The 113,102-nt window shown below is 73.0% G+C and carries 105 protein-coding genes, 1 tRNA gene and 2 pseudogenes (2 of these 108 cut by a window edge); 36 read left to right on the top strand and 72 right to left on the bottom strand.

Translation table 11 applies throughout. From position 1 onward, the window contains the following. The 10 genes from D7044_RS17585 to D7044_RS17540 all read right to left on the bottom strand — a co-directional run. Nucleotides 1–66: the beginning of a hypothetical protein gene (locus tag D7044_RS17585; protein ID WP_147434682.1), read on the bottom strand. The gene continues 324 nt to the left of window position 1, outside the view; 66 of the gene's 390 nt are visible here — the first part of the coding sequence; the start codon lies at nucleotides 64–66; its stop codon lies beyond the left edge, outside the window. A gap of 284 nt (nucleotides 67–350) precedes the next feature. Then, nucleotides 351–860: a GNAT family N-acetyltransferase gene (locus D7044_RS17580; RefSeq protein WP_120689555.1), complete on the bottom strand. Its 510-nt coding sequence runs from the start codon at nucleotides 858–860 to the stop codon at nucleotides 351–353. Between the two features lie 103 nt (nucleotides 861–963). After that, a complete protein-coding gene (locus D7044_RS17575; RefSeq protein WP_120689554.1) occupies nucleotides 964–1,857 on the bottom strand; it encodes a hypothetical protein in 894 nt (297 codons plus the stop codon). Beyond that, the gene (locus D7044_RS17570; protein ID WP_120680641.1) at nucleotides 1,841–2,503 is read right to left on the bottom strand and encodes a DUF3618 domain-containing protein; all 663 of its coding nucleotides are present in this window, start codon (nucleotides 2,501–2,503) and stop codon (nucleotides 1,841–1,843) included. Before D7044_RS17570 ends, D7044_RS17575 begins: the two co-directional genes overlap by 17 nt. A 22-nt stretch (nucleotides 2,504–2,525) precedes the next feature. After that, nucleotides 2,526–2,918, bottom strand: coding sequence for a phage holin family protein (locus D7044_RS33015; protein ID WP_120689553.1), 393 nt, complete (start codon nucleotides 2,916–2,918; stop codon nucleotides 2,526–2,528). Continuing rightward, nucleotides 2,915–3,577 (bottom strand): hypothetical protein, encoded by a 663-nt coding sequence (locus D7044_RS33010; RefSeq protein WP_120689552.1) that lies wholly within the window; start codon nucleotides 3,575–3,577, stop codon nucleotides 2,915–2,917. The genes D7044_RS33015 and D7044_RS33010 overlap by 4 nt, the downstream gene beginning before the upstream one ends. Nucleotides 3,578–3,975: 398 nt before the next feature. After that, nucleotides 3,976–4,503 carry a DUF3263 domain-containing protein gene (locus D7044_RS17555; protein WP_120689551.1) on the bottom strand — a complete coding sequence of 176 codons (528 nt, stop codon included), beginning with the start codon at nucleotides 4,501–4,503 and terminating at the stop codon, nucleotides 3,976–3,978. Nucleotides 4,504–4,756: 253 nt separating this feature from the next. Continuing rightward, a complete protein-coding gene (locus D7044_RS17550; RefSeq protein WP_120680639.1) occupies nucleotides 4,757–5,773 on the bottom strand; it encodes an ABC transporter permease subunit in 1,017 nt (338 codons plus the stop codon). After that, complete coding sequence (locus tag D7044_RS17545; protein ID WP_120689550.1) at nucleotides 5,770–6,780, bottom strand: ATP-binding cassette domain-containing protein; 1,011 nt, start codon at nucleotides 6,778–6,780, stop codon at nucleotides 5,770–5,772. Before D7044_RS17545 ends, D7044_RS17550 begins: the two co-directional genes overlap by 4 nt. A 153-nt stretch (nucleotides 6,781–6,933) precedes the next feature. Then, complete coding sequence (locus D7044_RS17540) at nucleotides 6,934–7,719, bottom strand: DeoR/GlpR family DNA-binding transcription regulator (RefSeq protein ID WP_120680272.1); 786 nt, start codon at nucleotides 7,717–7,719, stop codon at nucleotides 6,934–6,936. 197 nt (nucleotides 7,720–7,916) lie between these two features. On the opposite strand from D7044_RS17540, the gene D7044_RS17535 reads away from it, so the two are divergent. Genes D7044_RS17535 through nagA form a run of 3 tightly spaced genes read left to right on the top strand, consistent with a single transcriptional unit; the run spans nucleotide 7,917 to nucleotide 10,890 of the window. After that, the gene (locus D7044_RS17535) at nucleotides 7,917–8,846 is read left to right on the top strand and encodes an SIS domain-containing protein (RefSeq protein WP_120689549.1); all 930 of its coding nucleotides are present in this window, start codon (nucleotides 7,917–7,919) and stop codon (nucleotides 8,844–8,846) included. Then, a complete protein-coding gene (locus D7044_RS17530; protein ID WP_120689548.1) occupies nucleotides 8,843–9,784 on the top strand; it encodes an ROK family protein in 942 nt (313 codons plus the stop codon). Before D7044_RS17535 ends, D7044_RS17530 begins: the two co-directional genes overlap by 4 nt. Beyond that, the gene (gene nagA, locus D7044_RS17525) at nucleotides 9,781–10,890 is read left to right on the top strand and encodes an N-acetylglucosamine-6-phosphate deacetylase (RefSeq protein WP_120680266.1); all 1,110 of its coding nucleotides are present in this window, start codon (nucleotides 9,781–9,783) and stop codon (nucleotides 10,888–10,890) included. The genes D7044_RS17530 and nagA overlap by 4 nt, the downstream gene beginning before the upstream one ends. Before the next feature lie 661 nt (nucleotides 10,891–11,551). On the opposite strand, the gene D7044_RS17520 is transcribed toward nagA, so the two are convergent. After that, nucleotides 11,552–12,763, bottom strand: a complete 1,212-nt coding sequence (locus D7044_RS17520; protein WP_120680264.1) for a DUF4032 domain-containing protein — start codon at nucleotides 12,761–12,763, stop codon at nucleotides 11,552–11,554. A gap of 110 nt (nucleotides 12,764–12,873) precedes the next feature. On the opposite strand from D7044_RS17520, the gene D7044_RS17515 reads away from it, so the two are divergent. Together D7044_RS17515 and D7044_RS17510 are read left to right on the top strand one after the other, a co-directional pair. Beyond that, nucleotides 12,874–13,617, top strand: coding sequence for a phosphatase PAP2 family protein (locus tag D7044_RS17515; RefSeq protein WP_199716674.1), 744 nt, complete (start codon nucleotides 12,874–12,876; stop codon nucleotides 13,615–13,617). Between the two features lie 11 nt (nucleotides 13,618–13,628). Beyond that, complete coding sequence (locus tag D7044_RS17510) at nucleotides 13,629–14,879, top strand: APC family permease (protein WP_120689547.1); 1,251 nt, start codon at nucleotides 13,629–13,631, stop codon at nucleotides 14,877–14,879. 34 nt (nucleotides 14,880–14,913) lie between these two features. On the opposite strand, the gene D7044_RS17505 is transcribed toward D7044_RS17510, so the two are convergent. Next, a complete protein-coding gene (locus tag D7044_RS17505; RefSeq protein WP_233565018.1) occupies nucleotides 14,914–16,941 on the bottom strand; it encodes an NAD-binding protein in 2,028 nt (675 codons plus the stop codon). Nucleotides 16,942–17,037: 96 nt separating this feature from the next. Between D7044_RS17505 and D7044_RS17500 the strand changes: the two genes are divergently transcribed. The 3 genes from D7044_RS17500 (at nucleotide 17,038) to D7044_RS17490 (ending at nucleotide 19,863) form a co-directional block, all read left to right on the top strand. After that, complete coding sequence (locus D7044_RS17500; RefSeq protein WP_120680258.1) at nucleotides 17,038–17,544, top strand: MSMEG_6728 family protein; 507 nt, start codon at nucleotides 17,038–17,040, stop codon at nucleotides 17,542–17,544. 38 nt (nucleotides 17,545–17,582) lie between these two features. Further along, entirely contained in the window at nucleotides 17,583–19,112 is a 1,530-nt protein-coding gene (locus D7044_RS17495) for a hydroxysqualene dehydroxylase (protein WP_120680256.1), read from the top strand. A 307-nt stretch (nucleotides 19,113–19,419) separates the two neighbouring features. Then, nucleotides 19,420–19,863, top strand: a complete 444-nt coding sequence (locus D7044_RS17490; RefSeq protein WP_120689546.1) for an HNH endonuclease — start codon at nucleotides 19,420–19,422, stop codon at nucleotides 19,861–19,863. Between the two features lie 75 nt (nucleotides 19,864–19,938). Here the strand turns inward: D7044_RS17490 and D7044_RS17485 are convergent, their stop codons facing one another. From D7044_RS17485 to D7044_RS17470, 4 genes are all read right to left on the bottom strand, one after another. Then, entirely contained in the window at nucleotides 19,939–20,712 is a 774-nt protein-coding gene (locus D7044_RS17485; protein ID WP_120689545.1) for an enoyl-CoA hydratase/isomerase family protein, read from the bottom strand. Nucleotides 20,713–20,785: 73 nt separating this feature from the next. Further along, a complete protein-coding gene (locus D7044_RS17480) occupies nucleotides 20,786–21,415 on the bottom strand; it encodes a histidine phosphatase family protein (protein ID WP_120680250.1) in 630 nt (209 codons plus the stop codon). 82 nt (nucleotides 21,416–21,497) lie between these two features. Next, nucleotides 21,498–21,914: a VOC family protein gene (locus D7044_RS17475; protein ID WP_120680637.1), complete on the bottom strand. Its 417-nt coding sequence runs from the start codon at nucleotides 21,912–21,914 to the stop codon at nucleotides 21,498–21,500. A 35-nt stretch (nucleotides 21,915–21,949) separates the two neighbouring features. Continuing rightward, nucleotides 21,950–22,348 carry a helix-turn-helix domain-containing protein gene (locus tag D7044_RS17470; RefSeq protein ID WP_199716659.1) on the bottom strand — a complete coding sequence of 133 codons (399 nt, stop codon included), beginning with the start codon at nucleotides 22,346–22,348 and terminating at the stop codon, nucleotides 21,950–21,952. Between the two features lie 200 nt (nucleotides 22,349–22,548). On the opposite strand from D7044_RS17470, the gene mgrA reads away from it, so the two are divergent. Further along, a complete protein-coding gene (mgrA, locus tag D7044_RS17465) occupies nucleotides 22,549–23,580 on the top strand; it encodes an L-glyceraldehyde 3-phosphate reductase (protein WP_199716658.1) in 1,032 nt (343 codons plus the stop codon). 122 nt (nucleotides 23,581–23,702) lie between these two features. Here mgrA and D7044_RS17460 read toward each other — a convergent pair whose 3' ends face one another. The 4 genes and pseudogenes from D7044_RS17460 to D7044_RS17445 all read right to left on the bottom strand — a co-directional run bounded on the left by D7044_RS17460 (nucleotide 23,703) and on the right by D7044_RS17445 (nucleotide 26,801). Continuing rightward, the gene (locus D7044_RS17460) at nucleotides 23,703–24,647 is read right to left on the bottom strand and encodes a hypothetical protein (protein WP_120689544.1); all 945 of its coding nucleotides are present in this window, start codon (nucleotides 24,645–24,647) and stop codon (nucleotides 23,703–23,705) included. Next, complete coding sequence (locus tag D7044_RS17455) at nucleotides 24,644–25,135, bottom strand: hypothetical protein (protein ID WP_120680246.1); 492 nt, start codon at nucleotides 25,133–25,135, stop codon at nucleotides 24,644–24,646. The genes D7044_RS17460 and D7044_RS17455 overlap by 4 nt, the downstream gene beginning before the upstream one ends. Before the next feature lie 3 nt (nucleotides 25,136–25,138). After that, nucleotides 25,139–26,284, bottom strand: a pseudogene (locus D7044_RS17450) (macrolide family glycosyltransferase); the annotation flags it as partial. A gap of 440 nt (nucleotides 26,285–26,724) precedes the next feature. Further along, a tRNA-Thr gene (locus D7044_RS17445) sits at nucleotides 26,725–26,801 on the bottom strand. Nucleotides 26,802–27,155: 354 nt separating this feature from the next. On the opposite strand from D7044_RS17445, the gene D7044_RS17440 reads away from it, so the two are divergent. Beyond that, entirely contained in the window at nucleotides 27,156–28,247 is a 1,092-nt protein-coding gene (locus D7044_RS17440) for an ABC transporter ATP-binding protein (RefSeq protein ID WP_120680234.1), read from the top strand. 65 nt (nucleotides 28,248–28,312) lie between these two features. Here D7044_RS17440 and rlmB read toward each other — a convergent pair whose 3' ends face one another. Together rlmB and cysS are read right to left on the bottom strand one after the other, a co-directional pair. Further along, nucleotides 28,313–29,449 carry a 23S rRNA (guanosine(2251)-2'-O)-methyltransferase RlmB gene (gene rlmB / locus D7044_RS17435; protein WP_120689542.1) on the bottom strand — a complete coding sequence of 379 codons (1,137 nt, stop codon included), beginning with the start codon at nucleotides 29,447–29,449 and terminating at the stop codon, nucleotides 28,313–28,315. Continuing rightward, nucleotides 29,449–30,867, bottom strand: a complete 1,419-nt coding sequence (gene cysS / locus D7044_RS17430) for a cysteine--tRNA ligase (RefSeq protein ID WP_120689541.1) — start codon at nucleotides 30,865–30,867, stop codon at nucleotides 29,449–29,451. Before cysS ends, rlmB begins: the two co-directional genes overlap by 1 nt. Nucleotides 30,868–31,119: 252 nt before the next feature. On the opposite strand from cysS, the gene D7044_RS17425 reads away from it, so the two are divergent. Together D7044_RS17425 and D7044_RS17415 are read left to right on the top strand one after the other, a co-directional pair. Then, nucleotides 31,120–31,728: an IclR family transcriptional regulator gene (locus D7044_RS17425; protein WP_233565030.1), complete on the top strand. Its 609-nt coding sequence runs from the start codon at nucleotides 31,120–31,122 to the stop codon at nucleotides 31,726–31,728. Between the two features lie 274 nt (nucleotides 31,729–32,002). After that, nucleotides 32,003–33,196 (top strand): DUF559 domain-containing protein, encoded by a 1,194-nt coding sequence (locus D7044_RS17415; RefSeq protein WP_120689539.1) that lies wholly within the window; start codon nucleotides 32,003–32,005, stop codon nucleotides 33,194–33,196. An 88-nt stretch (nucleotides 33,197–33,284) separates the two neighbouring features. On the opposite strand, the gene D7044_RS17410 is transcribed toward D7044_RS17415, so the two are convergent. Both D7044_RS17410 and D7044_RS17405 read right to left on the bottom strand, forming a co-directional pair. After that, nucleotides 33,285–33,995, bottom strand: a complete 711-nt coding sequence (locus D7044_RS17410) for an HAD family hydrolase (protein WP_120689644.1) — start codon at nucleotides 33,993–33,995, stop codon at nucleotides 33,285–33,287. A 285-nt stretch (nucleotides 33,996–34,280) separates the two neighbouring features. Continuing rightward, on the bottom strand, nucleotides 34,281–35,246 hold the full coding sequence (locus D7044_RS17405) for an EamA family transporter (protein ID WP_120680224.1): 966 nt from the start codon (nucleotides 35,244–35,246) through the stop codon (nucleotides 34,281–34,283). Between the two features lie 85 nt (nucleotides 35,247–35,331). On the opposite strand from D7044_RS17405, the gene D7044_RS17400 reads away from it, so the two are divergent. Continuing rightward, entirely contained in the window at nucleotides 35,332–35,877 is a 546-nt protein-coding gene (locus D7044_RS17400) for a CGNR zinc finger domain-containing protein (protein ID WP_120680631.1), read from the top strand. A gap of 570 nt (nucleotides 35,878–36,447) precedes the next feature. Here D7044_RS17400 and D7044_RS17395 read toward each other — a convergent pair. From D7044_RS17395 to D7044_RS17375, 5 genes are all read right to left on the bottom strand, one after another. Then, nucleotides 36,448–37,857 (bottom strand): class II fumarate hydratase, encoded by a 1,410-nt coding sequence (locus tag D7044_RS17395; protein ID WP_199716657.1) that lies wholly within the window; start codon nucleotides 37,855–37,857, stop codon nucleotides 36,448–36,450. 45 nt (nucleotides 37,858–37,902) lie between these two features. Further along, nucleotides 37,903–40,884, bottom strand: a complete 2,982-nt coding sequence (locus D7044_RS17390; RefSeq protein WP_120689537.1) for an AfsR/SARP family transcriptional regulator — start codon at nucleotides 40,882–40,884, stop codon at nucleotides 37,903–37,905. 262 nt (nucleotides 40,885–41,146) lie between these two features. Next, the gene (locus D7044_RS17385; RefSeq protein WP_120680218.1) at nucleotides 41,147–42,814 is read right to left on the bottom strand and encodes a fumarate hydratase; all 1,668 of its coding nucleotides are present in this window, start codon (nucleotides 42,812–42,814) and stop codon (nucleotides 41,147–41,149) included. 136 nt (nucleotides 42,815–42,950) lie between these two features. Then, on the bottom strand, nucleotides 42,951–44,396 hold the full coding sequence (locus D7044_RS17380; protein WP_120680216.1) for an outer membrane protein assembly factor BamB family protein: 1,446 nt from the start codon (nucleotides 44,394–44,396) through the stop codon (nucleotides 42,951–42,953). 136 nt (nucleotides 44,397–44,532) lie between these two features. After that, nucleotides 44,533–45,021, bottom strand: coding sequence for an Lrp/AsnC family transcriptional regulator (locus tag D7044_RS17375; protein WP_120680214.1), 489 nt, complete (start codon nucleotides 45,019–45,021; stop codon nucleotides 44,533–44,535). A gap of 137 nt (nucleotides 45,022–45,158) precedes the next feature. On the opposite strand from D7044_RS17375, the gene hppD reads away from it, so the two are divergent. From hppD to hisC, 3 genes are all read left to right on the top strand, one after another. Further along, nucleotides 45,159–46,367 (top strand): 4-hydroxyphenylpyruvate dioxygenase, encoded by a 1,209-nt coding sequence (hppD, locus tag D7044_RS17370; protein ID WP_120680212.1) that lies wholly within the window; start codon nucleotides 45,159–45,161, stop codon nucleotides 46,365–46,367. A 199-nt stretch (nucleotides 46,368–46,566) separates the two neighbouring features. Beyond that, a complete protein-coding gene (locus D7044_RS17360) occupies nucleotides 46,567–47,643 on the top strand; it encodes an RDD family protein (RefSeq protein ID WP_120689536.1) in 1,077 nt (358 codons plus the stop codon). After that, nucleotides 47,621–48,724, top strand: a complete 1,104-nt coding sequence (gene hisC / locus D7044_RS17355; protein ID WP_120689535.1) for a histidinol-phosphate transaminase — start codon at nucleotides 47,621–47,623, stop codon at nucleotides 48,722–48,724. The genes D7044_RS17360 and hisC overlap by 23 nt, the downstream gene beginning before the upstream one ends. A gap of 48 nt (nucleotides 48,725–48,772) precedes the next feature. On the opposite strand, the gene D7044_RS17350 is transcribed toward hisC, so the two are convergent. From D7044_RS17350 to D7044_RS17315, 8 genes and pseudogenes are all read right to left on the bottom strand, one after another. After that, entirely contained in the window at nucleotides 48,773–49,846 is a 1,074-nt protein-coding gene (locus D7044_RS17350; RefSeq protein WP_120680206.1) for a hypothetical protein, read from the bottom strand. A gap of 25 nt (nucleotides 49,847–49,871) precedes the next feature. Beyond that, complete coding sequence (locus D7044_RS17345; RefSeq protein ID WP_120680204.1) at nucleotides 49,872–50,420, bottom strand: hypothetical protein; 549 nt, start codon at nucleotides 50,418–50,420, stop codon at nucleotides 49,872–49,874. A gap of 58 nt (nucleotides 50,421–50,478) precedes the next feature. Next, on the bottom strand, nucleotides 50,479–51,012 hold the full coding sequence (locus tag D7044_RS17340) for a hypothetical protein (protein WP_120680202.1): 534 nt from the start codon (nucleotides 51,010–51,012) through the stop codon (nucleotides 50,479–50,481). A gap of 58 nt (nucleotides 51,013–51,070) precedes the next feature. Beyond that, nucleotides 51,071–52,324, bottom strand: a complete 1,254-nt coding sequence (locus D7044_RS17335; protein WP_120689534.1) for an outer membrane protein assembly factor BamB family protein — start codon at nucleotides 52,322–52,324, stop codon at nucleotides 51,071–51,073. A 333-nt stretch (nucleotides 52,325–52,657) separates the two neighbouring features. Continuing rightward, the gene (locus tag D7044_RS17330; protein ID WP_120689533.1) at nucleotides 52,658–53,140 is read right to left on the bottom strand and encodes an SRPBCC family protein; all 483 of its coding nucleotides are present in this window, start codon (nucleotides 53,138–53,140) and stop codon (nucleotides 52,658–52,660) included. A 166-nt stretch (nucleotides 53,141–53,306) separates the two neighbouring features. Continuing rightward, the gene (locus tag D7044_RS17325) at nucleotides 53,307–53,516 is read right to left on the bottom strand and encodes a DUF397 domain-containing protein (protein ID WP_120680198.1); all 210 of its coding nucleotides are present in this window, start codon (nucleotides 53,514–53,516) and stop codon (nucleotides 53,307–53,309) included. Nucleotides 53,517–53,714: 198 nt separating this feature from the next. Beyond that, a complete protein-coding gene (fahA, locus tag D7044_RS17320) occupies nucleotides 53,715–54,911 on the bottom strand; it encodes a fumarylacetoacetase (RefSeq protein ID WP_120689532.1) in 1,197 nt (398 codons plus the stop codon). A 95-nt stretch (nucleotides 54,912–55,006) separates the two neighbouring features. Next, nucleotides 55,007–55,873: pseudogene (locus D7044_RS17315) on the bottom strand (hypothetical protein); the annotation flags it as partial. A gap of 94 nt (nucleotides 55,874–55,967) precedes the next feature. On the opposite strand from D7044_RS17315, the gene D7044_RS17310 reads away from it, so the two are divergent. Further along, on the top strand, nucleotides 55,968–57,137 hold the full coding sequence (locus D7044_RS17310) for a homogentisate 1,2-dioxygenase (protein ID WP_120689531.1): 1,170 nt from the start codon (nucleotides 55,968–55,970) through the stop codon (nucleotides 57,135–57,137). A 236-nt stretch (nucleotides 57,138–57,373) separates the two neighbouring features. Here D7044_RS17310 and D7044_RS17305 read toward each other — a convergent pair whose 3' ends face one another. Genes D7044_RS17305 through D7044_RS17290 form a run of 4 tightly spaced genes read right to left on the bottom strand, consistent with a single transcriptional unit; the run spans nucleotide 57,374 to nucleotide 60,146 of the window. Then, nucleotides 57,374–58,399 (bottom strand): tetratricopeptide repeat protein, encoded by a 1,026-nt coding sequence (locus D7044_RS17305; protein WP_120689530.1) that lies wholly within the window; start codon nucleotides 58,397–58,399, stop codon nucleotides 57,374–57,376. A gap of 10 nt (nucleotides 58,400–58,409) precedes the next feature. Next, nucleotides 58,410–58,895 (bottom strand): 2-C-methyl-D-erythritol 2,4-cyclodiphosphate synthase, encoded by a 486-nt coding sequence (gene ispF, locus D7044_RS17300; RefSeq protein WP_120680629.1) that lies wholly within the window; start codon nucleotides 58,893–58,895, stop codon nucleotides 58,410–58,412. A gap of 13 nt (nucleotides 58,896–58,908) precedes the next feature. Beyond that, nucleotides 58,909–59,604: a 2-C-methyl-D-erythritol 4-phosphate cytidylyltransferase gene (ispD, locus tag D7044_RS17295; RefSeq protein WP_120689529.1), complete on the bottom strand. Its 696-nt coding sequence runs from the start codon at nucleotides 59,602–59,604 to the stop codon at nucleotides 58,909–58,911. 56 nt (nucleotides 59,605–59,660) lie between these two features. Next, the gene (locus D7044_RS17290) at nucleotides 59,661–60,146 is read right to left on the bottom strand and encodes a CarD family transcriptional regulator (RefSeq protein ID WP_076467066.1); all 486 of its coding nucleotides are present in this window, start codon (nucleotides 60,144–60,146) and stop codon (nucleotides 59,661–59,663) included. A gap of 330 nt (nucleotides 60,147–60,476) precedes the next feature. On the opposite strand from D7044_RS17290, the gene D7044_RS17285 reads away from it, so the two are divergent. Further along, nucleotides 60,477–61,169 carry a hypothetical protein gene (locus D7044_RS17285; protein ID WP_120689528.1) on the top strand — a complete coding sequence of 231 codons (693 nt, stop codon included), beginning with the start codon at nucleotides 60,477–60,479 and terminating at the stop codon, nucleotides 61,167–61,169. A gap of 27 nt (nucleotides 61,170–61,196) precedes the next feature. Here the strand turns inward: D7044_RS17285 and D7044_RS17280 are convergent, their stop codons facing one another. The 4 genes from D7044_RS17280 to D7044_RS17265 all read right to left on the bottom strand — a co-directional run bounded on the left by D7044_RS17280 (nucleotide 61,197) and on the right by D7044_RS17265 (nucleotide 65,075). Then, a complete protein-coding gene (locus D7044_RS17280) occupies nucleotides 61,197–61,955 on the bottom strand; it encodes a hypothetical protein (protein WP_120689527.1) in 759 nt (252 codons plus the stop codon). A 22-nt stretch (nucleotides 61,956–61,977) separates the two neighbouring features. Then, nucleotides 61,978–63,027, bottom strand: coding sequence for a type III polyketide synthase (locus D7044_RS17275; RefSeq protein ID WP_120689643.1), 1,050 nt, complete (start codon nucleotides 63,025–63,027; stop codon nucleotides 61,978–61,980). Nucleotides 63,028–63,103: 76 nt separating this feature from the next. After that, complete coding sequence (locus tag D7044_RS17270) at nucleotides 63,104–64,270, bottom strand: acyl-CoA dehydrogenase family protein (RefSeq protein ID WP_120689526.1); 1,167 nt, start codon at nucleotides 64,268–64,270, stop codon at nucleotides 63,104–63,106. A 43-nt stretch (nucleotides 64,271–64,313) separates the two neighbouring features. Then, nucleotides 64,314–65,075, bottom strand: coding sequence for a methyltransferase domain-containing protein (locus D7044_RS17265; protein ID WP_120689525.1), 762 nt, complete (start codon nucleotides 65,073–65,075; stop codon nucleotides 64,314–64,316). 46 nt (nucleotides 65,076–65,121) lie between these two features. Here D7044_RS17265 and D7044_RS17260 point away from each other — a divergent pair, with 46 nt between their 5' ends. From D7044_RS17260 to disA, 4 genes are all read left to right on the top strand, one after another. Next, nucleotides 65,122–65,961: a UbiA family prenyltransferase gene (locus D7044_RS17260; protein WP_120689524.1), complete on the top strand. Its 840-nt coding sequence runs from the start codon at nucleotides 65,122–65,124 to the stop codon at nucleotides 65,959–65,961. Between the two features lie 139 nt (nucleotides 65,962–66,100). Next, nucleotides 66,101–66,832, top strand: coding sequence for a hypothetical protein (locus D7044_RS17255; protein ID WP_120680177.1), 732 nt, complete (start codon nucleotides 66,101–66,103; stop codon nucleotides 66,830–66,832). Between the two features lie 113 nt (nucleotides 66,833–66,945). Further along, entirely contained in the window at nucleotides 66,946–68,400 is a 1,455-nt protein-coding gene (radA, locus tag D7044_RS17250; RefSeq protein ID WP_120680175.1) for a DNA repair protein RadA, read from the top strand. A gap of 132 nt (nucleotides 68,401–68,532) precedes the next feature. Further along, the gene (gene disA / locus D7044_RS17245) at nucleotides 68,533–69,708 is read left to right on the top strand and encodes a DNA integrity scanning diadenylate cyclase DisA (RefSeq protein ID WP_120680625.1); all 1,176 of its coding nucleotides are present in this window, start codon (nucleotides 68,533–68,535) and stop codon (nucleotides 69,706–69,708) included. 65 nt (nucleotides 69,709–69,773) lie between these two features. Here disA and D7044_RS17240 read toward each other — a convergent pair whose 3' ends face one another. The 3 genes from D7044_RS17240 to D7044_RS17230 all read right to left on the bottom strand — a co-directional run bounded on the left by D7044_RS17240 (nucleotide 69,774) and on the right by D7044_RS17230 (nucleotide 71,713). Beyond that, nucleotides 69,774–70,493, bottom strand: a complete 720-nt coding sequence (locus tag D7044_RS17240; RefSeq protein WP_120680173.1) for a hypothetical protein — start codon at nucleotides 70,491–70,493, stop codon at nucleotides 69,774–69,776. Between the two features lie 117 nt (nucleotides 70,494–70,610). Beyond that, nucleotides 70,611–71,204 carry a peptide deformylase gene (locus D7044_RS17235; protein WP_199716656.1) on the bottom strand — a complete coding sequence of 198 codons (594 nt, stop codon included), beginning with the start codon at nucleotides 71,202–71,204 and terminating at the stop codon, nucleotides 70,611–70,613. Further along, on the bottom strand, nucleotides 71,201–71,713 hold the full coding sequence (locus D7044_RS17230; protein ID WP_120689523.1) for a glycine cleavage system transcriptional repressor: 513 nt from the start codon (nucleotides 71,711–71,713) through the stop codon (nucleotides 71,201–71,203). The genes D7044_RS17235 and D7044_RS17230 overlap by 4 nt, the downstream gene beginning before the upstream one ends. A gap of 96 nt (nucleotides 71,714–71,809) precedes the next feature. Between D7044_RS17230 and D7044_RS17225 the strand changes: the two genes are divergently transcribed. Further along, the gene (locus tag D7044_RS17225) at nucleotides 71,810–72,694 is read left to right on the top strand and encodes an HhH-GPD family protein (protein WP_120689522.1); all 885 of its coding nucleotides are present in this window, start codon (nucleotides 71,810–71,812) and stop codon (nucleotides 72,692–72,694) included. Between the two features lie 147 nt (nucleotides 72,695–72,841). Here the strand turns inward: D7044_RS17225 and D7044_RS17220 are convergent, their stop codons facing one another. From D7044_RS17220 to lysS, 3 genes are all read right to left on the bottom strand, one after another. After that, nucleotides 72,842–75,382: an ATP-dependent Clp protease ATP-binding subunit gene (locus tag D7044_RS17220; RefSeq protein WP_120680167.1), complete on the bottom strand. Its 2,541-nt coding sequence runs from the start codon at nucleotides 75,380–75,382 to the stop codon at nucleotides 72,842–72,844. 507 nt (nucleotides 75,383–75,889) lie between these two features. Continuing rightward, the gene (locus tag D7044_RS17215) at nucleotides 75,890–76,234 is read right to left on the bottom strand and encodes a histone-like nucleoid-structuring protein Lsr2 (RefSeq protein WP_199716655.1); all 345 of its coding nucleotides are present in this window, start codon (nucleotides 76,232–76,234) and stop codon (nucleotides 75,890–75,892) included. A gap of 112 nt (nucleotides 76,235–76,346) precedes the next feature. Then, nucleotides 76,347–77,855, bottom strand: a complete 1,509-nt coding sequence (gene lysS, locus D7044_RS17210; protein ID WP_120680164.1) for a lysine--tRNA ligase — start codon at nucleotides 77,853–77,855, stop codon at nucleotides 76,347–76,349. 87 nt (nucleotides 77,856–77,942) lie between these two features. Between lysS and D7044_RS17205 the strand changes: the two genes are divergently transcribed. After that, nucleotides 77,943–78,686, top strand: coding sequence for a class I SAM-dependent methyltransferase (locus D7044_RS17205; RefSeq protein WP_120689521.1), 744 nt, complete (start codon nucleotides 77,943–77,945; stop codon nucleotides 78,684–78,686). 18 nt (nucleotides 78,687–78,704) lie between these two features. On the opposite strand, the gene D7044_RS17200 is transcribed toward D7044_RS17205, so the two are convergent. The 7 genes from D7044_RS17200 to D7044_RS17170 form a co-directional block, all read right to left on the bottom strand. After that, complete coding sequence (locus tag D7044_RS17200) at nucleotides 78,705–79,463, bottom strand: type III pantothenate kinase (protein ID WP_120680160.1); 759 nt, start codon at nucleotides 79,461–79,463, stop codon at nucleotides 78,705–78,707. 284 nt (nucleotides 79,464–79,747) lie between these two features. Further along, the gene (gene nadC, locus D7044_RS17195; protein WP_120689641.1) at nucleotides 79,748–80,644 is read right to left on the bottom strand and encodes a carboxylating nicotinate-nucleotide diphosphorylase; all 897 of its coding nucleotides are present in this window, start codon (nucleotides 80,642–80,644) and stop codon (nucleotides 79,748–79,750) included. Continuing rightward, complete coding sequence (locus D7044_RS17190; RefSeq protein WP_120689520.1) at nucleotides 80,641–82,335, bottom strand: L-aspartate oxidase; 1,695 nt, start codon at nucleotides 82,333–82,335, stop codon at nucleotides 80,641–80,643. Before D7044_RS17190 ends, nadC begins: the two co-directional genes overlap by 4 nt. 81 nt (nucleotides 82,336–82,416) lie before the next feature. Further along, entirely contained in the window at nucleotides 82,417–83,310 is an 894-nt protein-coding gene (locus D7044_RS17185; protein ID WP_120680155.1) for a septum formation family protein, read from the bottom strand. Nucleotides 83,311–83,433: 123 nt separating this feature from the next. After that, entirely contained in the window at nucleotides 83,434–83,856 is a 423-nt protein-coding gene (panD, locus tag D7044_RS17180) for an aspartate 1-decarboxylase (protein ID WP_120689519.1), read from the bottom strand. Nucleotides 83,857–83,885: 29 nt separating this feature from the next. Continuing rightward, a complete protein-coding gene (gene panC, locus D7044_RS17175; protein WP_120689640.1) occupies nucleotides 83,886–84,731 on the bottom strand; it encodes a pantoate--beta-alanine ligase in 846 nt (281 codons plus the stop codon). A gap of 53 nt (nucleotides 84,732–84,784) precedes the next feature. Then, the gene (locus D7044_RS17170) at nucleotides 84,785–85,750 is read right to left on the bottom strand and encodes a Rossmann-like and DUF2520 domain-containing protein (protein ID WP_120689518.1); all 966 of its coding nucleotides are present in this window, start codon (nucleotides 85,748–85,750) and stop codon (nucleotides 84,785–84,787) included. 217 nt (nucleotides 85,751–85,967) lie between these two features. On the opposite strand from D7044_RS17170, the gene D7044_RS17165 reads away from it, so the two are divergent. Beyond that, entirely contained in the window at nucleotides 85,968–87,002 is a 1,035-nt protein-coding gene (locus tag D7044_RS17165; RefSeq protein ID WP_120689517.1) for an SAM-dependent methyltransferase, read from the top strand. Then, nucleotides 86,999–88,186, top strand: coding sequence for an NADH-quinone oxidoreductase subunit D (locus D7044_RS17160; RefSeq protein WP_199716654.1), 1,188 nt, complete (start codon nucleotides 86,999–87,001; stop codon nucleotides 88,184–88,186). The genes D7044_RS17165 and D7044_RS17160 overlap by 4 nt, the downstream gene beginning before the upstream one ends. 21 nt (nucleotides 88,187–88,207) lie before the next feature. Here the strand turns inward: D7044_RS17160 and D7044_RS17155 are convergent, their stop codons facing one another. From D7044_RS17155 to D7044_RS17140, 4 genes are all read right to left on the bottom strand, one after another. Then, nucleotides 88,208–89,809, bottom strand: coding sequence for a hypothetical protein (locus tag D7044_RS17155; RefSeq protein ID WP_199716653.1), 1,602 nt, complete (start codon nucleotides 89,807–89,809; stop codon nucleotides 88,208–88,210). Between the two features lie 132 nt (nucleotides 89,810–89,941). Continuing rightward, on the bottom strand, nucleotides 89,942–90,943 hold the full coding sequence (locus D7044_RS17150; RefSeq protein ID WP_120680145.1) for a glycine betaine ABC transporter substrate-binding protein: 1,002 nt from the start codon (nucleotides 90,941–90,943) through the stop codon (nucleotides 89,942–89,944). Between the two features lie 276 nt (nucleotides 90,944–91,219). Then, the gene (locus D7044_RS17145) at nucleotides 91,220–91,942 is read right to left on the bottom strand and encodes an ABC transporter permease (RefSeq protein WP_120680143.1); all 723 of its coding nucleotides are present in this window, start codon (nucleotides 91,940–91,942) and stop codon (nucleotides 91,220–91,222) included. Continuing rightward, on the bottom strand, nucleotides 91,939–92,625 hold the full coding sequence (locus tag D7044_RS17140; RefSeq protein ID WP_120680141.1) for an ABC transporter permease: 687 nt from the start codon (nucleotides 92,623–92,625) through the stop codon (nucleotides 91,939–91,941). The genes D7044_RS17145 and D7044_RS17140 overlap by 4 nt, the downstream gene beginning before the upstream one ends. A gap of 2 nt (nucleotides 92,626–92,627) precedes the next feature. On the opposite strand from D7044_RS17140, the gene D7044_RS17135 reads away from it, so the two are divergent. After that, the gene (locus D7044_RS17135) at nucleotides 92,628–93,662 is read left to right on the top strand and encodes an ABC transporter ATP-binding protein (protein ID WP_120680139.1); all 1,035 of its coding nucleotides are present in this window, start codon (nucleotides 92,628–92,630) and stop codon (nucleotides 93,660–93,662) included. Between the two features lie 129 nt (nucleotides 93,663–93,791). On the opposite strand, the gene D7044_RS17130 is transcribed toward D7044_RS17135, so the two are convergent. The 7 genes from D7044_RS17130 to folP form a co-directional block, all read right to left on the bottom strand. Further along, nucleotides 93,792–94,292 (bottom strand): hypothetical protein, encoded by a 501-nt coding sequence (locus D7044_RS17130; RefSeq protein ID WP_120689516.1) that lies wholly within the window; start codon nucleotides 94,290–94,292, stop codon nucleotides 93,792–93,794. A 55-nt stretch (nucleotides 94,293–94,347) separates the two neighbouring features. Beyond that, nucleotides 94,348–94,656, bottom strand: a complete 309-nt coding sequence (locus D7044_RS17125) for a hypothetical protein (RefSeq protein WP_120680617.1) — start codon at nucleotides 94,654–94,656, stop codon at nucleotides 94,348–94,350. Between the two features lie 54 nt (nucleotides 94,657–94,710). Next, the gene (locus D7044_RS17120; RefSeq protein ID WP_120689515.1) at nucleotides 94,711–95,916 is read right to left on the bottom strand and encodes an ABC transporter permease; all 1,206 of its coding nucleotides are present in this window, start codon (nucleotides 95,914–95,916) and stop codon (nucleotides 94,711–94,713) included. Between the two features lie 142 nt (nucleotides 95,917–96,058). Continuing rightward, a complete protein-coding gene (locus tag D7044_RS17115; RefSeq protein WP_120680133.1) occupies nucleotides 96,059–96,598 on the bottom strand; it encodes a DUF3180 domain-containing protein in 540 nt (179 codons plus the stop codon). A 19-nt stretch (nucleotides 96,599–96,617) separates the two neighbouring features. Next, nucleotides 96,618–97,145 carry a 2-amino-4-hydroxy-6-hydroxymethyldihydropteridine diphosphokinase gene (folK, locus tag D7044_RS17110; protein WP_120689514.1) on the bottom strand — a complete coding sequence of 176 codons (528 nt, stop codon included), beginning with the start codon at nucleotides 97,143–97,145 and terminating at the stop codon, nucleotides 96,618–96,620. Beyond that, nucleotides 97,142–97,507 carry a dihydroneopterin aldolase gene (gene folB / locus D7044_RS17105; protein WP_120680129.1) on the bottom strand — a complete coding sequence of 122 codons (366 nt, stop codon included), beginning with the start codon at nucleotides 97,505–97,507 and terminating at the stop codon, nucleotides 97,142–97,144. The genes folK and folB overlap by 4 nt, the downstream gene beginning before the upstream one ends. Continuing rightward, nucleotides 97,504–98,394: a dihydropteroate synthase gene (gene folP / locus D7044_RS17100; protein ID WP_120680127.1), complete on the bottom strand. Its 891-nt coding sequence runs from the start codon at nucleotides 98,392–98,394 to the stop codon at nucleotides 97,504–97,506. Before folP ends, folB begins: the two co-directional genes overlap by 4 nt. Before the next feature lie 355 nt (nucleotides 98,395–98,749). Here folP and D7044_RS17095 point away from each other — a divergent pair, with 355 nt between their 5' ends. Genes D7044_RS17095 through D7044_RS17065 form a run of 7 tightly spaced genes read left to right on the top strand, consistent with a single transcriptional unit; the run spans nucleotide 98,750 to nucleotide 107,108 of the window. Further along, nucleotides 98,750–99,064 (top strand): hypothetical protein, encoded by a 315-nt coding sequence (locus D7044_RS17095; RefSeq protein ID WP_120680125.1) that lies wholly within the window; start codon nucleotides 98,750–98,752, stop codon nucleotides 99,062–99,064. Between the two features lie 12 nt (nucleotides 99,065–99,076). Then, nucleotides 99,077–99,439, top strand: coding sequence for a hypothetical protein (locus D7044_RS17090; RefSeq protein WP_120680123.1), 363 nt, complete (start codon nucleotides 99,077–99,079; stop codon nucleotides 99,437–99,439). A 49-nt stretch (nucleotides 99,440–99,488) separates the two neighbouring features. Beyond that, nucleotides 99,489–102,833, top strand: a complete 3,345-nt coding sequence (locus D7044_RS17085; protein WP_120689513.1) for an ATP-binding protein — start codon at nucleotides 99,489–99,491, stop codon at nucleotides 102,831–102,833. 1 nt (nucleotide 102,834) lies between these two features. Beyond that, on the top strand, nucleotides 102,835–104,775 hold the full coding sequence (locus tag D7044_RS17080) for an MraY family glycosyltransferase (protein WP_120689512.1): 1,941 nt from the start codon (nucleotides 102,835–102,837) through the stop codon (nucleotides 104,773–104,775). After that, complete coding sequence (locus D7044_RS17075; protein WP_120689511.1) at nucleotides 104,772–105,329, top strand: hypothetical protein; 558 nt, start codon at nucleotides 104,772–104,774, stop codon at nucleotides 105,327–105,329. Before D7044_RS17080 ends, D7044_RS17075 begins: the two co-directional genes overlap by 4 nt. Further along, nucleotides 105,326–106,495, top strand: a complete 1,170-nt coding sequence (locus tag D7044_RS17070; protein WP_120689510.1) for a M23 family metallopeptidase — start codon at nucleotides 105,326–105,328, stop codon at nucleotides 106,493–106,495. The genes D7044_RS17075 and D7044_RS17070 overlap by 4 nt, the downstream gene beginning before the upstream one ends. A gap of 13 nt (nucleotides 106,496–106,508) precedes the next feature. Further along, nucleotides 106,509–107,108, top strand: coding sequence for a hypothetical protein (locus D7044_RS17065; RefSeq protein WP_120689509.1), 600 nt, complete (start codon nucleotides 106,509–106,511; stop codon nucleotides 107,106–107,108). Between the two features lie 8 nt (nucleotides 107,109–107,116). Here D7044_RS17065 and D7044_RS17060 read toward each other — a convergent pair whose 3' ends face one another. Next, complete coding sequence (locus tag D7044_RS17060; protein ID WP_120689508.1) at nucleotides 107,117–107,674, bottom strand: Rv0361 family membrane protein; 558 nt, start codon at nucleotides 107,672–107,674, stop codon at nucleotides 107,117–107,119. A gap of 193 nt (nucleotides 107,675–107,867) precedes the next feature. On the opposite strand from D7044_RS17060, the gene D7044_RS17055 reads away from it, so the two are divergent. Both D7044_RS17055 and D7044_RS17050 read left to right on the top strand, forming a co-directional pair. Then, complete coding sequence (locus D7044_RS17055) at nucleotides 107,868–110,492, top strand: FtsK/SpoIIIE domain-containing protein (protein ID WP_120689507.1); 2,625 nt, start codon at nucleotides 107,868–107,870, stop codon at nucleotides 110,490–110,492. After that, entirely contained in the window at nucleotides 110,489–111,199 is a 711-nt protein-coding gene (locus D7044_RS17050; RefSeq protein WP_233565017.1) for a hypothetical protein, read from the top strand. The genes D7044_RS17055 and D7044_RS17050 overlap by 4 nt, the downstream gene beginning before the upstream one ends. 69 nt (nucleotides 111,200–111,268) lie before the next feature. On the opposite strand, the gene folE is transcribed toward D7044_RS17050, so the two are convergent. Further along, nucleotides 111,269–111,934 carry a GTP cyclohydrolase I FolE gene (gene folE / locus D7044_RS17045; protein WP_120680107.1) on the bottom strand — a complete coding sequence of 222 codons (666 nt, stop codon included), beginning with the start codon at nucleotides 111,932–111,934 and terminating at the stop codon, nucleotides 111,269–111,271. A gap of 38 nt (nucleotides 111,935–111,972) precedes the next feature. Continuing rightward, on the bottom strand, nucleotides 111,973–113,102 hold the 3' portion of the coding sequence (ftsH, locus tag D7044_RS17040) for an ATP-dependent zinc metalloprotease FtsH (protein ID WP_120680105.1). The gene runs 886 nt beyond the window's last position; the window shows 1,130 of its 2,016 coding nt (coding positions 887–2,016); its start codon lies beyond the right edge, outside the window; it ends in the stop codon at nucleotides 111,973–111,975.

The following is a 113,102-nucleotide window of genomic DNA, read 5'->3' as shown; positions in this document are numbered from 1 at the left end:
TTTGCGGCGACGACCGATCAGATAGCCGAGGCCCACCGCGAGTCCGATTCCTGCTCCTCTGTTCATCAATTCTCCTTCGCTCCCCGCTGTTCGGACGCCTGTCGCCGTCGGGGCCGAAAGGGGCCCGCTGATCGACGTGGCCGGGACTCTCCCTCAGGCGTCCCGTTTTGGCGGACCCGGCGGGCAGTACCCGAGGGTCAGATTTCGAAACCGCAGGAGCAATTTCGTGGCGCGCCCGGAGAATTGAATTACGAAGGCGGTGCAATGAGCCGCCAAAACGGGCGTCGGGGCCTTTACATGCAGCTCAGGGGCGAGAAGTGGGCACCGGGGCGACTACCGCAAGAATGGTGTCAGAGCGCCGGCGGTGTGGCGTCGAGGGAGATTTCGGCGTACACCTTCTCGCCGTCGGAACGCAGTTCGGCACCGGATTTCCCGAGCACTTGAAGCGCCTGCGTGTTGTCCGGAGTCGTCTCCGCGACAACGGTACGCATGCCGGCCGCAGCGGCCTCGTTGAGCAATTCCCGAAGAGCCGCGCCGCCGAGGCCCTGACCGCGCGCCGACCGGCCCAGCCACATACCGGTCTCGACGGTGCCGGGCTGGTCGCGTCGGGTCATCCGGACCATCCCCACCACCTCGCCGCCGGCCAGGATCGCGTACATCTGGGTGCGGGTCGGACCGCCGAGCCCGGCGAAGCTGGCGCGGTGGAAGTCGCGGAAGGCCTCCCGGCGTGCGTGCGACCAGCCGGCCGGTGCCTCCACCGGCGGCATCACCTCGCCCGGCTCCGCCTCGGCTGCCGCTACGGAGAGCAACGGCTCGAGGTGCCGTTCGCTCATCGGCTCCAACCGGACCGCACCCGTCACGTGGCGCAGTTTGCCGCTCTCACCGGCAGAAGTCCACCCCGTTGGGTCGCTACTGACGGTCCGTCGAGCGGGACCGCCCGGTCGGCTGGCACCGCCCGGTGCTTCACGCTCCGCTACGGCCCGGACCGAACTCGCAGAGCACCACGGACGCGTCGTCGACGCTCTTGTGCCGGCGCAGCCGGTCGGCGAGGTCCCGTTCGGCGGTCCGGACCTGGTCGATCAACGCACCCGGCCCGTCCGTGCTCACCAGATCGAGCAGCCCCGGCCAGTCGACGAGGCCGAACTGCTCCACCGCGCTGGAGGCCCCGTCGCTGAGCAGCGCGGCCCGTCGCAGCGCGCCCGGCCCGTGCAGGGGCACCGTGCCGGTCACCGCGTGGTACGCCGCGTCGGGATCGGCGGCCGCCACCCAGTACCCGTGCGTCTTGTTCATGCGTTCCCGCTGCAGGCCGACGGCCCGCCGGAACCGGGTCAGCCGGTCCGCCATCGCGCCGGCCGGCACCGCGGCGACGGTCTCCCGGAGGTCGGCCATCGCCCGATCCAGCCGGTCGTCGGAGACGACGCTGATCCGGCCACCGGCGTCCAGCACCAGCGGGCTGTCACAGAGCACCAGGTAGTCCGCCTGGTCGCCGCCCTCCCGGAGCAGGCAGACGGTGCTGGAGGGGGTGCCCGGATGGTCCAGGTCGCAGTCGCCGTCGTGGTCGGCGCGTACCGCGAGGATGGCCGCAGCGAGGTTGCTCATCAACGACGCCGTCGGCCGCGCCGCCTCGGCCAGTCCGATCCGGGCGGCCAGGTGCCGCACGTACCACTCCGGCCCGTGTACGCAGCCGGTGTCGAAGCCCTCGGGGACGGTGGCGCCGTCGAGGACGCCGACCAACGATCCGAACCGGAAGACGACGTCCTCGTTCACCTCCCGCCCGGGCGCTGGAGCGGAGGCGGAGCGGACCCGCATCAGCGGAGCCCGCCCCACCGCCCGCACCGGCTCAACGGCGGAGTTCACCGGCGGCCTCTTGCGCCTGCCCACGCATCTGGTGGGCGGCCGAGCGGCCCTGCTCCCGTACGGCGCCCGCGCCCCGGATGGCCGTGGACCCGACGGACTGCGCCGCCTGCCGGGCCGGCTGCCGCATGTTGTCGCGGAACTGGTGACCGAACTGGCCGGCCTGCTCACGCAGCTCGCCCGCGTGCTGGCCGACCTGCTGGCTCATCATGCCCCGGGCCTGCCCGGCCAGCTGCCGTTCGCGACGGCTCGCCGGCAGCAGGGCGGAGACCAGCAGGCCCGCGCCGAAGGCGATCAGGCCGGCCGCCAGCGGGTTGCCGTGCATCTGCTCCCGGGACTGCTGCCCGACCGAGCGGGCCTCGTCCCGCATGGAACCGGCGGCGGAGGACATCCGCTGCCCGGCCTGCTGGCCCATCTGCTGGGCCGAGCCGGCGGCGGAGGACATGCGCTGTCCGGCGCCGTCCCCCATGTGTGCCGAGCTACCCATCACCTTCTCCTTCATCCGGGTGAGCGCACCACGCGCCTCCCCGACGCGGTCGCCCGCTATCCGGCGCGGGCTGACCTTGTCGGCCAGCGCGTCGATGTTGTCACTCAGATCTCGCCGGGTGTGTTCGATCTGCTGTCGGATCCGATCCGCATCGGTCGACATCATCTGCTCCCTCCCGGCCGGATCACCGGCCGCGCAACGCGTCCGGCATCTGCCGTGCGGTCTGCTGCGTCCGCGGCAGCACCTCACGGAGCTGTTTGAGCTTCGACCGCCCGACCACAGCCGTGATGGCGGTGACCACCGCCCAGAAGGCCGCCACGATCAGCGCGGCCCAGCCCTGGTCCATCACGTTCGACAGCCCCCACCAGGCCGCGTACGAGAGGAACAACACCGTCAGGAAGCCGGCCAGCGCCGCGCCCCCGAACATGCCGCCGGCCTTACCGGCCTGGACGGCCTCCTCGCGCAGTTCCGCCTTGGCGAGGTCCACCTCCTGACGGAGCAGGGTGGACATGTCGCGGGTCACGTCACCCAGCAGGTCGCCGACCGACTGGGTGCGCTCCGTCACCGGGGCGCTCACGGTGCCACCCCGCCGGAGATCCCCGGGTCCTGGCGCCGGCCGTCGGGCGAGATGTTCTGCGCCCGCTGCATCCCGGCGTACGGGCCCGCTGCCTCGTACGGTGTGCCGACCTGCTGCTGGTACGGGCCGGCTTCCGTCGGCTGGTTCAGCTGGCCACCCGGGCGCCGCCCGTTGCCGGACGAACCCATGTTCCGGACGAACCGGCCGAAGAGCAGTCCGGTAACCGCCGCACCGGCCAGGAACGCGCCCGGATGCCGGCGGGCGTACCCGCGTACCTCGTGCAGCACGTCGGCGGGTTCGTTCTCGTCGAGCCATCCGGCAGCCCGCTGCGCCACGTCCGCCGCCCGGCGGACGGCCTCACCGGCGAGCTGCGACTCACTGCCCTGCGCCATCGAGTCGAGGTCGCGGCCGAGACCACGCAACCCGTCGGCGGCTCGGTGCTTCTGCGACTCGGCCTGGTCACGCAGCTGCGAGCCGGCCTCGCCGCCCAGGTTCCGCACCTGCTGGCGCGCCTGTGCGGTCACTTCGCGGCCCTGCTCGGCCATGGCGTGACCGACCTGGCTGCCGGCCTGCGCGGTCGAGTGACCGATCCGGGAGGCCTGCTGGCGGGCCTGCCCGGTGGTGCTGTCCGGCGGTCTGTTCCTGTTGATCGCCGTCATCACACGCTCCCTTCCTCTGCCCCCGGCCACGGTCGAACCCGGGACGTCTGCCGCCTACCCGTCGGGTCCGGCGACATTCGTTGGTCACCGACCGGTGGTGGCGTCGGCGGGGCCGGGATCCGGCCAGACCAGGCCGGCTCGGCGGGCCGGACGATCGACGGGCACGATCGGACGAGCGGGGCCATCCCCGACGGGGTGACCGGAGGCGCGCAGCCGGGCGGATCCCCCGGCAGGGCGAGACGGGACGTCGACCCCAGGTCGTGATCGACGTACGCGCGGGCTCTGCCGGGCAGTCGCGGGGCCGAGCCGGTCAACCGCGACATCGAGGACGAGGCGGCCCCGGTCCTCGCTGCTGGGTCGCCGGCAGCGGCGCGAACCCGTTCCGTACCGCCGAGGCGTCAGCGGCGCCGGTTCCGGGCCCGGGACGAGCGCAGGCGGCGCAGCCGACCGATGAGCACCGGCTCGGCGGCGAGCGCGGCCGGGTTGTCGAGCAGTCCGTTGAGCAGCTGGTAGTAGCGGGTCGCCGAGAGACCGAAGACGTCCCGGATCGCCTGCTCCTTCGCCCCGGCGTGCCGCCACCACTGCTGCTCGAACGCGAGAATCGCCTGCTCACGCTCGGTGAGCCCGGCCGCCGTCCGGGCCGCGTCCGCCGTCGGGCCGACGGTCTCCGCCGCGGCCTGCGCCGTCGCCGCCGCGCCGTCCTCCTCGACGACGTCGCCAGCAACAGTGCTGGTGCTGTCACCGGGAACGGCCTCCACTGCGGGCGCGGGCCGGGGCGGTGGCACGGGCCGGGACGTCACTCGGGACGCGGCTTCGGTCACCTGTTCGCCGGTACGGGGATTGGGGGTCCGTGCGGTGTCGGCGGACTCCGCGGGAGTGGTCGTGGGCGGCTCGGCGGCGGCCGGGGCGGCGTCGGCAGGCTGCATGGCGCTCCTCGGTCGGACGGGCCGGCAGCGGGGACAGCCGACCGGGGACACCAGCCTAACCAGGGCGGACGCCCGTCGCATCCGGCGCTTCGGGCCATCGACGCACTGGTCGCGCAGCAGCGACCAGGGTCCGTTTCACAAGGCTCGCCCGAGCGACAGGGCCGCCCATCGGGTCTCCCCGGTGGACGGCCCTCGCCGGTGCTCGACAGCGGAGTTCAGGACCGCGGTCGACGTCCTCAGTCGCGGCTCGACATCAGGAGATGTCGCGGCGACGCATCGCCCAGAGCGCCGCGCCGAGGACGGCCGCGACGCCCACCACCAGCAGCACCGACGACTGCTGCCAGGTGATGTCGAACGTCTCGGGCTTGCACTCCCCGAAGACCGTGGCGTTGCACGACTCCCAGTCTTGCAGCGTCACCTTCTTCTGCATCCAGGCGAGCACGTACGTCGGCAGCAGCCAGACCTGCGGGAACCGGACGTTCGCCATCTCCAGCAGGATGCCCAGCCCGAACTGGCCGACCACCGCCACCGCGACCACGCCGCCGAGGGCCATCGCGGTGTGCCGTCCCAGCGAGGCCAGGGCGAAGCCCACCGTGGTGACGACCAGCACCAGCACCACGGCGCGCAGCCCGGTCAGGGTGACTGACTGCCACACCCCGCTGGTCACCTTCTCGGTAGTGCCACGGAACGTGGCGACCAGCCAGAACCCGGCGAACCACGCCACCGCGGCGGGCAGGGTCACCGCGAGCATCCCGGTGAGCAGCGCCGCGAGCTTGGTCAGCAGTACGGTCAGCCGCTTGGGCCGCCACAGCAGGAGATTCATCATCCCGCCGCTGCTCCACTCGGCGCCGACGAAGGACGCGCCGATCACGAAGCCGACCAGGGCCAGGATCGCCGCGAACGGGATCAGCGTCTCTGGGAACGTCTCCCGGAAGTTGAAGGTGGACGGCAGGAACCACGAGGCCTCGATCGCCTCGCGCGGAGGCGCGGTGATCATCGAACAATCGTCGGGGTAGCGGCCGTCGTTCGGCGTACCGGCCGCCTTGGCCGCCTCACAGGCGGCCCGCTCCTGCTCGCTCCAGCGGACCTGCTCCTGGTACTGCCGGTCGGCCTGGCGCTCGGCGCCGGCCACGGCGTCGGCGTCGAGCTTCTGGTTGGTGAAGAACGTCCCGAGCACCACGGCGACGAGCACCAGCAGGCCGAGCAGCGTCATGTAGCGGGTGAATCGCCGCTTGGTCAGCCGGCGCAACTCCGTACGGTAGAGGCTCACGCCCCCCACCCCCCTCCGGTGGCACCGGACTGCTCCGGCCCACCGACCTTCAAGGACTGGTCGACCTGCCGGTGCTGGCCCGGAACGGGCGCGGTGGCGGTCAGTTCGAGGAAGACGCTCTCCAGGTCGACGGTCACCGGCGAGAGCTCGCTGACGTAGAGACCCTGCTCGGCGAGGATGCGGGTCACCGCGGCCGGCTTGTCGACCCCGGCGAGCATCAGGTGGTCGTCCTGCCCGGTGACGCGGATCCCCGAGCGGGTGAGCGCGTCGGCGGCGGCCGGCAGGTCGGACACGGCCTCCAGGCGTACCCGCACCGCACCGGAGGAGTGCTGCGCCAGCACCTCGTCGACCGGACCGAACGCGACCCGGCGGCCCAGCGAGATGATGGTGACCGAGTCGCAGATCAGCTGGATCTCGCCGAGGATGTGGCTGGACAGCACCACCGTCATGCCGGATTCGGCGAGGTTGCGGGTGAGCGTACGCATCTCCCGGATGCCGCCCGGGTCGAGGCCGTTGGCCGGCTCGTCCAGGATCAGCAGCTTCGGGTTCTTGAGCAGGGCCGAGGCGACCGCGAGCCGCTGCTTCATGCCGAGCGAGTAGGTCTTGACCCGCTCGCCGGCCCGGTCGCGGAGCCCGACCAGCTCCAGCACCTCGTCGACCCGGTTCGCCGGCACGTCGCCGGCGGACGCCAGCAGGGAGAGCGTGTCCCGGGCGGTGAAGTGCGGAAAGAACTGCGGGCTCTCCACGATCGCGCCGACCTGTCCGGCGACGACCGGGAGCGCCTCGGGCACCTGGTGGCCGAGGATGGACATCCGTCCGCCGTCGGGCCGGATCAGACCGAGCAGCGTACGCAGGGTCGTGGTCTTGCCCGACCCGTTGGGGCCGAGGAAGCCGTGCACCTGCCCGGCCTCCACCCGCATGTCGAAACCGTCCAGCGCGTTGCGGGTACCGCGCCGACGGCTCTTGTAGGTCTTCCGTAGACCTTCGATCTCCAGGACAGCTGGCAAGCTGCACCTCCCCCGATGGTGGGCGTGACAGCGGACACCATACGCGGTATGCACGGCCGCGCAATACGCGGTATGCACCGACGCGCCGACCAGGGGTTCAGGAGTGGCTCCCCGACCGTCGCCGGTGCCCGAAAAGACGACCCTTTCCGCAGGTCAGGCGCAGACGACCTGCACGCCCGAGAGACGGAACGCCTCGACCACCGCGGGGTCGGCGCCGGAGTCGGTGACGAGGGTCTCCACCCGGTCCACCGAACAGATCCGGGCGAACGCGTGACCGCCCAGCTTGGACGAGTCAGCGATGATCACCACTCGTTTGGCCCGGGCCACCATCAGGCTGTTCATCGCCGCCTCGCCCTCGTGGTGGGCGGCGGCACCGAGCTGCGGGTCGATCGCGTCCACGCCGAGCAGGGCGATGTCGAGGGTCACCTCGCGCAGCAACGCCCCACCGAGGGGGCCGACCAGCTCGAACGACTTCGGCCGGACCACGCCGCCGGCCACCACGACCTTCATCCGGGAGCGGACCAGCAGTTCGTTGGCGATGTTCAGGGCGTTCGTCACGACGGTCAACTGGGCGCCGTCGGTGTTGGTGTTCAGGTCCGGTCGTACGGCCAGGGCGCGGGCCACCTCGGTGCTGGTGGTGCCGCCGTTGAGGCCGACCACCGTGCCGGGCACGACCAGCGCCGCCGCGGCGGCCCCGATCCGCTGCTTCTCCGCCGAATGCTTCGCGGTCTTGTAGCGCAGCGGCAGGTCGTACGAGACCCCGTTGGCCACCGCGCCACCACGGGTACGGGTGATCATCTGCTGCTGGGCGAGCTGGTCGAAGTCCCGCCGGATGGTCGCCTGGGAGACGTCCAGCCGCTCGGCCGCCTCCTCGACGCTGACCCGGCCGTCCTCGGTCAGCATCTCGAGCAGGGCGTTCCATCTGGCGTACCGGTCCACCTGGGGGCCCTCCTGCGACTGCACCTTCGGTGATTGATTGCGTGCACAGTAGTGCGCGAAACTACCCAGGCGCAAAACATTGACCTGCTCGATCCGGGTACCGGTTGCCACAGCCACCCGGTTTCGCGCAGAATGACGCGCGAAAGACGGGCGTAATGAGCCCTATTGCGCACGGCCACCTCCTGCGAGGAGCTCTCATGGCGTACGTCGACGCGGAGATCGCGAGCCAGCCCGACTGCTGGCGGAGGGCCGCGGAGTTGGCCAACGAGGCCCGCGCCGACCTGCCGGCGCCCGGTGAGCGGGTCGCCGTCGTGGGTTGCGGCACGTCGTGGTTCATGGCCATGGCGTACGCGGCGCTGCGTGAGCAGGCCGGCCAGGGCGAGACGGACGCCTTCCAGGCCTCGGAGTTCCCGACCGGCCGCCGCTACGACCGGCTGATCGGCATCACCCGCTCCGGCACCACCACCGAGGTGGTGGAGCTGTTCGAGGCGCTCCGCGGACGTACCCGCACGACGGTCATCGTCGGCGACCCGGACTCCCCGGCCGTCCCGCTCGCCGACGCCGCCATCCTCATGCCGTTCGCCGACGAGCGCTCGGTGGTGCAGACCCGGTTCGCGACCACGGCGCTGGCCCTGCTCCGCGCCCACCTGGGCGAGAACCTCGACGCGCTCGCCGCCGACGCCGAGGTCGCCGTCCGGGCTCCGCTGCCGATCGATCCGAGCAGCATCGAGCAGGTCACCTTCCTCGGTCGGGGTTGGACGGTCGGCCTCGCCGAGGAGGCCGCGCTGAAGTGCCGCGAGGCGGCCACCTTCTGGGCCGAGGCGTACCCGGCCATGGACTACCGGCACGGCCCGATCTCGATCGCCGCCCCCGGCCGGCTGGTCTGGGCGTTCGGCGCCCTCCCCGACGGGTTGCCGGAGGACGTCGCCGCGACCGGCGCGGCGTTCGTGCACAGCCGCACCCACGGCTGCCGTACGGTGCTCGGCAGCTGGTCGGCGGGGCGGAACCCGGTCGACCCGATGGCCGACCTGATCCTGGCCCAGCGGTTCGCGGTCGCCCTCGCCACGAGCCGCGGCCTCGACCCGGACGCCCCCCGGCATCTCACCAGGTCCGTGGTGCTCGCGTGAACGGTGACGTCGTCGTCGCGCTCGACGTCGGCGGGACCGGCATCAAGTGCGCCCTGGTCCGCCCGGACGGCGCCACCGTGCACACCGAACGGCACCCGACGGCCGCCGCACGGGGCCCGGAAGCTGTCGTCGACACCATCCTGGACGTCGCAGAGGGGCTGGCCGGCAAGGCGCGCGCCGACGGCTTCACGCCCGTCGCGCTCGGCGTCGCCGTACCGGGCATCGTCGACGAGGCCCGCGGGGTTGCGGTCTGGTCGGCCAACGTCGGCTTCCGGAACGTACCGCTGCGGGATCTGGCGGTGGCGCGGCTCGGCCTGCCCGCGACTCTCGGCCACGACGTGCGGGCCGGCGGGATCGCCGAGGCCCGGCTCGGCGCCGGCCGGGGCGCCGGACACGTCCTCTTCGTCGCGATCGGCACCGGCATCGCGGCGGCGCATGTGGTCGACGGCTCGGCGAGCCTCGGAGCGCACGGCGCGGCCGGCGAGTTCGGGCACATCCTGGTCCGGCCGGGCGGGCCCCGCTGCGGCTGTGGCCGGCTCGGCTGCCTGGAGGCCGTCGCCTCGGCCTCGGCGGTCGGCCGCCGGTACGAGGAGCTCGCCGGTACGCCGGCCACGGCGGCCCAGGTCGGTGAGCGGGCGGCCGCGGGTGAACCGGTCGCGGCGCAGGTCTGGCGGGAGACGGTCGAGGCGCTGGCCGACGGGTTCGCCACTGCCCAGGCGCTCTTCGACGTCGCCACGATCGTGGTCGGCGGCGGGCTGGCGCAGGCCGGCGCGCAACTGCTCGACCCGCTCCGGGCGGCGCTGCACGAACGGATGACCTTCCACCGGGAGCCGCGCCTGGTCGCGGCGGCCCTCGGCGACGAGGCCGGCTGCCTCGGCGCCGCCCTGCTCGCCCTCGACGCCCACCGTGGCGTCTCGACAACCTTGGAGGCGCCATGACTGAGCGGGTCAGCGGCAAGGTGGTGACCCCGGCGGGTGTGATCCGGCAGGGCTGCGTCGAGTGGGACGGCGAGCGCATCACCGCGGTGGCCGAGTACCCGTCGGTCCGGGACGGCCACTGGATCCTGCCCGGCTTCGTGGACATGCACACCCACGGCGGCGGCGGGCACACCTTCACCACGGGCGACGCCGACCAGGCCCGGCAGGCCGCCGCGTTCCATCTGCGACACGGCACCACGACGCTGCTGGCCAGCCTGGTCAGTTCCCCGTTCGAGCTGATGCGGTCGGCCACCGCAGCGTTCCGCCCGCTCGTACAGGAAGGGGTGCTCGCCGGCATCCACTTCGAGGGGCCGTACCTCTCGGCGGCCCGGTGCGGCGCCCAGAACCCGGAGTACCTCCGGGACCCGTCCCCCGACGAGCTGGCCGAGCTGATCGAGCTGGGTGGACCCGCCATCCGGATGATGACGATCGCCCCGGAGCGCAACGGCGCGCTGGAGGCGGTGAAGCTGCTCACCGCGCACCGGGTGGTCGCCGCGGTGGGCCACACCGACGCCACGTACGACGAGACCCGCGCGGCCATCGCGGCGGGCGCGAGCGTCGGCACCCACCTGTTCAACGGGATGCGACCGGTGCACCACCGCGAGCCCGGCCCGGTGACCGCGCTGCTGGACGCCCCGAACGTGGTGTGCGAGCTGGTCGCCGACGGTGTGCACCTGCACGACGGGATGCTCACCTTCGCCTCCTCGGTGGCCGGGCCCGAGCGGTCCGCCCTGATCACCGACGCGATGGCCGCCGCCGGGATGCCCGACGGCGAGTACGAGCTGGGTGGCCAGGCGGTCACCGTCGCCGACGGCGTGGCCCGACTCGCCCGCGACGGCGCGATCGCGGGAAGCACGCTGACCATGGACGAGGCCCTGCGACACGCCGTGGCCGCCGGCATCCCGATGGCGGACGCCACCCGGATGGTCGCGACCACGCCGGCCCGCGCAATCGGCCTCGGCGACCAGGTCGGCGCCCTCCAGGTGGGGCTCCGCGCGGACCTGCTCATGCTCGACGAGGACCTCAACGTGGTCCGGGTGCTGCGGGCCGGCGCCTGGCAGGACTGACCCCGCGCTGACCCACGCTGACCCGCTCCCGGCAGGGCTTGCCCGCTCCCCGCAGGGCTTGCCCGCTGCCGGCGCCCCGGCCCGTGGGCAGCTCGACCGGAGGTCGACCCCTGTCCTGTGCTCGCTTTAGAGCTGAGCAGTTCGCGTCATCACCGATGCCCTCTCGACCGCATCCGGGCACCCCGCGCGGGCAGCGCGCGGGCATTGCGTCTGCGCATCGCGCACGGGCACCGCATCCGAGCACCTTGCCGGGGCACTGCGTCGCGCACGGAATCCGAGCACCGCGCCGGGCACCGCGCTCGGGGGCACCGCACGGGCATTGCGTTCGAGCACCGCGCCCGGGCAGCGCATCTGGGCACCGCGCGCGGGCACCGCATCCGCTCACCGCGTCCGGCAGTCCGAGGACGCCTGACTCGTCTGCGTCATCAGCTCTAAAGTGTCGGGAGCAGCAACCTATCCCCCAGCGACCCGCCCGCCAGCGACCCGCGGGCCAGCAACCAATTCCCCAGCGACCCGCGCACCGGCAACCCGCGCTCCAGCAACCGCGGACCCGCAACCAATTCCCCAGCAACCCGCGGGCCGGCAACCCATGCCCAGCAACCCGCACGCCCGCAGCCCGGCGACGGCCGCGGCCGGGCCGGGCCGGGTCGGGCGGAGTCCGTCAGCCGGCGGCGGGGATCTCGACGCCGAGGACGGACTGCTCGTCGGGGCGGTGCACGAGCACGTCCGAGAGGTACGACTGCACGGCGGGGGCCATGCCGACGTCGCGGCCGGCCCGCTCGGAGAGCAGCCACTTGTGCTCGATGATCTGCGTGAAGAGCTCCTGCGGCTCCAGCTTGCGGCGCAGGTCGGCCGGGACCGCCCGCACCACCGGCTCGAAGACCTCGGTCAACCAGCGGTGCGCGGCCTGCTGCTCGTCGCTGAGGTCGCTCTCGGCCCGGTAGGCGTCCAGGTCGTTGAGGAGCTTGCGGGCCTGGTTCTCCTCGGCGTCCAGGCCGGTCAGGCGCAGCAGCCGGCGGGTGTGGTAGCCGGCGTCGACGACCTTCGGGCGGACCAGGTAGCGCCCGTCGGCGATGGTCGACATGGCCACCTCGGCGACGTCGAAGCCCAGCTCGTTGAGGCGGCGGATCCGGCTCTCGATGTCGTGCCGCGCCTCCCGCTCGACCTGCTGCTCGTAGGTGATCTCGTGCCAGAGCCGCTCGTAGCGCTGCACCACCTCCTCGGAGACCACCTCCGGGTCGATCGACTCGTGCAGCAACCCGGCGGCCTGCAGGTCCAGCGCCTCACCGAAGATGTTGACCCGGGCGATCTCCAGGTCCTCGCCGCGCTGACCGTTGGAGAGCGACGTGCGCAGCGCCCCGGTCTCCGCGTCGACGAGGTACGCCGCGAACGCCCCGGCGTCCCGCCGGAACAGCGTGTTGGAGAGCGAGCAGTCGCCCCAGAAGAAGCCGGTCAGGTGCATCCGCACGATCAGGGCGGCGAGCGCGTCGAGCAGCCGGCTCATCGTCTCCGGCCGCAGTGTGTGCGAGAAGAGCGCCCGGTACGGCAGCGAGAACTGCAGGTGCCGGGTGATCAGTACCGATTCGAGGGGTTCACCGTCGTCGGTCTGCCGGTCCGCGACGATCGCGACCGCCTCCACCGCCGGGAAATCGATCCGCTCCAGCGCGCGGAGCAGGTCGTACTCGCGTTCGGCGATCCGCTCGCGGGTCTCCTTGAACGCGTAGACGTACTCGCCGAGCCGGACAAAGCGGACGATGTGCCGGGAGATGCCCTGCGGCAGCGCCACCAGGTGCTGGGCAGGCCACTCCTCCAGCGGGGTCGACCACGGAAGGTCGAGCAGCGCCGGGTCCACGAGAGCAGACGTGATCCGCACGCGGACAAGTGTGACTGCTCCATCCGCGCAACGCTTCCCATCGTGGTTGGGCCCACAGCACCGCCCGGTAGCGTGGGCGGATGCGCAACACCGCAGGGGTACGCGAACCGGTGCGGCTGCGGCCGGTGCGGCCGGCTGGCTGGTGGTACGACGTGCTGCTGCTCGCCGCCCTCGTCGGCCTGACCGTCGCGCTCACCGCGCACCACCTCTTCGACGTCGACCGGGCGGTGGCGGACTGGGCGCAGGCGCACCGCCCGCCGGTGGCGTACTGGGTGGCCCGGGTGTTGAACCTGCTCGGCCAGGGCACCCCGCTGACCCTGATCGCGGCCGGGCTGGGGGTGCTGCTGGCGGTCCGGACCCGCTCGATCCGGCCGGTCCTGCCGGCGGTCGTCGCGTTCGTGCTCACCTACCTGACCATCGGGCCGCTCAAGGTGTGGACGGCCCGCCCGGCGCCGAGCGCCAGCATCAAGGAGCCGTTCCTGTCGCCCGAGCAGACCCTGCCGCTCTTCCAGGAGCACCTGCCGGTGCGCTTCGCCCAGTCGTACCCGTCCGGCCACGTGGCCAACGCGATCGTCTGGTACGGCGTGCTGGCGCTGCTGCTCGCCCCGCTGCTGCGCAGCTACGGGCGTACCGTCCCACCCCGGCTCGTCCTCGCGATCCGGGTGCTCCCGCCACTGATCGTGCTCTCCACCACCACCTACCTGGGTTGGCACTGGCTCACCGACTCGGTGGCCGGGCTGTTGCTCGGCCTGTTCCTGGATCGGCTGCTGCACCGGGTGCCGTGGGACGACGTACCGCTGCCGGGGCGCCCGCTCTGGTCGGAGCGCACCCGATTGTTCACCTCCGGCCCGTAGCCTCGCCCGCCGTGAGCCAACTGGAGCGCCGGCTGGGCGTACCCGAGGCGGTGCTCATCGGCCTCGGGTCGATGCTCGGCGCGGGTGTCTTCGTGGTCTTCGGCCCGGCGACGGCGGCGTCCGGCGGTGCCGGGCTGCTCCCCGCCCTGGTGCTGGCCGGTTTCATCGCCTTCTGCAACGCGACCAGCTCCGCCCGGCTGGCCGCCCGCTACCCGGAGTCCGGCGGCACGTACATCTACGGCCGGAAGCGGCTGGGCCCGTTCGCCGGGTTCGTCGCCGGCTGGGGTTTCGTGGTCGGCAAGACGGCGAGTTGCGCGGCGATGGCGCTGACCATCGGGGCGTACCTCTGGCCGGAGCAGGCCCGGCTGGTCGCGGTCGCCGCCGTGCTCGCGGTGACCGGGGTGAACCTGCGCGGCATCGGCAAGACCGCGACCGTGACGAAGGCGCTGGTCGCGCTGGTGCTCGCGGTGCTGACGCTGGTCGCGGTCGCCGGTGTGGTCGGCGGGCCGGTCGAGCTGGACCGGCTGGCCGACGCCGGGGGCGCCGGTCGAGGTGTGCTCACCGCCGCCGGTCTGCTCTTCTTCGCCTTCGCCGGGTACGCCCGGATCGCCACCCTCGGTGAGGAGGTGCGCGACCCGGAGCGGACCATTCCCCGGGCGGTGCCGATCGCGCTCGGCCTCGTGCTGGGCAGCTACCTGGTGCTCGCCGTCGTCGCGCTCGGCGTGCTGGGCGCGGACCGGCTGGCCGGCTCCGCAGCGCCCCTGGCGGACGTGGTGACGACGGCCGGGCTGCCGGAACTCGCCTGGGTGGTCCGCGCGGGGGCCACCGTCGCGGTCACCGGCGTGCTGCTCTCGCTGCTCGCCGGGGTGGGTCGCACCCTGCTGGCGATGGCTCGCCGCCGGGACGTGCCGGCGGCGCTGGCCGCCGTGCACCCCCGGCACCGGGTGCCGCACCGGGCCGAGTTGACGGTCGCCGCGATGGTGATCCTGGTGGTGCTGCTCGCCGACGTCCGCCACGCGATCGGCTTCTCCAGCTGCACGGTGCTGGTCTACTACGCGATCACCAATGCGGCGGCGCTCACCCTCGGCCGCGACCCGGGCCGCCGGTTGCCGGTCCGGGCACTCGCCGCGCTGGGGCTCGCCGGCTGCCTGCTGCTCGCCGCCAACCTGCCGCTGACCAGCGTCGTCGTCGGCTTCGCGGTGCTCGCCGCGGGCGCCGCCTGGTACGCGCTCCGCCGCTCCCCAACTCTCCGTCGATCATGAAGTCGCCGCGGACACCCCGGCGACAGGTTCTCGATCAACGGGGCGGGGTGGGCTGACCGGGCGGCGTCGGCCGGCCGCCATCGGTGGCCGTACGGGACGGCCCCGACTGGTCGCCGGGCGGCTGCTCGGGTACGGACGGCTCCGCGCGCGACGGGGCGCCGACCGGCCCGGGAACCTGCGCGCCGGGGACCGGCGGGACAGCCGTAGCCGGCGGGCGGCCGGCAGCCGGCGGGGGGCCAGGAGTCGGCGCGGCGGCACGGGGCAGCGCGCCCACCCGGGAGGCGGGCAGGCCGTCACCCGCGGCCGGAGCCGGCGGGGCGCAGTGCCGGGTGAGCCAGTCCAGCCCGGCACGGCGAGCGACCACCGTCAGCCGGTCGCCCGCGAAGATCACCTGTCGGGGGTCGAGGTCCTTCCACCAGATCGTCCGCGCGCCACCGGCCGGCGTACGGGCGATCAACCGCACCTGCCCCTCCTGGGAGACGACGGAGAGCGGCCGCCCGTCGAGCTCCGATCCGGCGGCGACGGGCACCTCGGCCACGGGCAGCGCGTGCCGCCCGACCGGAATCGTGGCGATGACCGCCCGTTCGGTCAGCGCGCCGGTGAACGCCGGCGCGGCCAGGTAGGAGACCGACCGGGAGACGCCGAGACCGAATGTCTCCTCGACCCGCTCGGCGAAGTCGTTCTCGAAGAGCCGCAGCACCACCCGCAGCTCGGCCCGGGTCTCCCGCGCGGCGAGCGCCGCCTCCAGGTTGGCCACGTCGTCGGTCGACACGATCACCAACGCCTGGCAGTCGGCCACCGAGGCGGCCTCCAACGTCTCCGGCTGCGCGGCGTCACCGACGATCAGCGGCACCTCCAGCTGGCGGGCGAGCGTACCGCCGCGCGGCTCCGGGTTCTTGTCGATGGCGACGACCTCGACGTCGTACTCGCGCAGCTGCGCCATCACCCGGGTACCGACGTTGCCGAGGCCGACCACCACCACGTGACCGGAGCGGTGCGGCTGGAGCCGGCCGGTGTGCAGGGCCAGCCGGGCGTTCACGATCCCCTCCACCACGACGGCGGTGATCAGCGGGATCAGGGCCAGCCCGGCCAGGTTCAGCACGACCTGCATCACCTGGGCGTCGGCCGACTTGTTGGTGTCCGGGTCGGCACCGCTGAGCGTGGTGACCAGGGTGACGTACAGCGCCTCCGCGGGCGAGACCCCCTCCGCCTGGGCGATCAGCGCGCCGAGCACGACGACGACCGCGAGCAGGAGCATCGTCGCGATGCCGATCTTGCGGGTGGCGAAGCCGCGTACCGCCCGCAGCAGCACCGCGAACGGTCGCCGCCGCCGCCTGGCCCGGACCAGCTTCCGCGCCGCGACCTCGGTGCTGGGTGGCTGCCCCGTCGCCTCGGCGAGCACCAGATCGGCGGTCGCCGGGTCGGACGGCAGCAGCAGCACCCGCTGCGGGTCGCGCCGGTCGGCCAGCCCGCAGGCCACGTCCTGCTCCCGCACATCCGCCCGCCGGGCGACCCGCAGGGTACGGCCGCGGTGCTGGAAGTGCGTGGGGTCGACCTCGCCGAGCGCCGCCGCCACGAACGCCGGCGCGGCCATCTCGGCGTCGGAGAGCACCTCCACCGGCGCTTGGAGCAGGGTACGGACGCCGTCGGCGAGGGTGCCGTTGAACATCCGCAGCACCTGCCGGACGTGCTTGTCGACGGCCTGGGCGCAGAGCGCGGCGTGCAGGTTGCCGACGTCGTCCTGGTGCAGCAGGGCGAGCCCGGCGGCCCCCGCCAGGTTCGCGGCGCGGAACGTCGCCTCGTCGAGCCGGTCGGAGCGGACGACCCGGACGCCCCGCAGCGTCGCCACGTCGGCCCCGTTGGACCGGTGCCGCTCGGGCACGACCACCGTCACCCGCGCGCCGCCGGCGGGCAGGTCGCTCTCCAGCAGCGCTTTCGCCACGTAGTACGCGAGCGAGTCACGCCCGCAGATGACGTAGTGCGGGCGGGGATCACCGGCGGGCCGCAGCCGCCAGTTCCACTCGACCGCCCGTCGCGCCCGGTCCCGCCACGGCTCCCCCATGCCCGGATCGTAGTAAGGACGACCTTGCTGGGCGAGAGCATCCGGTTGGCGCGTGGTGCAGGCATGGCGTCGATGGGTGCGGGTAGAACAGCAGCCATGCAGACCTTCCTCCCGTACCCGGACTTCCTGGCCAGCGCCCGCACGCTGGACCAGAAGCGGCTGGGCAAGCAACGGGTGGAGACGATCCAGGTGCTGCGCGGGCTGACCTGGCCGACGTACGGGTGGCGCAACCATCCCGCGGTGAAGATGTGGGCGGGGTACGAGGAGGCGCTGACCCGGTACGGGCTGGACATGTGCGCCGTCTGGGTCGAGCCGGGACGGGCCGACACCTGTGCCGTGACGATGACCCGCGACCTCGCCGCCGCCTGCGGCATCGGGACGGTACGGGCTCAGGCGGAGCTGGCCGCCGCCGGTGAGCTGCCGCCCTGGCTGGGCCGGGAGGACCTGCACCTGAGCCACCGTTCGTCGCTGGTACGGAAGGACCCGGAGCACTACCGCCCGCTCTTCGGTGACGTCCCGGTCGACCTCGAGTACGTCTGGCCCGACTCGGACCGGGATCGCCGCTGCCTCACCCCCGACGTCCCGGGTGGCACACCCGCCTGACGCAGCGCGTCGCAGCCGAGGCCGGAGGAGGTTACGCGATGGCACTGTCGCGGCTGGCCGGTCGGCTCCTCGGCGTACGACGGCACCTCGTCGACCCCGGCGGCGGTGGCCCGCCCCGGGTGCCGCGCCCGGTCACGGCGGTGGTGGTGGGCGGCGGGATCGCCGGCATGTCGGCGGCCGTGGTACTCGCCGAGCGCGGGGTGCGGGTGACCGTGCTGGAGTCCTCGCCCACCCTGGGCGGCCGGGCGGGCGCCTGGCCGGAGCGGCTCGCCGACGGGGTGCAGCAGGTGGAGCACGGCTTCCACGCCTTCTTCCGGCAGTACTACAACTGGCGCGCCATCCTCCGGCGGATCGACCCCCAGCTGCGTTTCCTCCGTCCGGTGGCCGGTTATCCGATTCTCGCCGAGCGGTGGCCGACCGAGGAGTTCGGTGACCTGCCCGCCGCACCACCGCTGAACCTGCTCGCGTTGCTGGCCCGCAGCCCCAGCCTCCGCCTGCCCGACCTGCGGCGGATGAATCGGGACGCCGCCCTGCCCCTGCTTGGGTACCACCCGGTGCGCACCTACGCCGAGCTGGACGGCACCACCGCCGGTGAACTGCTCGACTCGCTGCGGCTGCCGGACCGGGCCCGCGCCATGCTCTTCGAGGTCTTCTCGCACTCGTTCTTCAACCACGAGTCGGAGATGTCGGCCGCCGAACTGGTCGCCCAGTTCCACTTCTATCTGCTCGGCAACGGGGAGGGGCTGGCGTTCGACGCACCGGACGAGGACTATGCGACGGCGATCTGGACGCCGTTGACCCGGCACGTCGAACGGCACGGCGGGCGGGTGCTGACCGGCGCGGCGGTCGGCGCGCTGCACCGCACCGACGGCGGCTGGCGGGTGCTGACCGACGACGGCGTCGGGTACGAGGCCGGGCACGTCGTGCTCGCCGTCGACCCGCCGGCGCTCGCCGCGCTGGTCGGCGCCTCCCCCGCGCTGGCGGAGCTGGCGCCACGGCTGGTGGCCGCCATGCCCGCCTTCGGCGCGCCCGGCCCGCCGTACACGGTGGCCCGCTACTGGTTCGACGGGGACGTACGCCCCGACCGGTCGGTCTTCAGCGGCGTCACCCGGCAGTCCACCCTGGACTCCGTGACGCTCTACCACCGGCTGGAGCGGGAGCCCCGAGGCTGGGCCGAGCGCACCGGCGGCAGCGTGATCGAGCTGCACGCGTACGCCTGCGAGCCGGGCGTGCCCGCCGCGGAGCTGGCCGAACGGATGCGCGGCGAGCTGGCGACGCTCTGGCCGGAGGTGGCCGGGCTGTCGGCCCGTGAGCTGCGCGCCCGGGTCGAGGCGCGGGCACCGGCCTTTCCCCCGGGCGGTCACGCCGGGCGGCCGCGGGTACGCACCGACGCCGACGGCATCTACCTCGCCGGTGACGGCGTCGCCACGGAGTTCCCCAGCGCGTTGATGGAGCGCGCCGCGGCGACGGGCATCGTCGCGGCCAACCACATCCTGCGGGCGGAGGGCGGCGCGGCGGAGCCGGTCCACTCGATCCGGCCGCTCGGCCTCTTCGCCCGGCGACCGTGACCGTGCCGTCGACGCGTCCCGCGACGGCCTCGCCTCCGATCGAAATCCGTTGCCCGGTCTTCCGGGCGGACCTACCGTGATCGCGCAAGGTCAACCGCTGCTCCGGGAGCCGTCCATGTCGATGTCGCACGTCACCACCGTGCCGTCGTGGCTGCTCGGCGACGGTTGCCGAGCCGAAGACCCCGGGGACGGTCGACCCGACTGACGCGCATCCCGCGCCCGTCGAGCCGCCCGTTCCGCCTCCGGACCGGGCGGCTCTTTCGCTCTCCGGCCCGCTGTCCATCCGTCACCGTGGAGGGAGATTCCGGTGAATGCCGTCCTCGTCGTCAACGCCGACCTCGGCCCGCTGCACCGGGTCACCATCCAGCACGCCATCCGGATGCTCTGCCGCCGGGTCGCCGAGATCCACGAGGCCGAGCCGGACCGGGTGGTCGGCGTCTTCCCGATGCCCCGGGTGGTCCGACTGGTCCGGTACGTGGTGACCCGTTGGCGGTTCGCCGCCGGGCCGACCTGGTCCCGGGCGGGGGTGTTACGGCGTGACGGCCGCTGCTGCGCCTACTGCGGCGGGCCGGCCGACACCGTCGACCACATCCTGCCCCGCTCGCGGGGCGGCCGGAACACGTGGCGCAACACGACTGCCGCCTGCTACCCGTGCAACCAGCAGAAGGGCGACCGTACGCCCGCCGAGGCGGGCATGCCGCTGCGCCGCGAGCCGATCGTGCCGAGCTGGGCAGCGCTGGCCGGGCGGTGAGTGGACCGGCCGGCGGGAACGGGGGGCCGCGCCCGGGGAACCTTCCCGGCGCGGCACCCGCCGGCCTCCTCCCGATCAGTCCGGGTGCGGCGGCGTCCAGGCGAAGCGGGGCGTACGCCGCTCGCGGACGGCGGCGATGCCCTCCCGTGCCTCGCCGCTCTCCACGGCCTTCCGGTGCCACCAGGCGATCCGGGCCGGGCCGGCCCGATCGTCGACGATCTCCTTCGCCGCGGCGACGCTGATCGGCGAGCGCTCGGCGATGGCGCCGGTCAGCTCGGCGACCCGGGCGTCGAGCCCCGCCTCGGGAAGCACTTCGTCGACCAGCCCCACCCGCAGGGCTCGCTCGGCGTCGATCAGCTCGGCGGTGAAGAGCAGGAACTTCGCGGCCGACGGGCCGACCAGGCGGGTGAGCCGCCGGGTGGTGGGCGCCGGGTAGACCAGCCCGAGCCGGGCTGGAGGCACACCGAACCGGGCGTCGACAGTGGCGATCCGCAGGTCGCAGGCGACCGCGAGCTGGCAGCCGCCGCCGACGCACGCGCCGCGTACCGCCGCGACGGTCGGCTTGGCGAACTCGGCGAGCCGCTCCTCGGCGGCCACCGCGATGCTCGCGTCGCCGGCCGCCACCAGCTCGTCGAGGTCGCCCAGGTCCGCGCCGGCGCAGAAAGTGTCACCGCTGCCGGTGAGCACGAGCGCGCGGACGGCCGGGTCGGCCTCCAACCGGTCGAGGATCGGCGGGAGCTGCCGCCACATCTCCGGGGTCATCGCGTTGCGCCGGGCCGGGTTGTGGATCACCAAGGTCGCCACCGGCCCGGCCACCTCGACGACGAGTTCCGCGTCCGCCACCGTCACCCTCCCTCGCTCGGTGCGAGAGACCTTAGCCAACCGGTGAACCGGGGCTGCCGGGGACCGTGGACGGCTGGCCTCACAGGCGGTACTCCGGGGGCAGTCCGGTGCCGCGCAGCTCGGCGGGCAGGTGCGCGACGTCGTTGAACGCGACCAGGGTGGGCGGCAGGCCGGCCCGGTAGCGGATGACGGTAAGCCCCGCGTTGTGGTGGTTCAGGCCCAGCCAGCGTGAACCGGGCGCGTCCAGCGCGTCCCGCACCAGCCACCCGATCAGGAACGTGTGCGTGACGAGCAGCTCGTACCGGTCGCCGTCGTCGGGCGGTCCGGCGAAGCTGCGCACCGCCGCCGCCGTCAGCCGCGGCCCGTCGGCCCGCTCGGCCGGGTCGAAGCCGGCCAGGAGCCTGGCGTACGCGGGCGGCAGCCCGGCCGCGGGCGTGTCCTCCGGCAGGTGGTCGCCGGCGAGTTCGGTGGCGTGCACCGGGACTCCGGGGAGCGCGGCCGACACCAACTGGGCGGTCTCCACTGCCCGGGGCAACGGCCCGTGGTGGATCGCGTCGACCGGCACGCCGCGCAGCCGCTCGCCGAGCAGCACGGCCTGGCGGCGGCCCCGAGCGGAGAGCCCGGCCTCCGGCGGGTCGGTCCCCGGCGGCGTCTCCGGCGGCAGGTTCTGCTCGCCGTGCCGGGCCAGCAGGAGGAATCGGGTCGGCATTCGGCTCCTTCCACGCTTCGGGAGGCGCGATAATAGTCGCGCCTCCCGATCCGCGGGTGCCCACCCGGCCCGGGTCAGCGGGTCAGCCCTCGCGCATCTGGCCGATGCGGATCTTGTTGCCGAACGGGTCGCGGATCCCGAAGTCGATCCCGTACGACCTCTCGGCCGGCTCGTCGGTGATCTCGACGCCCTTGGCGACGAGCGTCTCGTACGTCTTGTGCGCGTCGTCGGTGGTGATGGAGAGCCAGCCGCCCATGGCGCCCTTGGTCAGCAGCTCGCGGACCTGCTCGGCGGTCGCCGGGTCGAGGGCCGGCGGGCCGGGCTTCTCCAGCAGGATCTCGCGGTGCTTGTCGCCGGGGACGTTGACCGTGAGCCAGCGCATGAAGCCGAGGTCGACGTCGGTGTTCACCTCCAGGCCGAGCTTGCCGACGTAGAAGTCGAGCGCCTCGTCCTGGTCGAGGACGTAGATCGAGGATCGGGTGAGTGCGTTCAAAGTCATGCCCATGACGCTAGAGGGCCACCCTGACCTGCTGCTTATCCAAAACTGCTGGGTCGGGTCCAGGCCTTCGTGAAACAGGTCGGTACGTCCACCGCGACCTTGCGCCGGCGGTACTCGGTCGGGGGCTCCCCCACGATCTGACGGAAGGTCCGGCTGAAGGTGCCGAGGCTGCTGAAGCCGACCGCGAAGCAGATCTCGGTGACGTCCTGGTCGGTCCGGAGCAGCAGGTACATCGCCCGCTCGACCCGCCGACGCTGGAGGTAGCGGTGCGGGGTCTCGCCGAAGGTCGCCCGGAAGGTGCGGATGAAGTGCGCCTCGGAGACGTGCGCGATGCGGGCCAGCGCCGGAATGTCCAGCGGATCGGCGTACGAGCGGTCCATCGCGTCCCGGGCGCGCAGCATCGCCCGGTTCGACTCCTCGACCGCTCGGCTCACGGCCCTCCCCTCACCCTCACGGCCAGGCTACCCAGGGTCTGTTTCCAAGGCTCGCCGGCGGAGCCGGGCACGATCCTGTGAAACAGGCCCCAGAAGGAGCGGCACGGGCGGGGGCGCTCACCGAGGGATGCTGAAGACTTGACCGGCGAGCGGTCCGTGCTGGTCCGCCGCCACCGCCAGACCACGATCACAGGAGTGCCGTGAACACCAGCTACCTCGCCGAGCCCGACCGGTACCGCGGCATGGAGTACCGCCGGACCGGTCGCAGTGGCCTGAAACTGCCCGCCGTCTCGCTCGGCCTGTGGCACAACTTCGGCGACAACCGACCGCTGGAGACCCAGCGGGCCATCCTGCGCCGAGCCTTCGACCTGGGCATCACCCACTTCGACCTGGCCAACAACTACGGCCCCCCGTACGGGTCGGCCGAGGAGAACTTCGGCCGCGTCCTCGCCACCGACCTCCGCCCGTACCGGGACGAGTTGGTCATCTCGACGAAGGCCGGCTACGACATGTGGCCCGGCCCGTACGGCGACCTCGGTTCCCGCAAGTACCTGACCGCGTCGCTGGACCAGTCACTCAAGCGGATGGGCCTGGAGTACGTCGACATCTTCTACTCGCACCGCTTCGACCCGGAGACCCCGCTGGAAGAGACGATGGGTGCGCTGGACGCGGCGGTGCGCGCCGGGAAGGCGCTCTACGTCGGTATCTCCTCGTACTCGCCCGCCCGCACCGTCGAGGCCGCCGAGATCCTCCGCGACCTCGGTACGCCCCTGCTGATCCACCAGCCGTCGTACTCGATGTTGAACCGGTGGATCGAGGACGAACTGCTCGACGTGCTGGAGCGCGAGGGGGTCGGCTGCATCGGCTTCTCGCCGCTGGCGCAGGGCATGCTGACCGACCGCTACCTGGACGGGGTGCCGGCCGACTCCCGGGCCAACGCGCAGACCTCCCTCTACCCGGAGTGGCTCACCGAGGAGAACCTGGGCAAGATCCGGGCGCTGAACGCCATCGCCGCGCGCCGCGGGCAGAGCCTCGCGCAGCTGGCGATCGCCTGGACGCTGCGCGACCCGCGGATGACCTCCACGGTGCTCGGCGCGAGCAGCGTCGCCCAGCTCGAGGCGAACGTGGCGGCGCTGGAGAACGCCACCTTCAGCGCCGAGGAGCTGGCCGAGATCGAGCAGTACGCGACCGAGTCGGGCATCAACCTCTGGGCCCGGTCGAGCGCCGGCTGACCGGAGCCGGTGGGTCGGGGTCGCCGCGGCGGCCCGACCCACCGCGCCGGCCGGTCACCATCCGGCACGGGCCTGCCGGACGGCCGTGGCGCTGGTCCCTTCGTGCGCCACGGTCGGGCAGCTCAGGGCAGCGGGCCGTCGGTCCCCGCAGTCGCGCTCAGCCGATCCCGGATCAGCGCGATCACGGTGGCGGCGGTCCGGTCGAGGTGACTGCGGCCGTCGGCGAGCCGGGCCTGCGGACTGATGTAGCTGAGCGGGCCGACGTGGGTGGCCGGGTCGAGCCGGTGCACCGTGATCTTCCCGTCGCGGGCGGCGCGGTTCCACCCGCTGCGGCGGAAGAGCCGCCACCGCTGCGGGAAGATCCAGGTGCCGACCCGCTCGATCCGGTCGCCGGCGCTGGTGAGCTGGTCGAGGTGCTGCGCGTGGCTGATGTCGTTTGCGCCGTTGTGGAACGCGCCGAGCGTGATCAGCCAGAGCGGGGAGCGCAGCTGGGCCCAGAGCTCGCCCACCGCGCCGGTGGCGACCTGGGCACCGCCGCTGTAACTGAGCAGCACGACGGGGATGCCGCTCTCCGGCTGGTACCCGGCGAGTCGCAGCTGCGCGGCGATCTGCGAGCCGACGGCGCGGTTGTACAGGGGGCGGTAACGCCGATCGGCGGCGACGAAGATCTGCATCACGTTGTGCAGGAAGAGCAGCAGCCCGACCCGCCGGCGCAGCCATCTCCAGACGGGCCGGTTGGCGAGCGGATTGGCCAGCGGGGAGTACGGCTGGACCTGGCCCAGCACCCTCAGCTCCGGCGCCCCCTCGATCAGGGACTTGACCAGTCGACCCCCGTCGCGGGTGTCGTGGAAGCGGCGCTTCCCGATGCCGTCCAGGTAGACCAGGTAGGCGCCCGGCGGGCGGTCCGGCTCCGCGCCCCGGGCGTGCGGCATGCCCTTGGGCAGCGTGGTGGTGGGGGTCCGCCAGCCCGCGACGTAGGCCAGTACCTCGTAGCGGGCGAGCAGCGCCTCGGCGAGCAGGACCGGACCGATCCCGGCGAGCAGCAGCAGGAGCGCGAACTCGGTCATGTGAGCGGCTCCGGCATCCGCCCGGTACTCAGTCGTACGACCAGGCGGCGGACTCCCTCGACGGCCACGCCGAGCCCGACCCCCGCGGCGGCCACGCAGCCGGCCGCCCCCCACCAGCCGACCCCGGCCACGGTGGCGAGCGCGGTGGCGAGACCCGCCCCAACCCCCACCATGAGCACCAGGTGCAGGAACGGCCCGAGCAGCGGGAACGCGAGGACGGCGGCGAGCAGCAGCGGCACGGCGAGGTCCGCCGTCCAGACCAGCGCGGCCTCGTCGGACGGGGACGTCACCAGCACCAGCTCGGCGAGGGTCCACGCGGAGAGCGGCCAGAGGGCGAAGACCGCGCCGTCGACGACGGCGCCGGCGACCATCATCCCGACCACCCGGGTACGCGACGCCCCGGAGAGGCGCGCCACCAGCGGCAGGAGACGCCCGGCGGCCTCGGAGAATCCGGCGACGAGCAGCAGGACGGTGACGACGGGAGACACCGGTCAGCCCTGCGCCGGATCTTCGGCGGGCCCGGGCCGGTTGGGCCGGCCGGACTGCCGCACATAACGTTCGAGCTCGTCGGCGGCGCGCCGATAGCCGCCCGCCTGCCGCTGCGCCTCCCGCAGGGTGTTCGCGGCGGCCCGGAACCGGGGCTCGTCGAGCAGGCGCCGGGCGAGGGCGCGAACGACCTCCACGCCGACCTCCTCGGTACGGATCGAGAGGCCGGCGCCCAGCTCGGTGATGCGGGTAGCCACCAACGTCTGGTCCGCCCCCTGCGGAACCACCAGCATCGGGACGCCGGCGTACATGGCCTCGTTGACGCTGTTCACCCCGCCGTGGGTGATGAACAGGGCCGCGCGGGCCAGCACGTCGGGCTGCGGCACGAATCGTTGGGCGAGCACGTTGGCCGGCAGCGGGCCCAGCGCGGCGGGATCGGTCTGTCCGGTGGAGACGACCACGGTGCCGCCCAGCGGGGCGAGCGCGTCGGCGAGGGTGCGCAGCAGCCGCGGACCGACACCGAACACCGTGCCCATCGAGACGTACAGCACCGGGTCCCGCAGCCGATCGGCCGGGAACGACGAGTCGGGCGGGCGGGCGCCGACGCTCGGTCCGACGAAGCAGTACGACTGGTCGAAGCTGCCAGCCTCGGGATGCAGAGCCCGCGAGGTGTAGACCAGGTTGAGCGGCTGACGGATGTTCGCCAGGTCGATCAGGGGCACGGCGCCGGTGTCGTAGCGGCGGCGCAGCTGCCAACGCGACTTCAGGTATCCCCCGGCGTGCCGGGGCAGGACCGCCGCCGCAGCGAGGAGCCGCCAGGAGCCGCGGGTGGGGCTGGGTACGTGCCGGTTGAAGGCGAACGTGGTGAACGAGGAAGCTGCCGGCACGTCGAGTTCGCGGGCGGCCACCGGCCCCCACGGGCACAGGGAGTCGTGCACGATCAGGTCGGGCCGGGCCTCGCGCAGCTCGGCGAGTACGGCGGGGAGCACGCGCACGGCGATTCGGGCGAGCTGCTCCATCAGCGTGACCGGCGTCGGTGGGCCGGCCATCGGTACGTCGTCCCCGCGGTAGTCGAGCACTCGCGCGCCGGTGGCCGCGATCTCCTCCGCGTAGGCGTGCCCCGCGTGGTAGGTGACGGAGTGGCCGCGACGAACAAGCTCGGAGACGACCGGCAGGGTCGGGTTGATGTGCCCGTGCATGGCGATGTTGAGGAAGGCGATTGTGCTCATCGGCGAGACCGGGGCAGGGAACGGGCCACCGCCCGACCACCTTCAGCGATCATGATCCGCCTTTCTCGCCCGACGCAGGACGCGTTCGCGCGCGCCTGGTCCGCCGACGCCCGGTCCGGGTCCGGGTGCAGACCGGTGAGCGCAGTGCAGCCACCGCATGGACCGATGTCGGTCGCATGTCGCGGTGGCCGCTGTCACAGGGTAAACGCTGCCTTAACAGGGCACGCCGTGGACCGGGCACTCTCCGGTCGGCGGCGATCCGCCCGACGTGGTTCTCGCGGGGATCCGCCGACGTGCTTCTCAAGGGGATCCGCCCGGCGTGCTTCTCGCGGCGACAACAGTCGCGATTTGCCTGGCGGATTTGGAGCCCCCGGCCGGGATCGAACCGGCGACATCTCGCTTACAAGGCGAGTGCTCTGGCCAGCTGAGCTACAGGGGCGCTGGGTGTCGTGGCCAGCATAGCGACTGACGTCCGGATTTCCCGCTCGGCAGGCCTTCCCAGCACGGGAAACGTCAACATCCCGACCGGCACGGAAGTGACGGAGCCAGTCAGGGGTGGCGATTGATGTCCGCCCGTGCCCGCTTGACCGGAATGCGTACCGGCCGGGGTGCCGAAGATCGCCCCGACCTTGGCAGCGCCCCGAAAGGCGTTTACGGTGCAGTGACACGGACGTCATAATCGGCCGCTCCGCGACCGGTTCCCTGACCTCCGTTGGCCGGCACGACACGCGCCGGTCGCTCCTTCACTCGGATCGTCCGGCACGTTCCTGCCGGTGAAAGGAAGCGCACCACCATGGCTACGGTCACCTATTCCAAGGCGTCCCGGATCTACCCGGGCACCGAGCGTCCCGCCGTCAACCAGCTCGACCTCGAGATCGGCGACGGCGAGTTCCTCGTCCTCGTCGGCCCCTCCGGTTGCGGTAAGTCCACCAGCCTGCGCATGCTCGCCGGCTTGGAGGACGTCGACCAGGGTGCGATCTACATCGACCAGCGCGACGTCACGCACCTCCCCCCGAAGTCCCGCGACATCGCGATGGTCTTCCAGAACTACGCCCTCTACCCGCACATGACGGTGTACGAGAACATGGCGTTCGCGCTGAAGCTCCGCAAGACCCCGAAGTCGGAGATCGACCGTCGGGTCAAGGAGGCGGCCGGCCTGCTCCAGCTGGAGGAGTACCTGGGCCGCAAGCCGAAGGCGCTCTCCGGTGGTCAGCGCCAGCGGGTGGCCATGGGCCGCGCGATCGTGCGTGAGCCGCAGGTCTTCCTGATGGACGAGCCGCTGTCGAACCTCGACGCGAAGCTGCGGGTGCAGACCCGTACCCAGATCGCGTCGCTGCAGGCCAAGCTCGGCGTCACCACCGTCTACGTCACCCACGACCAGGTCGAGGCCATGACCATGGGCCACCGGGTCGCGGTGCTGCTCGACGGTGAGCTCCAGCAGGTGGACACCCCGCGGGCGCTCTACGACACCCCGGCCAACGTCTTCGTCGCCGGCTTCATGGGCTCCCCGGCCATGAACATCAAGACGGTGCCGCTGACCGAGAAGGGCGCCCAGTTCGCCGAACTGCTCGTGCCGCTCACCCGCGAGCAGGCCGAGGCCGCGAAGGCCGAGGGCGGCGACGGCAAGGTGACCGTCGGTTTCCGTCCGGAGGACGTCGACCTGGTCAGCCCCACCGAGGGCGGCATGCCGATCGTGGTCGAGCTGGTCGAGGACCTGGGCTCCGACGCCAACGTCTACGGGCACGCCGCGCTGGGCGGCAACTCCGAGCGCTTCGTCGTCCGGACCGACCGCCGTAACATGCCGAACATGGGTGACACCGTGTTCGTCAAGCCGAACGCCGACCGTACGCACGTCTTCAACGCCGCCACCGGCAAGCGGATCTGACGTACGACCCGGAAAGGGGCGGCCCGCCATCGGCGGACCGCCCCTTTCGTCGTCTGTCGAGTGACTCAGTCGGTGGTCGAGCGGCGGCGGGCCACCTCGGCGAGGGTGACCGCGGCAGCCACGCTCGCGTTCAGCGACTCCACCTCGGAGACCATCGGGATGCTCACCGTCAGGTCACAGGTCTCCCCGACCAGCCGGGACAGCCCGCGCCCCTCCGAGCCCACCACCACGACCAGCGGCCCCACCGCAGCCTCGAGGTCGTACAGCTCGGTCTCGCCGTCGGCGTCCAGGCCGACCACCATGAAGCCGGCGCTCTGGCACGCCTTCAACGACCGGGTCAGGTTGGTCACCTGGGCGACCGGCACGCGCGCCGCCGCACCGGCGCTGGTCCGCCAGGCGGTCGCGGTGATCCCGGCGGCCCGCCGCTCCGGTACGAAGACACCCTGCGCGCCGAACGCGGCGGCGGAGCGGAGCACCGCGCCGAGGTTACGCGGGTCGGTGACCCCGTCCAGCGCGACGAGCAGCGGCGCCGGATGCTCGACGGCGGCGGCCAGCATGTCCTCGAACGGCTGGTACGCGAAGGGCGGCACCTGGAGGCCGACGCCCTGGTGCAGCACCCCACCGGTCATCCGGTCCAGCTCGGCCCGGCTCACCTCGAGGATCGCGATGCCCCGGTCGGCGGCCGTCCGGACGATCTCGTTGATCCGATCGTCGATGTCGATGCCCTGGGCGGTGTAGAGCGCGGTCGCCGGCACTCCGGCGCGCAGCGACTCCACCACCGGGTTACGGCCGACCAGCAGCTCGGGCGCGTCCCGGGACGGGTTCGACTTGCGTCCCGGGGCGACCCGCGGGCCGCTCCGCCCGGCCGGCTTGCCACCGCGACCGGCCGCACCGCGACCGCCGCCGCCCGCCGAAACGCCCCGGCCACCACCCTTGCCCCAGGTGGTGTCCTTCGTACCCGGCTGACCGATCTTGGGGGCGCGCCCCTCCTCGGCGGCGGCCCGGCGCTCCTTCTCCTGCTTCCAGGCGGTGCGCTGGGGCAGCTTCTCGGTGCCCGAGTACCCCTTGTGCCACGGCCGCTCGTCGGCCGGCAGGGTACGCCCCCGACCAGCGAGGGAGTCCCGGTTCTTACCGCCTGAGCCCTTCGGGGCGCCCGCCTTGGGCGTCACCCGCCGCCCGCGACGCTGGGAGTTGCCAGCCATCAGATCTTCTGCTCTCCAATAGTCCAACGGGGGCCCTGGGGGGTGTCCTCGACCACCACGCCGGCCTGCTTGAGCTGGTCCCTTACGGCGTCAGCGGCGGCCCAGTCCTTGCGGCTACGAGCCTGCGCGCGCTGCTCCAGGGCCAGAGCGACGAGGGAATCCACCACATCACGCAGATCGTCCGCCTGGCCACCGGCGTTCCACGCCGGGTCGAGGGGGTCAAGGCCGAGGATATCCAGCATCGCGCGGGTGGCGGCCAGCGCCGTGCGGACGGTCACATCGTCGCCGCCCGTCAGCGCGGTGTTGCCGTCCCGGACCACCTCGTGCAGTACGGCCAGCGCGGCGGAGGTGTTCAGGTCGTCGTCCATCGCCGCGACGAAGGCGGCCGGCAGCTCGCCGAGCCGGCCGGCGCCGACCCGCTCGACGGCCCGCTGCACGAACCCCTCGATCCGCCGGTACGCGGTGGCCGCCTCCCGGAGCGCCTCCTCCGAGTAGTCGATCCGGGAGCGGTAGTGCGCGGCGGCGTAGTAGTAGCGCAGCTCCACCGGCCGCACGCCGAGCGAGGCGACGTACGCCAGGTCGAGCGTGTTCCCGAGCGACTTGCCCATCTTGGCGCCGCCGATGCTGAGCAGACCGTGGTGCACCCAGTAGCGGGCGAAGGGCAGCCCGGCGGCCCGGGACTGGGCCAGCTCGTTCTCGTGGTGCGGGAAGGTCAGGTCGAGCCCGCCGCCGTGGATGTCGAACTCCGCCCCCAGGTAGCGCCAGCACATGGCCGAGCACTCGATGTGCCAGCCGGGACGGCCCCGGCCCCACGGCGACGGCCAGTAGGCGTCCGCCGGCTCGCCGGGCTTCGCGCCCTTCCAGAGGGCGAAGTCACGCGGGTCGCGCTTGCCCCGGTCGGGGGCGTCGCCGGCCGACTGCATGTCCTCCGGCGACTGGTTCGACAACGACCCGTACGCCGGCCAGGACATGACGTCGAAGTAGACGTCGCCCGAGCCGTCGAGCGCCGGGTAGGCGTGCCCGTCGGCGATCAGCTTGGCGATCAGCTCGTGCATCTCCGGGATGTGCCCCGTCGCGCGCGGCTCGTACGTCGGCGGCAGCACGTTGAGCTGCCGGTACGACTCGCTCAGAATCTGCTCGTTGGCGTACGCGATCGACCAGAACGGCCGCCCCTGCTCCTCCGCCTTGACGAGGATCTTGTCGTCGATGTCGGTCAGGTTGCGGACGAAGGTGACCTGGTAGCCCTCAGCGGTCAGCCAGCGGCGCAGGATGTCGTAGTTCACTCCGGAGCGGAGGTGACCGATGTGTGGCGGCGCCTGGAGAGTGAGACCACAGAGGTAGACAGCCACCTTGCCGGATTCGCGGGGAACGAAGTCCCGGACCGATCGGGTGGCGGTGTCGTACAAGCGCAGCGTCACCGTACAAGGGTAGCCGTCCGCGCTTTTCCGGGTCGGCCCGTGGCTCGTCGTACGCTCCCTGTCATGGACACGGCGGCACGGCCCGGCGGCGGCGCGACGAGCCGCTCCGCGACCCCGTTCGCGTCGGCCCGGGCCGACAACCCTGCGTCGCGCCCGGGCGACCGCACCGGGTCTCCACAAGGCGCGACCCCGACGGCGGCTGCGGCGAACCCGGGCGGGACCGTCGCTCGAACCGGCGAGTCGGCGCAGACCCTGGACCGGGGGTTGCGTCTGCTGCACCTGGTGGCGGAGGCGCCGAACGGGCTGACCGTGACCGAGGCCGCCAACCGGCTGGGCATCGGCCGGGCCGCGGTCTACCGGCTGGCCGGCCCGCTGACCGGGCACGGGATGCTCCGGCGCGACGAGGCCGGCCGGCTGCGGCTGGGGGCGGGGCTCCTGCACCTGGCCCGGCGGGCGCAGCCGCTGCTGGCCGAGGGCGCGCTCCCCGCGCTGCGTCGGCTCGCCGAGCAGGCCGGTGCCACCGCGCACCTGACCGTCGTCGAGGGCGGCGAGGGCGTGGCCCTCGCGGTGGTCGAGCCGAGCTGGACGTCGTTCCACGTCGCATACCGGACGGGGGCGCGGCATCCGCTGGACCGGGGGGCCGCCGGCCGGGCCATCCTGGCGGGCCGGTCGGGCTCCGCCGACCCGGTGAGCAGCAGCGGGGAGCTGCAGGCCGGGGCGTACGGGGTGGCCGCGCCCGTGCTCGGCGTGCCGGGCCTGGAGGCGAGCGTCGGCGTGGTCGCGCTCGCGCCGCTGAACGTCGACACGGTCGGCACGCAGGTACGCGCCGCCGCCGCCGCGATCGCCACGGCCCTCGGCTGACCCGACGCCCGACCCGACCGACACTCGGCTCGGTCTCGCGCTCAGCTCGGGCGCGCTCAGCCGCGCTCGGCCCGCGCTCGCTTGATCGACTCGGGTTCCTGGAAGTCGGGGTATCCGGGTCCGCTCGACACCCCGACTTCACAGAACCCGAGTCGATCACCTATAGCACGCCCGGCAGGCCGCCCTGGTGTTCTCCACAGGGGGTCCCAGCCCGGCCGGTCACCGTTGTCCACAAGGGTGCCGCGGGTCAGTACCCAGGGGCACGCTCAAAGACATGCCACCTCGACCACATCGGCCGGACGCCCTCGCCTGGCAGGTCTTCCGCGGTTCCGCGGCAATCCGGCGAGGGTTGATCACCGAACACCAGCTGCGTAGCTCGGCCTGGCTCCGGCTGCGCCACGACGTCTACGCCGACGCTCGGCTCGACCGTGACCACTCCCTCGCCTGCCGGGCGGCGCTGCTACGCCTGCCGTCCGGGGTGCTGATCGCCGGGCCGTCAGCCGCCTACCTGCATGGCGTCGACCATGCCGCGACCTTCACCGACGACGTGCACGTGCTGCTGCCGCCGCAGGTACGGTCCGGCGCGCAACGCGGCCTACGCCTGCACATCTGCGGCGACGCGCCACCAGCCCTCGCGGGCGGACCACCGACCCTCACAGGCGGACCACCAACAGTCGTGGGCGCATCGCAGGCCCCGGAGCCCGGGTCGACCCTGGGCGCACCCGAGCGGTCCGGGCGGCCCGGGCAGTCCCCGCGGTCCGGACTGTCCTCGCAATCCAGGCTGTTCGCGCAGTCCAGGCAGTCCGAGCGGTCCGAGCGGTCCAGGCTGTCCGCGCAGTCCAGGCTGTTCGCGCAGTCCGAGCGGTCCGGGCTGTCCGCGCAGTCCAGGCAGTCCGGGCAGTCCGAGCGAGCGACCGTGACGATCGACCGACCGACGGGCGCCCTACCGCGCACCAGCCCCGGTCAGGCCGCCTGGGAGACGGCGGTCTGGCTGGAACCGGTCCGCGCGGTCGGCATCGTCGACACCCTGCTCGCCGGCGGGCTCACCGACCCCGACGAGTTGACCGCCATCGCCGACGCGAACGCCGGCCGGCCGGGTGCGCAGCGGGCACGGTGGGTCTTCGGCCTGGCCGATGGCCGTGCTCAATCGCCACCGGAGTCGCACCTGCGCGTCCGGCTGGTGCTGGCCGGGCTACCCCGGCCGGTCGCACAACATCCGGTACGCCTACCCAGCGGCTTGATCCTCCATCCCGACCTCGCCTGGCCGCAGCTCCGGGTCGCGATCGAGTACGACGGCCACTGGCACGCCGACCCCGAGCGGCTGCACACCGACCGCAAACGGCTCAACCAGTTGGTCGCCGCCGGTTGGCTGGTGCTGCATGTGACCAGTCGCCGAATGCACAACGACTTCGCGGGGGTGCTTCGAGAGGTCCGCGCGGCCCTGGCCGCCCGCGGCTGGCGCCGGTGACCACCCCCGCCCACCAGCCCGGCCACCCGTCGAGATCAACTCAACTTCCATGAAGTCGGGGTATCCGGGCGACCGGGACACCCCGACTTCACGAAACTCGGGAACGATCAGGCGAGGATTCGCCGGCCAGGTCAGCCAGCAGGGAGGGCAGCTCCGCCATCGTGGACACCTGCCCGTCCGGGAACACGCCCGCTGGACAGGGCAGCGCGAGGCGGTTGAGCCAGACAGCCCGCAGGCCGGCTCGTTGGGCGGCGACCACATCGTGGTCGAGAGAGTCGCCCACGTACACCACCCGCGACGCCGGGACGCCCGCGGCGTCGACCACCGCCGCGTAGAACTCAGGTGCGGGCTTCTTGGGTACCCCGTTCTCGTGCGCATACAGCTCGAACGCGAACTCCCCCGCGAGGCCGCAACGTTCGGTGCGGCTGTTGCCGTTGGTGGCGAAACCCAGCGTCCACCGGTCACGCAGCAGAGCCAACGCGGGCTGCACGTCCGGGAACGGCCGGGTGAGCGCGAATCGCCGGGCGAAAAAGAGAGCCGCGATGGCATCGAGGTGCGCGTCGAGTCCGGCCCGCGAGAGCGAACGCGTCAGCGCCGCGCGGCGGATCTCGATGATCGGCGCGGCGGGCGATTCACCGAAGACCACCGCCCAGTCCGCCTCCAGGTCCGCGAGCGACACATCGGCGGCCGCCGGGGTGAGCTGTCGCATCTCCTCGAGTACGGCCACGAGTCCCCCCGTCACCGCCGGTCGGAGGTCGATCAGTGTCTCGTCGGCGTCGAAGACGATCGTGGTCAGCACGACCATGAGGGTGACATCTTCGATGATTGCGTTCCGCCCGGGTCGCCCATTCGGCCGTCCCCCGGCCGCCGGCAACCCTGGCTGCGCCGCAGGAGTGTCCCGCCAGTCACACCGTGTGCGTCCGTGTCCAACCATGCCGCCGCCTGACATCTCGGCCCCGACAAGGTGGCAATCGCGTCGGCCACGCCGAGATCAACTCGACTTCCGTGAAGTCGGGGTATCCGGGCGACCGGGACAGCCCGACTTCACAGAACTCGGGAACGATCTTGGCTAGGCGCGCCGGGGTCAGCGGTCGGCGGCGAGGGCGGGTTCGGGGATCGCCTCGGGCGTCGTAGCTGTCTCGCGCTGCTCGCCGAGACGCACGAGCGCGACCCCGGCCACAATCAGCACGCCGCCGAGCAGTTGCACCATCCTCGGCAGCTCGCCGAGGACCAGCCAGGCGATGAGGACGGCGAACATGACCTCGGTCAGCCCGACGAACGACGACAGGCGCGGGCCGAGGATCCGCGCCCCGGCGATGCCCGTCAGGTACGCGACCACGGCCGCGACCAGGGAGAGTCCGGCGATCGGCACGAGCCAGCTGGTCTGTTGCCCGGCGAAGCTGACGTCGCCGAAGACGGCGTGCAGCGGCAGCACTCCGACGAGCCCGAGGAGGGCCAGTGCGGCGGCGCCGACGCCCATTCCGCCGCTGGCGAGCACCACCGAGGGCAGTTGGGCGTCGACGCGACCGGCGAGCACGAAGTAGCCGGCCAGGCCCACGGCCGCGCCCAGCCCCCAGAGCACGCCGAGCACGTCGAGCCGCGCGTCGCCGGTGAGGTCGAGCACGAAGACCAGGCCGGCCAGCGCCGCGACCGCGCCGGCGACGGTCAGTCGACGGGGGCGCTGCTTGTGGACCAGCCACGTCCAGGCGACGACCAGGATGATGCCCAGGTACTCCAGGAGCAGCGCGACGCCGACCGGGAGATAGCGGACGGCGTTGAAGAAGCAGACCTGGGCGAGCGCCACCCCGAGCAGCCCGAAGACGCCCACCACGCCGAGGTTGCGTCGCAGCACGGGCCACCGGCCGCGCAGCGCGAGAGCCGCCGGCACGGCGAGCACCAGCGCGGCGAGCCCGACCCGGGCGATGACGGCGGACGGGGCCGACCAGCCGGCCTCGATCAGGGACCGGGCGAAGGTGCCCGAGGTGGCGAACGTGACCGCGGAGAGCAGGGCGAGACCGAGGCCGAGTCCGGCGGCGGGCGACTTCTGCATCGGGCCTCCCTGGCACGTCACAGCGGTAATGGGCAAACTAGGGGTACGCCGATGACGCTAGGTGGCCATCCCGACAGGAGTCAAGTTGCTTTTTGCCCATGACACCGAGTGCTCGCTGATCGCCGCCGCCGCTCTCGTCAACACCGCTGGTGGCGGGGGTGAGGGGCTACCCGACGTGACAGCCCTCGATGAGTTCTACGTCGCGCACGCCTACACGGGACGGCACGAGCACACCGAAGCCGAACTGACCTCGGTACGCGAGCTCCGGCCCCGCCTCCGCCGGATCTGGGACGCGGACGTCCACGAGGTCGTGACCATCGTCAACGGCCTGCTCCGGGAGCACGCCGCCCTCCCACAGCTCATCACGCACGACGACGAGCCGTACCACTTCCACGCCGTACCCCGGGACGCCCCGCTGGCCATCCGGATGGCGGTCGAGGCGGCCATGGCGGTCGCCGACCTGGTCCGCAACGGGGAGTTGAACCGGCTGCGCGCCTGCGCCCACCCCGACTGCGACAACGTGCTCGTCGACCTCTCCCGCAACCGCTCGCGGCGGTTCTGCGAGGCGGGCTGCGGCAACCGCGCCGCAGTCACGGCCTACCGGGCCCGCAAGGCAGCCACCCAGGGCTGACCAGCTCGGCGAGCCCGGCCGGGCGGCCGCCGACAGCACCGGCGCGTCACGCGGGACCGTCCCCCGCCGAGCGGTTCCGGACGACCTGCTCCCCGGTCGGGCAGTCCCACAGCCCGCTCCCTCTTCAGGCGATCCCGAACGGGCCCGCCCCCCCGGCCGGCCCGTCCCGGACGGCCTGCTCCCCGGCCCGGCAGTCCTACGGCCCGCTCCCCCATCAGGCGATCCCGAACGGCCCACCTTTCCCGTCGGCCGGTCCCGGACGGCCACTCCCCGGCCGGGCAGTCCCACACGCCGCTTCCCCATCCAGGCGATCCCGGACGGCCCACTTTTCCGGCTGAGCGGCTCCGGACAGCCCGCTCCCCGGCCGGCGACCCCGCGCGGGCCCGGATGACGGCGCAGGTGACTCAGCTCCAAAGGAGCGCCGCACCACGTTCCGGACCGACCGGCCGGCCGCACACCGACGCGCCGGACCAGCGCCGGACCAGCGCGGCTTACCGCCGCTCAGCGCCAAACGGCGCCAAACCAGCGCCGCTCAGCGTCGGACCGGCGATGGGCAACGAACCCTGGCGATCAGGGGTGGGTCATCCGGAGCAGGTCGAGCGCCTCTTCCAGCTGGGTCTCGGTGAGCTTCCCCGAGTCCACGTGCCCGCGGGAGACCACCACCTCGCGGATCGAGAGCTGCTTCGCGAGCGCCTCCTTGGCGATCGAGGCGGCCTCGTCGTACCCCAGGTAGCGGTTGAGCGGGGTGACGATCGAGGGCGAGCCCTCGGCGTACGCCAACGCCACCTCGGCGTCCGCCACCAGACCGACCACCAGGCGCTCGGCGAAGAGCCGGCTCGACGCGGCCAGCAGCTTGATGGATTCCAGCAGGTTGCGGCCCATCACGGGCAGCATGACGTTCAGTTCGAAGTCGCCCTGACTGCCGGCGAAGGCCACTGCGGCGTCGTTGCCGATCACCTGCGCGCAGACCTGCCGCATCGCCTCGGCGACGACCGGGTTCACCTTGCCCGGCATGATCGACGAGCCGGGCTGGAGGTCGGGGATCCGCAGCTCGCGCAGGCCGGCCCGGGGCCCGGAGCCCATCCAGCGGATGTCGTTGGCGATCTTGTAGAGCCCGACCGCGATGGTCCGGAGCTGACCGGACGTCTCGACCAGCGCGTCCCGGGCGCCCTGCGCCTCGAAGTGGTTGCGCGCCTCGGTCAGCGGCAACCCGGTCGAGTCGCGCAGCTTGCCGATCACCGCGGCGGCGAAGCCCAGCGGAGTGTTGATGCCGGTGCCCACCGCGGTCCCGCCCAACGGCAGCTCGGCCAGCCGGGGCAGCGTGCTCTCCAGCCGCTCGAGGCCGTAGCGGACCTGCGCCGCGTACCCGCCGAACTCCTGCCCCAGGGTGACCGGGGTGGCGTCCATCAGGTGCGTACGACCCGCCTTCACCACGGTCTCGAACTCGGCCGACTTAGCCTCCAACGACTCAGCCAGCTGCCGGAGAGAGGGGATCAGATCCTCCACCACGAACTGGGTGGCGGCCAGGTGGATCGAGGACGGGAAGACATCGTTGCTGGACTGGGAGGCGTTCACGTCGTCGTTCGGGTGCACGTCCCGGCCCAGCTCCCGGCCGGCCAACGTCGCGATCACCTCGTTGGCGTTCATGTTGGATGACGTACCGGAGCCGGTCTGGAACACGTCGATCGGGAACTGGTCGTCGTAGCCGCCGTCGGCCACGTGCGCCGCCGCCGCGGCGATCGCCGCCGCCACGTTCGCGTCGATCACCCCCAGCTCGCCGTTGACCTGCGCCGCCGCGCCCTTGATCTGCGCCAGCGCCTTGATCTGCGCCGGTTCGATCCCGCGGCCGGAGATCGGGAAGTTCTGCACGGCGCGTTGCGTCTGTGCCCGCCACAGCGCCTCGGCGGGCACCTCCACCTCACCCATCGAGTCGCGTTCGATCCGGTAACCCGGCACGTCTGGATTCGTCACGCGTACCATCCTGCCGCGCCGCACGGCGCTATGCAGATGATCGCGACGAGCGCCTCACTCCGGAGCGGCGAGGCGCCGCCGCACCTCGTGCTGCTCCGGTGCCTCGAACTCGCTGAACAGCGCGAGCGCCCGTACCCAGTGCGCCCGCGCGGCGGCCGGGTCGGTTGCGACGAGGCAGCGGGCGATCCCGTCCAGGGCGCGGGCCTGCTCGTAGCGGGCGTTGAGCCGGGTGGCGTCGGTCAGCACCCGCCGGTGCAGGTCCAGCGCGCTCGCCGCGTCCCCCTGGTCGAGCAGCGCCCGGGCCAGCAGATTCCGCGACACGCACTGTCCGTTGCGGTCCGCGGCCTGCGTCATCGCGCGCAACGCCTCCCGGTGCCGGTCCATCGCGGCCTCCGGGTGGCCGTTCGCCCGCTCCAGGGCACCGATCTCGTTGAGCAGCTCGCCGACGCCGTACCGGTTGCCGAGCCGGCGCTTCATCGCGAGCGCCGCCCAGAGCCTCCGGCGGGCCGGCTCACCGTGACCCATCCGGGCCCGGGCCATCGCGATGTGCCCCAGCGCGTTCGCGTTGTCGTAGAGCGTGCCCGCCGTCCGGGCCAGCATCAGGTGCCGGCGGGACACCGCCAACGCCTCCTCCAGTCGTCCGGCGTTCAACAGAACCGACGCCTGATTGTTGAAGACCGCGACGACGCCGGCGTCGTGCCCCTCCCGCCGGACGATGTGCAGCGCCTCGGTCAGGTGGGACAGCGCTGCCGAGAAGTTGCCGAGGAACGCGTGGACGGCCGCGACGTTCTTGTGCGTACCGGCCCGGCCCAGTGGGTCACCCAGCCGCTCACGCAGGCTGAGGGCGAGCTCCATCGAGGTCAGCGCCTCCGCGTAGCGGGCCAGCCGGTGGTACCCGGAGGCGAGGTAGTTGTGCATCGTGGCGATCGCGGCCTCGTCGCCGAGACGCTCCGCGGCCCGGAGCCCGATGGTGTGCGCCTCGATCAGCTCGTCCGGGTGGCCGGACGCGTACCAGTACCTCCAGCCGGCGAAGGCCAGCTGCCAGCAGTACTCGTACCGGCCCTCCGCCTCGGCGAGCCGGACCATGGCGGACAGGTTCGACCGGTTCTCGTCGAACCATCCGAGGTTCGGCGGCAGGCCGGTCTCCACCAGGTCGGGCCGGAGCATCGGCGGTCGCTGGAACGGAGCCCGGCTCGCCGAACCCTCGAGCTGCCGGGTGGCCGCCAGGGCCAGGTGCAGGCAGACGTTCAACATCCGTCGTACCGCCGCCGAGCGTTCGGCGGCGAGCGCCGGCTCGGCCGTCAGCTGCCGCGCGTAGTCGCGCACCAGGTCGTGGAAGCGGAACCGGCCCGGCTCCGGTTCGTCGACGAGGTGCACGTCGACCAGCTCGTCGAGCAGGTGCTGCGCCTCGGGCAGCGGCACGTCCGCCAACGCGGCGGCCATCACGGCGTCGAACCGGGTTCCCGGGTGCAGCCCGAGCAGCCGGAACATCCGCTGCGCGGTCGGGGTCACCTGCGCGTACGACAGCGCGAAGGCCTGCCCGACGGAGCGGTCGCCGGCCACCAGCTCGGTCAGGGCGTCCCGGCCGGCGGCGAGCCGGGCGGCCAGGTCGGCGATGCGCCAGCGGGGCCGGTGCGCGAGCCGCGCCCCGGCGAGCCGGATCGCCAGCGGCAGGCAACCGCACCGACGTACCACCTCGGCGGCCGCCTCCGGCTCGGCGGCGACCCGCTCGGCGCCGGCCACCCGCGCGAGCAGCTCGATCCCCTCGTCGGGGTCGAGGACAGCGAGCGAGGAGGGCCGTCCCTCGTCCAGCCCGGTCAGGCGTCGCCGGCTCGTGATCAGCGTCAGGGTGCCGGGGCCGCTGGGCAGCAGCGGCGCCACCTGGGCCGCCGACGTCGCATTGTCCAGTACCACCACCGCCCGCCGGTCGGCCAGCTCACTGCGCCAGAGCGCGGCCCGCTCGTCGACGTCGCCGGGTATCCGTTCGCCGGGCACCCCGAGCTGACGCAGCAGCGCGGCGAGCGCCGCCGCCGGAAGGAGCGGTTCGCGGTCGCTGTGCCCGTGCAGGTCGATGAAGAGTTGGGCGTCGGGATAGCGGTCGGCCAGCGCGGTGGCGAGGTGGATCGCCAATGTCGTCTTGCCGCTGCCGGCCATCCCGTCGACGAGCTGGACCCGGGTCCGGTCCTCGTCGATCTCCTTGACCAGCCGCGCCAGGGTCTCCTGCCGGCCGGTGAAGTCGCTGATCGCCCGGGGCAGGCCGCGGACCGGAGCGGAACGACGAACCTCCGACCCGGCCAGCGCCAGGTCACCGGCGAGCACCCGCTGGTGCAGCTCCTGCAACGCCGACCCGGGCTCGATGCCCAACTCTTCGGCGTAGAGTCGCCGCCCCTCGCGGTAGGCGGCCAGCGCGTCCGCCTGCCGACCGACCGCCGACAGCGCGAGCATCAGCTGGCCGCGCAGCCGCTCGCGGAGCGGGTACCGGGCCACGGTCTCGGTCAGCACGTCGAGGATCTCGGTCGCGTCGCCGAGGACCAGCTCGACGTCGACACACTCTTCGAGCGCCGCGAGCCCCTGCTCGTCGAGCGCCTGCGCTCGCCGCCGTACGCTCCGGCTGGTGATGCCGCTCAGCGCCGGCCCACGCCAGAGCGCGAGGGCGGACCGGAAGTGGCGACCCGCCTCCGCCGGCTGGCCGGCGGCGAGGGCGGTGCGGCCCGCCTCGACGTCCCGGGCGAACACCTCCGCGTCCACCTCGCCCGGCTCGGTGCGGATGCCGTAGCCCACCGGATCGCTGAAGATGGTGCTCGGGGGCACGCCGAGCTGGGCGAACCGGCGTCGGAGCCGGGACACGCAGGTCTGGATCTGGGCGCGGGCGGTGGCCGGCGGGCGCTCCTCCCAGACCGCGTCGACGAGCTCCTCCACCGGCACGATCCGGTTGGCCCGCAGCAGCATCATGGCGAGCACGATCCGGTCGCGCCCGGCGGTCACGGTGGCCTCGCCGGCACCGACCCGCAGGGGCCCCAGGATCCCGAACCGCATTCCCGCTCCCGTCCGTACCGGCGTAACGATCGCAGCGTAGCCCGCTGCTGACAGAAGGTCCTCGCCCGGTGATAGCGATGTGAGAGCGGATCGGCAGTGGCGGGGCGCAGTCTTGTGTGGGGTGTCCGCACCGACATCCGACGGGGGCGGTGCGCCCGCCGGGACCCCTCGGGGGCGGGCGCACCGACGTCGACCATCAGCTCGACCTCGGCAACGACGAAGGGCGCCGGGCTCGTGCCCGGCGCCCTTCCAGTCGGTACGGTCAGCGGCGGCCGATGGTCAACATCGGCTTGGTGACCTCGGCGAAGAAGTCGTTGCCCTTGTCGTCGACCACGATGAAGGCCGGGAAGTCCTCCACCTCGATCTTCCAGACCGCCTCCATGCCCAGCTCCGCGTATTCGAGCACCTCGACGTGCTTGATGCAGTCCTGGGCGAGCCGGGCGGCCGGCCCGCCGATCGAGCCGAGGTAGAAGCCGCCGTACTCCTGGCAGGCGCGGGTCACCTGGGCGGACCGGTTGCCCTTGGCCAGCATCACCTGCGATCCGCCGGCGGCCTGGAACTTCTCCACGTACGCGTCCATCCGGCCGGCCGTGGTGGGGCCGAACGAGCCGGAGGCGTAGCCCTCGGGGGTCTTGGCGGGGCCGGCGTAGTAGACGGCGTGGTCGCGCAGGTACTGCGGCATGGGCTCGCCGGCGTCCAGCCGCTCGGCGATCTTCGCGTGCGCGATGTCCCGGGCCACCACCAGCGGTCCGGAGAGCGACAGCCGGGTCTTCACCGGGTACTTGGAGAGCTCGGCGCGGATCTCGTCCATCGGGCGGTTCAGGTCGACGCGGACGACCTCGGAGGTGTCCAGCTGCGCGTCAGTGACCTCCGGCAGGTAGCGGGCCGGGTCGGTCTCGAGCCGCTCCAGCCACACGCCCGACGGGGTGATCTTCGCGACGGCCTGCCGGTCGGCGGAGCAGGAGACCGCGATCGCGACGGGGCACGAGGCTCCGTGCCGGGGCAGCCGGACGACCCGCACGTCGTGGCAGAAGTATCGGCCGCCGAACTGTGCGCCGATGCCGAAGTCACGGGTCAGCTCCAGCACCTGGGCCTCCAGCTCCAGGTCCCGGAAGCCGTGCGCGGTCATCGAGCCGGTGGTGGGCAGCGCGTCGAGGTACTTGGCGCTGGCGTACTTGGCGGTCTTCAGCGCGTACTCGGCGGAGGTGCCGCCGATGACGATGGCCAGGTGGTACGGCGGGCAGGCCGAGGTGCCGATGAGCCGCAGCTTCTCGTCCAGGAACTGCATCATCCGCGTCGGGTTCAGCAGCGCCTTGGTCTCCTGGTAGAGGAACGACTTGTTCGCCGAGCCTCCGCCCTTCGCCATGAAGAGGAACTTGTACGCGTCCGGGTGTCCGTCCGGATCCTCGGCGTAGAGCTCCACCTGCGCGGGCAGGTTGCTGCCGGTGTTGCGCTCCTCCCACATGGTCAGCGGCGCGAGCTGGGAGTAGCGCAGGTTGAGCCGGGTGTACGCCTGCCAGACGCCCCGGGAGATCGCCTCGGCGTCGGTGCCGTCGGTCAGCACGTGCCGGCCGCGCTTGCCCATCACGATCGCGGTGCCGGTGTCCTGGCACATCGGCAGGACACCGCCGGCGGCGATGTTGGCGTTGCGCAGCAGGTCGAGCGCGACGAACCGGTCGTTCGGCGAGGCGGCCGGGTCGTCGATGATCGACCGCAGCTGGGCCAGGTGCGCGGGGCGCAGGTAGTGGGCGATGTCGTGCATCGCCTCGGCGGTCAGCGCGGTCAGGGCGGCCGGCTCCACGGTGAGGAAACGGCGACCTCCCGGGCCGTGCACGACGTCGACGCCCTCATCGGTGATCAGGCGGTACTCCGTCTGATCGGGGCCGGTCGGCAGCAGGGGGGCGTACGAGAAGGCGGCGGCACTGCTCATGAGCGGAAAGCCTAGGGCAGACCGGTCGATCATTCCCACCCGCCGGGCCCCGCTGGGACGCCGCTCTCACCGAACCCGCGAGCCGGGCAAATCGATCCCCTCATCTGGGCGGCCTGGTTGGGCGTCACCGCCCAGGTCAGCCGCTGGTCCCGTCGGGGCACAACTCACGTTTCGGCCCGCAGTCGGCGTCGTCTCCGTGATCGCCGGGGGCCGGGGCGCTGCCGCCCGGGCCGGGCGCGCCGTCGCCGTTCGACGGGTTCGGGTCGCTACCCGGCGTCGCGCCGAACCGGACGTAGCCGATCTCCCGCCCCTCGCCGATGACCATGCCGGCCGGGCCGACCGCGAGCGCGTTCGCGGAGGTCCGCAGCACGGCCAGCTCCCGCCCGGTACGCGGGTCCACGGCGGTCAGCCGGGACGGCTTCTCGTCGGCGATGACCGCGGCGTACGGGGTGAGGGTCGCCCCCGCCTTTCCGCCCGCCGGCCGGGTCCAGAGCGTGCGATCGGTACCGAGCCCCCGGGCGATGATCGAACGCTGGTCGGCCGAGCGGACCAGCGCGTACCTGTCGTCGACGGCGAGCAGCTTCTCGCGGTCAGCGCCGACCCAGAGCAAGCGGCCGTCGTACCCGTCGAGCACCGTCTCCCGGGCGTCCGGCGCGACCCCGATCACCACGTTCCGTGCGCCCTGCGGATCCTCCCGCTGCACGCAGCCGGCCTTCTCGGCGGTGCGCAGGTTGATTCCCGCCCGGCGCCAGGTCTCCCGGCCGGTGGCCGGATCGACGCCGGCGATGGCGAAGTAGCAGTTGTCGTCCTGCGAGCGGGCGTTGATGCGCAGCAGCCTCCCGCCGACCACGGAGAGGCGTTCCTCCCGGCCCGGCTCGACGTTCTGCAGGACGGCACCGGTGGCGGTGTCCACCACGTGCACCCGGCCGTCGACCGGGAAACCGAGCAGCGGCGGCACCGGCTCCGGGCCTGCCACCTCCTCCTCGAGCCGCTGCGCGGTCAGCCGGCGGGTGCCGCGCAGCCCGGGGTTGTCGGCGAAGAGGCCGCTGCCCACTCCCGGCAGGAACGCCGTCCACAGTGGCTTGGCACCGCGCGGGTCCCAGGCGCTCAACGTGCAGTCGGTCGGCTGGACACAGCGCGCGTCGAGCAGCAGGTTGCGGTACGTCCACACGGCCACCGCGTCGTCGTCCCGCCGCCGGGTCACCCCGGTGGTCGGGTCGAGCACCTCGTACCCCTTGACCAGCAGCTTGCCCACGACGACGACGGCGCTCCGGTCGGCGCCGGCGACCGCGGCCCAGTCGGCCTTACGCTCCCAGAGCTGGCCGCCGGTGGCGAGGGCGCGCGCCTCGACGCGGGTGCGCTGCTCGACGACGACGGTCTCTCCGGCGATGGTCACGCTCTTCGGCGTTCCACCGATCCGCTGCTGCCAGACCACGTCCGGCTCCGAGATCGGTTCGCTCCGGTCGACCCAGTCCCACACCCCGGGGAACGGGTTCCACACACCGGTGGCGGCGAGGGCGACGACGGCGATCAGCGCGAGCAGCAACACCACGCGTACGCCTCGACCCCTCCCCTTCGCCACACGCACACGGTAGCCACGATCACGTAGCTCCCATACGCCCGTACCGCCGTGTCGCCGCGCTTTCTGCCGCCGATGGTGTTAACAGGGCCGTCCCGTCCGGCCACTGTCGACAGCAGCTCCGGCGTGGCGGCCCTGTTCAGCGGCGGGCGGCGGAGCGGACCAGCGGGAGTGTGCGGTAGGGGATCTGCTCGGCCAGCGCGATGATCGTCGAGGCGCGGGTGATCCCCTCGGAGGAGACGATCTGGTCGATCACGCGCTGGAGGTCGGTGTTCGACCGGGCGACGATCCGGCAGAGCAGGTCGCTGGAGCCGGTGATGGTGTGCGCCTCCAGCACCTCCGGGATGCCGGCGAGGTGGGCGGTGACCGGGTCGTGGCCGTGCCGCTGGCTGATCTCCAGGGTCACGAAGCTGGTCACCCCGAACCCGATGGCCGTCGGCGAGATCTCGGGGCCGAAGCCGGCGATGACGCCTCGGGCGGCCAGCTTGTCGAGGCGCGCCTGCACGGTCCCGCGGGCCACGCCGAGCCGCCGCGAGCACTCCAGCACGCCGATCCTGGGTTCCTGGGCGAGCAGCTCGATCAGTCGCGCGTCCAGGTCATCGAGCTGGACATCCTGACCAGTGTTCATGGGGTTTCACCTTACGCAATGCACAAGCTGACCAGCATTTAGACGAACTATTGCCCAATGACCGGCGGCACCGCAATCCTCGGCACAAAGCAGGCACGGCGGCCCACGAGGCCGGCCGGTACGCAAGGGAGACCACCATGACCCAGGCGATCGACCGACCCCAGTCCGGCGACGACACGGTCGATGCCGACCGGCTCATCGGCGCTGTCGACCACGACATCACCCGCGACCCCTTCCCGGTCCGGGGCCTCGACCACGTGCACTTCCTGGTCGGCAACGCCAAGCAGGCGGCGCACTACTACTCGACCGCGTTCGGCATGACCTGCGTGGCGTACCGCGGCCCGGAGCAGGGCTACCGCGACCACGCCCAGTACGTCCTGACCAGCGGCTCGGCCCGGTTCGTGCTGACCGGCGTCGTGCGCCCGGACGCCGAAGGCGCCGAGCACGTCACCAAGCACAACGACGGCATCAGCGACATCGCGCTGGAGGTGCCGGACGTCGACGCCGCGTACGCACACGCCACCGCCCAGGGCGCGACCGGCCTCGTCGAGCCGCACGACGTCAGCGACGAGCACGGCACCGTCCGGATGGCGGCCATCGCCACGTACGGCGACACCCGGCACACCCTGGTCGACCGCTCCCGGTACACCGGGCCGTTCCTGCCCGGCTTCGTGGCGCGCGGCCCGATCGTGGACCGGCAGCCGATGATCGACGCCGGCATCCAGCCGAAGCGCTTCTTCCAGGCCGTCGACCACGTGGTCGGCAACGTCGAGCTCGGCCGGATGGACGAGTGGGTGGAGTTCTACAAGCGCGTCATGGGCTTCACCAACATGGCCGAGTTCGTCGGCGACGACATCGCGACCGACTACTCGGCGCTGATGAGCAAGGTGGTCGCCAACGGCACCCGCAAGGTGAAGTTCCCGCTCAACGAGCCGGCGATCGCCCGCAAGAAGTCGCAGATCGACGAGTACCTGGAGTTCTACCAGGGCCCCGGCGCCCAGCACATCGCCGTCGCCACCAACGACATCCTGGCCAGCGTCGACGCGATGCGGGCCGCCGGTGTCGAGTTCCTGGACACCCCGGACTCGTACTACGACGACCCGGAGCTGCGCGCCCGGATCGGGGACGTGCGGGCGCCGATCGAGGAGCTGAAAGCCCGCAAGATCCTGGTCGACCGGGACGAGGACGGCTACCTGCTCCAGATCTTCACCAAGCCGGTCCAGGACCGCCCGACCGTCTTCTTCGAGCTGATCGAGCGGCACGGCTCGCTCGGCTTCGGCAAGGGCAACTTCAAGGCCCTCTTCGAGGCCATCGAGCGTGAGCAGGAGATGCGGGGCAACCTGTAACACTTGCCAGCGTGACGCAACCCCCGTCGTACCCGACGCCGCCGGCCGGTGGGCCCCCACCCACCGCCGGCGGCTTCGCGCCGCCCACCGGTCCCACCCCTCAGCCGTACGGACACCACCCGGGCGCGGCTCCGCCACCGGCTCCGACCTGGTGCCGCCACGCCCGGTTCGCCGGTGCGGTCGTCGTTAAGGTGGCTGCGTGAGCGTGCAACCCGGCTGGTACATCGACCCTGCCGACACCGAGACCCGGCGGTACTGGGACGGCGAGGGCTGGATCGGCGCGCCCATCCCCGTCGACGCCACCCCGCCGGAGGGGCCGCCTCCCGTCGAGCCGCCGCCCGCGCCGCCGACGCCGGTCACGCCCGGCCCGGCGCAGGTGTCCCCGGGCTCGGCGCCGCCAGCCGCTGGGCCGCCGCCCGGTTGGCCCGGTCACCCCGGCCCACCCCCGGGGTACGGCCCGCCCGGTCATGGCCCACAGGGCCCCGGTTACGGCCCGCCCGGCTACGGCCCCCAAAGCGCCCCGCCCGGTCACGGCCCCCAGGGCCCCGGTTACGGCCCGCCCGGCTACGGCCCTCAGGGCGCTCCGCCCGGGTACGGGCCTGCGGGTGCCCCGCCTGGCTGGGCTCCCCCGGGTTGGGCGGGACGGATGCCCGAACCCCGGCCGCACGGGCTGCCGCTGGCCGGTTACGGTCGCCGACTGGCCGCCCGGCTCATCGACTTCGCCATCGTCCTGGCCCTGAACGTCCTGGTGAACGGCTGGTTCGTCTGGCGGTTCCTGGAGGAGATGGGGCCGTACTGGCGGGAGGTCCTCCGCCGGGCGATGGAGGGCGACACGTCCCGTGAGGGGCTGCCGCAGATAGGTGAGCAGGCCGGCGGCCTCCAGCTGGCCATCGTGGCGATCGCCGCCGCGCTCTGGCTCGCCTACGAGGTGCCGACGACGGCCTCGTCCGGGCAGACGCTCGGCAAGCGGGCGATGCGGATCAAGGCGGTGCCCCTCGCCGCCGACGAGCCGCTCGGCTTCGGCCGGGCCCTGGCCCGATGGAACACCTACGGCGGCGTGCCCACCCTGCTCTGGTGCTGTTTCGGCCTGGGTCTGCTGATCCAGCTCGTCGACGCGCTCTCCCCCCTCTTCGACCATCCCCTGCGGCAGGCGCTGCACGACAAGCGGGCCCAGACCGTCGTCGTCCAGCTACCCGACCCCGCCCCCACCGAACGCCCCCTGAACGACAGTTCCGACCCCCGGGAGAACCCCCATGACCGAAACCGGAAGACCTGAGCCGGCGGTGCGCCTGACCCGCGCCGACCTGGACGCGCTGCCCAGCTACGTACCCGGTCGCAACCCGACCGACCTGGCTCGGGAGCTCGGGCTGCCCGAGGCGATCAAGCTGGCCAGCAACGAGGTCCCGTACGGCCCGCTGCCCGGCGTGGTCGAGGCGGTCACCGAGGCCGCCGCCGGGGTGCACCGGTACCCGGACATGGGCGTGGTCACGCTCCGCAACGCGCTCGCCGAGCGGTACGGGGTGGATCCCGACCGGGTCGCCACCGGCTGCGGATCGGTGGCGCTCGCCGAGCACCTGGCGCGGGCCACCAGCCTCCCCGGTGACGAGGTGCTCTACTCGTGGCGCTCGTTCGAGGCGTACCCGATCATCGCGGCGACCAGCGGCGCGACCAGCGTCCAGGTGCCCAACGACGCGGGCCACGGACACGACCTGACCGCCATGGCGGCAGCGGTTACCGACCGGACCCGGCTGATCCTGGTCTGCACCCCGAACAACCCGACCGGCACCGCCCTGCGGAAGGCGGAGCTGGACCGGTTCCTCGACGCCGTGCCCGACGACGTCCTCGTGGTGATCGACGAGGCGTACCGCGAGTTCGTCACGGACCCGGAGGTGCCGGACGGGTTGACGTACCTCGACCGGCCGAACGTCGCGGTGCTGCGCACCCTCTCCAAGGCGTGGGGGCTGGCCGGGCTCCGGATCGGTTTCCTGGTCGCCCAGCCGGAGGTCGCGGCGGCGGTGCGAAAGGTGGTCACGCCCTTCTCCACCAGCATGGTGGCCCAGGCGGCCGCGCTCGCCGCGCTCGCGCAGGCCGACGAGGTGGAGCGCCGCTGCGCCCTGGTCGTCGCCGAACGGGACCGGGTCACCGAGGCGCTGCGCAAGTTCGTGCCGGAGGTCCCGACCAGCCAGGCGAACTTCGTGTGGCTGCCGCTGGGGGACCGGGCCGTCGCCTTCGGCAAGGCGTGCGAGTCGCGCGCCGTGATCGTGCGGCCGTTCCCCGGCGACGGGGTGCGGGTCACCATCGGCACTCCGGCCGAGAACGACGCCTTCCTGGCCGCCGCGGAGGCGGCCCTGGCCTGACACCGGTCCGGTCCGGTCCGCTGTACGCGTGCGGACCGGACCGACCGGTCAGGCCGCCGCTGCGGGCGCCCGGAGACGGTTCCGCCGCCGGTACGCGTACAGCACGAAGAGCGCCAGCACCAGTCCGGACGTGACCAGCCCGGCGTTGATCGCCCCGTCCGTTCGGTCCTCGGTGCCGGCCGCCGCCGCGGGCACCGCCCCGAAGGTCACCGTGCCGGTGGCGGTCCGCTTGGTCCAGCCGCTGGCCAGGGCGAACTTCGCCGACCAGGGTCCGTCGGGCAGCCGCCGGTCGAGCAGGACCCGGACGGTGGTGCTGCCATCCAGCGGCAGGGTGTGCGCCTCGGCCTTCACCGGCCCGACGGAGAGGCCGCCCGGCCCGTCGCTGAGCCAGAGTTCACCGGCCAGGTCGAGCGCCCGCTGGCCGGTGTTGCGCACCTCCGCGCTGACGAACGGCGTTCCGTCCTTCTCCCGACCGCCCGCCAGCGGGCCGATGTCGAAGCCCGACGGGGGTTCACCACCGGGGCCGACGGAGAGGTAGACCCGGATCCCGGATCGGCCGATGTTGCGCACGTTCCCGTCGTCGGTGCCGGGCACCTCGGCCCAGACGACCGCGTACCGTTCGCCGGACTCGGCCTTGCGCGGCACCTCGATGGTCACCAGGGCTTCGACCTCCTCGCCCGGCGCCAACGCCTCCTCGCGGGGCTGCACGTCGATCCAGCTGCTCAGCTCGTTCTCGGTCCGGTCCGGGGCGTACTCGAAGCCCTCGGCCGTGACGTCCGCGGCGGCGGCGTAGAGCGACACCTTCCGGTGGATCTCCGAGGTGTTCTCGACCATCACCCGGCGCTTGATCGTGGTGCCGGGCTTGAGATGGTCGACGATGTACTTGTGCGCCCGGGTGTCGTCGCGCCGGTCGATCGGGGCGTCGAGCAGCCGGATCCCGACGGAGACGTCCAATCCGCTCGGGCTCGCCGTCGGGGAGGGCCGCGGCTTCTCCCGCTCCTGCCGTCCCTGCGCCGGTACGTCGGCCTCGGGGATGTCGGGTTCGACGAGCGCGGCCGGCCGGGGCGCCGACCTCGGCGTGGCGGCCAACGCCGGCGCCCCGGTCGTGACCAGGACGGTCACGGCCAGGGCGAGGGCGCGGATGCGGTCATGCCACCGAATGGGTGATCACCCCTGAGTAGGTGCCGCCGACCGCGGTCGCCGGCACGTTGATCCGGACGTCCGGGGCCCAGCTGGCGGAGTTGTTGCCGCTGCCCGAGGTCTTGGAGAAGGCCGTCCGCGGCACGCCCAGGTTGACCCGGTCGGCCTCGGTGGGCTGGCCGGGCACGAAGGTGCTGCCGGGGCTGCCGGTGCTACTGGTCAGGCCACCGGACCAGTACTCCACGAGGTTGGGCGTGATGGTCTCCTCCGGCGAGCTGTTGCCTGTGGTGAACGAACTGGACGACACGGTGGTGACCCAGGTGGCGCTCAGCGCCGCCCGCTGGTCGCTGACCGTCACGGTGCCGAGCTCACCGGTGATGGCGGCACCCGAGAAGACGGAGCCGAGGTTGATCGACGCGGGGACGGTGATGTTCAGGTCGGCGGTGGCCACGGTGAAGGTGACGATGGTGTCGCCCGTCGGCGCGGCGGCGGCGGGTGTCGCCAGGGCCACCACGGTGGCCGCGGCGGCGGTCAGGGCAAGAAGCGGCTTCTTCATGCCGACGACGTTATGGCGCAGAAAGCACTGGACAGGCAGTATTCGGACAAATCACGCTTCAGGCTACAGAGTGGGTGATTGTTCCCTGGTAGGTGCCGGCGACGATGCCGGTCGGGATCGCCACCCGGACGGAGGGCACCCAGGCGACCGTGTTGTTGCCGTTGCCGCCGGTCTTGCGGAACGCCTCCCGGGTCGCCGCCAGCGTGACGGCCTGCGCCGCGGTGGGCTGCCCGGGCACCACCGTGCCACCGCCGGTGCTGCGAACGGCGGGACCTGACCAGTAGGAGATCCGGTCCCGGGTGATCGTGCGCTGCGCGCCGCCCGGACCGGTGGTGAAGAGGGTGGCGGAGACGGTGGCGACCCAGGTGTTCGGGTTCACCGGGCCCCGGAAGTCGCTCACCTCGACCCGGCCGAGCTGACCGGTGAGCGTTCCGCCGACGAGACCGGCGCCCAGGTTGACGACGGCCGGGACGGTGATGTCGACGCCGGGCGTCAGGGTCACCTGAAACGTACGGAGAGCCGGCGCCGCGTCGGCCGGCGCGGGGCTGATCAGGATGATGATTACGCCCAACAGGGCTGCCAGGAGTCGCACAGAGTGACTATAAGTAACTTATGTCCGATTTGTCGAGCAGGCTGGCGCGTGTCCCAGCTCAGGTCGCGGCCAGGACCAGCGGCTCCGAGGTGAGGAAGTACGCCTGGTCGTCCGCGTCCGGGTCGACCGGCGCCCGCAGGCGCTCCACGATCACGTACCCGGCCGCCGCGTACACCCCGCCCGGCACGTAGCCGGTACCGTCCTGCCCGACGGTGAGCGGGAACCGGGACCGCTCGGCGCCGGTCACCGGATCGAGCGTGACCAGCTCCCGGGCGTCGGTCAGCACGTGCACCCGGCCCGGCTGCACGGCGATCACCCGCCCTTGCCCGAGGTCGGGGCGACGCCACAGCTCGGCGCCGGTCCGGGCGGAGCGGCCGACCAGCGCGCCGTCGACGACTCCGACCGCCTGCTCCCCGGCGAGCTGGGTGTCGAGCCCGTCCAACGCGGGCGCCGGCACCGGCGCCCCCGCGCCCGTCAACCAACCCCGACCCGCCCCGTCACCCGGGCCCGCCGTACGCAGTCCGGAGCAGCCCGAAGGCCCGACCCGGCAGCCGACCAGGGTCACGACCAGCTCGTCGCCCGCGCCCGGCGGTCGCCAGCGGCTGGTCACCTCGCCGGTGGCCGCGTCCCGGAACTCGACGGCCGCCTCCCCGGCGCAACCGGCCACGCTCACCAACTGGCCCGTCGAGGTGGCACCGACGTCGCTACGGCACTCGGTTCCGACCTCCGACCGCCAGAGCCGCCGACCGCCGATCAGGTCGACACCGCGCGCCTCACCGTCGCCGGTCGCCACCACCACGTCCCGCCCGTCGGCGGTACGGGTGAGGTAGAGCCCGACCGGATCCCACACGATCGCGGCCCCGGTGCGCCGGGCGTCCGGCTTCCGCTGCGGCTCCGGCCCGTCGGTCCGCCAGGCCACCCGCCCATTTCGCGCGTCCAGCGCAACCAACCGTCCGTCCGACCAGCGGCTGACGACGGTGGTCCCGCTCGCCACCACCCCGACCAGTTCGGCCGGCCAGCGGCGGTACGACCAGAACGGGGTGGTGCGGTGCCGACCGTCGACCGGGGTGTCCGCGTACACCTGGCGGTGGCCCGTGTAGACGCGCAGCCGGCCGTCCACGATCAGCGGGGCGACGGGCAGCCGTCCGATCACCCCCGCCGAAGGCTGCGCGGGGGCCGGGTAGGCGGCCTGGGCGACCGTGCTGACCTCGGCGGGGGCGAGCACCCGGTAGACCGTCGCCGCGACCGCGGCGGTGACGAGCAGCGCCGCGACCGCCAGCACGACACGTCGCCGGCCGTTCCGGAACCCCATGCGCACCTCCGCCCGGCACAGTACTAGGGCGTGTGCCGAAGTCCTCGGTCGAGCCGAGGCGGAGTCCAGGCGGCGCTCCGGCAAGGCGGTTATTCGTTCGGATACCGGTGTTGTATCCGGACGAAGCGCCGACGCCGCCGGTCGTCGTCTGGGCCCGTCGCAGGCCGGCCAGGGAGTTCGACACACGCCCCAGGGCCCGTTTCGTAAGGCCGTGCCCGGCTGCGCCGGCCCCGGGCCTCGGCTCGCTAGGGCGAGCGTTATGGAACGGGCCTCGGGACGGGTTCTGTGCGGCGCGCGCGAGCCGAGGCCCGGTCGGGGTCTGCTCGGTGTCGCTCAGGCGGCCCGGGTCGCCCCGGTCGGCTCCTCGGCGGCGGCCGCCAGCTCGGCGAGGTCCCGCCGTAGCGCGTGCTCCACCGCGCGGGCGGCCAGCGCACCGAGGAGCAGTGCGGCCACCCGGCCGTACGGGTCGGCTGGCAGCGCCTCCAGCGTGACGGTGGTCAGGGTGCTGGCACGGTGCCGGCGGCGCGGGCCGCGCAGCGTCCAGGTGATCCGGTAGTCCACGCTGTCGCCGGGTGAGCTGAGCACGAGACGCCGGGGCGGAGCCGCCTCCACCACGTGGAACTCCTCGACCAGGAGCCCGCCGTCCGGCCGGTGACGGGGCTCCCGCCACGCCGTGCCCGGCCCGAACGGCCCGGGGGTGAGCAGCTCGACCGGGCCGGCGAGGTGCCGCCGAGCCCGGCCGGGCAGGTCCGTCAGGAGACGCCAGACGTCGACGGCGTGCGCCTCGATGCGCCCGGTCACCGTCACCGTCGCCATGCCACCTCCCGTGGCGTCGACGGTACGCCGCGTGAGCGTTGAGCGGGGTCTCCGGGCGCAATTCCCACCGGAGACCCCGAATCGGTACAGCTCTCACCCGCGACAGGGCCCGTCCAGAAGGACCGATCCAGAGCCGACGACGTCCGCGCGGACCGGTCCCCCACGGTCAACGGCCGAACTGGCCGGCCCGGATCGCACCGACGAAGGCTGTCCAGCCGGGCGGGCTGATCGCGAGCGTGGGACCAGCTTGGTCCTTGGAGTCGCGTACCCCGACCACGCCGAGGACGTCGACCAGATTGTCCGCCACCTCCACGCAGAGGCCTTGGTCGTTGGAGCGGCTGCTGGTGCGCCAGATGGCACCGGTCAGATCGTGCATCGTGAACTACCTCCCTGTGCGTCGGGACGCCCCGTGCACGACCGGCGGGACCTGTCGTGGGCCCGTCCGGCGCGACGGGGCGTCGGAATCCGGAGCGATCAACGCGGGAGGCGTTGAGCCCGGTCGCACCATCTGTGCGATCGGGCTGATCACGGATTGGTACCCGACAGGACGCCGCCGATCGGCGTTCCGATCCGGTCAGCGGGGAGGAAGGATGGTGCCGGTCACCTCGCCGAGGGCGATGGTGGTGCCGCCCGGACCGGGCGCGGTCGCGGTGATCGTGACCGTGTCCCCGTCGGCCAGGAAGGTCCGCGATTCGCCCCCGAGCCGCACCGGCTCGGCCCCGCCCCAGGTCAGCTCCAGGAACGAGCCGACCTGCCCGCGTTCGGGACCGGAGACGGTGCCGGACGCGTAGAGGTCACCGGTACGCAGCGACGCCCCGTTGACGGTCAGGTGCGCCAACTGCTGGGCCGGCGTCCAGTACATGGTGGCGAACGGCGGTTCGCTGACCCGCTCGCCGTTCCACTCGACGGCGATACGCAGGTCCAGCCCGAGGTGCGGCTCGTCGCGCAGGTAGTCCACGACCGGCGGCTCCTGCCGCGGGGCGGGCACGAAGGCGTCGCCCAGGGCTTCCAGCGGCGTGACCCACGCCGAGACGGAGGTGGCGAAGGACTTGCCGAGGAAGGGGCCGAGCGGCTGGTACTCCCAGGCCTGGATGTCCCGGGCGGACCAGTCGTTGACGAGCACCACGCCGAAGACGTGGTCGGCGAAGTCGTCGACGGCGACCGGAGCGCCCAGCGGGCTCGGTACGCCGACCACGAAACCGACCTCGGCCTCGATGTCGAGCCGGCCCGACGGGCCGTACGTCGGGCCGTCGGGCCCCGGCCGCTGACCTGACGGACGGAGCACCGGGGTGCCCGACACCACCACCGTGCCGGCCCGGCCGTGGTAGCCGATCGGCAGGTGCCGCCAGTTCGGCAGCAGCGGCGGCTGGCCGGGCCGGAAGATCTGCCCCACGTTGCCGGCGTGGTGCTCCGAGGAGTAGAAGTCGACGTAGTCCGCCACGTCGAAGGGCAGCAGCAGGCGCACCTCGGCCAGTGGCAGCAGCAGCGGCTCCACCTCGGCTCGGTGCGCCTCGTCGGTGAGCAGCTCGACCAGCCGCTGCCGCACCGCTGTCCACTGCGGACGCCCGAGGCCCATGAAGTCGTTGAGGGTCGGGCGGCCCAGCGCGCCGGCCGCCAGGACCAGCCCGGCCGCCTCGGTGCCGGCCAGGTCGAGCACGAAGTCCCCGACGCGTACGCCGATCCGCGGCTCCCGACCGTCGTGCGTGAAGACCCCGTACGGAAGGTTGGTCACTCCGTACGCCGATCCGTCGGCACCCGCCACCCAGGTCATCGGTCCTCGCCCCTGTCCACGTCGTCGATGCTCTCCTCGTTCGCCCGATGCCGCCCGATTCTCGCAACGGGTAGGTCCAGCGCCGCCGGCCCGGCCGCCTCGCCGGCCGACGTCAGTAGACCCAGTCGGGCCAGGTCGGTCAGGGGCTCCTCGATGCTGCACGAGCCGTAGCCGACCCAGAGTGGGCGCGCGCCGGTCAGCCGCCCCTCGACCAGCTCCAGGAGTGGGCGCGGGTCGGTGGCCGTGAGCAGCTCGGCGACCCGCGCCGGCCCCGCCCCCTGCGCGGCGGCGAGCGTGGCGGCCAGAACGTTCACGAAGCCGTGGTGGGTGAACCCGGTCGCCGGATCGAGGTGGCGGACCGCCTGGTGCAGCCCGGCGGTCAGCTTGAACGGCAGAGCCCGGTCCCGGCAGCCGCAGATCACCGCGGCCAGCTCTACCGGGGTGGGGAAGAGCTCGGCGGCCAACCCGCCGGTGCGGAACTTCGCCGCGATCGGCACTCCCTCGGCCCGGGCGGCGGCGAGCCGGTCCAGCGCCTCCATGAGGCCGAACGTCAACGGGATCTCGGCGTAGACGGCTTCGATCCCGGCCAGCTCGTCGACCAGACGCAGCAGGCCGCTGATCCCGGGCTGGGGGTCCTCACCCCGCTTCGCCACCGCCACCTCCACCTGCCGCGCGGTCACACCGTCTGGCGGCAGGAGGGAGAGCGCGAAGGGCAGGGCCTCGATCCCGGTGTCACCGATGACCCCGATGACGAAGCCCTCGGCCGGGTCGACGAGACCGCTCAGTTCGCCCGAGGAGACGGTCGACGCCGGCACCAGCAGCGGGCCGACCAGGTCGGCGTACCAGGCGTCGCGATGGCGACGGTGTGCGGCGACGGCGTCCGGCAGCGCGGCGCTGCCGGGCGGGAAGACGGCGGCGTCGTCCACCAGGCCGTCGAGGAGCGCGGGCACCTGCGTTGACACGGAACAAGAATCTACGGGACGCTACGAGGAGCGGACAACAGTGTCCGATTATCGGACGCTGGTAGCCGATTGACGGGACATACCGGGAGGCGAGATGCCCTACTACCGCAGTGTCGGCGAGGTGCCGCGCAAGCGCCACACCCAGTTCCGCCAGCCCGACGGCAGCCTCTACGCCGAGGAGCTGATGGGCCAGGAGGGCTTCTCCTCCGACTCGTCGCTGCTCTACCACCGTCACGCCCCAACCGCGATCGTGGCGGCCGAGGAGTTCACCCCACCGGCCTTCACCCGGGTGCCGAACCTGCCGCTCAAGCCTCGGCACCTGCGTACCCACAAGCTCGACGGCACCGGCGCCGACCCGGTGCTCGGCCGGCAGTACCTGCTCGCCAACGACGACGTACGCATCGCGTACGTGCTGGCCGACCGTCCGTCCCCGCTGTTCCGGGACGCCACGGGCGACCACTGCCTCTACGTCGAGGCGGGCAGCATGCGGGTCGAGTCGACGTTCGGGGCGCTCGACGTGACCGGCGGCGACTACGTCATCATCCCGACCTCGACCATCCACCGGCTCGTACCCACGGGCGACCAGCCGGTCCGGCTGCTCACCATCGAGGCGGCCGGTCACGTCGGCCCGCCGAAGCGTTACCTCTCGGTCCGCGGCCAGTTCCTGGAGCACTCGCCGTACTGCGAGCGCGACGTGCGCGGCCCGGACGCGCCGCTGCTGGCCGACGGGGAGGACGTCGAGGTCCTGGTCCGGCACCGTCGTGGTTGGACGCGCTACACGTACGCCAACCACCCGTTCGACGTTGTCGGCTGGGACGGGCACCTGTACCCGTGGGCGTTCTCCATCCACGACTTCGAACCGATCACCGGGCGGATCCACCAGCCGCCACCCGTGCACCAGACCTTCCAGGGCCCGAACTTCGTGGTCTGCTCGTTCGTGCCGCGCAAGGTGGACTACCACCCGGACGCGATCCCGGTCCCGTACAACCACCACAACGTCGACTCCGACGAGATGCTCTTCTACACCGGCGGCAACTACGAGGCCCGGCGCGGCTCCGGCATCGAACAGGGTTCGATCTCGCTGCACCCCTCCGGCTTCACCCACGGCCCGCAGCCCGGCGCCGCCGAGCGGGCGATCGGCGTCGACTACTTCGACGAGCTGGCCGTCATGGTCGACACCTTCCGCCCGCTCGACCTCTGCGACGCCGCCCCCGCCTGCGAGGACCCGGGCTACGCCTGGACCTGGGCGCGTCGCGTGCAGTGAGCAGGGTTGTGGCCGGAGTTCACCCGCTCCGGGCGGTCAGGCTTGATCCCTCCGCGGGCGAACTCCGGCCACAACCTGACGTTGCTCAGCTGCACGGCGCTCGTTGATCTTCAACGGGGGCTCCGGCGAAGCCCCGACCGGGTCGAGCCAGGCGGCGCTGGTGGGTCTTCCGCGACGTAGGTCGGTGCGGGTTGCGCCCGGGCGGACCAGGATGTGCCCGAACTCGCCGGCCGTGGTCAGGCTGGGGTTCGGGTGGCGACCACTACCTCGGCGACGGCGGCCACGGCGATCGCCAGCACCAGCGGCCACGGGGTGCCGACGAGGGCGTAGAGCAGGATCAACGCCGGCGAGGCGATCGCCGCGTAGACGGCCAGAGCCAGCGCGCGGTCGGAGCGGAGCAGCCCCGGCAGGACGGTCCGCGCCAGGCCCGGCATCCGGGCGGCGAAGCGCCAGATGACCAGCGCCCCACCGAGCGCGGCGAACGTCGCGGCGACGCGGGAGAGCCCCGCCCCGGCGGGCGCGAGGCAGGCGATCAGCACCGCGGTGATCATCGACCAGCCGGCGCCGTAGAGCACCAGCTGCCGCAGGCCGGCGGAGATCGTACGGCGCGAGTCGATCTGCCCCGGGTTCATCGCGGCGGCCTCGGCGAGGTGCTCCAACGCCTCACTCCAGCGCCGCTGCTCCAGCCGGATCACCCCGATGTCGTGGCGCGCCTCGGCGAGCTGCGGGTCCAGGCGCAGCGCTTCCCGGTAGGCCCGCTCGGCGAGGTCGTAGAGCCGCATGTTCGCGGCCACCAGGCCGAGCACCAGATGCGACTCGGGCTCCTCGGGCGTCAGCTCCACCGCGCGCCAGGCCGCGTTCAACGCCGTCTGGCCGTTGCGGGAGCCGGCCAGGAGCGCGGCCGCGCTCCGCTGGGCGTACGCGTCGTCCGGGCCGATCGACAGGATCTCGTCGGCAACCCGGGCCGTCTCCGCGTACCGCTCCAGGTCGGCGAGGGCCAGCCCGCGAGCCAGCAGCGGCGCGACGACGCCCGGGGCGGCGGCGATCGCCGCATCGGCGGCGTTGAGCGCCTCGGTGGGCCGCTCGGCGGCGACGTGCAGGCGGGCGAGGAGCGTCAGCGCGGCCGCGTTGGCCGGCTCGACCGCCACCACGTACGAGACCTCCGCGGCGGCCTCGTCGTAGCGGCCGAGCTCGGCGAGGAGCTGCGCCCGCTGGAAGTAGCCGTCGGCGGCGGACTGGTCGGAGGCGGCGTCGCTGGACATCGCGGCGAGCCTAGGCGGCCGGCGCCTCGTACACCAGAGCCACCGCGATTCCGGTGAGCCCTTCGCCGCGTCCGGTGAAGCCGAGCCCGTCGGTCGTCGCGGCGGAGACGGTGACCGGCGCGCCGACGGCGGCGGAGAGCACCTGCTCGGCCTCCGCCCGGCGCGGCCCGATCTTCGGCCGGTTCCCGATCACCTGCACCGAGACGTTGCCGATCGTCAGCCCCTCGGCGCGGACCCGGCGGGCCGACTCGGTGAGCAGCGCGACCCCCGACGCCCCGGCCCACTCCGGCTGGTCGACGCCGAAGTTCGCGCCCAGGTCACCGAGGCCCGCCGCGGAGAGCAGGGCGTTGCAGGCGGCGTGGGCAGCGACGTCGGCGTCGGAGTGCCCGGCCAGCCCGTCCTGGTCCGGCCAGTGCAGGCCGGCCACCCAGCACGGCCGACCGGCGGAGAAGGCGTGCACGTCGGTGCCGATGGCCACCCGGGGAACGATCATGATCAGAGGGTACGCGTCAACCGCCGCTGGCCAGCAGATGCTCGGCGAGCGCCAGGTCGAACGGGCGAGTGATCTTGAGAGCGTACTCCGAACCCGACACGCAGGAGACCGGAACGCCCTGCTTCTCCACCAGACCGGCGTCGTCGGTGAGCGGGTCGCCGGCCGCGGTGTGCGCCGAGGTGAGCACCGACCGGAGGAAGCCCTGCGGGGTCTGCACCGCCCGCAGGGCGGAGCGGTCGACGGTGCCGAGTACGACCTCCCCGGCGTCGACCTCCTTGATCGTGTCGACGACCGGCAGCACCGGGATGACCGCGGGCCGACCCGCGCGGACCGCCGCGGCCACGGCCTCGACCAGACTCGGCGGCGTGAGCGCTCTGGCCGCGTCGTGCACCAGGATGATCTCCGGACCGGCGGGCACCGCCGCGAGCGCGGCGGCCACGGACGCCTGCCGCTCCGCGCCACCCGGCACCACGCTCACCGGTGCCACCGGGGCGAGCAGCTCCCGGACCGCGTCGACCTCGGCCACGGGCGCCGCGACGACGATGGTGTGCACGCTGCGGGCCTCGGCGAGCCGGCGCACCGCGTGCACCAGAAGTGGCTCCCCCGCGAGCAGGCGCAGCGCCTTGGGTCGGCCGGGGCCGAGCCGTACGCCGGCACCCGCCGCAGGGACGAGGACCGCGACGTCACCGCGCGGATTGAGCTGCGCGGTCACGTCGCGGTCCTCGGTGGTTTCTTCGCTACAGACTGGGTACGACGATGCTCTGCGGACTAGGCCTCGGCCAGCACCTTGTCGAGCAGCGTCTCCGCCTCGTCCTTGGTGCTCTTCTCGGCCAGCGCGACCTCGCCGACGAGAATGTCTCGGGCCTTCGCCAGCATGCGCTTCTCGCCGGCGGAGAGACCCCGCTCCCGCTCACGACGCCACAGGTCACGCACAACCTCGGCGACCTTCAGCGGGTTGCCGGAGGCGAGCTTCTCCAGGTTTGCCTTGTAACGCCGCGACCAGTTGGTCGGCTCCTCGGTGTGCGGGGCACGGAGCACGTCGAAGACCTTGCCCAGGCCCTCTTCGCCGACCACCTCGCGCACACCCACGATCTCGGCGTTCTCAGCGGGAACCCGGACCGTGAGGTCACCCTGCGCGACCCTCAGAACGAGGTACTGCTTCTCCTCGCCCTTGATGACCCGAGTCTCGATTGCCTCGATGAGTGCGGCCCCGTGGTGGGGGTAAACAACGGTCTCGCCGACACTGAAAACCATAGGTTCGAAACCCCTTTCGCTGTGTCTAGGGTAACACGCTCAGGCACCGATGTCTCACCGCTGTCCTGACCGTTGGCGCAGCTCAGGGGCCCTGTGAGAGGTCTTTCTTCGACTTGACAGGCGGCCAAACCGATGGTTTGAACACGCTCCGTGACCGCCGGATGACACCCGGGTCGGGTGAACGGAACGTCGAGATCAAGGGCTATGCGCTCTTCCCATGGTATCCCGCCGGGCGGTTCTGCGCCCAGGTGTAGCGGGAGCTGCCCCCCGTACGCGAGGCTGGAAGGTGAGCCAATGTCGGCTCCAAGAGACGGTTCCAGGGGGTCGGCGATGAATACGCCGGGCACAGGGGGGAACGGGCTGCCCGACCTGCCGCCGGAGTGGGGTCGGGTGGTCGTACCGGACGACGCCTCGGCGCTCGCGCAGGAGGCCGCGCAGGTCCGACGCGAGCTGCGCGAACGCGCCCGGCTGGCCGCCCGGAGACGGTTCGGGGCGCTCCGGCAGCCCCTCGTGTGGCTGGTGGTGGCCGTGCTCATCACACTCGCCGGCCTCGCCGCCGTCACCCGGCCCGGCCCGACCGCCACCCCCGCCGAAGGAGTGAGTTCGAGCCCGGCGGCCCCACCCGCCGCGCCGACCGGACGGCCGCTGCCCGCGCTGGACCTGGTCGACACCGGGCAGAATCCGGTGCCGCTGCGCAGCCTCCTGCCCATGATGATCATCTTGGTCGACGGCTGCGCCTGCCCCGAACGGGTGAGCGAGGCCGCCGCTGCGGCCCCACCCCAGGTGAACCTGGTGGCCGTCACGGGCGGCCGGTCGGCGCCCTCCGCCCCGCCCGGCGGATCGACGGGCACGCGTACGCTCGCCGACCCCGCCGGTGGGCTGCGCTCGTTCCTGCACCTGTCACCCCGCCCGGACGCCGCGGTGGCCGTACTCGTCGACCGCTCCGGCACGGTGGTCCGGGTGCTGCCCCAGCTCGGCCCGATCGAGACGTACCGCGCCGACCTGACCGCGCTCGCCGGCTGAGCGGACGCCGGCCGGAGTTACGGACCCTCAGCCCAGCCGCACCAGCTGCGCCACGATCCGCACCCACTCGGCGTCGGCCGCCGCGAGCGAGACCCGCAGCGGCCCACCCGTCCCGGTCACCACCTGCGTCCGGAGCGCGCCGCCACAGTCCGACCCGTTCCCGCCGGAGCTCCGGCCGCCGCTGATCTCGATGCGGAGTTCGCCGGGCCCCGCGCAGCGGAACAGGAGCCGGAACCGGGCACCCTGGCGGCTGCCCACCTGCCGGGTCACCCCCTGCTGCGTCAGGGTGACCATCTCCTGCCAGAGCATGTCCGAGGTCGGCGGCAGATAGAGCGGCCGATTCGCCCCGCCGATCGCCGCTCGGCCGCCGCCGTACCGGCCGCTGCCGGAACCGGTGGCTCCGGCTCCCGACTCGACCCGGACGACCTCGCCGGTCTCCGGATCGACCCGAAAGACGGAACCATCCGGCTCCACCCGGAAGACCAGCCTGTCGCCGGGTTCGGCGCGGACAGCCACTCCGGTGGCCGGATCCACCTCGTAGACGGCACCAGGGTCGACGTCCATGGGGCCGATCCGCATATCCGTCGCCCGCGCGGTCAGACCGGCAATCGGAGGAGCCGCACCCGGCGCCCGGGCAGCCAGCCCGGGTACCGACGCGGCCAGGCCGAGCGCCCTCTCGTCCTCCGGCGCGGCGGCCCGCCACCACCAGCCACCGACGACCAGGGCGAGCACGGTGGCACCGACCAACACCCGACCACGCAGCCGGTCCTGCGCATCGACGTCCACCCACCGAGAGTAAGCCGGACGCTCAGCCCTGTCGATCGAGCAGTACGGCGTAGAGCGTGAGGCCCGGGCCGAAGGCGAGCATCAGGATCCGCTCCGGCGGGACCGGAGCACGCTGCAGCCGGTCCAGGATGAGCAGCACCGTCGGGGAGGAGCAGTTGCCGTGCTCGTCCAGCGTCGCGCGGGACGCCGCCAGCGCCTGCGCCGGCAACCCCAGCTCCCGCTCCACCACGTTGAGGATGCGGGGACCGCCCGGATGCACCGCCCAGCCGTCCAGCTCGTCGATGGTGGTGCCGTGCCGGGCCAGCAGGTCGTCGACCAGGCCCCGCACATGCCTGGAGAGCACCTGCGGCACCTTCGGCGACAACCCCATCCGGAAACCGGCGTCGGTGACGTCCCAGGTCATGTGGTCGGCCGTGGAGGTGTCGGTGACCGAGGTGACCTCGCGCAACGCGTACCCGGGGCCACCCGGCAGCAACACGGCGGCGACCGCCGCGTCCGAGAAGAGCGCGTGCGAGACGATCTGCTGGGTGTCCACCCGGGCCGTCGACGGCTGGATGTGCAGGCTGGTCAGCTCGGCACAGAGCAGCAGCGCCGGGCGACCCCGCGCCGCCACGAAGTCGCTCGCCGCACCCAGCCCCGGCAGCGCCGCGTAGCAACCCATGTGCCCGACGAACATCCGCTGGGTGCCGGGGGCCATGCCGAGGTCCCGGGCGAGCAGGATGTCCAGCCCCGGAGTGGCGTACCCGGTGCACGAACAGACCACGAAGAGCCCGATGTCACCCGCGTCCAGACCGGCGGCGGTCAACGCCCGGCCCACCGCCTCCTTGCCCAGCGGCAACGCCTCCACCAGGTAACGGCGCATCCGCCGCTCGGTCGGCCAGTCGGAGACGTCCTCCAGCAGCGGATTGACCGCGGCCTGCCGGGTGGTGACCCCGGAGTGGGCGAAGATGCGCTCCGCCAACGACCGGGTGGCGCCGGTGAAGTGCCGGGAGAAGAAGCCCTCCCACAACTCGTCCTGCCGGGCAGACGGCGGCTGCGCCGTCCCGAGGCCCGCGATCACTGGAACCGACACGATCCCCACCTCTCGTCCGACGCCGCCCTCCCCCGAGCCGTCCCCCCATCCGGGGCGGCTCCGGACGGCTCCACGCTCACCAACGAGGGGCCGAGCCGTCGCGGTCCGGGTCACCCCCCAAGGCGGCGATGCCGAGCCAGTCGGCGCAGACGTCCGAGGTGGCCGGATGCAGCGATCCGCACCTGGCGTCCCGGTAGAGCCGCTCCAACGGGTGGCCCCGTCGGGTGGCCGAGGTGCCGGCCGCCTCCAGCATCGACGCGGCCACCTCGGCGGCGGTCGTGCCGGCGAGCAGCTTCGCCCGCCACACCCAGCGATTGGTCTCGGCGTCGCCCGGCGCCTCGTCCACCCGGCGGGCCGCCTCGCCCACCACCAACTCGGCAGCCGCCACCGCCGCGTCGGCGCGACCGAGTCGCGCCCGCACCGCCGGCAGCCCGGCGAGGTTGCGGGCGTTCAGGTGCTCGGCCGCCGCCTCGATCGCCGCCCGGGCCACCCCGACGTAGACGGCCGCGTAGCTGGCCACCAGCCAGTGCGGCATGAGCTGGGCGACCATCAGCGCCAGCCCCTCGACCCCACCGAGCAGACGGTCGGTCGGGACCGTCACCTCCAGATGCAGGTCGTGCGAGGCGGTGGCACGCATGCCGAGCGCGTCCCAGGTCGGCTCGACGGTGAGCCCGGCCCCGGCGGGCACCAGGAACTGGGAGACCACCGACGGATCGGCGGCGCTGCGCGCGGCGACCAGGTAGCCGTCGGCGTGCCCGGCACCGGAGCAGAACGTCTTGCTGCCCTTCAGGTGCCAGCCCCCCTCGACCGGCTCGTAGACGGTGCTGAGCTGGGAGAGGCGGGCGCCCGCACCACGCTCGCTCATCGCCACCGCGTACCAGGCGCCGTCGGCGGCCGCCCGCAGCAGCCGGTCCCGGGCGGCGAGCGCGTCGTCCGGCACGCCGAGCGCCTCGGCCAGCTCCTCGGTGACCGCACCGAGCGCTCCGGTCACCGAGGCGTGCATGTTGAAGACCAGCGCGGTGGCGCCGTTGCCCTTGGCGAGCTCGGTGGCGACGGCCGCGTACTCGGCGAACGTCGCGCCGAACCCGCCCAGCTCGCGAGGCACCATCAGACCGAAGAGACCCGCCTCGCGGAGATCCTCGAAGTCCTCGACCGGGAAGGTGCCCTCCCGGTCGTGCTCGGCCGCCCGGGCGGCGAGTCGCGGCGCCAACCGGCGGACCGCCTCCAACGCATGCACCGTCATCTACGCCCCCTCTTCGGCGTCCTTACCCCCGCCGGGGTCCGAACTATCCTTTCCGGACCCCCCAGCCCTGGTACAGCACCGCAGTCGAGCGCGTCGGAACGATCCGCGGGGCCCGGCCGTCCGAGGCGGCCCTCGCGGCACCCCGCGCCCGGCGCAGCAGCCAGCCGAGCAGGCCGCGTACCTCCGGTCGCACACCGCGCAGCTGCAGCGTGACGCCGTGCCGGGCGCACTCGGCGACCAACGCGCGGGCATCCACGAACAACCGCGGGTCGTGGATGCCGCGTGGCACGGTCGGCAACCGCTCCCCGATGTGGACCGCGACCAGCCGGCTCAGGAAGTTGTCGTTCAAGGTGTCGAGCACCAGCAGCCCGCCCGGCCGGAGCAGGCGGCACGCCTCGGCCACCGCGCTACGCCACTGCGGAACGTGCTCGAGCACCTCGCCGGCGGCCACCACGTCGGCGCAGCCGTTCGCGAGCGGCGCCGCCGTCGCGTCGCCGTTGACCGGTGTCACGCCGTGCGCGGCGGCCTGGGCCAGGGCCGAACGGGTCAGGTCGACACCCACGTGCCGATAACCCTTGCCGGCGACGTGCGGTGCGAGCAGCCCGGCCCCGCAGCCGAGGTCCACCAGCAACGCGTCGGGACGGTCGGCCGGCGGCACCAGGGCCGCCCGGGCCTCGGCGAGCCAGTGCAGCATCGCGAAGACACCGTCGGGCCGCCACCACTCGTCGACCAGGTCGTCGTACTGGCGCGGATCGTTGCGCGGCAGCACCCGGGACCTGGTGGGCGCCGCAGCCGCGTCTCGCATGGAATCGAGCGTGGCACGACTCCCGGGTAACAACCAGACTTCTCTTATGTCGACTTCGGTGTTAGGGCTGGTCAGGGCGAGCCATCCGGAACCGGCCGCGGCGGTGACCCTGGTGGCCGGTCTGCTGGCCGTCGGGGTGGGACACCGGCCCGCCGGGGTGGTCGCCGTCGTCCTCACCGTGCTGGCCAGCCAGCTCGCCGTGGGCTGGGCCAACGACGCGCTCGACGCTGGGCGGGACACCGCGGTCGGGCGTACCGACAAACCGATCCCCGCCGGCGCGGTCAGCCGGCGCACCGTGGCCGTCGGGGCGGTGCTGGCCGCGCTCGCCACCCCGGTGCTGGCGCTCTCGACGAACCCCACCGCGGCGGCCTGGATGACCGCCGGGCTCGTCTCGGCGCTGCTCTACGACTGGCCGCTCAAGTCCGGGCCGGCGTCGGTGCTGCCCTACGCGTTCTCCTTCGGCACCCTGCCCGGCTTCGTGGTGCTGGCGCTGCCCGGGGCACCGGCGCCGCCGGTCTGGCTGGTGGCCGCGGCCGCCTGCCTCGGGGCCGGTGCGCACTTCGCCAACGTCCTGCCCGACCTGGCCGACGACGCCCGCACGGGGGTGCGCGGCCTGCCCCACCGCATCGGCGCGGCGGGAAGCCGGGTGGCCGCCGCGGTGCTGCTGCTCGCGGCGACGGGCACGCTCGTCCTCGGCCCGCCCGGGCCACCGTCCGGGGTCGGGCTCGCCGCGGTCGTCACCGCCGTCGTCGTTCCGCCGCTCAGCTGGTACGGCGGGCGGGGCGCGGCCCGCTCGGGGCGGCGCCCGGTGGCCGCCTTCCGTGCGGTGATGCTGGTGGCGCTCATCGACGTGGTGCTGCTGGTCACGAGCGGCCGGGTGGTTTGAGCATCACTCCGGGAGGTGGCATACCCGGGTCGGAGTGCGGCCCTCGATCAGCCCCAATTACCCTGGAGCGCGGTCTGCGCGGGCATGGCCACCGTGCCCGGCGTACGCACCGGGTGGGATCGTGACGAGGAGGACCGACGTGACGCGCTCGATCAGGGGTTCCCGGCGGGCGGCCCTGCTGCTGTCCGGCGTGGCGGCGGCGACGAGCCTGCTGCTGTCCGGGTGCGGCGCCGGCCAGATATCGGAGACCGCCGAGAAGGTGCCGTCGGTCCAGGGCGTCAACATCGAGACCGAGGACGGCAAGCTCGCGGTACGCGGCCTGCTGGTCGACTTCCCCGGCGTGGAGGGCTACCGGGCCGGCGAGGACGCGCTGCTCAACGCGGTGATCTACAACGACTCGCAGGAGCCGGTCACCGTCACCGTCACCAGCCAGGACGCCCGCGAGGTCGTGATCACCCGGACCGGCGCGTCGGCCAGCCCGACCCCGTCCGGGTCGCCGTCGGAGTCGGCCTCGCCGAGCGGCTCGGCCTCGCCGTCGGACTCCGGAAGCCCGTCGGACTCGGCCAGCCCGTCGGACTCCGCCAGCCCGTCGCCGTCGGCTCCGGCCGGCGAGCCGGCGCGCTTCGAGATCGCGCCGCTGAGCTACATCCAGCTGAACCAGCAGTCCGACCGAATGCTCCAGCTGCTCGGCCTCAACGAGTCGCTGCACTCCGGCCAGAACGTCGTCGTCACGTTCGACTTCGGCAACGGCAACACCATCACCGGGCCGGCCCCGATCGCGGTGCCGCTCACCCCGGCCGCCCCGCCGTCGCCGATCGTGCACCGGGAGGGTGGCGAGGAGCCGGCGGGCGACGCCCAGCACGGCGACTGACCAGTCGCAACGAGTTCCCGGAACACCCCGGCGTGGCAAGCCCCACGCCGGGGTGTTCCGTCGTACGGCGGGGTCTGCGCCATTCGGTCGTACCGCCGGGCTAGCGTCCTGGTGTGACGACCTCCCGATCCACCTCCGCCCGCGGCGCGGCGGCCGGCACGCGCGGCCGCGCCGCCGCTCGTGAGCCTCGCCCGGCCTACGAGTGCGACGCGTGCGGCCACCAGCCGCCCAAGTGGGTGGGGCGCTGCCCGGAGTGCGGCGAGTGGGGCTCCGTGGTCGAGAGCACCGTCACCGGGCCGACCGTCTCCGGCCGGGTGGTCAGCTCGCGGATGCCGGCCGAGCCCGCCCGACCGATCGCCACCATCAGCGCCGCACCCGCCCGGGCCCGGCCGACCGGGGTGAGTGAGCTCGATCGGGTGCTCGGTGGGGGCCTGGTGCCCGGCGCCGTGGTGCTGCTCGCCGGCGAGCCGGGCGTCGGCAAGTCCACCCTGCTGCTCGACGTGGCCCAGCAGTGGGCCGCCGGGGCGGGCAGCCCGTCACTGGTGGTCAGCGGCGAGGAGTCGGTCAGCCAGGTGCGGCTGCGCGCCGAGCGGATGGGCACCCTGCACGACCAGCTCTACCTGGCCGCCGAGAGCGACCTGTCAGCGGTGCTCGGCCACCTCGACGCGGTGAAGCCCGGGCTGCTGGTGCTCGACTCGGTGCAGACCATCTCCACCCCCGGCACCGAGGGCGTGCCCGGCGGCGTGACGCAGGTCCGGGCGGTCACCGCCGCGCTGGTCTCCGTCGCCAAGGAGCGGGGCATCGCCACGGTCCTGGTCGGCCACGTGACCAAGGAGGGCCAGGTCGCCGGCCCCCGGGTGCTCGAGCACCTGGTCGACGTGGTGCTGCACTTCGAGGGCGACAAGCACTCCTCGCTGCGGATGGTGCGCGGCGTCAAGAACCGGTTCGGCGCGGCCGACGAGGTCGGCTGCTTCGAGATGCACGAGGGCGGCATCACCAGCCTCGCCGACCCCTCCGGCCTCTTCCTGACCCGCTACGCCGAGCCGGTGCCCGGCACCTGCGTCACCGTGGCGATGGAGGGCCGGCGGGCGCTCGTCACCGAGGTGCAGGCGCTCATCGGCGCGACGGTGGCCGGCTCCCCCCGGCGTACCGTCTCCGGCCTCGACTCGGCCCGGTTGGCGATGGTGCTGGCGGTGCTGCAACGGCGCACCGAACGGCTCACCCTGCACGACCGGGAGGTCTTCGCCGCGACGGTCGGCGGCATCCGCGTGGTCGAGCCGGCCGCCGACCTGGCGGTGGCGCTCGCGGTCGCCTCCGGCGGGCTCAACCTGGCCATCGCGCCGCATCTCGTGGCGATCGGCGAGGTCGGGCTCACCGGAGAGGTCCGGCGGGTCGGCGCGGTGCCGCGCCGGCTGGCCGAGGCCGCCCGGCTGGGGTTCCGGCTCGCGCTCGTCCCGCCCGGGTGCGGGCCGGAGTCGACGGGCGTGACGGCGAACCAGATGCGGGTGATGGAGGTCACCGATGTCCGGTCGGCGTTGCAGGCTGCCGCGCGTGCGTCGGCGGAGTGACCCACCGTGGCCGGGCGACCGGACCGCGAGGGCGATACCGGACAGGGCGTCACGGGCCGGACGACGGCGCATCGTGACACATCACAGTAACCACGACAGCACCCACCGCACGGCAGTCCGTAGACTGTGCCCGTGCCGATCGACCGCGATACCACCAAGCCTGCCGGCGCGACACCCCACGCCCGCACCGGCCCCGTGGGCTCGCCCGCCCGTCCGATCAGCGTGAACGTGGCCGGCGGCGCCGTGGGTGACCCGCTGCGCGCGAACCTGGCGTTGATGGCGCCCGGCACCGCGCTGCGCGACGGCCTCGAGCGGATCCTGCGCGGCCGCACGGGCGCGCTGATCGTCCTCGGCTACGACAAGGTCGTGGAAGGGCTCTGCACCGGCGGCTTCCCCCTCGACGTCGAGTTCTCCGCGACCCGGATCCGGGAACTGTGCAAGATGGACGGCGCCGTGGTGCTCTCCAGCGACGGCACCCGCATCGTCCGGGCCGCCGTGCACCTGATGCCCGACCCGTCCATCCCGACCGAGGAGTCCGGCACCCGGCACCGCACCGCCGAGCGGGTGGCCCGGCAGACCGGCTACCCGGTCATCTCGGTCAGCCAGTCGATGCGGATCATCAGCCTCTACGTCAACGGCCAGCGGCACGTGCTGGACGACTCGGCCGCCATCCTCTCCCGGGCCAACCAGGCGCTGGCCACCCTCGAGCGCTACAAGCTCCGGCTCGACGAGGTCTCCGGCACGCTCTCCGCGCTGGAGATCGAGGACCTGGTCACCGTACGGGACGCGGTCGCCGTCGTGCAGCGGCTGGAGATGGTCCGCCGGATCGCCGACGAGATCGCCGGCTACGTGGTCGAGCTCGGCACCGACGGCCGGCTGCTGGCGCTGCAGCTCGACGAGCTGATGGCGGGAGTCGACGCCGACCGGACGCTCGTCATCCGGGACTACCTCCCGGCCGGCCGCAAGTCGCGCACCCTCGACGAGGCGCTGGTCGAGCTGGACCTGCTCGGGGCCACCGAGCTGATCGACCTGGTCTCGGTCGCCAAGGCGATCGGCTACCCGGCCGCGTCCGACGCGCTGGACGCGGCGGTCAGCCCACGCGGTTTCCGGCTGCTCGCCAAGGTGCCCCGGCTGCCCGCCGCCGTGGTCGACCGGCTGGTCCTGCACTTCGGCAGCCTCCAGCGGCTGCTGGGGGCGACCGTGGAGGATCTCCAGGCGGTCGAGGGCGTGGGCGACGCACGGGCACGCGGCGTACGCGAGGGCCTCTCCCGGCTCGCCGAGGCGTCCATCCTCGAGCGGTACGTCTGACCCGTCCCGGCGCAGGCCGGCAATGCTCGGACCCGACCTGCGCGGCGGCGACTCCCGGGCCGCGCTCAGTCGTTGACGGTCAGCTTCAGCGGCTCGCTGAGCTTCGTGTCCACCCGGGCGAAGACCTGGTACGTCCCGGGCTGCACCTGCGGCCCGGCCGCCAACCCGTCCGCGCATCGGGTGGTGTCCCGGCCGTTCCAGGTCACCTGGAACATGTGCTCGATGTTCGGCGTGAACGACTTCACGTCCGAGCCCTTGGCCTGACCACAGGTGTCGGAGGACCAGATCTTCTCCGCACCGGACTTGATGAAGATCTCCTGGAGGCTTGCGCCGACGTCGCGGCTGCACGTCCGGTCGGAGACGTTCTTGATCCGCAACTGCAGGTCGGCGGAGGCGCCGACGCCCACCGAGGCGGGCAGCGCCACGGCGGTCACCTTGATCTCGGCGTCGGCGCAGCTCCCGTCGTTGCCCCCACCGTTCACGGGAGTCGTCGGGGTGTCGTCGCCCTGCGAGGTGGGCGCGCCTGCGCTTCCGTCGCCGCCGTCGGGGCTTCCCGACACCTCGGGCGGGGGCGCCCCGGTCTTCGGGGTGAGCAGCGTCTGGGTCGGGCTCGGACTGCCCGACGAGGTCGGGCTCACCCCGGCCTGCGGCTTCTTGTCGCCGGTGTTACCCGACCCGGTGCACGAGTAGAGCAGGACAATCAGGAAGAGAAGCCCCGCTCCGAGTACGACGGCGCGACGCCGCCAGTAAACGGCGGGTGCCAGGGGGCCGACCGTCAGACGCATGATGCCCCCACCGTATCCGCGTAGCAGCGCCGTGGCGCGACACGACGCGCCGGAAGGTTCACCACCGCGCCAAGATCGGCATCCACTGTCGACAGCCTAGCCCACCGGGCGGCGGGCTCAGAGGTAGACCTTGCGCTGGTAAACGGCGTGCGCACCGGCCACCCGGTCGAGGAAGAGCAGCCCCGCGCAGTGGTCGATCTCGTGCTGGAGCGCGCGGGCCTCGAAGCCGTCGGCGACCAGTCGCACGGCGGCGCCGGTGCCCGGCAACTCACCCGCCACCACCAGACGGCTGGCCCGTTTCACGTCCCCGGTCAGGTCCGGCACCGACATGCACCCCTCGCGCCCGGCCTTCCAGCGGGTCGCCTCGACCACCCGGGCGTTGCAGAGCACGAAGGTGCCGTGCACGGTGACGGCCTTCGGATGCCCGGTCACCTCGACCGCGAAGACCTGGGCGCCCACCCCGACCTGCGGAGCCGCAAGCCCCACGCAACCGGGCGAGACCCGCATGGTGGCGATCAGGTCGGCGGCCAGCCGGACCGTCTCCGCCGAGGTGGGATCCACCGCGGCGCCCGCCCGGCTGAGCGCCGGATGCGGGGCGGTCACCACCGGACGGACCTCACCGGGGACGCCCAGCGCCTCCGGCGTCCAGTCACCCAGCCCGACGTACTCCTCGTCGCCGGCCGCGTCGGACCCGCGCACCCCGTCGCTCACAGCAGATCCGGATCCGCGGGCCGGAGGCTGACCTCGACACCCAGCTCGGCGGCGGCCCGGTCCAGCCGGTCGACCAGGTCGTCGGCGACGCCGGGCGGCAGGTCGACCTCGGCGACCACCACGTAGAGGGAGCCGGCCAGCCGGGTGCTCAGGTCGGTGACGTTGCCGCCCACGTCGGCGAGGACCCGCGTGATCGCCGCCACGATCCCCATCCGGTCCGCCCCGTGCACGGCCATCACGTACGGCTCGCCAGCCGACGCCGCAGCGCCGTCCGGGGTGACCGCGCGTACGGTCGCCAGCAGCTGGCCGTCCGCGGCGAGCGGCGCCAGCGCGGCCTCCACCTCGGCGGCCGCAGGACCCACGCAGATCAGCGTCATCGCGAAGTGGCCCCGCAACCGGGTCATCGTGCTGTCGGTGAGGTTCGCACCCAACCGGGCGAGGACCTCGGCGACGTCGGCCACGATGCCCGGACGGTCCCGGCCGATGACGGTGATCGCGAGCTCGTTCATTCGCGCATTCTCGCCGACCCGACCCCCGGGCCGGAGTCGCCCCGCCCAGGCTGCCCACGCTACGGGAAGAGCGACGCGTGACATGATCGGCGAACGATGAGTGAGCCGACGTTCGCCACCCTGGTCAGCCGCTGGTACGAGGAGAACGCCCGCGACCTGCCGTGGCGCAAACCGGACGTCAGCCCGTGGGCGATCCTGGTCAGCGAGGTGATGCTTCAGCAGACGCCGGTGGTCCGGGTGCTGCCCGCGTACGAGGCGTGGCTCGCCCGGTGGCCGGTGCCGGCCGCGCTGGCGGCGGAGAGCCCCGCCGAGGCGATCCGGATGTGGGGACGGCTCGGCTACCCACGCCGGGCCCTACGGCTCCGGGAGTGCGCGACGGCGATCGTGGAGCGGCACGGCGGGAAGGTCCCGGACCGGCTCGACCAACTGCTGGCGTTGCCGGGCGTCGGCACGTACACGGCCCGTGCGGTCGCCGCCTTCGCGTACGGGCAGCGCCACCCGGTCGTCGACACCAACGTACGGCGGGTGGTCTGCCGCGCGGTGGCCGGCGAACCCGACGCCGGACCCGCCACCCGCCCGGCGGACCTGCTCGCCACCGAGGCGCTCCTGCCGGCGGAACCGGCCGCGGCGGCGCTCGCCAGCGCGGCGTTCATGGAGTTGGGGGCGGTCATCTGCACCGCCAGGTCACCGCGCTGCGACCTCTGCCCCGTCGAGTCGACCTGCGCCTGGCGCGCGTCCGGGCAGGCCGCGCCGGCCGGCCCCACCCGCCGCCCCCAGCGGTACGCGGGCACCGACCGCCAGGTACGCGGGCTGCTGCTCGGGGTGCTCCGCGAGACGACCGGACCGGTGCCGCGGCAGCGCCTCGACCAGGTGTGGACCGACGGCGCGCAGCGCACCCGGGCACTGACCGGTCTGGTCCAGGACGGCCTCGTCGAGCCGGTCGGCGACGACTCGTACCGCCTCGTCGGCGACGGCTATTGATCGACTCGACTTCCTTGAAGTCGGGCTGTCCGCGTGGCCGGATGACCCGACTTCCTTGAAGTCGAGTCGATCACCCGCGGAGGACGGGAAAGGCGGGGCCCCGGTGGCTGCTGCCACCGGGGCCCCGCCCCTTACTGCTTTCCGACGTTACGCCGCCGCGTCGTCCGCGCCCGCGGTGGCAGCGCCACCGAGATCCGCCGGCACGGCGTCCGGAACGGTGTCCGGCTTGTCCGCGCCCCGGAAGACGAGCTTCGACTTGTCGATGTCGGCCGGGTCGCCCTCGCAGTCCACCACCACGATCTGACCCGGGGTCAGCTCGTTGAAGAGGATCCGCTCGGAGAGGTTGTCCTCGATGTCGCGCTGGATCGTGCGACGCAGCGGACGCGCACCGAGCACCGGGTCGAAGCCCTTCTTCGCCAGGTACTTCTTGGCGTTGTCGGTCAGCTCCAGACCCATGTCCTTGTTGCGCAGCTGCGTCTCGATCCGCTGGATCATGATGTCGACGATCGAGAGGATCTCCGACTCGCGCAGCTGGTGGAAGACGATGGTGTCGTCGATCCGGTTCAGGAACTCAGGCCGGAAGTGCTGCTTGAGCTCGTCGTTGACCTTCTGCTTCATCCGGTCGTAGTTGGAGTCGGAGTCCTCCGACGCCTGGAAGCCCAGCGACACCGCCTTGGCCACGTCACGCGTACCGAGGTTGGTGGTCAGGATGATGACCGTGTTCTTGAAGTCCACGATCCGGCCCTGACCGTCGGTGAGCCGACCGTCCTCCAGGATCTGGAGCAGCGTGTTGAAGACGTCCGGGTGGGCCTTCTCGATCTCGTCGAAGAGGACCACCGAGAACGGCCGACGCCGCACCTTCTCGGTCAGCTGCCCGCCCTCGTCGTAGCCGACGTAGCCGGGAGGGGCACCCACCAGCCGGGAGACCGTGTAGCGGTCGTGGAACTCGGACATGTCCAGCTGGATGAGGGCGTCCTCGCTGCCGAACAGGAACTCGGCCAGCGCCTTGGAGAGCTCGGTCTTACCGACACCGGACGGACCGGCGAAGATGAACGAGCCCGACGGACGCTTCGGGTCCTTCAGGCCGGCGCGGGTACGCCGGATCGCCTTGGACACCGCCTTGACCGCGTCCTCCTGGCCGATGACGCGCTTGTGCAGCTCGTCCTCCATGCGCAGCAGGCGCGAGGTCTCCTCCTCGGTCAGCTTGTAGACCGGGATGCCGGTCCAGTTGCCGAGCACCTCGGCGATCTGCTCGTCGTCGACCTCGCTGACGACGTCCAGGTCACCGGCCTTCCACTCCTTCTCCCGCTGCGCCTTCTGGCCGAGGAGCTGCTTCTCCTTGTCCCGCAGCTGGGCGGCGCGCTCGAAGTCCTGCGCGTCGATCGCGGACTCCTTGTCGCGGCGGACCTGGGCGATCCGCTCGTCGAAGTCGCGCAGGTCTGGCGGCGCGGTCATCCGCCGGATCCGCATCCGGGCACCGGCCTCGTCGATCAGGTCGATCGCCTTGTCCGGCAGGAAGCGGTCGGAGATGTACCGGTCGGCCAGGGTCGCGGCAGCCACGAGAGCGGCGTCCGTGATCGAGACCCGGTGGTGCGCCTCGTAGCGGTCGCGCAGCCCCTTGAGGATCTCGATGGTGTGGGCCAGCGAGGGCTCACCCACCTGGATCGGCTGGAAGCGGCGCTCGAGAGCGGCGTCCTTCTCCAGGTGCTTGCGGTACTCGTCGAGGGTGGTGGCACCGATGGTCTGCAGCTCGCCGCGGGCCAGCATCGGCTTGAGGATGCTCGCCGCGTCGATCGCGCCCTCGGCGGCACCCGCGCCCACCAGGGTGTGGATCTCGTCGATGAAGAGGATGATGTCGCCGCGCGTCCGGATCTCCTTGAGCACCTTCTTGAGGCGCTCCTCGAAGTCACCGCGGTAACGGGAACCGGCGACCAGCGCACCGAGGTCGAGCGTGTAGAGCTGCTTGTCCTTCAGAGTCTCGGGCACCTCGCCCTTGATGATCTTCTGGGACAGCCCCTCCACCACGGCGGTCTTACCGACGCCGGGCTCACCGATCAGGACCGGGTTGTTCTTGGTACGGCGGGAGAGCACCTGCATGACCCGCTCGATTTCCTTCTCGCGCCCGATGACCGGGTCGAGCTTGCCCTCACGGGCGGCCTGGGTCAGGTTACGGCCGAACTGGTCCAGCACGAGGCTGGTGGACGGCGCGGCCTCACCCGAAGCGGCGCCGGCGGCAGCCGGCTCCTTGCCCTGGTAGCCGGAGAGCAGCTGGATCACCTGCTGGCGGACCCGGTTGAGGTCCGCGCCGAGCTTGACCAGCACCTGGGCGGCGACGCCCTCACCCTCACGGATCAGACCGAGCAGGATGTGCTCCGTGCCGATGTAGTTGTGGCCGAGCTGCAGCGCCTCGCGCAGCGACAGCTCCAGCACCTTCTTGGCCCGCGGCGTGAACGGGATGTGCCCGCTCGGCGCCTGCTGGCCCTGGCCGATGATCTCCTCGACCTGCTGGCGGACGCCCTCCAGCGAGATGCCGAGGCTCTCCAGAGCCTTGGCGGCGACGCCCTCGCCCTCGTGGATCAGGCCCAGCAGGATGTGCTCCGTACCGATGTAGTTGTGGTTGAGCATCCGGGCCTCTTCCTGGGCCAGGACGACAACCCGTCGCGCTCGGTCGGTGAACCGCTCGAACATGCCCTCGTGCTCCTCACGTGCCGTGCGCCTTGATGGTCAAAGATCTTGGCGGGGCCGGTGCGCGGACGTCCGGGACGGGCGTCCGTGCCTCATTACTCTATCGCCGCGGACCGACTCAGCTGAGGTCGTGTGGCTCCGGCAGCTGCCGCGTACGCGTCGTTTTGCACAACCGTGCGCGCTCAGGAGGTGTTCCGGTACCCCCGGCGCTACGCGTAGAGCGAAATTCTCACCGTCGCCCGAACGGGCTGTCCGGGCCCTCGGGTGGGCCGGATCCGCGTCGGCGCGGCCCGTCGGCGGGCCGCCCGGGAGTCATCCACAGGCTGTGGACGAATACTCCACCGGCTGTGGACAACGCCGCCCCGCGGGGGTTTCTTCCCAGCGCAGCGAATCACAATCAGGTTGATACCGGACACGGCGGCGGGAAGCTCGCACTCCGGGCCCCAGATGCGGCGACGCCGGCCCGGAGATGCTCCGGCCCGGCGTCGGTCGCCGCCACAGTCGCCTCGATCAGCGCCGGGCGTGGTACTCGTCGACGATCTCCTGGGGGATGCGGCCCCGGTCGGAGATGTCCTTCCCCGCCTTCTTGGCCCAGTCGCGGATCGCGCGGTTCTGCTCCCGGTCGGCGGTCGCGCCGCCCCGGCCGCGGGCCGCCCGGCCACCGACCACCACGCCGCCGCGGCCGACCTTGGTGCCCGCCCCGACGTACGGCGCGAATACGTCGCGCAATTTCTCGGCGTTCGAACTCGACAGGTCGATCTCGTACTGGACGCCGTCCAACGCGAACTTGACCGTCTCGTCCGCGTCCCCGCCGTCCAGGTCATCGACCAGCTTGTGAATGATCTGCTTGGCCACGTCCCACATTCCTTTCGAGCAGGGTGCTCCTGCTAACTCGCAAGCACAATAACCCGTACGACGCACATGGCGTCAATAGGATGCGGTATGACAGCCCGGCGGCGACCGGCGACTACTCGGGACGGACCAACGGGAACAGGATCGTTTCCCGAATTCCCAGCCCGGTGAGCGCCATCAAGAGCCGATCGATTCCCATTCCCATACCACCGGCCGGTGGCATTCCGTACTCCATGGCGCGGAGAAAGTCCTCGTCGAGCCGCATCGCCTCGTCGTCACCGCGGGCGGCGAGCTGCGCCTGGGCCACCAGCCGCTCCCGCTGCACGACCGGGTCGACCAGCTCCGAGTACGCGGTGGCCAGCTCGAAGCTGCACACGTAGAGGTCCCACTTCTCGGCGAGCCCCGGCTCGGTGCGGTGCGCCCGGGTGAGCGGGCTCGTCTCCACCGGGTAGTCCCGGATGAACGTGGGCTCGATCAGCCCCGGGACGACCAGCTCCTCGAACAGCTCCTCGGCGAGCTTGCCGGGGCCCCACTTCGGGTCGACGGCGAGCCCCACCTTGTCGGCGTACTCCACCAGGCGGGCGCGCTCCGTGCGGACCGTGACCTCCTCGCCGAGTGCCTCGGAAAGCACCCCGAACAGCGTCACCGACCGCCACTCGCCGCCCAGGTCGAACTCCCGCCCATCGGCGTGCGTGACAACCGTCGAGCCGCTCACCGCGATCGCCGCCTGCTGCACGAGATTGCGGGTCAGCTCGGCCATCGTGTCGTAGTCGCCGTACGCCTGGTAGGTCTCCAGCATCGCGAACTCCGGAGAGTGCGAAGAGTCGACACCCTCATTCCGGAAGTTGCGGTTGATCTCGAAGACCTGGTCGACACCACCGACCACCGCGCGCTTCAGAAACAGTTCCGGCGCGATTCGCAGATACAGATCGGTGTTCAACGCATTGCTGTGGGTCACGAATGGGCGCGCCGCGGCGCCGCCGTGCAGCAACTGAAGCATCGGGGTCTCGACCTCGATGAAGTTCCGCCCGTGCAGGGAGTCGCGCAGACTACGGACCGCCGCGGCCCGGGTACGGACCATCTCCCGCGCCTGGGGGCGGACGATCAGGTCGACGTAGCGCTGCCGGACGCGGGCCTCCTCGGAGAGCGGCTTGTGCGCCACCGGCAGCGGACGCAGCGACTTCGCCGTGACCGCCCACTCCTCGACCAGCACGGAGAGCTCACCGCGCCGGCTGGTGATCACCTCGCCGGTGACGCCGACGTGGTCACCGAGGTCCACCAGGCGCTTCCAGTCCTCCAGCCGCTCCGGGCCGACCCGGTCCAGGGAGAGCATCGCCTGCAACTCGGTGCCGTCACCGTCCCGGAGGGTCGCGAAGCAGAGCTTCCCGGTGTTCCGTACGAAGATCACCCGGCCGGTGACGGAGACCCGGTCGCCGGTCGCGGTGTCGGTCGGCAGGTCGGCGTAGCGCGCGCGCACCTCGGCGAGGGTGTGCGTGCGGGAGTAGCCGACCGGGTAGGGCTCGACGCCGTCGGCGAGCATGCGGTCCCGCTTCTCCCGGCGAACCTTCATCTGCTCCGGAAGGTCGTCGGCGGGGTCCACGGGTAGGGCGTTCTGCTCGATCACGGCATGCTTCCTCGTCAGGGAGATACGGGGGTCACGCCCGAGCGTACTCAAGCCCCCAGTCGGCTGTTACGGGATAACCTCCGCGTCATGGTTGATCACACCCAGGCCCTCTCCTTCGGGGCCGCCGCGGTCGAGTACGACCGTTTCCGGCCGCGTTATCCGGAAGCGGCGCTGCGGTGGGCCCTCGCGGGCGTGGCCGCCGTGCCCGCTCGCGTCGTCGACCTCGGCGCCGGCACCGGGATCCTGACCCGGGGCGTGCTGGCCCTCGGGCACGAGGTGATCCCGGTGGAGCCCGACCCGGGCATGCGCGCCCAACTCGACGCGGCGACGCCCGGCACGACGGCGCTCGCGGGCAGCGCAGAGGCCGTGCCGCTGCCCGACGGCACGGTGGACGCGGTGCTGGTGGGGCAGGCGTACCACTGGTTCGACCGGGAGCCGGCGCACGCCGAGCTCGCCCGGCTGCTCCGGCCCGGCGGCACCTTCGCGCCGATCTGGAACACCCGCGACGAACGGGTCGGCTGGGTGGCGGAGCTGGGCCGGATCGCCCACCTGGGGGATAACTCCGGGAACGTCGCCGAGAAGTACGTCGACTTCGGCCCGGAGTTCCAGCCGATCGAGGTGGGCGAGTTCGAGCACACCACCACGCTCACCCCGGACGACGTGGTCGCGTTGATCAGGACCCGCTCGTACTGGCTCACCGCGTCGGGCGAGCAGAGGCAGGAGGTGGAGCGGGGCCTGCGGGAACTCCTCGCCACCCACCCCGACCTGGCCGGGCGGGCGACGGTGGAGCTGCCGTACCGGACCGTCGTGCTGCGGGCCCGGCGCCGCTGACCGGCGCGGCCCCGTCGATCACGTGTTGCGGTCGTAGATCATCCGCAGGCCGATCAGCGTGATCATCGGCTCGTGGTGGGTGATCGTCCGGCATTCGTCGATGACCAGCGAGGCGAGGCCCCCGGTGGCGATGACCGCCTTCACGTCGCCGAGCTCCTCGGCCATCCGCTCGACGATGCGGTCCACCTGCCCCGCGAAGCCGAAGTAGAGGCCGGACTGGAGGCACTCCACGGTGTTCTTGCCGATCACCGACCGCGGCTTGGTGGCCTCCACCTTGCGCAGCTGGGCCGCGCGCGCGGCGAGCGCGTCGAAGGAGATCTCGATACCCGGGGCGAAGGCGCCCCCCAGGAACTCGCCGCGTTCGCTGATGACGTCGAAGTTGGTGGTGGTACCGAAGTCGACAACGATCGACGGACCGCCGTAGAGCGTGTACGCGGCCAGGGTGTTCACCACCCGGTCCGAGCCCACCTCCTTGGGGTTGTCGATCGCCAGCTGGACCCCGGTCCGCACCCCCGGCTCGACGATCACGCTGGGCAGCTTGTCGTAGTAGCGGGCGAGCATCGAACGCAGAGAGCGCAGCGCCGCCGGAACTGTCGAACAGGCCGCCACTCCGGTGATCTCGACGGCGTCGCCGGCGAGCAGTCCCCGGAACATCAGCCCCAGCTCGTCGGCGGTGGACCGGGCGTCCGTCTTTATCCGCCACGAGTGCACCAGCTTGTCGCCGTCGAAGGTCGCCAGCACGGTGTTGGTGTTTCCGATGTCGATGCAGAGCAGCACGCACGAAGCCTAGACAACGCGCGTCCGGGCAGGGCGCGGAGCGGGTCGGGCTATGGCCACGGCGACGCTTCGGAGCTGATGACGTAGACGATTCGGTACGAGCCGGCGGTCGCCGCGCCGCTCCCGGCGCGCACCCGCCACCACCCGCGCGCCCGCCGTCGGCGGACCGACCGCGCGGCGCGCGATGACGCCAACAACTCAGCTCCAAAGGAGCCGAACAGGACAACCACCCGAGCCCGACGCAAACGTGTCCATCGGCGAGCCCGCGCAGCCAGACCGAGGCGTTATTCCGTACGGAGGTCCAGGGCGATGTCGAGGATCGGCGACGAGTGGGTCAACGCGCCGACCGAGAGGTAGTCGACCCCGGTCGACCCGTACTCCGCCGCCACCGGCAGGGTCAGCCCGCCCGTCGCCTCCAGCTCGGCCCGGTCCCCCACCTGGGCAACCACCTCACGCAGCTGCGCCGGGGTCATGTTGTCCAGCAGCAGGAAGTCGGCGCCCGCCTCGACCGCCTCCACCGCCTCGGCGACGGTGTCCACCTCCACCTGCACCGGCACCTCCGGGAACGCCGCCCGGACCCGCCGGTAGGCGGCCGGGATGCCGCCCGCCGCGAACTTGTGGTTGTCCTTGATCATCGCGACGTCGTAGAGGCCGAACCGCTTGTTGGTGCCACCACCGGCGCGTACCGCGTACTTCTCCAGGGAGCGCAGGCCCGGCGTGGTCTTCCGGGTGTCCAGCACCGTCGCCTTCGTGCCGGCCAGCGCGTCGGCCCAGGCCCGGGTGTGCGTGGCCACCCCGGACATCCGGCTGAGCAGGTTGAGCGCCGTCCGCTCGGCGGTGAGCAGCAGTCGGGTCGGGCCGGTCACCGTCGCCAGCACGTCACCGCGGGCCACCCGCCGGCCGTCGTGGGCCACCAACGACACCTCGACCGTACGACCGGCGCCCGTCACCTCCCCGACCAGTTCGAAGACGGCGGCGGCCACGGCCAGCCCGGCGACCACGCCGTCCGCGCGAGCCACCAGGTCGGCGGTGTCGGTCTGTTCGGCCGGGATGGTCGCGACGCTCGTGACGTCGAGGAACTCCGGGCCCAGGTCCTCGGTCAGCGCGCCGACGATCAACCCGCGTACCTCGCTCGGGTCCAGACCGCCGACCCGCAACGCCTGCTCCGTCGACTCCCTCATCGCGTCCCCTCCCACTGCTGCGTCAACCGGCCCTGCGCACCGACCGCCTCGACGAGGTGGCCCAGCCACCGCTCGTCAGCCGTCGGGAAGTCCTCCCGCCAGTGACACCCACGGGTCTCCTGGCGGGCGTACGCGGCGGCGACCAGCGTCGACGCCACCGTGATCAGGTTGGTCGCCTCCCAGTCGGCCATCCGCGGCCGCCCCCGCCCGGTACCCAGGTCGGTGAGGACCCCGGCCGTCGCGGCGAGCGTCTCCGCCGAGCGGAGCACCCCCGCGCCCCGGGTCATGGCCCGCTGCAAAGTCGGCGTCCCCTCCGCCGGCACCACCCAACCGGTGCCGCCCACCCAGGCCCCGACCTCGGCCGGCCGGGCCTGCTCGGGCAGCCCGACGCCGATCTCCTCGGCGATCCGGCGGGAGAAGACCAGCCCCTCCAGCAGCGAGTTGCTGGCCAGCCGGTTCGCGCCGTGCACCCCGGTGCAGGCGACCTCGCCGCAGGCGTACAGGCCGGGGATGGAGGTGCGGCCGCGCAGGTCCGTGCGGACCCCACCGGAGGCGTAGTGGGCGGCCGGCGCGACCGGGATCAGGTCGGTGGCCGGGTCGACCCCGATCGCCAGGCAGGACGCCACGATCGTCGGGAAGCGGCGGGCCAGGAAGTCACCGCCGAGGTGCCGGGCGTCGAGGAAGACGTGGTCCGCCCCGGTGGCGAGCAGCACCCGGTGGATGCCCTTCGCCACGACGTCCCGCGGGGCCAGCTCGGCCAGCTCGTGCTGGCCCACCATGAAGCGCTTCCCGTCACCGTCCACCAGGTACGCGCCCTCGCCGCGCAGCGCCTCGGAGACCAGCGGCTGCTGGGCGCGGCCGGTGCCGGGCACCCCCGCCTGCTCCGGCACGATCAGGGCCGTCGGGTGGAACTGGACGAACTCGACGTCGGTCACCGCCGCGCCGGCGCGCATCGCCAACGCCACCCCGTCGCCGGTCGAGACCGCCGGGTTCGTGGTGGCCGCGAAGATCTGCCCCATGCCGCCGGTGGCGAGCACGACGGCCCGCGCCAGGATGGCGCCGACCCCGTCCTCGCTGCCCTCGCCGAGCACGTGCAGGGTGATCCCGCACGCCGGGCCGAGCCCGTCCGGGCCGTCGCCCGGTGCGCGCAGCAGGTCCAGCACCAGGGCGTGCTCGACCAGCCGGATCCACGGATCACGGCGTACGGCGGCGTGCAGCGCCCGTTGCACCTCGGCACCGGTCGCGTCGCCGCCGGCGTGCACGATCCGGTCGGCCCGGTGCCCGCCCTCCCGGGTGAGCATCAGCGAGCCGTCGGGATTCCGGTCGAACTCGGCGCCGATCCGCATCAGCTCGCGCAGCCGGATCGGTCCCTCCTCGACCAGGACGCGGACCGCGGCCGGGTCGCAGAGCCCCACCCCCGCGATCTCGGTGTCCGAGGCGTGCGCGGCCGGGGTGTCCGCCGGGTCGAGCACCGCGGCGATGCCGCCCTGCGCCCACCGGGTGGAGCCGTCGTCGATGTTGACCTTGGTCACGACGGTGACGTGCAGACCCGTCTCCCGCAGGTGCAGCGCCGCGGTGAGCCCGGCCACGCCCGAGCCGACCACGATCACGTCGGTGGTCTCCACCCAGCCCGGGGCCGGCGCCGCCAGCAGCCTCGGCAGGGCCGGCACGTCGACGGTCGGAAGCTCCATGAAGACAGTCAACCCCGAGTGAGGCTCGCGAGAGGCGGCGGGGGCGGGACGAGTGGTTTGGGCTACTCCGTCCGTACCGGCTCAGCGAGTGCGTACCGGCAGGCCGGCCGGGCCGGCGTCGTTGAGCGAACCGATGACCGTCCGGTGGCTGAGCCAGAGGTAGCAGCGCACGCCCCGGTCACCGACCCGCCACCGCCCCGCCCCGGGTGGACGGACCACCACACCGCTGCGGAAACGGAGCTGGGCGTCGTCGGGCACACCGACGAACCGGCCGAGCACCGAGCGGCACCCGGCGTAGAGGGGCAGCCAGTCCGCCTGTCGCGTCGGGTACGGGCCCTCGGGAGCCCGCCACACCCCGACGAACTCGGCGTCGTGGCGGGTCGCGCAGTCGACCGGTACCAGCGCCTGCACGGCCCCGCCCTCGCCGCCGCGGGTCTGCTGGCAGCCCAGCCGCAGCGGAGACGGGCCCTTCAGCGCGTCGCGGAGACTGCCCGTACGGGTCACCACTGTCGCGGCGGCCTCGACGGTGTTCAGCTCGGAGAGGTCGCACCGGTACCAGCGGGAGCCGGCCGCCCAGCCCACCCCCGAGGGCACCGCCACCGAGAGTCGCAGCCTCCCGGCCCGCCAGTCGTCCCCCACGTACCCGGTGGCCCGGGTGTCGCACTCGGCGAACGCGCCCCGCAGCTCGGCAGAGCCACCGGCGGGCGCGGCGGGCGACGCCGTCGGAAACGCGCCGACGTGCACGGTCTCCACCCGGTGCGGCTCGGCGCAGTCGATCGGCTGGTACGCCGCCAGGGTCACCACGTCCGCGAAGTCGGCCGCCTGGCACACCCCGACGGCCGGGGTGAAGGCCGCGGCGGCCGGCAGGGCGGGCCAGTCGTCGGTGACGTCGCCGTCCCCGTCACCCGTCGCGCAGCCCGCCAGCAGGACCGCCGTGGTGGCGACCGCGAGCAGGACGGTCATCGAACGGCGCATCGCGGCCTCCCCCAGGCACCGCCCGCCTCCCGGCAGGTGTGACAAGGGTAACCAGCAATGACCTTCCGGTGACAGACCGCGTTTGCCGGCCGAGTCGCCCCGGACGGGCCGAGCGTGGGCCGGTCAGACCACGGCGTACGGGTTCCGGACCGGGTCACCCGCGGTGCCGGGGACGGCGGTCGACGGGTCGGCCGTCAGGTCCACGATCCGGTTGTCGACGTCCACATGCACCACGCGGGGCCGGTAGGTACGCGCCTCGGCGTCGTCCATCTGCCCGTACGAGATGAGGATGACCAGGTCACCGGGGTGCACCAGGTGTGCGGCCGCGCCGTTGATGCCGATCACGCCGCTGCCGCGCTCGCCCGGGATCACGTACGTCTCCAACCGGGCGCCGTTGGTGATGTCCACGATCGCCACCTGCTCGCCGGGGAGCAGGTCGGCGGCGTCGAGCAGATCCTCGTCCACCGTGACCGAGCCGACGTAGTGCAGGTCGGCCTGAGTCACCGTGGCCCGGTGGATCTTCGACTTGAGCATCGTTCGCAACATCGGGGTGGGCCTTTCGTGGAGCGGGGGGTTCAGGAACGGGGGGCGAGGTGGACCGGCATGTTGTCGATCAGGCGGGTGGCGCCGACCCGGGCGGCGATGAGCAGCCGCGCCGGACCCTCCACCGGGCCCGGCTCCAGCTCCGGGTCGGTCAGCACCAGGTAGTCCAGCTGCGCGCCGGGCGTACCGGCGCCGAACGCGTGGTGTGCGGCGCTGAGCACCACACCGGCGTCCCCGCCCTGCTCGGCGGCGTCGGCACCGGCACGCAGCGCGGCGGAGAGGCTCAGCGCGGCGGCCCGCTCGGGCTCGGAGAGGTACCGGTTGCGGCTGGAGAGAGCCAGCCCGTCCGGTTCCCGCACGGTCGGCACGCCGACCACCCGCACCGGCACGTCCAGGTCACGGGCCATCCGCCGGATCAGGGTCAACTGCTGGTAGTCCTTCTCGCCGAAGAAGGCCAGGTCGGGCCGGGTGAGCTGGAACAGCTTCAGCACCACGGTCAGCACACCGTGGAAGAAGCCGGGCCGGCTCTGCCCCTCCAGGTCCTCACCGAGGCCGCCCGGATTGACCCGGACCCGAGGCTCGCCACCCGGGTAGATCTCCTCCCGGCTCGGCGCGAAGACCACGTCCGCGCCGGCCCGCCGGCAGACCTCCAGGTCGGCGGCGAGGGTGCGCGGGTAACGGTCGAAGTCCTCGTTCGGGCCGAACTGCAGCGGATTCACGAAGATCGTCACCAGCACGTGGTCAGCCTGTTCCCGGGCCACGCGCAGCAGCGCCTCGTGCCCCTCGTGCAGGGCGCCCATGGTCATCACCACGCCGACCGTGCCGGTCAGCTCGGCGCGCGCCCTCGCGAGTTCCTCGCGGGTCGTCACCAGCTCCATGTGGCGGCCACCTTCCGGATCGTCGTCGACCTGTTCATGCCGCACCGTCCCGGTCACGCGGCGGTCCGCCGCTGGGTGTCGGCGAGCACCCCGAGCAGCGACGCCGCGTCCGTCGGGGCCAGCCGACCGCCGGCGATGGCCCGGTCGGCGGTGCGGCGGGCAAGGGCCAGGTACGGGGCCACCGACTCGGGCGCGGTCGCCGCGAGCCGGGCCAGGTGGCGCTCGACGGTGCCGGCGTCGCCACGGGAGACCGGGCCGGTCAGCGCGTCGTCGCCGTAGCGCAGCGCGTTCTCCAGGGCGGCCCGCAGCAGCGGGGCGAGCACCTTCTGCGGCTGGGTCACCCCGGCGTCGCGCAGCCGGTCGGCCGCCTCGTTGACCAGCGTCACCAGATGGTTGGCGCCGTGCGCCAACGCCGCATGGTAGAGCGGGCGGTCCGCCTCACCGACCCACTCCGGCACCCCGCCGAGGTCGGCGACGAGCCGAGCCGCGAGCGGCCGGAGGTCGGCGGGCGCGGTCACCCCGTACGAGATGCCGGCGAGCCGGCCGAGGTCGTCGGAGGTACCGGTGAAGGTCATCGCCGGGTGCAGGGCGAGTGGTCGGGCGCCGACCGCCTCGGCCGGGTCGAGCACGGCCAGCCCGTGCGCCCCGGAGGTGTGCGCGACCACCTGCCCGGGGTGGAGCAGGCCGCCGTCGGCCAGCGCGGCGACCACCCGGGCGAGGGCGTCGTCCGGCACGGCGATCAGCAGCAGATCGGTGGCGGCCCGGGCCACCTCGGCGGCGGAGCTCGGCGCGATGCCGGGCAGCAGCGCGAACCGGTGCGGGTTGACGCCCGATCCGCCGGTGGCGGCGACCACCCGGTGCCCGGCGGCGGAGAACGCTGCACCCAGTACGGCACCGACGCGGCCGGCGCCGATGACGCCGACGGTGAGGCTACGGGGAAGGGCGCCCGGACGGGCGGAGCCCACGGCGACGGCGGCCCGCCTGGGGGCGGCCGGACGCGGGCGCAACGGTGCGCTCATGGCGATGATCCAGTCCTCGAGAGGGGTACCGGTCGATCTGAAGTATGCGCCCGCCGGAGGGCATCGAAACCCCTGGTGTGAAAACCTTCACCACCCGGGGCGGCGGGTCGGAAGCGACGCCCTCCCGGCCCGTCCGCGGCGGGGACGAGGAGTCGCCCCGGGCCGGATGACCGTAGGGTCGGCACGGTGACGGCCCCTCCGACCGAGGAATGAACTGATGTCGATCCGCTGGCGGGACGCGATGGACCGGGCGCTCTACGGCCCGGGTGGCTTCTTCGTCTCCGGGTCCGGCCCGGCCGACCACTTCCGCACCAGCGTGCACGCGTCCCCGGTCTTCGCCGCCGCCCTGCTCCGCGTGATCGAACAGGTCGACGCCGCGCTCGGCCACCCCGACCGGCTGGACGTGGTCGACGTCGGCGCCGGTCGCGGCGAGCTGCTGCGGGCCCTCGCCGGGATGCAGCCGGCGACGGCAGCACGGTTGCGACTCACGGCTGTCGAGTTGGCACCGCGGCCGGACGACCTGCCGGACGAGATCACCTGGAGGGCCGAGATCCCGAGCGGGATGACCGGGCTGCTCCTGGCCACGGAGTGGCTCGACAACGTACCGCTGGACATCGCCGTCCACACCGAGGGCGGGTGGCGCTACCTGCTCGTCGACCCGGCGACCGGCGAGGAGTCGATCGGTGACCCGGTCGGTCCGGAGGACGCCGAGTGGCTCGCCACCTGGTGGCCGGTGCCCGGCAGCGACCCAGCCGACTCGACCGGCCCCGAGACCGCCACGGCGACCGACGCCCGGGCCGAGATCGGACGGAGCAGGGACGAGGTCTGGGCCGAGGCGGTGCGCCACGTCGACCGGGGGCTGGCGTTGGCCGTGGACTACGGGCACCTGCGGGCGGAACGGCCGATCGGCGGGACGGTCACCGGATACCGGGGCGGGCGGCAGGTACCGCCGGTGCCGGACGGATCGTGCGACGTCACCGCACACGTCGCCCTGGACTCCGTCGCCTCCGCCGGTGAGCGGGTCGCCCGGTGCTCGTACACCTTGTCGTCGCAGCGGGAGGCGTTGCGGGCGCTCGGGGCCGACGGCGGCCGGCCGCCGCTGACGCTGGCCGGCACCGACCCGGCCGGGTACGTGCGGGCGCTCGCCGCGGCGTCCACGGTGGCCGAGCTGACCGACCCGGCCGGCCTCGGCGGGCATCGGTGGCTGTGGCAACCGGTCGACGTGCCGCTCGACCCGGTCGTGGCACGATGACGGGCATGACCACCGACGCCCGGGATCTCCGTGAGCTGACCGTCGGCACCGGAGCCGGCCTGGTGGCGGGTGCCGGCGGGGAGCAGCTCGGCACCGACATGGTGCTCAACATCGGCCCGCAGCACCCCTCCACCCACGGGGTGCTGCGACTGAAGCTGGTGCTCGACGGTGAGCGGGTGGTCTCGGCCGAACCGATCGTCGGCTACATGCACCGGGGTGCGGAGAAGCTCTTCGAGGTACGCGACTACCGGCAGATCATCGTGCTGGCCAACCGGCACGACTGGCTGTCGGCCTTCTCGAACGAGCTCGGCGTGGTGCTCGCCGTCGAACGGCTGATGGGGCTGGAGGTGCCGGAGCGGGCGACCTGGCTGCGGATGGCCCTCGCCGAGCTCAACCGGGTGCTCAACCACCTGATGTTCCTCGGCTCCTACCCCCTGGAGATCGGCGCGATCACGCCGATGTTCTACGCCTTCCGTGAACGGGAGACGCTCCAGACGGTGATGGAGGAGGTCTCCGGCGGCCGCATCCACTACATGTTCAACCGGGTGGGCGGGCTGAAGGAGGAGGTGCCGTCCGGCTGGACCGGCCGGGCCCGGGCCGCCATCGGTGAGGTACGCCGACGAATGCCCGACCTGGACGACCTGATCCGGCGCAACGAGATCTTCCTGGCCCGTACCGTCGGCGTCGGGGTGCTCTCGGCGGCGGACGCCGCGGCGTTCGGGGCCTCCGGCCCGGTCGCCCGCGCCTCCGGCCTCGACCTGGACCTGCGCCGCGACGATCCCTACCTCGCCTACGACGAGCTGAACGTGCCGGTGGTGACGCGGACCGCCGGGGACTGCCACGCCCGGTTCGAGCTCCTGCTCGAGCAGGTGTACGTCTCGCTCGACCTCGCCGAGCAGTGCCTGGAGCGGGTCGACCGGCTCACCGGGCCGGTGAACACGCGGCTGCCGAAGGTGGTCAAGGCACCCGAGGGGCACACCTACGCGTGGACCGAGAACCCGCTCGGCGTCAACGGCTACTACCTCGTCTCGCGGGGCGAGAAGACGCCGTGGCGGTTGAAGCTGCGCACCGCGTCGTACGCCAACGTGCAGGCGTTGGCGACCCTGCTGCCGGGCTGCCTGGTGCCGGACCTGATCGCGATCCTCGGCTCGATGTTCTTCGTGGTCGGCGACATCGACAAGTAGGCCGGCCCCGGGCGGCGCCGGTCAGCGCCAGCGGGAGCCGTCGTCGCGGGGCGGGTAGCCGTAGGGGTCCTCGTCGACCCGCGGGCGGCGGCTCACCCGCTCCGGCTCGGCGTCGACCGGCCCCCGCTGGCGCGGCGGGCGCCACTCGTCGGGCACGGGTACCCCGCCGGCAGGCAGCGCCCGCTCCTCCGGCTCGATCCAGCCGCCCCGCCGGCCCTCGTCGCGGCCCCGGTCGTACTCGCGGCGCGGCTCGTCCCGACGGACCGACGCCCAGCGGTCGGCGACCCGGTACTCACTGCCGGTCGCGTCGGCGTGCGCCTCGGCCCGCCGCTCGCCCATCCGCAGCTCCCGGCCCCGGTCGTCCTCCCGGACCGAGGCCCACCGGTCACCGGCGCGCAGCTGCGCCCAGTACTGGCCGGTCTCGTCCGCCTGCACCGGCCGGTCCGGCTCCGCCGGCTCACCCCAGCCCCGCGCCTCCGGGCCGGCCGGCGGCTCCGCCCGGTCCCACTGGCCCTCCGGGGCCGACCAGCCCCGCTCGTCGCGCCGACCCGAGCGAACCCGGTCGTCGCGCGGATCATCCCAGCCGGGCTCGTCACGCGGGCCACCGGCGCCCGCCCACGGGCGCTCGTCACCGGAGCGGGGGCGCTCGTCCTGCCCGGCGTACCCGGACCAGGAGCGCTCCTGCGGGTTGCCGCCCGGCCACCGCTCCTCGGCGGCGCCCCACTGCCGCTCCTCGGCCGGCGGCGACCAGCCGCCCGAGTACCCGCCGCCGTACCGCCCGCTGGCCGACTCCGCCGGGCCGCCGTCCACGATCGTGTGCCGGGTGGTGACGTGCACCGTCTCGGTGTGCCGGACCACGCCCAGCGGCCGCGGCTCCCCCCGGCCCTCCGGCTCGCCGGGACGGGGCGCGGCGGCGTAGCCGCCGGCCGCGGCGCCCGCACGCTCGCCGCCGTACCCGGCGGCCGCGGCACGATCGCCGTACGCCCCGGCCGAGCCGGCCCGCTCGCCGTACGTCCCGACGGCCGGCCGCTCCGGCTCGGGGTCCGGACGGTCGGCGCCGTGCCGGCCCGACGCCGAACGGGGGGCCAGCTCCTCGTCGTCCGCCCCGCCGGAGCGGGCCCAGCGGGGCTCGGGCTCCTCCCGGGGCGCCCGCGCGCGTCCGGTCGGAACGTCCTCCTCGGGCTCGGCGACCGGCACCCGGGCCCGACCTGACCCAACCGGCTCCTCGGCCCCGCCCAGGGCCGCACCGGCGAGGGCGGCACTGGTCGCCTCCAGCCTGCGGCGTACCGCGGTCACCGCCTCCTGGGCCCGCTGGGCCTGGTCGAGAGCCTGGTTTCCGCGTTGCGCGGCGGCCACGATCTCACTGCGCAGCTCACGGCGGAGCTCGTCCAGCTCGTCGAGAACCTCGTCGACGCGGCCCTGGCCACTCTCCCCGTCGGGGCGGAGCGCGATCGACAGGCCGATCAGCACCACGGCCAGGATGGCGAGCACCGCGCCGAAGCGCAGCGTCCCATTGCCGTCGGCGACCAGCAGGATCAGCGCCGCCACCGGCGCCAGTCCCACTCCGATCCAGAAGAGGGCCGTCAGGAGGGAACGGCTACGCATGGCTTCGGGGGCCGGCATGGCTGTGCAGCCTACCGAGAGTCGGCTTCGGGTGGGAATGGGCCCGTGCCACCGCGGCCGTACCCGGGATCGACCCGAAGAAGGCCCGGCCCGGCCGGCCGAAGCCGACCGGGCCGGGCCCGCGCAGAGGGGTCAGCCGGCGAGCGCGCCGTCCGAGGAGAGGACGAGGCCCACGCTGGCGCTACCGGTCTTCAGCGCGTTCTTGGTCTGCGGACCACCGGCGTCCAGCGAGCTGAAGGAGCCCGCGTGGAAGTTGTAGACCTGGACCAGGCCGGCCTGGCAGGTCACCCGCTGCGGGCACTCCGGCGGCCCGGCCAGCACGGTCGCCTGGCCGGAGCACTTGCTGGCCAGCTCGGAGAGGGTCTTGACGCCGTACTTGTCGGAGAACGCCTTGGTGACCGCGAAGGCGTTCTGGTCCTGGGCGGCCGACGGCGTGCCGAAGGTGATGCCCACCTTGTCGCCTTCGGCCCGCAGCGCGGTCACGGTCTTGTCGATCTCCGGCGAGGCGACCGGCTTGGCGTTCGGGCCGTTGGCCTTGGTGTTGAGGAACTCGGCCATGCTCGCGGCGTACTCCGGGACCACCTGGATCTCGCCCTTCTCCAGGGCGGGCTCGTAGAGCTCCCGGCTGCCGATCTGCTGCACGCGGACCTGGTAGCCGGCGGCGGTCAGCACGATCCGGTAGAGCTCGCCGAGCGTCTCGCTCTCGCTGAAGTTGGCGGCGCCGACCACGAGCGGCCCGCCCGGGCCCTTGGCGATCCCCGCGGTGAGGTTGTTCGCCGAGGCGAACTCCTCCGCGGCGGTCTTCGGGGTCTTGCGGTCCACGTCGACAGCCTTGTTGAGCTGGATGAGCTTCGGCGTGTCCAGCGCGGCGGAGACCTTGTCGACCGCGGCGAGCAGCTGCGGGTTCGCCGCGTCGGCGTTGACGGCCGGGATGACGTTGTCGCTGTTCTGCTGCCCCTTGTCGTCGGCGAGGACCATCAGCTGGTCCCCCGCGACCGGGGCGCAGCCCGCCCCGCTCGCCTCCTGCTTCGGGGCGTCGGTGCCGGACGAGCCGGCGCCGCCGCAGCCGCTCAGCAGTCCGGCGGCGGTGAGGGCCGCCGCAGCGCCGACGGCCAGTCGAATACGTGCGCGCATGTATAGCCCGCCTTCCGTGTCCCGGCGCGACCCTTCCGGGCCGGCCGCGTGTCCGACGGGCGATCGTTCCGATGCCCGCGACGTCCACCCAACATCCTCCAGCCGAGTACGACAACCGGAGGGGAGGTTCGTCACCTGATCGTCACCGTCTCGCCAGGCGGGAGGGGGTGTGGCGGCGTTCGGCCACGTGACCAGGGCCACAGCGGTCCCGCCGACCACTCCGGCCCCGTGGCCCCCGGTCGTCGACCACGACCGCCGGGCCGCGCTGCTCCGCCGTCAGCCGCCGGCGACCGCGTCGGCGGCCCGGCGGTTCGCGCCCCGGCGCGCCGCGCGCAGCTGGCGCGGCGTGACCGCCCGCTCGACCAGGGCCAGCACCACCTCCACCGAGACGGCGAGCGCCGCCACCAGCACACCCCCGGCGAGGATCTGGCCACCACCGGCGGCGATGTCCAACCCGAACCCGGCCCGGATGATCTGGCCCAGCCCGCCGCCGTTGACGAACGAGGCGAGCGCCGCGGTGGCCACCACCTGCACGGCGGCGGTCCGGAACCCGGCCGCCAGGTACGGCACGGCGAGCGGCAGCTCCACCTGCCGTAGCACCTGCCAGCCGGAGAGCCCCATGCCGCGTGCGGCGTCCCGCGCCTCCGGATCGGCCTGCCGCACCCCCGTGTACGCGTTGGCCAGCAGCGGCGGCAGCGCGAAGACCGCCAACGCGACGATCACCGACGGCCGCCCGAAACCGAGGAAGGTCAGCGGCAGGATGGTGAGCAGGGCGAGCGTCGGGATGGCGAGAGTCACGTTGGCCACCAGCACGACCAGGCCACCGGCGCGCCCGGTGTGGCCGAGCCAGAGCCCGATCGGCCAGGCCACCAGGCAGCCCAGCGCGACTGCGGCGGCGGAGAGGACCAGGTGCTCGCCGAGCCGGTCCAGCACCCCGCCGGGGTTGGTCCAGTTCAGCGGGTCGTTGAGCCAGACGACGGCCTGCTCGATGACGCTCATGAGGATCTCCGGGTGAGCCACGGGGTGAGCAGCCGGCCGACCCCGGCGAGGATCAGGTCCAGCACCAGGGCGAGCAGGACACAGAGCAGCGTCCCAGCCATGATCTGCGCCTTGTAGAAGTTGTTCTGGAAGCCGGCGAAGATCACCTGGCCGAGTCCGCCACGCCCCACCACCACCCCGACGGTGACCAGCGCCACGGTCGAGACGGTCGCCAGCCGCAGCCCGGTGAGGATCCCCGGCAGGGCGAGCGGCAGCTCGATCCGGAACAGCCGCCCCCACCGGCCGTAACCCATGCCCTCGGCCGCCTCCCGCACCTCGGGCGGCACCTGGGTCAACCCGGCGACCGTGTTACGCACGATCACGAGCAGGGCGTAGAGCACCACCACGGTGAGCACCGTCACCGTACCGATGCCCAGGTAGGGGGCGATGAACGCGAAGAGGGCCAGGGAGGGAATGGTGTAGAGCACCCCGGTGAAGGCGAGGATCGGGCCGGCGAGGGGACGGAACCAGTACGCCACCACGGCCAGCGGCACGGCGATCAGGGCGGCGATCAGCACCGCGCGGGCGGTCAGCGAGGCGTGGTCGCGCAGCGCGACGGTGAGCGTGTCAGAGTTGTCCCGCAGGTACTGCCAGGAGAACCACGGGTTGCCCGGGTCGGCCCGGTAGCTCAGGCGGAAGGACATACGTGGACGTTACCCCGGAGACCTCCGGCGCCAACGGGCGCGCGACCACCGGCGAGCGGCGCGCGGCGTCGATCACGCTGGAGGGCGTCCGCAAGCGTTACCCGGACGGGACCGAAGCCGTACGCGGGCTGAGCCTCGAGGTCGGCGCCGGCGAGCTGGTGGTGCTCATCGGCCCGTCCGGCTGCGGCAAGTCGACGGTGCTGCGGATGATCAACCGGATGATCGAGCCGACCGGGGGCCGGATCCTCCTCGGCGACGAGGACGTCACCCGGGTCGACCCGGTAGGGCTGCGCCGCCGGATCGGCTACGTCATCCAGAACGTCGGCCTCTTCCCGCACCAGACGGTCCGGGCGAACGTCGCGACCGTTCCGAAGCTGCTCGGCTGGCCCCGGGAGCAGGTCCGGAGCCGGGTGGACGAGCTGCTGGAGCTGGTCGGCCTCGACCCGGGCACGTTCGGGGGCCGGTACCCGCACGAGCTCTCCGGCGGGCAGCGGCAGCGGGTCGGCGTGGCCCGCGCGCTCGCCGCCGACCCGGTGGTGCTGCTCATGGACGAGCCGTTCTCCGCCGTGGACCCGATCGTCCGTACCCGGCTGCAGGAGGAGTTCCTCCGGCTGCAGGCCGAGGTACGCAAGACGATCGTGCTGGTCACCCACGACCTCGACGAGGCGGTCCGGCTCGGTGACCGGGTCGCGGTGCTCTCCGAGGGCGGTCACCTGGAGCAGTACGCCCCACCGGCGGCGCTGCTCGGCACGCCGGCCACCCCGTTCGTCCGCGAGTTCGTCGGCGCCGACCGGGGCATCCGTCGGCTGGTGGTCACGCCGCTGCGCCGCGAGGCGCTGGAGCCGGTGCCCGCCGACGGGGCGACGGACGCGCCGACCGTACCGCTCGACGCCTCGGCGTACGACGCGCTCGCGACGCTGCTCACCTCGGCGGCGCAGCGGGTGGTGGTCACCGACGGGGGCCGACCCGTCGGCGCGCTGGACCGCCAGCACCTGCTCGACCTCGCCGCCGGACCCGGCGATCAGACCCGGCCGTAGTGACCGGCCGGGCGGAGCGGGAACCGCGCGGCCGTCCCGGGTCGCCCACGCCTCGTGCCGCCGCCGCCTCGCCCGTGGCCGACCGTGAGATCAGGTGCGGCCGGGGCGACGGGCCCCGGACCGGCTGGATCAGGCGCGGCCGCCGAGGCTGGCCACGCCGATGACCCAGCCGCTGAGGAATCCGTAGCTGGCCCCCTCACCGGCGGCCTGCAACGCGCCGAGCATCGACGGCCCCGGCCCGAGGAGGACCGCCAGCAGCCCGGCGAGGCCGCCGGCCAGCACGAACGCCGCCCAGCCGGAGAAGAACTGGCTGAACCCGCCCGGCACCCGGGCCACCTGCGAGGCCGGCAGCACGTAGAGCAGCGCCGCCGCGAGGATCACCAGCAGGATGGCCCGCAGGTCGGCGGCGAACACCCCGCCGCCCTGGTCGCCGTCGTGGATCCGCCAGGCCGGCCAGGCGAGCAGCCGCAGGTACCAGCCGGCCGCCGAGTTCGGATCGGTGTGGTTCCCGGCCCAGCCGGTGTACGCCGGGCTGCCGGCCACGGCCACGAGCACGAGCGCGGCGAGCGCGCCGGTGCCGGCGGCCGCGCCGTACCGGCTGACCGCGCCGGTCCGGTTGGTGAGCGCCATGATGTTGTCCGTTCCCGGCCCGCGGAGGCGGGCGGATCTCCGAGTACCTGTCGCGTCAGTGCTTCATCAGGTAGTCGATGAAGGCGGCCCGCAGCAGCGGGGCCGTCTCCTCGTAGTCGTGGCCGGAGAGCTCCCGCAGGAGCGCGGCGGCCTCGTCGATGATCGGCCCGACGGAGTTCGGGGCGCCGTCCAGCGCGGCCGCCTCGTCCGCGTTCGGCAGGTGACGCAGCACCGACCAGAAGAAGCCGACGTCGACCCGCTCCCGGGCGAGCGCGAACGCCCGCTCCCGCAGCTCCTCGGTGGGGAGTGCGTCCAACTCCGCGAAGGTGTGACCGCCGGTGGGGGTGGCAGGTGTCTCGCTCATGCCGCCGAGCCTAACCGCCGAGATCACCTCCGGCTCGTCGGACATGGCCCCAGCTCAGCGGGCGTCGTCCCAGCGGCGCGGTTCGCTCTCCCAGCGGGGCGACCGCCACGGGTCCAGCGGCGCGTCCGCGGCCGGTGTCGGCAGGACCGGCGGCCAGTCCTCCACCGGCCCGGGCACCGTCCAACCCGAGCTGATCGTGCCGTCGGCGGGCGGCTCCGGCGTCTGCACGGTGGGCGATCCGGGACGCCCGTACCGCTCGATGAGCCGGGTGACGAGCAGCCCGATCCCCAGGGCCGCGCCGCCGACCGCCCACCGGCTCACCGTCCAGTCGCGCGCGTCGACATAGGCGAGGAACGCGCTGACCAGCCCGACCGCGAAGACGGTGCCGAAGATCCCGCCACGGCGGCCGTACGCGCTGGTGCCGCCGAGCAGCGCCACGCCGACGGCGAGCACCGTCCAGTCCAGGCCGGTGGTGGGGGCCACCGGTGCGGCGTCGTTGGCGGCGACGAGGACACCGGCCAGCATGGCCAGCAGGGTCGAGCCGATCAACGCGCCAGCGGTGACGACCGCGGCAACCGCCCCGCGGCGGCGCGCCGGATCCGCCACCGGACGGAACCGGCCGACGAGCCGACGGACCGGCCGGATCGCGCCGAAGAGGCCGCCGAGGACGGCCACCGCGGCGAAGCCGGCGACGAGGTAGTACGCGTGCCGGCGCGGGTCGTACTCACCCTGCACCAGCACCGGCGTGGAGCGCTGCTCGATGTACACGATGACGCCCGCCGCCCCGGCGAGGCTCGCCGCCCAGCCCGGCACGTGCAGCACCACCACGGCCAGCCCGAGGAGCAGGCCGGCGATCGCGGCGACCACGGCGGCCGGGGCCATGGCGGCCAGCACCCCACGGTCGCTCTGCTCGGCGAAGTGCAGCCCGGCGGCGATCGCGACCGGCCCGATGGCGAGGTTCACCGCGGCGGTACGCAGGCTCAGCCCGGCGGCGAGCACGAGCAGTCCGAGGGCGGCCACGTCGACCAGCAGCGACTGCAGCGCGGTGGCACGCAGCACGGCCGGGTCCTCTTGCCAGAGCAGCCAGACGACGGCGGCCAGCCCGATCAGCAGGACGATCTCCCAGCCGATGTGAACCCCGACGCGGTCCCGACCGGGCTCACCGTGGAACGGGTCGTCGAAGACGTTGTCCAGCACGGCGGCGGGCACCCCGGACGAGGGCTCGACGGGCGCTTCCCGGCCCGGTTCGTCGTACCCCATGACGCCGCCTCCCCCTGGCCGGTCGTCCGGTCCGACGTGCGGGCGGACCGGCGGCGGCCATTGCTGTCCGGTCGGAGGCACCGTACCCGCGTGGTGAGCCGCACGTAACCCCCCAGCCGACACGGGAGGGCGGTGGCTGGGCTCAGCGTTGGCCGGGGCGGCTCTCCCGGTCGTCGGGCTCCCGCTCGTCCTCGGGCCGTTCCGGCACCCGGCAGGAGCGCTCCAGCCAGAGCGCGGCGGCGACCAGGGCCAGCGAGGCGATCAGCCCGCCGACCGCCGGGGCACGGTCCTCGGTGGCGGCGCGGGTGGACTCGACGAAGAGCCACCCGGTCAGCCCGGCGTAGAAGCCGGCGAAGATGGCGCCGGCCAGCGACGACGCCTTGGCCAGCACCACGAACCGGGCCACCATCAGCGCGTTGACCGGCTCCCGGCCCGGTCGGCGCTCGATGCGGCCCCGGGTGTTGACGGCGGCGTACCCCTCGAGCACGGCGAGCACGGCGAGCGTGACCACCGGCAGCCACGGCAGCTGGGGGATGCCGCTGTAGTAGAAGGTGCTGATCAGCAACCAGGCCGCCGCGGCGGCGGCCAGCCCGGCCACCACGAGGGTGGAGATCCGGGTCGGGCCCATCCGCGAGCGGTCCGGTCCCGTCCCGCCCGGCTGCGGGGACTGCGCCTGCGTCATGCCGGCCGGCTCCGCTGGGTCATGCCGTCGACTCTAACTCCAGATCCGGGCGGGGGCGCACTTCCGGCGCGTCGGCGGCGGCGGCGCCGGTCTCCAGCAGCTCGGTGAGCCGGCCGTGGCCGGGCAGCTCACCGTCCGGCTGGATGTCGATCCACGGCCGCAGGACGAACGCCCTCAGGTGGGCGCGGGGGTGCGGCAGGGTCAGCTCGGGGTCGTCGCTGAAGACCGGCTCGTCGTCGTCGCGCCGGACCGCGATGACGTCGACGTCGAGGGTGCGCGGCCCGAAGCGCCGTCGCGGGTCGCGGACCCGCCCGGCGGCGCGCTCCGCGGCCCGGGCCCGCTCCAGCCAGTCGTACGGGCCGGCGGTCGGGTCCTCGGCGAGCAGCACCGCGTTCAGGTACGCGGGCTGGTCCGGGTCCCCCCACGGTGGAGTCTCGTACACGCCGGAGACCAGGCGGACCGCGTCGCCGAAGCCGGCGACGGCGCAGCGCAGGTGGGCGAGGCGATCGCCGAGATTGCTGCCGAGGGAGAGGACCGCGCGGCTCACCGGGCACGGCCACGGGTCATGGTGACGGCGACGTCGGTGAAGGTGTGCGGCACGGGCGCCTCCGGCTTGTGCACGGTCACGGTCGCGCTCGCCACCCGCGGGTCGGTCAGGCACACGTCCAGCAGCCGGTCGGCGAGCGTCTCGATCAGATCGACCGGGTCGCCGGTCACGACGGCGACCAGCCGGTCGGCCAGCTCGCCGTAGTGAACGGTGTCGGCGACGTCGTCCGAGCGCGCGGCGGGGCCGAGGTCGAGCTCCAGCACCACGTCGACGACGAAGTCCTGCCCCTGTTCGCGCTCGAAGTCGTACACCCCGTGCCGGCCGCGGGCCCGTAGGCCGGTCAGCGTGATCCGGTCGGTCACCGACGCCCCTCTCCCGCGCCGGCCGACCCGGTCGTCGCGCCGACCGGCGCGACCAGGCGCGGACCGCCGGTGGCCCGCCAGACGGCGAGCGCGTCCACGGTGGCGCGTACGTCGTGCACGCGTACCCCCCAGGCGCCGGCCGCCACGGCGAGCACGCTGGTGGCCACGGTGGCCGCCTCGCGGTCGTCGGGCGGGCGTGGGGTCCCGTCCGCGGTGGCGAGCAGCCGGCCGAGGTAGGACTTGCGGCTGGCCCCGAAGAGCAGCGGGTAGCCGAGGTCGAGCAGCTCGGGCAGGCGGGCGCTGAGCTGCCAGTTGTGTTCGGCGGTCTTGGCGAAGCCGAGCCCCGGGTCGACGACGATCCGGTCGGCGGCCACCCCGGCCCGCAGCGCCGCGTCGACGCGCTGGGCCAGCTCGGCCCGGACGTCGGTGACCACGTCGGTGTAGTGGGCCAGCTCGCGCATGCCCCGGGAGTGCCCGCGCCAGTGCATCAGCACCCACGGGCAGCCCGCGTCCCGCACCACCCGGGCCATGTCCGGGTCGGCCAGCCCGCCGGAGACGTCGTTGACCACGGCCGCCCCGGCGGTCAGGGCCGCCTCGGCGACGCGGGCCCGGGTGGTGTCGATGCTGACGGGCACGCCCGCCGCGGAGAGTTCGCGGATGACGGGGACCACCCGGGCGGCCTCGGTCTCCGGGTCGACCCGCTCGGCGCCGGGCCGGGTGGACTCGCCGCCCACGTCGATCAGGTGCGCCCCTTCGCCGTGCAGTCGGACGCCGTGTCCGACGGCGGCGTCGAGGTCGGCGTACCGTCCGCCGTCGGAGAAGGAGTCGGGCGTGACGTTGAGGACGCCCATCACAACGGGGGCCGGGGCCCGCACCAGATCGGTCACGACTAGACCGTACCGGTCGACGGTGGGGCCTCCACCGCCCCGGGGCGGGCCTACACAGCGGCCCTGACATGCGCATTGGAACAGGTGTACGATCGGTCGTCCAGGTCGTATCGGGCAGCCTCTTCGCGGCTTGTCGCATTCCGGGGCGGCCCGTACGCTGTGGAATTGCCCAGCATCGAGATGGCGAAGCGTGGAGGGAGGGCCGAAGCGGGACTAAATCGCCCAAAACTCGCCACCCTCTGTGGTGAGTAACGAACGCAGAGCAACTTGGCTGCGCTCGAATTGGACATTTCCACCCGTGGGCTTTCCAACTGCACCGCTGCGGCGCCGCCGGCCGCGTTTTGGGGAGGTTTCAGTGATCGCCATCGAGCTCATGGAGCAGGCGTCGTCCGGCGTCGCCCACGCGCTCTCCGCCTTGGCGTCGACTCCACTCGCCGAGCCGGAACCGAAGGGCATCGACACGAACAGTGTCGTCACCTTCTTCGCCAGCAAGATCGCGCCGATCCTGCTCGCCGTCCTCGGCGTCATCTTCATCGGCCGAGCCAGTCGCGGCGAGATCTCCAAGGTGCTGACCAGCTCGGCCATCGCGATCGTCGGCCTGGCCTTCATCGCCGGGGCGGCGACACTCTTCTTCGTCGGCGACTACCTGATCGACCTGATCTTCGAATAGGGCGCGGGCGACATGCGGCTGCGCACCGACGACGACATCTACCGGGCCCGCCTGGTCTATCTCGGGCCGCCCGGCTACACCCTTCCCGTCCACCTCCCGTACGCCCAGTACGGGCTCTTCATGCTGCTCGTCCCCCTCTACATGTTCATCCACTGGCTGTTCACGTTGCAGGTCGAGCTCTTCCCCGCCTGGGAGATCGCGCTCGCCATCGTGAGCACGTCGTTCGTCTTCCGGTACGTCGACCCGGACCGGCCCGCGCGAGTGGTGATCCGCACCGCGCTGACGGACTGGCGACGCACCCGGGAGCCCGCCGCCGAGCAGCGCGACCCTCGCCTGGTCGGCAGCGGGATCAGGATCCGGGAGGAACTGGCATGACCGGACGTACGCCGACGGGGCGGTCACACGATGCGGGTGAGGCGGTCGCATGAGTCGCAATTCCACGCCGGGTTCCCCGGCTGGCCGTCCGGCCGCGCCGGGTAGTCACCGTGCGCGTTCGCTCGACTACCCAGAGGCCGAGGAGCTGGACGAGAACGCCCTCGATCCGGCGCTGGCCACCTCACCCGGGCACGGCGGGGTGGGCGTCTTCCGGGCACCCCGCCCGCTGGCGCGGCGCACCCCGCCCGGCGACCCGGTGACCCGACGAGCCAACCCGTCGGAGCAACCGCCGCCCCGGAGCCCGTCGCCGACCGGCGCGGAGAGTCCCGACATCGACTCACCCTTCCTCGACCTCTTCGGCGCCCCCCGCCCCGGTACCGCCCGCCCACTCACGGCGGCGCGACGCCCCGAGCGGGAACACCCCCCGATCCCGCCGCAGCCGGCCGCGATCGAGCCGGCGCCGGCGGCCCCCGCCACGCCGCCGCGGCCGCAGCCCTCCGGCGCCGGGCAGGAGCCGGTGCCGACCACCGCGCCGCCCCGCTCCCGCAGCGACCGGACGACCGGAGGGCCACCCGAACCGGTCACCCGTACGCGAGTGCCGCACCAGGCCGGCGACCGGTTGCCGGCCCGACGGCCGGCGGTCGAACCGGAGCCGGTGGCCGAGCAGCCGCGGCAGATACCGCCCGCCCCGCCGGTACCCACTCCCGCGCCCCGCCCTCCCGCGGAGAGCCCGGCGGAACACCTCGGGCGCGAGGTCGCACCGCCACGGCAGCGGTCACCGGAACGGCGGGACAAGCCGATCAAGCCGACCCGGGTGAAGCCACCGAAGATCAAGTTCGGTGACCGCGACCCGTCGGTGGAGCTGGCCATCACCGAGATCGCCGGCCACCTCACCTTCACCCCGAACACCGTCACCGCCTGGTACTGGCTGCCCGAGGTCCGCTGGGCGTTCCGGCCGGACGCCGAGCGCGAGGCGCTGCTCGCCGCCATCGCCGAGCAGTACGCGGGCCTCGCCGGCTTCCGGTTGCACCTGCGCCGCACCACCCGGCCGTTCCCGGCCGACGAGTGGGCCCGGACCGTCGACACGCACACCGTCGCCCCGCTGCCCGACGTGCCCGGCACGCCGAGCTGGGCCGACCATCTCGTGGCCGCGCAGCGGCACCTGATGTCGGTCAACCACGCCGAGGGGAAGACGTACCTCGGGGTGACCTTCGCCCGCCGGTCCCTCGGCGACTCGCTCAGCGAGCGGGTGCTGCGGACCTTCGGCCGGGGCGTCGCCGAGGGCGAACGCCGCCGCCTCGGCCGCACCGTCGAGCAGTTCGACGAGGTGCTCGGCGCGTTCGGCATGCGCGGGCGACGGGTGACCGCGCAGGAGCTGGAGTGGCTGCTCTACCGCTCGGTGGCGCTCTGCATGGCACCGCCCGGGACGCTCTCGCCGGTGACCAACGGACGGTGGGAACGCGGCGACCTGCTCGCGCTCACCGAGCAGATCGAGCGCTACCGCACCCCGTACGGCACGACCGTGAAGCTGGTCAACCGGATGACCGGCGAGGAGCGGCACGTCGCCGTGCTGGCCGTGGGGCGGATGGAGCCACTCGAGATCCCCGAACGGCACGAGCCCTGGCTGCACTTCCACGAGCGGCTGCCCTGGCCGATGGAGCTCTCGACCCGGGTCGACATCCTCGGCTCGGGTGACTCGTTCCGCAACCTCGAGCACCGCCTGCGCATGATCCGCTCGCAGCAGCTCGACTACGCCGAACACGGCATCGACGCCCCGCCGGAGCTGGAGCGGCTGGCCAAACGGGCGCTCGTGATCGGCGACGAGATGACGACCGGCCTGCCCGTCGACTCGGCCCGCGCCCACGGCTGGCACCGCCTCGCGGTCGGCGGCCGGACCCGGGAAGAGTGCATGGAACGGGCCCGCCGGCTCATCCAGCTCTACTCCCGTGAGCTGCGCATCTCCCTGCAACACCCGAAGAACCAGGACTGGCTGGCCCGGGAGTTCATTCCGGGTGAGCCGATCGCCAACACCGGCTACGTCCGCCGGATGCCGGTGCCACTGCTCGCCGCCGCACTGCCGCAGGCCGCGTCGACCGTCGGTGACCGGCGCGGCGACCTGATCGGCCGCACCGCGGGCACCTGCCGGCGGCCCGTCTTCCTGGACCTGCACTACCCCATGGAGGTACGCGAACGCTCCGGTCTCGCCGTCTTCGTGGCCGAGCCGGGCGGCGGCAAGTCGACGCTGCTCGGTGCGCTCGGCTACCTCTCCGCCCGGCGGGGCGTCCAGGTCACGCTGCTCGACCCGTCCGGCCCGCTGGCCCGGCTCTGCACGATGCCGGAGCTGGCCCCGTACTCCCGGGTGCTCAACCTCACCGGCTCCGAGCACGGCACCCTCGCGCCGTACGCGCTCATCCCGACGCCCCGGCGCAGCGAGTTCGGCACCGGCGCCGCCGGCGACCGGGAGTACGAGATCGCGGTCTCCAACGCGCGGGCCGAGCGGCGGATGCTCGTCCAGGACATCTGCATGATGCTGGTGCCGCCGCAGGTCGCCCGCGAGGCGTCGACCGCCACGCTGTTCCGGCACGCCGTACGCCAGGTGCCGGCCGAGGAGACGTCCACCCTGGACGACGTGGTGACCGTGCTCGGCCAACTCGACGACGACACCGGCCGGGAACTCGCCAACCTCCTGCTGGACACCGCCGAGATGCCGCTGGCGATGCTCTTCTTCGGCCGGCCGCCCGAGGGCATGCTCGGTCCGGACGCCGCGCTCACCGTGATCACCATGGCCGGCCTGCGGCTGCCCGACCTGAAGATCGAGCGCGAGTACTGGTCGGCCGAGGAGGCGCTCGCCCTGCCGATGCTGCACACCGCGCACCGGCTCGCCGTACGCCGCTGCTACGGCGGGTCGATGTCGTCCCGGAAGCTCGTCGGCCTGGACGAGGCGCACTTCATGGAGGGGTGGCGCTCCGGCCGCTCCTTCCTGGTACGGCTCGCCCGCGACTCCCGCAAGTGGAACCTGGCCGCGCTGGTCGCCTCCCAGAACCCGCGCGACATTCTCGGTCTCGACGTGCAGAACCTCGTCTCGACCGTCTTCGTCGGCCGGATCGCCGAGGACAACGAGATCGCCTCGGAGGCGCTGCGGCTGCTACGGGTACCGGTCAACGACGGCTACGAGGCCACCCTCGCCTCGCTCTCCACCGCCGACGCCACGTCGTCCACCCGGCTGGGCTTCCGCGAGTTCGTCATGCGGGACGTCGACGGGCGGGTGCAGAAGGTCCGGGTGGACGTCTCGTACGTCGAGCGACTGCTGGAACACCTCGACACCACGCCCGCAGCGGTCGCCGCAGCGGCCGGGGTGCTGCCGAGCGTCCCCCTGCCGGATCTGGAGGCGTGACATGGCGAGGGCCCGAGCAAGGATCACGGCGTTCCTGCTCGCGCTCGGCCTGCTGGCCGGTGCCACGATCGCCTGGCCGTTGATCGGGGCGTCTCCGGCGTCCGCCGCCCCGGTGGTCGCGCAGGCGCAGGCCGACCTCTGCACGACTCAGGAGTGGCAGGCCGACTTCCGCGCCTGCGTCAAGCAGCTCCAGCTTGTCGCCGAAACGGAGATCGAGTGCCGTAGGCCGCCAACTCCCAGCGCGCCCGATTCCGGCCTGGCCGGCTGGTTCGCCTCACGGCCGGATTCCTCCAAACAGCCCGGCCCGAAGGGGTTGTACAGCGACTACGGCTACGCCGGATACAGCTACACCACCTACGACATCGGCGGATGCGCCTCCACGGTTCTGCACCCGGACTACAAGTTCAGCAACACGGTAGCCAACGGTGAGTTCATGGTCGCCACTTCGATCATCGGTGCGTCCAACGCGCTGCGCGAGCGGTCCTGGGACCCGCGGTCGATGTGGAGCTGGGCCGACCCGCTGGTGGACCAGGCGACCAAGGCGATCTACCAGAAGGTGTTCAGCGTCTTCGGCATCGTCACGCTCTGTGTGGTCGGGCTCTACCTGCTCTGGCGGTCGCGTCAATCCGACATGAGCAACGCCATGACCACGGCGGGTTGGGCGCTGTTCGTGATGGTGGCCGTGACGGCCCTCGCTGCCTGGCCGGTTAAGTCGGCAAACGTCGCCGACAGCACGCTCATCACCGGCCTCGGCGTGGTGCATGACGCCCTCGGCCCCGCATCGAGGGACACACCTCCTGACCAATGCGACGATCGCGAGAATCCCGAGGCGTGCAAGGATCACCGGCCACCCGCGGTCCGCGCGAGCGACACCGCCGCCGAAGCCATGCTCTACCGCAACTGGCTGCGCGGCGTACTCGGCTCGGCCGACAGCGAGACTGCGAAAAAATACGGTGCGGCGCTTTACGACGCGAAGGCGCTGACCTGGGACGAAGCGGAAGCCATCCGCAGCAACCCTGCCACCCGTGAGGTGGTTATTAAGGCCAAACAGCAGCAGTGGATGACCATCGCGGGGCTGATTAAGAACGAGGACCCGGAGGCTTACGAGTACCTCCAGGGGACTCGGGACATGGACCGGGTGGGCGCCGGCTTCATCGCGGTGCTCGCGTCGCTGCTCTTCGCCATGTTCGACCTGACGGCATCGCTGCTGGTGCTGCTCGGCTTCCTCATCTTCCGGTGGGCCGTGATCGCCGCGCCGATCCTTGGCACCATCGGTCTACTCAGACCGGCCAGCGCCGGCCTGCGCCGGCTCGGGAACGCCGTGGTGGCCGCCATCTTCAACATCGCCATCTTCGGCACCGGGGCCGCCGTCTACCTCTTCGCGGTTGATCTGATCATGAGCACGCCGAGCCTTCCCGGCTGGCTCCAGGTGGTGCTGGTCTGGCTCTGCGGCGTGGTCGGCTGGTTGCTGCTGCGTCCGTACCGCCGGATCACCCAGCTCGGTGGCAAGGACAGCAGCGAGGCGGTCGGCTCGGCCGGATCGTGGCACCGCCGGTTCTTCCGCGACATGCGGACCGCCGCCCGACTTGACCCGGCCGAGCCCGGTGGCACGGCCGAGCCCACCATGGGACGCCGAAAAGCGGTGGCGGCGGAGCAGACGAGGCTTCGGCCGGAAGCGCGGCACGAGGACCCGGTGCACACCGCGCCGGACCGCGGCGACCGGCCGCGCTCCGACGGCCGTGAACGGACCGAGGGCGCGCCGACGATCGAGGAGAACCCGACGGCCCGACCGGCCGCGCCGCGACCCCGGCGCGGCCAGCCGGGCACCTGGACGGCGCCGGACGTGCCGGAGGAACGCCCCTCCTACGTCGTCTACCGGCCCGGCTCCGGGGAGAGCGTGCCCGAGCGAAGCGGACCGCGGATCCGCACCGAGGCCAGGTGATCGCGGTGCGACGGGCGCTCGAATTCCTCTTCACCCGGGTGCTGCGGTCCCGGATCGGGATCGCCCTCGCCCTCGCGGTGGTCGTGTTCGGCATCATCGGCGCGGCCCGGCTCCTGTCGGGGCCCATCGATCCGTCCCTCGGGCTGAGCAACCGGCCCACCGAGCCGATAACCACTGTCGATCCGCACGCGGGCGACGACGGGCTGATCGCCGGCGAGGAGCCACGGGAACCGGTCACCCGACCGGGTGCGGCGAAGCCGGAGCAGACTGCCGACCGCTTCGTGACGGCTTGGCTCGGGAAGCCGGGAATGACCGCCACCGAGTGGCGCGAAGGCATGCGACCCCTGTCGACGCCCGCGCTCGTCACGAAGATGGCCGAAGCGGCGCCTGAGACAGTGCCGGCTCACGCGGTGACCGACGAGGCAACCCTGCGGCCCCGCACCGAGACCTTCGTCGAGGTGCTGGTGCCGATGGACACCGGCCGGCTCCGGCTGGAGCTCGTGGCACCGGACGGCGAGTGGCTGGTCGACGCGGTGGACTGGGAGCAGGGATGAGCGACGAGAAGCCTCCCCGACGTCGGCGGCTGCCGCTGCGGGCGCTCGCCGCAGCGTCCACCGTGGCGCTGGCGCTCCTCTGCTGCACCGGCGGGACGGCCGCCTTCTTCCTCACCGAGCTCGGTGGGGACTCCGCCGAGCAGATGACGCCGATGAGCGTCGAGTGCACCGGAGACTTCCAAGTCAACGTGAGCGGGAAGATGCCGCGGATGGCCGACTACGGCGACAGCCAGCTCCGCAACGCGGCCCGGATCATCGGTACCGGACAGCAGATGAAGGTCCCGCCGCGCGGCTGGGTCGTCGCGGTGGCGACCGCCATGCAGGAGTCCGGCTTGCGGAACCTGGCGAACCGGACCGTCCAGGACTCCCGGGACCTGCCGAACGAGGGCGTCGGCGCCGACCACGACTCGGTCGGGCTGTTCCAGCAGCGGGCCTCCTGGGGCAGTACGCGGCAGCGGATGACCCCGGAGTACGCGGCGAAGAAGTTCTACGAGAAGCTCGTCGCTATCCGAGGCTGGGAGCAGCTTCCGCTCACGGTGGCCGCGCAGCGGGTGCAGGTGAGCGCGTTCCCCGACGCCTATGCGAAGCACGAGACGCTGGCCGCCCAGATCGTCGACGCCCTCGCCGGCGGCGCGGCGCGGACCGCGCTCCTGTCGGGCCGTGAGGTGTGCGACGCGGCCTCCGGCAAGGAGGTGGCGGCCTCGGGCTGGACCGCCCCCATCGTCGGCCGGGTCGGCTCCGGCTACCGCACCAGCCAACGGCCCGGGCACGACGGCGTCGACATCGCCGCCAGGAAGGGCACGGCGATCCACTCCGCGGCGTCCGGTCGGGTCCTGGTGTCGAAGTGCGACCCCGACAACAGCGGGCGGGAGAGCTGCGACGTGGACGGCTACCCCGGAAAGGGCGGCTGCGGATGGTTCGTCGACATCCTGCACTCCGGCGGGATCATCACCCGCTACTGCCACATGGTGACGAGACCGCAGGTGCAGGAGGGGCAGCGCGTCGCCGCCGGTGAGGTCATCGGCAAGGTCGGCAGCAGCGGAAACTCCTCCGGTCCGCACCTGCACTTCGAGGTGCACGAGGACGGCGACCGGAGCAGCCGGGGCGCGACCGACCCGGTGCCGTTCATGCGGTCGCGGGGCGCCCCCCTCAAGGCGGGAAAGTGAAACCCTGGCCGGCATGAACGAGCCACTGCCCGATCCGTTCGCGGACCGCCCGGACTGGGCGCCGCGCCCACCCCGCCCCGTCGAGATCGTGCCCGCGACCGCCCGGGTCGGGCTACGCGGCCAGCGGGTGCGGGTCGGCCTGCCCGGGCTCGGGTGGCGCGGCGACCTCAGGGCGGACGACCGGGTGGTGCAGAGCAGCAGGACGTACGTGCCGGTCATCCCGGAACACGAGTGGTACCGCGCCGAGACCGACCAGGTGGAGGTCTTCGCGCCCCTGATGCCGGTGGAGCGGGTCTGGGTCGAGACGATCGGGGCGCCCCTCGACGGTCCGGCCGGGCGTGACTCCGGCCTTCGGCTCGTCTCGCTCGACGGCCCGAGTCACCGGCCGCCGCTTCCGGTCATCGACGCCGACTCGGTGGTCGGACGGCGCGTGGTCCACGTCGTCGACTCGACCGAGCAGCGCGACCTGCGCGCGGTCACCGAGACGTACTCCGGAGCCGACGGGGACATCTGCGTACGGGTCACGCCCGAGGCGGAGTGGTACCGCTGGGCCTGGCGAGGGCAGGCGCCCACCACCCTGGAAGTGCCGGTGCACCTGCTCTGGATCGAGTAGGCAAAGCACTAGAGCTTTTGCGCGCCACAGACCCGCCAACCGTCTTCATCCACGACGTGGAAGCGCCAGTCCTCGCGGCGGCTGCTTCGTGACTGGCCATTCGCCGAACCGGAAATGGTCAAAGTCGTGGTAATCGACTCGCCGTCTTCCTCCTTCAGCTGGGTCAGGGGCCCCCATCGCACCCGAACGACGACGTCGAAGTCGGCCTCACGCTGCTCCAACTCGCGTCGGAGGCTGCGCGCCGCATCGAGATCGCTTCCATCTCGGCAAACGAACTGCTCCGTTTTGATGTCATCGCGTTCGTTGAGGAAAGCCTGGATGTAGCTGGCTACGACGACGTCGGGGGCGCTTCGGTCCGGAGTGGTAGCGCGGTCGTAGAGCACGTAGCCGGTGATCGCAGCGCCTACGCAGAGCAGTGCGAGCACCCCCGCGACCACCGTGAGGACGGTACGGAGCGGGCGGCGGGGACGCTCCGGCGCCGGGGCGACCGGGACAGGTGGCAGCTGCTCGGAGGGGGGCCGCTGCGCCGGTACGCGGGATACCTGGGAACCGGCGGGGGGCTGCACTGATTCCACGTCCTGAGGCTATCGGTCGAAGGCCGCGTACCCAATGCCTCAATTTTCGGCGGATCGTGATGGAGTGCTCGCCTCCGGTGAGATGACGGACGACACCTTCGCGCCGCCGCCCCACCTCCGAGGGAAGGGGCACCACCTGGGATACCGTCTCTGCTCGGGAGGTTGCCAGCCTCGAACAGAGGGGGTGGACACGGTGGCCGGTCCGAAGGCACGCACGAATCGCGCCGCCGCACTGCACCGCCAGGCTGCCGCCACCGCGACGGCGGCCGCGAGCATCCTCGACGAGATCCGGCCCGCTCCGGCCGATCAGCGCCGGCAGTACGAGCTGGCCAACCACCTCCGCACGGTCGCCGCGTCGGTGGCTCCCGGCTGGGCGGGCGCTGCCCTGGAGACGCTCGCCGCCGACACGCCGCCCGGTGAGGGCCCGCCGTCCTTCGTCCGGGTCGGCACCGCGGCACCGCTGGACGACGCGCGCTTCCCCGCCCTGGTGCCGCTGGTCGGCACCGGTCACCTCAGCATCGACACCGACGTACGGGACGCTCGCGTCGCGGGTCTGCTCCGCGCAGTCCTGCTGCGTTCGGTCGGGGCGACGCCGGCCGGCGCGCTGCTGGTCCGCGCGGTGGACGCCACCGGCGCTGCCCTGGCGCCGTTCGCCCCGCTGGCCGACGCCGGCCTGCTCCCGCCGCCGGCGTCGGACCTGCCGGGTCTGCGGGCGTTGCTGACCGAGGCCGAACAGTGGGTGACTCCGGGTGCCAGCGGGCGACGCCGGCACGACCGGACCCTGCTGCTGGTGATAGCCGCCCTTCCGGAGTTGACCGCGCCGAACGACCTGGCCCGGATCGAGGCGCTGGCCGAGCAGGGACCGGCTGCCGGGCTGCACCTGGTGGTCGCCGGTTGGGCGGGTGCCGGCCCGTACGCGAACCGCCCGCCGCTGCCCCGGGCGACGACGCTCGCGCTGCGCAACGCGTACGCGCTGCTCGGCGACCCGCCCGGCACCTCGTTCACGAGTCCCGGCGTGGATCCGCCGCACGGGCTGAACTCACCGGTCCTCGTCGAGCCGGATCCGCCGGCCGAACTGGTGGACACGGTCTGCCGGCGGCTCGCCGCCGAGGTCGAGGCGGGTTCCCGGTTGTCGCTCGCCAACGTGCTGCCGCTCACCGGCGATGTGCTCTGGTCAGCGGACTCGGTCGATGGGATGACGACCACGGTGGGTGACGCCGGCGGGCGGCCGGTGCCGCTCGGGTTCACCGAGCTGACTCCGCACTGGCTGGTCAGTGGCCGCTCCGACGGCGACCGGTCGGCGTTCCTGACCAACGCCCTGCTCGGCCTGTGCGCCCGGTACGGCCCGGAGGAGCTGGCGCTCTACCTCGTGGACCTGGCCGACGGGGAGTCCTTCGTGGAGTTCCTCCAGACGGAGCGGGACCGGTCCTGGATCCCGCAGGTCCGGGCGGCCGCGATGACCGCCGACCGCGAGTACGTGCGGGACCTGTTCGTGCAGTTGGCGACCGAGGTGCGCCGCCGCGAGGAGGCAGGTCGCCGGGTGGGCGGGCAGCGCTTCGCCGAGCTGCGCCAGCACACCGCGCTACCCCGCATCGTCTGCGTGGTCGAGAACGTGGCGCTGCTCTTCGCCGAGCGGGACCGGCTCGGCGCGGACCTCGCGGCCCATCTCGAAGCTCTCGCCCGCTCGGGTCGGGCGTACGGCGTCCACCTGGTGCTGGCCGGAGCCGGGGATCTGGGGTTGCCGGGGCGGTCGGACGCCGGTCACCGGGACTCGCTGCTCGGGCAGTTCCCGGTCCGGGTGGCCTTGCCGGGTGGTGGGGCGGTCCTGGAACCCACTAACGATTCGGCGGCCGGCCTCCCGGTGGGCAGCGCGGTGGTGAACACGGCGGGCGGGCTCGGTGGCCCTCGGGGAGCGGTGCGCGGCCACGAGCGGTTGATCCGGTATTCGGATCCGCAGAACGAACCGGAGACGGTGGAGCGGCTGCGGCACGAGCTCTGGACGGCCCGGCCGGAGGGTTCCGCGCCGCCGGTGGTGTTCGCCGGGTACGCCCGGCCGCTGCTGCGCAACGACCCCCGCTACCGGGCGGCGGTCGGGGGCGAGGCGCACGCGCCGGCCGCCCTGCTGGGTCGGGCGGTGGATGTGGCCCGGTCGACTGTGGTCGTACCGCTCGGTCCGGCGGCGGGGCGCAACCTCGCCGTCCTCGGGCCCGGCCCGGAGGCGGCCCTCCTGCTGGCCACCGCGGTCCGGAGCACCGCCGCTCACCACCGGCCGGGCACGGCCCGGTTCGTCGTCGCCGCCGCAGATCCGGCCTGCCGGCCGCTGGCCGAGGCGCTCACCGCCGAGCTGGCCGCCGAGCATCCGGCCACGACCGTCGACGTCGCCGGCCTGCTCGACGTCGCCACCGCCGCCGGGTCCGCCGCAGACGCCACGGAAGCGGACGACACGGAGGAGACCGCACCGGCCGGCGGTCCGACGTACCTGGTGGTCTTCGGCGCGGGCCGGGCGGACGCCGAGGAGCTACCGGTCGAGCTGATGCGAACGCTGCTCCGGGAGGGTCCACCGGCCGGTCGGCACCTGCTCGGCTGGTGGCGGGTGGTGCCGCCGTTCGCCGCTCTGCTCGGGCCGGAGGATGCCGTCGACAAGCTGGCGGCCGTCGTGGCGGTGGGCGTGCCGGGTGCCCAGCTCGCCAGCGTCTTCCACCGTCCGGTGGAGTGGCGTCCACGCCCGGGCCGGGCGGTGCTCTGGGACGGGCCGGACGAGCAGGGCCTGGTCCTGGTGCCGTTCGCCGAAGAGGAGCCGAGGGCATGAGCCGCAACGGGCGGAAGACGGCCACGGTCACGCGGGACGAGGGGCAGAACCCGGCGGCCCCGGCTGACGCCGCGTTGGACGCCTGGCAGGACTACCTGGCGGCGGCTCGCAAGCTGGACGGGGTACGCCGATCGGCCGCGGCCGCCGCCGGTGAGCAGGCCCGCTCGGTGCAGGCGGCCCGGGAGGAGTTGGCGGAGGTCCGTACCGGGCTGGCCGCGCAGCAGACCCGGTTGCGGGAGCGCGGCGTACCGCAGATCTCGCTGGTGCCGTCGCCGCCGGAGCTGACCGAGGAGACCCGCTCGATGACGGGCGGGCCGGCGGCCGTGCTGACCGGGCTGCGGACCGCCCGGGAACGGGTCGACGCGGCGGAGGGGCTGCTGGTGACGCGACGTCCGCTCCGCCCCGCGGGCTGGGCCGCCCGGTCGCGCAACCTGCTGGTTTACGGCCCGCTCGCGCTGGTGGTGCCGCTGATCCAGGTGGTGGTGTACGTCGCGACCGGTGCCGGTGCGGCGACCGTCGCCGCCCTGATCTGTGGCTTGCCGATGCCGGCGGTGGCTTTCGTGGCCGGGTGGATCGGCGTCGGGCGGCTCTTCCGGTCGACGGGCGCCGGCCGGGTGGACCGTACGTCGCGGTTCGGCGCGCTGGTCTGCCTGGTGCCGGCGGTGCTGGTCACGGCGGGCCTGCTGCTCGCCATGCTGGCCGGCTGAGTACGCGGGCGGGTACGGAAACGGCCGGCCGCCCTGGGTGCGGGTCGGCCGGCCGGGTGGTTCGTCGGGTCAGCGGGGCAGGATCAGGGCCATCGCCTCGGAGCGGGACTTCGCGTCGTTCTGGAGCGTGCCACGCACCGCCGACGTGATCGTCTTGGCGCCGGACTTCTGGATGCCACGCATCGCCATGCACATGTGCTCGCACTCGAGGACGACGATCACGCCTCTGGGCGCGAGCTTCGCCATCAGCAGGTCGGCGACCTGCGTGGTGAGCCGCTCCTGCACCTGCGGTCGGCGGGCGTAGACCTCGACCAGCCGGGCCAGCTTGGAGAGCCCGGTGATCCGCCCGTCCGGGCCGGGAATGTAGCCGATGTGGGCGCTGCCGCGGAACGGCAGCAGGTGGTGCTCGCAGAGGCTCATGACGTCGATGTCCCGGACGATCACCAGTTCCTGGTGGTTGGCCTCGAAGGCGGTGCTGAGCACCTGGGCCGGGTCGACGCGCAGGCCGGCGAAGAGCTCGGCGTAGGCCCGGGCCACCCGGGCCGGGGTCTGCCGGAGCCCGTCGCGATCGGGGTCCTCGCCGACCGCGATCAGGATCTCGCGGACCGCCTTCTCGATCCGGGCCAGGTCGACGCTCTCCTCGACCGGGCCACCGGTCAGCTTCCCGTTGATCAGCCGCGCGGCGATGTAGTCCAGCATGTCGTCGCCGTCGGGCTCAGTCGCGGAGGCGGCCAGCCCCCGAGGTTCGGGGCTGGCCGCCGGGTCCGTGGTGCTCAGTGCGTACCGTCCGAGTTGTTCGAGGCGTTGCCGCCGACCCCCGCCTGGGCGCCGTCGGCCTGGGCCTGCGCCTTGAGCGCCTCCTTCTCCGCCGGGGTGAGTACCGGCGGCTCGGTGGAGGGCTGGCGCTTGCCGAAGCCGTTGTACGGCGCGAGCGGCGGTCGCTTGACCACCCGGGCGCAGATCCGGGCCATGTCGGCGGTGGAGAGGGTCTCCTTCTCCATCAGCTCGAGCACGATGTTGTCCAGGACGTCCCGGTAGTCGACCAGGATCTCCCAGGCCTCGTCGTGCGCCAGTTCGATGAGCGCCCGCATCTCGCCGTCGATCTCGGCGGCCACCGCGTCCGAGTAGTCCCGCTCGTGGCCCATGTTGCGGCCGAGGAACGGCTCGTCGCCGCTGGTGCCGTACTTGATCGCACCGAGCTTGGAGCTCATGCCGTACTGGGTGATCATCGCGCGGGCCAGCTGGGTGGCCTTCTCGATGTCGTTGCCGGCACCGGTGGTGGGCTCGTGGAAGACCAGCTCCTCCGCGGCCCGGCCGCCCAGCGCGTACGCCAGGGTGTCGATCATCTCGGCCCGGGTCTGGGTGTACTTGTCCTCCGTGGGCAGCACCAGGGTGTGGCCCAGCGAGCGACCGCGGGACAGGATCGTCACCTTGTGCACCGGCGCGGCGTGCGGCAGCGCCCAGGCGACCAGCGCGTGGCCACCCTCGTGGTACGCGGTGATCTTCTTCTCCTGGTCGCTCATCACCCGGGTCCGGCGCTGCGGACCGGCGATCACCCGGTCGATCGACTCCTCCAGGGAGTCGTTGCTGATCGCCCGCTGGTCCTTACGGGCGGTGAGCAGAGCCGACTCGTTGATCACGTTGGCCAGGTCGGCGCCGCTGAAGCCCGGAGTACGCCGGGCCACCGAGTCGAGGTCGACGTCGGGCGTGAACGGCTTGCCCTTGGCGTGCACCCGCAGGATGGCCTTGCGGCCCTCCATGTCCGGCGCGTCCACCGGGATCTGCCGGTCGAAGCGGCCCGGGCGCAGCAGCGCCGGGTCCAGGATGTCCGGCCGGTTCGTGGCGGCGATCAGGATGACGCCGCCCTTGGTGTCGAAGCCGTCCATCTCGACCAGCAGCTGGT

Origin of the sequence: Micromonospora musae (genome assembly GCF_003626635.1) — a bacterium.
GTDB lineage: Bacteria > Actinomycetota > Actinomycetes > Mycobacteriales > Micromonosporaceae > Micromonospora > Micromonospora musae.
Note: the sequence above shows the minus strand (reverse complement) of the source record. Positions and strands in the feature narration are given on the sequence as shown.

Excerpts from the sequence above, each read along its gene's own strand:
- D7044_RS17130 (WP_120689516.1), bottom strand. The coding sequence starts at position 94,292 with ATGGCGCTCACCAACCGGACCGGCGCGGTCAGCCGGTACGGCGCGGCC.
- hisC (WP_120689535.1), top strand. The coding sequence starts at position 47,621 with ATGACCGAAACCGGAAGACCTGAGCCGGCGGTGCGCCTGACCCGCGCC.
- D7044_RS17155 (WP_199716653.1), bottom strand. The coding sequence starts at position 89,809 with ATGCCGGCCCCCGAAGCCATGCGTAGCCGTTCCCTCCTGACGGCCCTC.
- D7044_RS17165 (WP_120689517.1), top strand. The coding sequence starts at position 85,968 with ATGTCGATCCGCTGGCGGGACGCGATGGACCGGGCGCTCTACGGCCCG.
- D7044_RS17535 (WP_120689549.1), top strand. The coding sequence starts at position 7,917 with ATGGCGTACGTCGACGCGGAGATCGCGAGCCAGCCCGACTGCTGGCGG.
- D7044_RS17220 (WP_120680167.1), bottom strand. The coding sequence starts at position 75,382 with ATGTTCGAGCGGTTCACCGACCGAGCGCGACGGGTTGTCGTCCTGGCC.
- D7044_RS17390 (WP_120689537.1), bottom strand. The coding sequence starts at position 40,884 with ATGCGGTTCGGGATCCTGGGGCCCCTGCGGGTCGGTGCCGGCGAGGCC.
- nagA (WP_120680266.1), top strand. The coding sequence starts at position 9,781 with ATGACTGAGCGGGTCAGCGGCAAGGTGGTGACCCCGGCGGGTGTGATC.
- D7044_RS17260 (WP_120689524.1), top strand. The coding sequence starts at position 65,122 with ATGTCGACTTCGGTGTTAGGGCTGGTCAGGGCGAGCCATCCGGAACCG.
- D7044_RS17415 (WP_120689539.1), top strand. The coding sequence starts at position 32,003 with ATGCCACCTCGACCACATCGGCCGGACGCCCTCGCCTGGCAGGTCTTC.
- nadC (WP_120689641.1), bottom strand. The coding sequence starts at position 80,644 with ATGAGGGAGTCGACGGAGCAGGCGTTGCGGGTCGGCGGTCTGGACCCG.
- D7044_RS17505 (WP_233565018.1), bottom strand. The coding sequence starts at position 16,941 with ATGGGGGAGCCGTGGCGGGACCGGGCGCGACGGGCGGTCGAGTGGAAC.
- D7044_RS17230 (WP_120689523.1), bottom strand. The coding sequence starts at position 71,713 with ATGAACGAGCTCGCGATCACCGTCATCGGCCGGGACCGTCCGGGCATC.
- D7044_RS17120 (WP_120689515.1), bottom strand. The coding sequence starts at position 95,916 with ATGGGGTACGACGAACCGGGCCGGGAAGCGCCCGTCGAGCCCTCGTCC.
- D7044_RS17205 (WP_120689521.1), top strand. The coding sequence starts at position 77,943 with ATGGTTGATCACACCCAGGCCCTCTCCTTCGGGGCCGCCGCGGTCGAG.
- D7044_RS17500 (WP_120680258.1), top strand. The coding sequence starts at position 17,038 with ATGCAGACCTTCCTCCCGTACCCGGACTTCCTGGCCAGCGCCCGCACG.
- D7044_RS17115 (WP_120680133.1), bottom strand. The coding sequence starts at position 96,598 with ATGACGCAGGCGCAGTCCCCGCAGCCGGGCGGGACGGGACCGGACCGC.
- D7044_RS17570 (WP_120680641.1), bottom strand. The coding sequence starts at position 2,503 with ATGTCGACCGATGCGGATCGGATCCGACAGCAGATCGAACACACCCGG.
- D7044_RS33010 (WP_120689552.1), bottom strand. The coding sequence starts at position 3,577 with ATGACGGCGATCAACAGGAACAGACCGCCGGACAGCACCACCGGGCAG.
- D7044_RS17050 (WP_233565017.1), top strand. The coding sequence starts at position 110,489 with ATGAGCCGCAACGGGCGGAAGACGGCCACGGTCACGCGGGACGAGGGG.
- D7044_RS17310 (WP_120689531.1), top strand. The coding sequence starts at position 55,968 with ATGCCCTACTACCGCAGTGTCGGCGAGGTGCCGCGCAAGCGCCACACC.
- D7044_RS17080 (WP_120689512.1), top strand. The coding sequence starts at position 102,835 with ATGGCGAGGGCCCGAGCAAGGATCACGGCGTTCCTGCTCGCGCTCGGC.
- D7044_RS17160 (WP_199716654.1), top strand. The coding sequence starts at position 86,999 with ATGACGGGCATGACCACCGACGCCCGGGATCTCCGTGAGCTGACCGTC.
- D7044_RS17375 (WP_120680214.1), bottom strand. The coding sequence starts at position 45,021 with ATGAACACTGGTCAGGATGTCCAGCTCGATGACCTGGACGCGCGACTG.
- D7044_RS17440 (WP_120680234.1), top strand. The coding sequence starts at position 27,156 with ATGGCTACGGTCACCTATTCCAAGGCGTCCCGGATCTACCCGGGCACC.
- rlmB (WP_120689542.1), bottom strand. The coding sequence starts at position 29,449 with ATGGCTGGCAACTCCCAGCGTCGCGGGCGGCGGGTGACGCCCAAGGCG.
- D7044_RS17480 (WP_120680250.1), bottom strand. The coding sequence starts at position 21,415 with ATGCCGACCCGATTCCTCCTGCTGGCCCGGCACGGCGAGCAGAACCTG.
- D7044_RS17265 (WP_120689525.1), bottom strand. The coding sequence starts at position 65,075 with ATGCGAGACGCGGCTGCGGCGCCCACCAGGTCCCGGGTGCTGCCGCGC.
- D7044_RS17475 (WP_120680637.1), bottom strand. The coding sequence starts at position 21,914 with ATGACTTTGAACGCACTCACCCGATCCTCGATCTACGTCCTCGACCAG.
- D7044_RS17495 (WP_120680256.1), top strand. The coding sequence starts at position 17,583 with ATGGCACTGTCGCGGCTGGCCGGTCGGCTCCTCGGCGTACGACGGCAC.
- panD (WP_120689519.1), bottom strand. The coding sequence starts at position 83,856 with ATGTTGCGAACGATGCTCAAGTCGAAGATCCACCGGGCCACGGTGACT.
- hppD (WP_120680212.1), top strand. The coding sequence starts at position 45,159 with ATGACCCAGGCGATCGACCGACCCCAGTCCGGCGACGACACGGTCGAT.
- D7044_RS17345 (WP_120680204.1), bottom strand. The coding sequence starts at position 50,420 with ATGAAGAAGCCGCTTCTTGCCCTGACCGCCGCCGCGGCCACCGTGGTG.
- panC (WP_120689640.1), bottom strand. The coding sequence starts at position 84,731 with ATGGAGCTGGTGACGACCCGCGAGGAACTCGCGAGGGCGCGCGCCGAG.
- D7044_RS17090 (WP_120680123.1), top strand. The coding sequence starts at position 99,077 with ATGCGGCTGCGCACCGACGACGACATCTACCGGGCCCGCCTGGTCTAT.
- D7044_RS17140 (WP_120680141.1), bottom strand. The coding sequence starts at position 92,625 with ATGTCCTTCCGCCTGAGCTACCGGGCCGACCCGGGCAACCCGTGGTTC.
- D7044_RS17270 (WP_120689526.1), bottom strand. The coding sequence starts at position 64,270 with ATGACGGTGCATGCGTTGGAGGCGGTCCGCCGGTTGGCGCCGCGACTC.
- D7044_RS17190 (WP_120689520.1), bottom strand. The coding sequence starts at position 82,335 with ATGGAGCTTCCGACCGTCGACGTGCCGGCCCTGCCGAGGCTGCTGGCG.
- D7044_RS17460 (WP_120689544.1), bottom strand. The coding sequence starts at position 24,647 with ATGACCGAGTTCGCGCTCCTGCTGCTGCTCGCCGGGATCGGTCCGGTC.
- D7044_RS17240 (WP_120680173.1), bottom strand. The coding sequence starts at position 70,493 with ATGCGTCTGACGGTCGGCCCCCTGGCACCCGCCGTTTACTGGCGGCGT.
- D7044_RS17305 (WP_120689530.1), bottom strand. The coding sequence starts at position 58,399 with ATGTCCAGCGACGCCGCCTCCGACCAGTCCGCCGCCGACGGCTACTTC.
- D7044_RS17325 (WP_120680198.1), bottom strand. The coding sequence starts at position 53,516 with ATGCACGATCTGACCGGTGCCATCTGGCGCACCAGCAGCCGCTCCAAC.
- D7044_RS17150 (WP_120680145.1), bottom strand. The coding sequence starts at position 90,943 with ATGCGCGCACGTATTCGACTGGCCGTCGGCGCTGCGGCGGCCCTCACC.
- D7044_RS17395 (WP_199716657.1), bottom strand. The coding sequence starts at position 37,857 with ATGGTACGCGTGACGAATCCAGACGTGCCGGGTTACCGGATCGAACGC.
- D7044_RS17145 (WP_120680143.1), bottom strand. The coding sequence starts at position 91,942 with ATGAGCGTCATCGAGCAGGCCGTCGTCTGGCTCAACGACCCGCTGAAC.
- D7044_RS17555 (WP_120689551.1), bottom strand. The coding sequence starts at position 4,503 with ATGCAGCCTGCCGACGCCGCCCCGGCCGCCGCCGAGCCGCCCACGACC.
- D7044_RS17335 (WP_120689534.1), bottom strand. The coding sequence starts at position 52,324 with ATGGGGTTCCGGAACGGCCGGCGACGTGTCGTGCTGGCGGTCGCGGCG.
- D7044_RS17330 (WP_120689533.1), bottom strand. The coding sequence starts at position 53,140 with ATGGCGACGGTGACGGTGACCGGGCGCATCGAGGCGCACGCCGTCGAC.
- D7044_RS17285 (WP_120689528.1), top strand. The coding sequence starts at position 60,477 with ATGAATACGCCGGGCACAGGGGGGAACGGGCTGCCCGACCTGCCGCCG.
- D7044_RS17290 (WP_076467066.1), bottom strand. The coding sequence starts at position 60,146 with ATGGTTTTCAGTGTCGGCGAGACCGTTGTTTACCCCCACCACGGGGCC.
- D7044_RS17405 (WP_120680224.1), bottom strand. The coding sequence starts at position 35,246 with ATGCAGAAGTCGCCCGCCGCCGGACTCGGCCTCGGTCTCGCCCTGCTC.
- D7044_RS17085 (WP_120689513.1), top strand. The coding sequence starts at position 99,489 with ATGAGTCGCAATTCCACGCCGGGTTCCCCGGCTGGCCGTCCGGCCGCG.
- D7044_RS17385 (WP_120680218.1), bottom strand. The coding sequence starts at position 42,814 with ATGAGCAGTGCCGCCGCCTTCTCGTACGCCCCCCTGCTGCCGACCGGC.
- D7044_RS17125 (WP_120680617.1), bottom strand. The coding sequence starts at position 94,656 with ATGAGCGAGACACCTGCCACCCCCACCGGCGGTCACACCTTCGCGGAG.
- D7044_RS17070 (WP_120689510.1), top strand. The coding sequence starts at position 105,326 with ATGAGCGACGAGAAGCCTCCCCGACGTCGGCGGCTGCCGCTGCGGGCG.
- D7044_RS17065 (WP_120689509.1), top strand. The coding sequence starts at position 106,509 with ATGAACGAGCCACTGCCCGATCCGTTCGCGGACCGCCCGGACTGGGCG.
- D7044_RS17170 (WP_120689518.1), bottom strand. The coding sequence starts at position 85,750 with ATGAGCGCACCGTTGCGCCCGCGTCCGGCCGCCCCCAGGCGGGCCGCC.
- fahA (WP_120689532.1), bottom strand. The coding sequence starts at position 54,911 with ATGACCTGGGTGGCGGGTGCCGACGGATCGGCGTACGGAGTGACCAAC.
- D7044_RS17225 (WP_120689522.1), top strand. The coding sequence starts at position 71,810 with ATGAGTGAGCCGACGTTCGCCACCCTGGTCAGCCGCTGGTACGAGGAG.
- D7044_RS17185 (WP_120680155.1), bottom strand. The coding sequence starts at position 83,310 with ATGCGCCGTTCGATGACCGTCCTGCTCGCGGTCGCCACCACGGCGGTC.